104 protein-coding genes, 2 tRNA genes, 2 pseudogenes and 1 riboswitch (1 of these 109 running past the window's edge) are annotated in these 115,343 nt (G+C 58.3%); of the genes and pseudogenes, 44 read left to right on the top strand and 64 right to left on the bottom strand.

Annotated features, from left to right (window positions below; translation table 11 throughout):
* Nucleotides 1-474 (bottom strand): annotated as a pseudogene (locus JT51_RS14990) (transposase); the annotation flags it as partial.
* A 655-nt stretch (nucleotides 475-1,129) separates the two neighbouring features.
* Here JT51_RS14990 and JT51_RS14995 point away from each other — a divergent pair.
* Both JT51_RS14995 and JT51_RS15000 read left to right on the top strand, forming a co-directional pair.
* A complete protein-coding gene (locus JT51_RS14995; protein WP_037314477.1) occupies nucleotides 1,130-2,149 on the top strand; it encodes an IS110 family transposase in 1,020 nt (339 codons plus the stop codon).
* Between the two features lie 413 nt (nucleotides 2,150-2,562).
* Nucleotides 2,563-4,287 carry a DUF262 domain-containing protein gene (locus JT51_RS15000; protein WP_037314479.1) on the top strand — a complete coding sequence of 575 codons (1,725 nt, stop codon included), beginning with the start codon at nucleotides 2,563-2,565 and terminating at the stop codon, nucleotides 4,285-4,287.
* 196 nt (nucleotides 4,288-4,483) lie between these two features.
* Here the strand turns inward: JT51_RS15000 and JT51_RS15005 are convergent, their stop codons facing one another.
* From JT51_RS15005 to JT51_RS15025, 5 genes are read right to left on the bottom strand one after another with little or no spacing between them, the layout of a single operon-like run.
* Nucleotides 4,484-6,559 (bottom strand): AIPR family protein, encoded by a 2,076-nt coding sequence (locus JT51_RS15005; RefSeq protein WP_037314481.1) that lies wholly within the window; start codon nucleotides 6,557-6,559, stop codon nucleotides 4,484-4,486.
* Nucleotides 6,546-7,556, bottom strand: a complete 1,011-nt coding sequence (locus tag JT51_RS21285; protein ID WP_051927600.1) for a PD-(D/E)XK motif protein — start codon at nucleotides 7,554-7,556, stop codon at nucleotides 6,546-6,548. The genes JT51_RS15005 and JT51_RS21285 overlap by 14 nt, the downstream gene beginning before the upstream one ends.
* The gene (locus JT51_RS15015; protein ID WP_037314484.1) at nucleotides 7,546-10,257 is read right to left on the bottom strand and encodes a Z1 domain-containing protein; all 2,712 of its coding nucleotides are present in this window, start codon (nucleotides 10,255-10,257) and stop codon (nucleotides 7,546-7,548) included. The genes JT51_RS21285 and JT51_RS15015 overlap by 11 nt, the downstream gene beginning before the upstream one ends.
* Nucleotides 10,254-11,738 carry an ATP-binding protein gene (locus tag JT51_RS15020; RefSeq protein WP_037314486.1) on the bottom strand — a complete coding sequence of 495 codons (1,485 nt, stop codon included), beginning with the start codon at nucleotides 11,736-11,738 and terminating at the stop codon, nucleotides 10,254-10,256. The genes JT51_RS15015 and JT51_RS15020 overlap by 4 nt, the downstream gene beginning before the upstream one ends.
* Nucleotides 11,735-13,333 carry a DNA cytosine methyltransferase gene (locus tag JT51_RS15025; protein WP_081894725.1) on the bottom strand — a complete coding sequence of 533 codons (1,599 nt, stop codon included), beginning with the start codon at nucleotides 13,331-13,333 and terminating at the stop codon, nucleotides 11,735-11,737. Before JT51_RS15025 ends, JT51_RS15020 begins: the two co-directional genes overlap by 4 nt.
* A 69-nt stretch (nucleotides 13,334-13,402) precedes the next feature.
* On the opposite strand from JT51_RS15025, the gene JT51_RS15030 reads away from it, so the two are divergent.
* Entirely contained in the window at nucleotides 13,403-13,846 is a 444-nt protein-coding gene (locus tag JT51_RS15030) for a very short patch repair endonuclease (RefSeq protein WP_327285378.1), read from the top strand.
* Nucleotides 13,847-14,480: 634 nt separating this feature from the next.
* Nucleotides 14,481-14,840: pseudogene (locus tag JT51_RS22440) on the top strand (JAB domain-containing protein); the annotation flags it as partial.
* Between the two features lie 494 nt (nucleotides 14,841-15,334).
* Here the strand turns inward: JT51_RS22440 and JT51_RS15040 are convergent.
* Nucleotides 15,335-15,410 (bottom strand) — tRNA-Thr (locus JT51_RS15040).
* 219 nt (nucleotides 15,411-15,629) lie between these two features.
* Between JT51_RS15040 and JT51_RS15045 the strand changes: the two genes are divergently transcribed.
* Genes JT51_RS15045 through arsJ form a run of 3 tightly spaced genes read left to right on the top strand, consistent with a single transcriptional unit; the run spans nucleotide 15,630 to nucleotide 18,720 of the window.
* Complete coding sequence (locus JT51_RS15045) at nucleotides 15,630-16,463, top strand: MarR family transcriptional regulator (RefSeq protein WP_037314494.1); 834 nt, start codon at nucleotides 15,630-15,632, stop codon at nucleotides 16,461-16,463.
* Nucleotides 16,460-17,458, top strand: a complete 999-nt coding sequence (locus JT51_RS15050) for an ArsJ-associated glyceraldehyde-3-phosphate dehydrogenase (protein ID WP_037314497.1) — start codon at nucleotides 16,460-16,462, stop codon at nucleotides 17,456-17,458. The genes JT51_RS15045 and JT51_RS15050 overlap by 4 nt, the downstream gene beginning before the upstream one ends.
* Nucleotides 17,455-18,720 (top strand): organoarsenical effux MFS transporter ArsJ, encoded by a 1,266-nt coding sequence (arsJ, locus tag JT51_RS15055; RefSeq protein WP_037314500.1) that lies wholly within the window; start codon nucleotides 17,455-17,457, stop codon nucleotides 18,718-18,720. The genes JT51_RS15050 and arsJ overlap by 4 nt, the downstream gene beginning before the upstream one ends.
* Before the next feature lie 92 nt (nucleotides 18,721-18,812).
* Here the strand turns inward: arsJ and JT51_RS15060 are convergent.
* A tRNA-Arg gene (locus JT51_RS15060) sits at nucleotides 18,813-18,889 on the bottom strand.
* A gap of 115 nt (nucleotides 18,890-19,004) precedes the next feature.
* Here JT51_RS15060 and JT51_RS15065 point away from each other — a divergent pair.
* Nucleotides 19,005-20,030: a LacI family DNA-binding transcriptional regulator gene (locus tag JT51_RS15065; RefSeq protein ID WP_037315364.1), complete on the top strand. Its 1,026-nt coding sequence runs from the start codon at nucleotides 19,005-19,007 to the stop codon at nucleotides 20,028-20,030.
* Between the two features lie 4 nt (nucleotides 20,031-20,034).
* Nucleotides 20,035-21,243, top strand: a complete 1,209-nt coding sequence (locus JT51_RS15070) for a winged helix-turn-helix domain-containing protein (protein WP_037314503.1) — start codon at nucleotides 20,035-20,037, stop codon at nucleotides 21,241-21,243.
* Nucleotides 21,244-21,246: 3 nt separating this feature from the next.
* On the opposite strand, the gene JT51_RS15075 is transcribed toward JT51_RS15070, so the two are convergent.
* Nucleotides 21,247-21,945, bottom strand: coding sequence for a fumarylacetoacetate hydrolase family protein (locus JT51_RS15075; protein WP_037314505.1), 699 nt, complete (start codon nucleotides 21,943-21,945; stop codon nucleotides 21,247-21,249).
* Between the two features lie 682 nt (nucleotides 21,946-22,627).
* The gene (gene hpaR, locus JT51_RS15080) at nucleotides 22,628-23,062 is read right to left on the bottom strand and encodes a homoprotocatechuate degradation operon regulator HpaR (protein ID WP_037314508.1); all 435 of its coding nucleotides are present in this window, start codon (nucleotides 23,060-23,062) and stop codon (nucleotides 22,628-22,630) included.
* 233 nt (nucleotides 23,063-23,295) lie between these two features.
* Between hpaR and JT51_RS15085 the strand changes: the two genes are divergently transcribed.
* Nucleotides 23,296-24,711 carry a pyridoxal phosphate-dependent decarboxylase family protein gene (locus JT51_RS15085; protein ID WP_037314511.1) on the top strand — a complete coding sequence of 472 codons (1,416 nt, stop codon included), beginning with the start codon at nucleotides 23,296-23,298 and terminating at the stop codon, nucleotides 24,709-24,711.
* Nucleotides 24,712-24,726: 15 nt separating this feature from the next.
* A complete protein-coding gene (locus JT51_RS15090; protein ID WP_037314516.1) occupies nucleotides 24,727-25,497 on the top strand; it encodes an aldolase/citrate lyase family protein in 771 nt (256 codons plus the stop codon).
* Nucleotides 25,498-25,503: 6 nt separating this feature from the next.
* Here the strand turns inward: JT51_RS15090 and JT51_RS15095 are convergent, their stop codons facing one another.
* Nucleotides 25,504-26,646 (bottom strand): DUF3095 domain-containing protein, encoded by a 1,143-nt coding sequence (locus JT51_RS15095; RefSeq protein ID WP_037315367.1) that lies wholly within the window; start codon nucleotides 26,644-26,646, stop codon nucleotides 25,504-25,506.
* 141 nt (nucleotides 26,647-26,787) lie between these two features.
* Between JT51_RS15095 and JT51_RS15100 the strand changes: the two genes are divergently transcribed.
* The 3 genes from JT51_RS15100 (at nucleotide 26,788) to JT51_RS15110 (ending at nucleotide 30,151) form a co-directional block, all read left to right on the top strand.
* Complete coding sequence (locus JT51_RS15100) at nucleotides 26,788-27,960, top strand: MFS transporter (RefSeq protein ID WP_037314518.1); 1,173 nt, start codon at nucleotides 26,788-26,790, stop codon at nucleotides 27,958-27,960.
* A gap of 17 nt (nucleotides 27,961-27,977) precedes the next feature.
* Nucleotides 27,978-29,015, top strand: coding sequence for a glycosyltransferase family 4 protein (locus tag JT51_RS15105; protein ID WP_037314520.1), 1,038 nt, complete (start codon nucleotides 27,978-27,980; stop codon nucleotides 29,013-29,015).
* A gap of 113 nt (nucleotides 29,016-29,128) precedes the next feature.
* Complete coding sequence (locus tag JT51_RS15110) at nucleotides 29,129-30,151, top strand: aspartate-semialdehyde dehydrogenase (RefSeq protein WP_037314522.1); 1,023 nt, start codon at nucleotides 29,129-29,131, stop codon at nucleotides 30,149-30,151.
* A gap of 288 nt (nucleotides 30,152-30,439) precedes the next feature.
* Here JT51_RS15110 and JT51_RS15120 read toward each other — a convergent pair whose 3' ends face one another.
* From JT51_RS15120 to JT51_RS15135, 4 genes are all read right to left on the bottom strand, one after another.
* Nucleotides 30,440-30,748: a hypothetical protein gene (locus tag JT51_RS15120; RefSeq protein ID WP_037314527.1), complete on the bottom strand. Its 309-nt coding sequence runs from the start codon at nucleotides 30,746-30,748 to the stop codon at nucleotides 30,440-30,442.
* Nucleotides 30,739-31,527 carry a hypothetical protein gene (locus JT51_RS15125; protein WP_037314529.1) on the bottom strand — a complete coding sequence of 263 codons (789 nt, stop codon included), beginning with the start codon at nucleotides 31,525-31,527 and terminating at the stop codon, nucleotides 30,739-30,741. Before JT51_RS15125 ends, JT51_RS15120 begins: the two co-directional genes overlap by 10 nt.
* A gap of 472 nt (nucleotides 31,528-31,999) precedes the next feature.
* A complete protein-coding gene (locus JT51_RS15130) occupies nucleotides 32,000-32,536 on the bottom strand; it encodes an SRPBCC family protein (RefSeq protein ID WP_037314531.1) in 537 nt (178 codons plus the stop codon).
* A 101-nt stretch (nucleotides 32,537-32,637) separates the two neighbouring features.
* Nucleotides 32,638-33,288, bottom strand: coding sequence for a carbonic anhydrase (locus JT51_RS15135; protein WP_037314534.1), 651 nt, complete (start codon nucleotides 33,286-33,288; stop codon nucleotides 32,638-32,640).
* Nucleotides 33,289-33,432: 144 nt separating this feature from the next.
* Between JT51_RS15135 and JT51_RS15140 the strand changes: the two genes are divergently transcribed.
* The 3 genes from JT51_RS15140 to JT51_RS15150 all read left to right on the top strand — a co-directional run bounded on the left by JT51_RS15140 (nucleotide 33,433) and on the right by JT51_RS15150 (nucleotide 36,002).
* On the top strand, nucleotides 33,433-33,822 hold the full coding sequence (locus JT51_RS15140) for a hypothetical protein (RefSeq protein WP_037314536.1): 390 nt from the start codon (nucleotides 33,433-33,435) through the stop codon (nucleotides 33,820-33,822).
* 63 nt (nucleotides 33,823-33,885) lie between these two features.
* Nucleotides 33,886-35,268 carry a leucyl aminopeptidase family protein gene (locus JT51_RS15145; RefSeq protein ID WP_037314539.1) on the top strand — a complete coding sequence of 461 codons (1,383 nt, stop codon included), beginning with the start codon at nucleotides 33,886-33,888 and terminating at the stop codon, nucleotides 35,266-35,268.
* Nucleotides 35,265-36,002, top strand: coding sequence for a C40 family peptidase (locus JT51_RS15150; RefSeq protein ID WP_037314542.1), 738 nt, complete (start codon nucleotides 35,265-35,267; stop codon nucleotides 36,000-36,002). The genes JT51_RS15145 and JT51_RS15150 overlap by 4 nt, the downstream gene beginning before the upstream one ends.
* Here JT51_RS15150 and JT51_RS15155 read toward each other — a convergent pair.
* The 13 genes from JT51_RS15155 to JT51_RS15215 form a co-directional block, all read right to left on the bottom strand.
* Nucleotides 35,999-36,349 (bottom strand): DUF2794 domain-containing protein, encoded by a 351-nt coding sequence (locus JT51_RS15155; RefSeq protein ID WP_037314546.1) that lies wholly within the window; start codon nucleotides 36,347-36,349, stop codon nucleotides 35,999-36,001. The two genes, JT51_RS15150 and JT51_RS15155, sit on opposite strands and share 4 nt — an antisense overlap.
* 76 nt (nucleotides 36,350-36,425) lie before the next feature.
* On the bottom strand, nucleotides 36,426-38,090 hold the full coding sequence (locus JT51_RS15160) for an ABC transporter permease (RefSeq protein WP_037314549.1): 1,665 nt from the start codon (nucleotides 38,088-38,090) through the stop codon (nucleotides 36,426-36,428).
* 120 nt (nucleotides 38,091-38,210) lie between these two features.
* A complete protein-coding gene (locus tag JT51_RS15165) occupies nucleotides 38,211-39,431 on the bottom strand; it encodes a phenylacetate--CoA ligase family protein (protein WP_037315371.1) in 1,221 nt (406 codons plus the stop codon).
* A gap of 19 nt (nucleotides 39,432-39,450) precedes the next feature.
* Nucleotides 39,451-40,284 (bottom strand): ABC transporter ATP-binding protein, encoded by an 834-nt coding sequence (locus JT51_RS15170; RefSeq protein WP_037314552.1) that lies wholly within the window; start codon nucleotides 40,282-40,284, stop codon nucleotides 39,451-39,453.
* Between the two features lie 71 nt (nucleotides 40,285-40,355).
* On the bottom strand, nucleotides 40,356-41,639 hold the full coding sequence (locus tag JT51_RS15175) for an ABC transporter substrate-binding protein (RefSeq protein ID WP_037314555.1): 1,284 nt from the start codon (nucleotides 41,637-41,639) through the stop codon (nucleotides 40,356-40,358).
* A 73-nt stretch (nucleotides 41,640-41,712) separates the two neighbouring features.
* Nucleotides 41,713-42,789: a branched-chain amino acid ABC transporter permease gene (locus JT51_RS15180; protein WP_037314558.1), complete on the bottom strand. Its 1,077-nt coding sequence runs from the start codon at nucleotides 42,787-42,789 to the stop codon at nucleotides 41,713-41,715.
* A 3-nt stretch (nucleotides 42,790-42,792) separates the two neighbouring features.
* The gene (locus tag JT51_RS15185) at nucleotides 42,793-43,050 is read right to left on the bottom strand and encodes a hypothetical protein (RefSeq protein ID WP_037314561.1); all 258 of its coding nucleotides are present in this window, start codon (nucleotides 43,048-43,050) and stop codon (nucleotides 42,793-42,795) included.
* Between the two features lie 2 nt (nucleotides 43,051-43,052).
* Complete coding sequence (locus JT51_RS15190) at nucleotides 43,053-44,039, bottom strand: branched-chain amino acid ABC transporter permease (protein WP_037314564.1); 987 nt, start codon at nucleotides 44,037-44,039, stop codon at nucleotides 43,053-43,055.
* A 29-nt stretch (nucleotides 44,040-44,068) separates the two neighbouring features.
* The gene (locus tag JT51_RS15195) at nucleotides 44,069-44,887 is read right to left on the bottom strand and encodes an ABC transporter ATP-binding protein (protein WP_037314568.1); all 819 of its coding nucleotides are present in this window, start codon (nucleotides 44,885-44,887) and stop codon (nucleotides 44,069-44,071) included.
* Nucleotides 44,888-44,965: 78 nt separating this feature from the next.
* Complete coding sequence (locus tag JT51_RS15200) at nucleotides 44,966-46,909, bottom strand: AMP-binding protein (protein WP_200876097.1); 1,944 nt, start codon at nucleotides 46,907-46,909, stop codon at nucleotides 44,966-44,968.
* A gap of 343 nt (nucleotides 46,910-47,252) precedes the next feature.
* A complete protein-coding gene (gene mutT, locus JT51_RS15205; RefSeq protein ID WP_037314574.1) occupies nucleotides 47,253-47,651 on the bottom strand; it encodes an 8-oxo-dGTP diphosphatase MutT in 399 nt (132 codons plus the stop codon).
* Complete coding sequence (gene argJ, locus JT51_RS15210) at nucleotides 47,648-48,874, bottom strand: bifunctional glutamate N-acetyltransferase/amino-acid acetyltransferase ArgJ (RefSeq protein ID WP_037314577.1); 1,227 nt, start codon at nucleotides 48,872-48,874, stop codon at nucleotides 47,648-47,650. Before argJ ends, mutT begins: the two co-directional genes overlap by 4 nt.
* Before the next feature lie 6 nt (nucleotides 48,875-48,880).
* Nucleotides 48,881-49,729, bottom strand: coding sequence for a peptidylprolyl isomerase (locus JT51_RS15215; RefSeq protein ID WP_037314580.1), 849 nt, complete (start codon nucleotides 49,727-49,729; stop codon nucleotides 48,881-48,883).
* A 176-nt stretch (nucleotides 49,730-49,905) separates the two neighbouring features.
* Here JT51_RS15215 and secA point away from each other — a divergent pair, with 176 nt between their 5' ends.
* From secA to JT51_RS15230, 3 genes are all read left to right on the top strand, one after another.
* Entirely contained in the window at nucleotides 49,906-52,623 is a 2,718-nt protein-coding gene (gene secA, locus JT51_RS15220) for a preprotein translocase subunit SecA (protein WP_037314583.1), read from the top strand.
* 100 nt (nucleotides 52,624-52,723) lie between these two features.
* Nucleotides 52,724-53,650, top strand: a complete 927-nt coding sequence (locus JT51_RS15225; RefSeq protein WP_037315374.1) for a hypothetical protein — start codon at nucleotides 52,724-52,726, stop codon at nucleotides 53,648-53,650.
* Nucleotides 53,651-53,674: 24 nt separating this feature from the next.
* On the top strand, nucleotides 53,675-55,231 hold the full coding sequence (locus JT51_RS15230; protein ID WP_037314586.1) for a phosphate ABC transporter substrate-binding/OmpA family protein: 1,557 nt from the start codon (nucleotides 53,675-53,677) through the stop codon (nucleotides 55,229-55,231).
* 3 nt (nucleotides 55,232-55,234) lie between these two features.
* Here JT51_RS15230 and radC read toward each other — a convergent pair whose 3' ends face one another.
* The 13 genes from radC to dnaK all read right to left on the bottom strand — a co-directional run bounded on the left by radC (nucleotide 55,235) and on the right by dnaK (nucleotide 66,916).
* Complete coding sequence (gene radC, locus JT51_RS15235) at nucleotides 55,235-55,990, bottom strand: RadC family protein (protein WP_037314589.1); 756 nt, start codon at nucleotides 55,988-55,990, stop codon at nucleotides 55,235-55,237.
* A gap of 35 nt (nucleotides 55,991-56,025) precedes the next feature.
* Complete coding sequence (locus JT51_RS15240) at nucleotides 56,026-56,760, bottom strand: ABC transporter permease (RefSeq protein WP_037314592.1); 735 nt, start codon at nucleotides 56,758-56,760, stop codon at nucleotides 56,026-56,028.
* Entirely contained in the window at nucleotides 56,757-57,485 is a 729-nt protein-coding gene (locus JT51_RS15245) for an ABC transporter ATP-binding protein (protein ID WP_037314595.1), read from the bottom strand. Before JT51_RS15245 ends, JT51_RS15240 begins: the two co-directional genes overlap by 4 nt.
* Nucleotides 57,482-58,159 (bottom strand): thiaminase II, encoded by a 678-nt coding sequence (gene tenA, locus JT51_RS15250; RefSeq protein ID WP_081894712.1) that lies wholly within the window; start codon nucleotides 58,157-58,159, stop codon nucleotides 57,482-57,484. Before tenA ends, JT51_RS15245 begins: the two co-directional genes overlap by 4 nt.
* Nucleotides 58,156-59,091, bottom strand: a complete 936-nt coding sequence (locus JT51_RS15255) for an ABC transporter substrate-binding protein (protein ID WP_037314598.1) — start codon at nucleotides 59,089-59,091, stop codon at nucleotides 58,156-58,158. The genes tenA and JT51_RS15255 overlap by 4 nt, the downstream gene beginning before the upstream one ends.
* Nucleotides 59,092-59,110: 19 nt before the next feature.
* Nucleotides 59,111-60,073, bottom strand: a complete 963-nt coding sequence (locus tag JT51_RS15260; protein WP_081894713.1) for a HesA/MoeB/ThiF family protein — start codon at nucleotides 60,071-60,073, stop codon at nucleotides 59,111-59,113.
* Nucleotides 60,070-60,666, bottom strand: coding sequence for a thiamine phosphate synthase (locus JT51_RS15265; protein ID WP_037314604.1), 597 nt, complete (start codon nucleotides 60,664-60,666; stop codon nucleotides 60,070-60,072). The genes JT51_RS15260 and JT51_RS15265 overlap by 4 nt, the downstream gene beginning before the upstream one ends.
* On the bottom strand, nucleotides 60,663-61,427 hold the full coding sequence (locus tag JT51_RS15270; protein ID WP_037314608.1) for a thiazole synthase: 765 nt from the start codon (nucleotides 61,425-61,427) through the stop codon (nucleotides 60,663-60,665). The genes JT51_RS15265 and JT51_RS15270 overlap by 4 nt, the downstream gene beginning before the upstream one ends.
* A 2-nt stretch (nucleotides 61,428-61,429) precedes the next feature.
* Entirely contained in the window at nucleotides 61,430-61,624 is a 195-nt protein-coding gene (thiS, locus tag JT51_RS15275; protein WP_037314612.1) for a sulfur carrier protein ThiS, read from the bottom strand.
* The gene (locus tag JT51_RS15280) at nucleotides 61,608-62,585 is read right to left on the bottom strand and encodes an FAD-dependent oxidoreductase (RefSeq protein WP_037315380.1); all 978 of its coding nucleotides are present in this window, start codon (nucleotides 62,583-62,585) and stop codon (nucleotides 61,608-61,610) included. The genes thiS and JT51_RS15280 overlap by 17 nt, the downstream gene beginning before the upstream one ends.
* The gene (gene thiD / locus JT51_RS15285) at nucleotides 62,582-63,385 is read right to left on the bottom strand and encodes a bifunctional hydroxymethylpyrimidine kinase/phosphomethylpyrimidine kinase (protein WP_037314615.1); all 804 of its coding nucleotides are present in this window, start codon (nucleotides 63,383-63,385) and stop codon (nucleotides 62,582-62,584) included. Before thiD ends, JT51_RS15280 begins: the two co-directional genes overlap by 4 nt.
* Nucleotides 63,386-63,430: 45 nt before the next feature.
* Nucleotides 63,431-63,537, bottom strand: a riboswitch (TPP riboswitch).
* Between the two features lie 242 nt (nucleotides 63,538-63,779).
* Nucleotides 63,780-64,931, bottom strand: a complete 1,152-nt coding sequence (gene dnaJ, locus JT51_RS15290; protein WP_037314618.1) for a molecular chaperone DnaJ — start codon at nucleotides 64,929-64,931, stop codon at nucleotides 63,780-63,782.
* A 74-nt stretch (nucleotides 64,932-65,005) separates the two neighbouring features.
* On the bottom strand, nucleotides 65,006-66,916 hold the full coding sequence (gene dnaK / locus JT51_RS15295) for a molecular chaperone DnaK (RefSeq protein WP_037314621.1): 1,911 nt from the start codon (nucleotides 66,914-66,916) through the stop codon (nucleotides 65,006-65,008).
* 214 nt (nucleotides 66,917-67,130) lie between these two features.
* Here dnaK and JT51_RS15300 point away from each other — a divergent pair, with 214 nt between their 5' ends.
* A complete protein-coding gene (locus JT51_RS15300; RefSeq protein WP_037314623.1) occupies nucleotides 67,131-67,733 on the top strand; it encodes an alpha-ketoglutarate-dependent dioxygenase AlkB family protein in 603 nt (200 codons plus the stop codon).
* On the opposite strand, the gene JT51_RS15305 is transcribed toward JT51_RS15300, so the two are convergent.
* Nucleotides 67,730-68,551, bottom strand: a complete 822-nt coding sequence (locus JT51_RS15305; RefSeq protein ID WP_051927602.1) for an ABC transporter permease — start codon at nucleotides 68,549-68,551, stop codon at nucleotides 67,730-67,732. The genes JT51_RS15300 and JT51_RS15305 overlap by 4 nt on opposite strands.
* 122 nt (nucleotides 68,552-68,673) lie before the next feature.
* On the opposite strand from JT51_RS15305, the gene cysQ reads away from it, so the two are divergent.
* The 7 genes from cysQ (at nucleotide 68,674) to JT51_RS15340 (ending at nucleotide 76,684) form a co-directional block, all read left to right on the top strand.
* The gene (gene cysQ, locus JT51_RS15310) at nucleotides 68,674-69,471 is read left to right on the top strand and encodes a 3'(2'),5'-bisphosphate nucleotidase CysQ (protein WP_037315387.1); all 798 of its coding nucleotides are present in this window, start codon (nucleotides 68,674-68,676) and stop codon (nucleotides 69,469-69,471) included.
* A complete protein-coding gene (locus tag JT51_RS15315) occupies nucleotides 69,471-70,271 on the top strand; it encodes a 3-deoxy-manno-octulosonate cytidylyltransferase family protein (RefSeq protein WP_037314625.1) in 801 nt (266 codons plus the stop codon). The genes cysQ and JT51_RS15315 overlap by 1 nt, the downstream gene beginning before the upstream one ends.
* A gap of 72 nt (nucleotides 70,272-70,343) precedes the next feature.
* Nucleotides 70,344-71,327, top strand: a complete 984-nt coding sequence (gene galE / locus JT51_RS15320; protein ID WP_037314627.1) for a UDP-glucose 4-epimerase GalE — start codon at nucleotides 70,344-70,346, stop codon at nucleotides 71,325-71,327.
* Between the two features lie 7 nt (nucleotides 71,328-71,334).
* Nucleotides 71,335-72,375 (top strand): glycosyltransferase family 2 protein, encoded by a 1,041-nt coding sequence (locus JT51_RS15325; RefSeq protein WP_037314630.1) that lies wholly within the window; start codon nucleotides 71,335-71,337, stop codon nucleotides 72,373-72,375.
* 173 nt (nucleotides 72,376-72,548) lie between these two features.
* A complete protein-coding gene (locus JT51_RS15330; RefSeq protein ID WP_037314633.1) occupies nucleotides 72,549-73,535 on the top strand; it encodes a glycosyltransferase family 2 protein in 987 nt (328 codons plus the stop codon).
* Nucleotides 73,532-75,232, top strand: coding sequence for a beta-1,6-N-acetylglucosaminyltransferase (locus JT51_RS15335; RefSeq protein ID WP_037314636.1), 1,701 nt, complete (start codon nucleotides 73,532-73,534; stop codon nucleotides 75,230-75,232). The genes JT51_RS15330 and JT51_RS15335 overlap by 4 nt, the downstream gene beginning before the upstream one ends.
* Nucleotides 75,233-75,238: 6 nt before the next feature.
* Complete coding sequence (locus JT51_RS15340; RefSeq protein WP_037314639.1) at nucleotides 75,239-76,684, top strand: hypothetical protein; 1,446 nt, start codon at nucleotides 75,239-75,241, stop codon at nucleotides 76,682-76,684.
* Here the strand turns inward: JT51_RS15340 and JT51_RS15345 are convergent.
* From JT51_RS15345 to JT51_RS15380, 8 genes are all read right to left on the bottom strand, one after another.
* Entirely contained in the window at nucleotides 76,668-77,186 is a 519-nt protein-coding gene (locus JT51_RS15345) for a L,D-transpeptidase family protein (protein ID WP_037314642.1), read from the bottom strand. The two genes, JT51_RS15340 and JT51_RS15345, sit on opposite strands and share 17 nt — an antisense overlap.
* Nucleotides 77,187-77,247: 61 nt before the next feature.
* Nucleotides 77,248-78,033, bottom strand: a complete 786-nt coding sequence (locus JT51_RS15350) for an ion transporter (protein ID WP_037314645.1) — start codon at nucleotides 78,031-78,033, stop codon at nucleotides 77,248-77,250.
* Between the two features lie 20 nt (nucleotides 78,034-78,053).
* Nucleotides 78,054-79,283: a class I SAM-dependent RNA methyltransferase gene (locus JT51_RS15355; protein ID WP_037314647.1), complete on the bottom strand. Its 1,230-nt coding sequence runs from the start codon at nucleotides 79,281-79,283 to the stop codon at nucleotides 78,054-78,056.
* 39 nt (nucleotides 79,284-79,322) lie between these two features.
* On the bottom strand, nucleotides 79,323-81,155 hold the full coding sequence (locus tag JT51_RS15360; RefSeq protein ID WP_037314650.1) for an ABC transporter ATP-binding protein: 1,833 nt from the start codon (nucleotides 81,153-81,155) through the stop codon (nucleotides 79,323-79,325).
* Nucleotides 81,152-82,990 (bottom strand): ABC transporter ATP-binding protein, encoded by a 1,839-nt coding sequence (locus JT51_RS15365; protein WP_037314652.1) that lies wholly within the window; start codon nucleotides 82,988-82,990, stop codon nucleotides 81,152-81,154. Before JT51_RS15365 ends, JT51_RS15360 begins: the two co-directional genes overlap by 4 nt.
* A gap of 156 nt (nucleotides 82,991-83,146) precedes the next feature.
* Nucleotides 83,147-84,337 carry a CCA tRNA nucleotidyltransferase gene (locus tag JT51_RS15370; RefSeq protein WP_037314654.1) on the bottom strand — a complete coding sequence of 397 codons (1,191 nt, stop codon included), beginning with the start codon at nucleotides 84,335-84,337 and terminating at the stop codon, nucleotides 83,147-83,149.
* On the bottom strand, nucleotides 84,334-84,939 hold the full coding sequence (locus tag JT51_RS15375; RefSeq protein WP_037314656.1) for a CoA pyrophosphatase: 606 nt from the start codon (nucleotides 84,937-84,939) through the stop codon (nucleotides 84,334-84,336). Before JT51_RS15375 ends, JT51_RS15370 begins: the two co-directional genes overlap by 4 nt.
* Nucleotides 84,923-85,900: an Hsp33 family molecular chaperone HslO gene (locus JT51_RS15380; protein ID WP_037314658.1), complete on the bottom strand. Its 978-nt coding sequence runs from the start codon at nucleotides 85,898-85,900 to the stop codon at nucleotides 84,923-84,925. Before JT51_RS15380 ends, JT51_RS15375 begins: the two co-directional genes overlap by 17 nt.
* Before the next feature lie 76 nt (nucleotides 85,901-85,976).
* Here JT51_RS15380 and JT51_RS15385 point away from each other — a divergent pair, with 76 nt between their 5' ends.
* A complete protein-coding gene (locus tag JT51_RS15385; protein WP_037314659.1) occupies nucleotides 85,977-86,420 on the top strand; it encodes an NUDIX hydrolase in 444 nt (147 codons plus the stop codon).
* Here JT51_RS15385 and JT51_RS15390 read toward each other — a convergent pair.
* The gene (locus JT51_RS15390; RefSeq protein ID WP_037314662.1) at nucleotides 86,417-87,688 is read right to left on the bottom strand and encodes a PP2C family protein-serine/threonine phosphatase; all 1,272 of its coding nucleotides are present in this window, start codon (nucleotides 87,686-87,688) and stop codon (nucleotides 86,417-86,419) included. The two genes, JT51_RS15385 and JT51_RS15390, sit on opposite strands and share 4 nt — an antisense overlap.
* Before the next feature lie 156 nt (nucleotides 87,689-87,844).
* On the opposite strand from JT51_RS15390, the gene JT51_RS15395 reads away from it, so the two are divergent.
* Nucleotides 87,845-88,174: an Hpt domain-containing protein gene (locus JT51_RS15395; protein WP_037314664.1), complete on the top strand. Its 330-nt coding sequence runs from the start codon at nucleotides 87,845-87,847 to the stop codon at nucleotides 88,172-88,174.
* Here JT51_RS15395 and ilvA read toward each other — a convergent pair.
* Nucleotides 88,171-89,397 carry a threonine ammonia-lyase IlvA gene (gene ilvA, locus JT51_RS15400; RefSeq protein ID WP_037314667.1) on the bottom strand — a complete coding sequence of 409 codons (1,227 nt, stop codon included), beginning with the start codon at nucleotides 89,395-89,397 and terminating at the stop codon, nucleotides 88,171-88,173. The genes JT51_RS15395 and ilvA overlap by 4 nt on opposite strands.
* 59 nt (nucleotides 89,398-89,456) lie before the next feature.
* Nucleotides 89,457-90,230: a hypothetical protein gene (locus tag JT51_RS15405; protein ID WP_037314669.1), complete on the bottom strand. Its 774-nt coding sequence runs from the start codon at nucleotides 90,228-90,230 to the stop codon at nucleotides 89,457-89,459.
* 140 nt (nucleotides 90,231-90,370) lie between these two features.
* Here JT51_RS15405 and JT51_RS15410 point away from each other — a divergent pair, with 140 nt between their 5' ends.
* The 5 genes from JT51_RS15410 (at nucleotide 90,371) to msrA (ending at nucleotide 94,970) form a co-directional block, all read left to right on the top strand.
* Nucleotides 90,371-91,594, top strand: coding sequence for an argininosuccinate synthase (locus JT51_RS15410; protein ID WP_037314674.1), 1,224 nt, complete (start codon nucleotides 90,371-90,373; stop codon nucleotides 91,592-91,594).
* 140 nt (nucleotides 91,595-91,734) lie between these two features.
* Nucleotides 91,735-92,802, top strand: coding sequence for a YjgN family protein (locus JT51_RS15415; RefSeq protein ID WP_037314676.1), 1,068 nt, complete (start codon nucleotides 91,735-91,737; stop codon nucleotides 92,800-92,802).
* A gap of 3 nt (nucleotides 92,803-92,805) precedes the next feature.
* A complete protein-coding gene (locus JT51_RS15420) occupies nucleotides 92,806-93,849 on the top strand; it encodes a M48 family metallopeptidase (RefSeq protein WP_051927603.1) in 1,044 nt (347 codons plus the stop codon).
* Nucleotides 93,850-93,914: 65 nt separating this feature from the next.
* Nucleotides 93,915-94,199: an SCP2 sterol-binding domain-containing protein gene (locus JT51_RS15425; RefSeq protein ID WP_037314678.1), complete on the top strand. Its 285-nt coding sequence runs from the start codon at nucleotides 93,915-93,917 to the stop codon at nucleotides 94,197-94,199.
* 99 nt (nucleotides 94,200-94,298) lie between these two features.
* Entirely contained in the window at nucleotides 94,299-94,970 is a 672-nt protein-coding gene (gene msrA / locus JT51_RS15430; protein ID WP_037314681.1) for a peptide-methionine (S)-S-oxide reductase MsrA, read from the top strand.
* Here the strand turns inward: msrA and JT51_RS15435 are convergent.
* Nucleotides 94,967-95,839 (bottom strand): ribokinase, encoded by an 873-nt coding sequence (locus JT51_RS15435; RefSeq protein WP_037314683.1) that lies wholly within the window; start codon nucleotides 95,837-95,839, stop codon nucleotides 94,967-94,969. The two genes, msrA and JT51_RS15435, sit on opposite strands and share 4 nt — an antisense overlap.
* Before the next feature lie 3 nt (nucleotides 95,840-95,842).
* A complete protein-coding gene (locus tag JT51_RS15440) occupies nucleotides 95,843-98,098 on the bottom strand; it encodes an NADP-dependent malic enzyme (protein ID WP_037315393.1) in 2,256 nt (751 codons plus the stop codon).
* 160 nt (nucleotides 98,099-98,258) lie between these two features.
* Here JT51_RS15440 and mutS point away from each other — a divergent pair, with 160 nt between their 5' ends.
* On the top strand, nucleotides 98,259-100,874 hold the full coding sequence (gene mutS / locus JT51_RS15445) for a DNA mismatch repair protein MutS (RefSeq protein ID WP_051927604.1): 2,616 nt from the start codon (nucleotides 98,259-98,261) through the stop codon (nucleotides 100,872-100,874).
* A gap of 31 nt (nucleotides 100,875-100,905) precedes the next feature.
* On the opposite strand, the gene JT51_RS15450 is transcribed toward mutS, so the two are convergent.
* Both JT51_RS15450 and hrcA read right to left on the bottom strand, forming a co-directional pair.
* On the bottom strand, nucleotides 100,906-101,469 hold the full coding sequence (locus JT51_RS15450; RefSeq protein ID WP_037314689.1) for a nucleotide exchange factor GrpE: 564 nt from the start codon (nucleotides 101,467-101,469) through the stop codon (nucleotides 100,906-100,908).
* A gap of 10 nt (nucleotides 101,470-101,479) precedes the next feature.
* Nucleotides 101,480-102,544: a heat-inducible transcriptional repressor HrcA gene (hrcA, locus tag JT51_RS15455; RefSeq protein WP_037314693.1), complete on the bottom strand. Its 1,065-nt coding sequence runs from the start codon at nucleotides 102,542-102,544 to the stop codon at nucleotides 101,480-101,482.
* Between the two features lie 112 nt (nucleotides 102,545-102,656).
* Here hrcA and rph point away from each other — a divergent pair, with 112 nt between their 5' ends.
* The 4 genes from rph to JT51_RS15475 are packed head-to-tail and all read left to right on the top strand — an operon-like array spanning nucleotide 102,657 to nucleotide 105,481.
* Entirely contained in the window at nucleotides 102,657-103,370 is a 714-nt protein-coding gene (rph, locus tag JT51_RS15460; protein ID WP_037314695.1) for a ribonuclease PH, read from the top strand.
* The gene (rdgB, locus tag JT51_RS15465; protein WP_037314698.1) at nucleotides 103,367-103,981 is read left to right on the top strand and encodes an RdgB/HAM1 family non-canonical purine NTP pyrophosphatase; all 615 of its coding nucleotides are present in this window, start codon (nucleotides 103,367-103,369) and stop codon (nucleotides 103,979-103,981) included. Before rph ends, rdgB begins: the two co-directional genes overlap by 4 nt.
* Complete coding sequence (gene hemW / locus JT51_RS15470) at nucleotides 103,971-105,125, top strand: radical SAM family heme chaperone HemW (RefSeq protein WP_037314700.1); 1,155 nt, start codon at nucleotides 103,971-103,973, stop codon at nucleotides 105,123-105,125. The genes rdgB and hemW overlap by 11 nt, the downstream gene beginning before the upstream one ends.
* A gap of 2 nt (nucleotides 105,126-105,127) precedes the next feature.
* On the top strand, nucleotides 105,128-105,481 hold the full coding sequence (locus JT51_RS15475) for a YbaN family protein (protein ID WP_037314702.1): 354 nt from the start codon (nucleotides 105,128-105,130) through the stop codon (nucleotides 105,479-105,481).
* On the opposite strand, the gene JT51_RS15480 is transcribed toward JT51_RS15475, so the two are convergent.
* The 7 genes from JT51_RS15480 to JT51_RS15510 all read right to left on the bottom strand — a co-directional run bounded on the left by JT51_RS15480 (nucleotide 105,471) and on the right by JT51_RS15510 (nucleotide 112,835).
* A complete protein-coding gene (locus tag JT51_RS15480; RefSeq protein WP_037314704.1) occupies nucleotides 105,471-106,364 on the bottom strand; it encodes a ParB/RepB/Spo0J family partition protein in 894 nt (297 codons plus the stop codon). The genes JT51_RS15475 and JT51_RS15480 overlap by 11 nt on opposite strands.
* A 20-nt stretch (nucleotides 106,365-106,384) precedes the next feature.
* Nucleotides 106,385-107,188, bottom strand: a complete 804-nt coding sequence (locus tag JT51_RS15485; protein ID WP_037314707.1) for a ParA family protein — start codon at nucleotides 107,186-107,188, stop codon at nucleotides 106,385-106,387.
* Nucleotides 107,181-107,795 carry a 16S rRNA (guanine(527)-N(7))-methyltransferase RsmG gene (gene rsmG, locus JT51_RS15490; protein WP_037314710.1) on the bottom strand — a complete coding sequence of 205 codons (615 nt, stop codon included), beginning with the start codon at nucleotides 107,793-107,795 and terminating at the stop codon, nucleotides 107,181-107,183. The genes JT51_RS15485 and rsmG overlap by 8 nt, the downstream gene beginning before the upstream one ends.
* Complete coding sequence (mnmG, locus tag JT51_RS15495; protein ID WP_037315396.1) at nucleotides 107,792-109,660, bottom strand: tRNA uridine-5-carboxymethylaminomethyl(34) synthesis enzyme MnmG; 1,869 nt, start codon at nucleotides 109,658-109,660, stop codon at nucleotides 107,792-107,794. The genes rsmG and mnmG overlap by 4 nt, the downstream gene beginning before the upstream one ends.
* A gap of 12 nt (nucleotides 109,661-109,672) precedes the next feature.
* The gene (gene mnmE, locus JT51_RS15500) at nucleotides 109,673-110,959 is read right to left on the bottom strand and encodes a tRNA uridine-5-carboxymethylaminomethyl(34) synthesis GTPase MnmE (RefSeq protein ID WP_037314713.1); all 1,287 of its coding nucleotides are present in this window, start codon (nucleotides 110,957-110,959) and stop codon (nucleotides 109,673-109,675) included.
* A gap of 30 nt (nucleotides 110,960-110,989) precedes the next feature.
* Nucleotides 110,990-112,261: a transcription termination factor Rho gene (gene rho / locus JT51_RS15505; protein ID WP_037314716.1), complete on the bottom strand. Its 1,272-nt coding sequence runs from the start codon at nucleotides 112,259-112,261 to the stop codon at nucleotides 110,990-110,992.
* Between the two features lie 124 nt (nucleotides 112,262-112,385).
* Nucleotides 112,386-112,835, bottom strand: coding sequence for a CopD family protein (locus JT51_RS15510; RefSeq protein WP_037314719.1), 450 nt, complete (start codon nucleotides 112,833-112,835; stop codon nucleotides 112,386-112,388).
* 404 nt (nucleotides 112,836-113,239) lie between these two features.
* Here JT51_RS15510 and JT51_RS15515 point away from each other — a divergent pair, with 404 nt between their 5' ends.
* The 4 genes in view from JT51_RS15515 to dnaQ are tightly spaced (each overlapping or abutting the next) and all read left to right on the top strand, a layout consistent with a single transcriptional unit that may run on beyond the window.
* Entirely contained in the window at nucleotides 113,240-113,839 is a 600-nt protein-coding gene (locus tag JT51_RS15515) for a Maf family protein (RefSeq protein WP_037314722.1), read from the top strand.
* Nucleotides 113,836-114,669, top strand: a complete 834-nt coding sequence (locus JT51_RS15520) for a shikimate dehydrogenase (RefSeq protein WP_037314726.1) — start codon at nucleotides 113,836-113,838, stop codon at nucleotides 114,667-114,669. Before JT51_RS15515 ends, JT51_RS15520 begins: the two co-directional genes overlap by 4 nt.
* Nucleotides 114,666-115,259 carry a dephospho-CoA kinase gene (gene coaE, locus JT51_RS15525; RefSeq protein ID WP_037314729.1) on the top strand — a complete coding sequence of 198 codons (594 nt, stop codon included), beginning with the start codon at nucleotides 114,666-114,668 and terminating at the stop codon, nucleotides 115,257-115,259. The genes JT51_RS15520 and coaE overlap by 4 nt, the downstream gene beginning before the upstream one ends.
* Nucleotides 115,252-115,343 carry the beginning of a DNA polymerase III subunit epsilon gene (dnaQ, locus tag JT51_RS15530; protein WP_037314733.1) on the top strand. It continues 631 nt past the right edge of the window, so only the first 92 of its 723 coding nucleotides appear in the window; the start codon lies at nucleotides 115,252-115,254; the stop codon falls past the right edge of the window. The genes coaE and dnaQ overlap by 8 nt, the downstream gene beginning before the upstream one ends.

Below are 115,343 nucleotides of genomic sequence, written 5' to 3' on the forward strand. Positions count from 1 at the left end.
TCGTGCGGGGGATGCCCAGCATGTCCAGGGTCTGCTTGGTGGGCAGATGGGACCCCTCAACGGTGCGGATGATCTCCAGTTTCTCAGAGGCAGGGTATCTCATTCCTCGAACTCCCCAGCCCCTGTCATGCTTTTTTTGAGCAGGCGGTTTTCAAGGGTCAGATCGGCGACGCATTCCTTCAGTGCCGTCGCCTCGGATCGAAGCTCCTTCACTTCAGGCGACGTCGCTTGCCGGGCTGTATCGCCAGACAGACGGCGTTTCCCGGCTTCGAGGAACTCCTTTGACCAGCTGTAATACAGGCTCTCAGAAATGCCCTCGCGCCGACACAGTGCCGAGATGCTTTCCTCACCACGAAGACCCGCCAAAACAATGCGGATCTTCTCCTCCGCCGAATAGGTTTGCCGCGTCTTGCGGCGGATGGTTTTGACCAACTTGGTAGCCGAAGCTTTGCTGGTTCCGGATTTCTTGTTCATCTTCACTCCTTGACGGTTACGATGAACCAGAAATCCTCCGTTGTTCAAATCCTCAAATCTGTCCCACAGGTGCTGACGTCAAACACCGGAGGGATAGACCCGCAACCCAAAGCCGCGCATGTCCCGGTCCCAGACAAGGTATTCCTTGGCGTCGATGGCAAGCCCCTCAACAGCACGCTTGGTCAGTTTGAACATATCCAGAACACTCCTTGCTTCCGGCCTGCTTCCGGAAGCTATACGGAAGCAAATGGCGGCGAATTCTGGAGTAATTCATGAAGTCACGGCGCAACGCGGGTCAACTTAAATTACTGTTTTTGCTTCGTTTTTGTCAGTGTGGCGAAATCTGGAGAAATACAGCGAAATGGCTCTGGCCGTTCTTTTAATCAGTGGGTCGCAGGTTCGAATCCTGCACGGCTCACCACTTTTTCAAAGGGTGTGACGACTCGTGGTGTTTGATCATTTGGGTCATGCTTTTGGTCATTCTGATCACTAAGTTTGGTCAGTGCACTCAGTGCTTGCTTCCACAAGATATCCATTGAAAGCAAAGTTTCCGCAGAGGGTGGGAAGCTGATGGGGTGGATGGCTCCTGCTCCAACCGGCGTCTCGATGCGCCATAGTGCTGGTGTCAAAATCTGCTTATGAGAGGAGCCGCCCCATGCAAGTTACCACAATTGGCGTTGATCTGGCCAAGAACGTTTTCCAAGTTCACGGGATCACAACCCACGAAGAAGTGGTGTTCAACAAGCCGCTGCGTCGGGTGCAGTTTCTGCCGTTCTTTGCGAAGTTGGAGCCCTGCCTGATCGGCATGGAATCCTGCAGTAGCGCGCATCATTGGGCCCGTGAACTCACCGCATTGGGTCACGAGGTTCGGCTAATTCCGCCGATGTATGTGAAGCCCTATGTCAAACGCGGGAAATCAGATGCCATTGATGCGGAGGCAATCTGCGAAGCGGTGACACGTCCAACCATGCGCTTTGTGGCGATCAAAACGGTTGAGCAACAAGCGCTGCTGTCGCTGCATCGGGCGCGCGACCTTTTGGTTCGTCAAAGAACGCAGTTGATCAACGGCTTGCGAGGACTGGTTGCCGGGTTCGGTATCTACATCCCAAGAGGACTGGCCCGGGTGATAGGGTTTGCAGAAGACATCACCCTTGGTGAAGTGTTCGACCTGCCTGACATCGCCAACGAGGTGATCCGCAACCTGTCAGAACAGCTCATGGCTTTGCACCGGAGGGTTCGCTGGTATGAGGAACGCCTGAAGCAGGTCGCCAAGGAAGATGCGCGTGTTCGTTTGTTGCGCACGAGACCCGGTGTCGGCGCGGTAACGGCTTCCGCGATCATCGCCAGCATTGGCGACGGGCATCAGTTCCGAAACGGCAGGGAATTTGCTGCCTGGCTGGGTCTTACCCCCGCAAACAAATCCAGCGGCGGCAAGGAGAAGCTGGGACAGATCACAAAGATGGGCGACCAGTATTTGCGATCACTGCTTGTCGTCGGCATGACATCACTGGTCCGACAAACACGATCCCACCCCGAGCGTGCCAGCAAATGGTTGACGTCATTGCTTGAACGCAAGCCAGCTCGCGTTGCCACCGTGGCCCTGGCGAACAAGACGGCCCGGATCGTCTGGGCCGTCCTCACTCGCAACGAACATTACAACCCGCGCACAGCATAGGAAAAGAAGGAACAAAGAGTTAGCAAGACCTGCGATGTGATGGTGCATAAGTCAGCCGCCAAAACCAGGACACCCCGCCGAATGTCCCGGGTGTTATTGCCCGCTAAGCTGTAAGGGACCTGGTTTGCGGAACCCATCAGGGCCAGCGGTCAAAACCGCGCAAACAGGCCGGACACATGACTGCTTCTGACAAATGCACAAATCAGATCAAAAAGGACTTGCTATGCAGGAGCCATCCACACAGAATCTTCGCTGCATTTATTCTAGGGCGCTCCCGACGTTCCTAAAGCGGACATCCCGACAAACCATGTTCCTATCCTGTTAAGCGGATTACACTATGCCAAGCCCAACTGGAACTAACGAGGCCAATGGTCTATCGCATACGAAAGAGGCTTAAATAGCGAGAATACAGAATGATCGAGAAGATCACTGACAATAGCGATGAAAACACCTTTCACCAACTTACCAGTCAGAGCGCCACTTTGGTCATGCCGCTGTTTCAGCGCCGGTATGTCTGGTCAAAAAGAGAACTTGAAAGGATGTTCGATGAGATTCGTTCGGTAGTCGAACAAGAAACAGCGAGCAGGTTTCTTGGCGCGGTGATTGCGGTTCGAAGAGTGACCAATCCGTCCCAACCTGATCCTTATGAAATTGTCGACGGCCAACAGCGCCTTACGACGCTTTATCTAATCCTACTTGCAGCCGCTCAACTAGCGGCCAAAGAAGGCAAGATCGACTATGCAAAAGGTCTGATAGGAACAAACCTGTACGTGGATTGGGCACAAGAGGTGCCCTATAACACCAAACTAGCACCCTCTATCGAAGATCGCCCTCAATTCAGAGCCATCTTTCAAGAGGTAATTAAAACCGGTGATCTTGAAACAGCATTGTCGCACCGGATCAAGTTACCTCTCGGGGGTCAAGATGCATCCGGTCCTCTGACACGGCAGTTCAAGAACATTAAATCGTTGTTATCAAAAGGCCTTCGGGATGATGGCTTTGAATATGTCGAAAAGCTGGTTGATGCAGCTCGAAATGGACTAACTTTCGTTTTCATTCTGTTGAAGGACCCTGGTTCTGCCACGACGGTATTCGAAGGCCTGAATGACCCAGGCAAGCCCATCTCTGTCGGCGATCTCGTGAAGAACGAAGTCTTTGCAAGAAAGGGATACGATGCGGAAGATGCACAGCATCTCCATGATACCAAATGGACGCCCTTCTTCGAAAAGTTTGGGGACAAGTTTAACGACTACTTCTTCCCCTATGCCGTGGTTCTAAAGTCCAACACCAGCAAAACGGACATGTTCAGAAATTTGCGTGAGGCTTGGGTCGGCCTCGAGTCTGGGCAAGTTATAGAGCACCTAGATGTATACTCAGGTCCATTCTTGGCCCTGACTGGCAATAAGACAGAACTGGCCAAATATCCTATCAAGCTCAGACGGGCGATGGAGAACCTTCACCGGGCAAATAACCCTTCTTCGGCACTGCCTTTTCAGATGCGATTGCTGAATCACTTTGGTGAGAACTCAATTTCATTGGATGAAACGGTTGCAATTCTTGAATTACTTGAAGCTTTCTTCGTTAGAAGGGCACTTTGCGGTGTGGAACCGACGGGACTACTTGGGATGTTCCGAACGATGTGGTCGAACATGGATGGCCACCCAACTGTGGAAAAGGTTGCAAATGTCATCTTGAACCGACAGACGGTAGAATGGCCGAGCGATACAAGACTTGAAGAGCAAATCTGCCAGCGCCCAATGTACTCTTCGTCAATCGCCAGATTTGCGATTTTCGAATACGACCGCTCGTTTGGTGCCGATCAAGGAAATTTCGATGACTTCACAATCGAACATGTACTTCCACAAGCACTGACTCCCGATTGGGAAAACAAGTTCCCAAAAGGCGTGCATGGAAAGGTCAAAGACATTTGGGCCAACCTGATCCCACTGACAGCAGATATGAATGGAAGCATTCTGCAAGATGTTTACGAAAACAAACGATCCATCTTTCAACAAGATTCTATGTTCGCTAGCTCCAGAGATTTTGCAAAAAGATACGACGATTGGACCCCAGAGGCGCTAGAAACTAGAAGCCGTCGGCTTTTTCAGTGGGCTTCAACGCGGTGGCCCAAGCCCTGAGACAGTCCGGATCAGGGGGCTGGGTCAGGAGTGATCCTGCTCATCTGCTGTCGATCGTTGGCTTCATTGGTAAAGTTAGCCTCGGGGTCCGCAACGAGTTTTTTGAAGTCCAAATCCGTTGTGCACACCGAATGACAGAGATTTTAATAATGTGCACAGGTTATCGATAGCCCATTGGCCTCGACAAGGGCAGAGCCTAGGTTCTCTCCTTAGGTGCAAAACCTGAAGCGGCAGCTCGTTTCAGAACAGCAATTGCGCGGATGGCTTGAGCCTCGGAAAGAGGCTTATGACGAATGTGAGTCGCAGCGTCGAGGATTCCCGCTTCGGCCAGGGTGAGACGCATCGAGGTTTTCTGGGCCCATACCTTGAGATCTTCCCAACCCACGGCGCCAACTTCCACCACTTTGGTCTGTGCTTGGATTCCGTCAATCATGAGTTGATCGCGTTTCCCTGCCGCGGAGCGGCTGCGGGTTTCATCGACATCGACGACCAGATCGGTAAGGTCGCTACGCAAATCGACTTTCTGTGCAAGCGCGGCATCCACACATCCTTTTTTCTTAGCCCACTCGGTAGGATTGCTTCCCCCTGTCGGAGGGGCGAGAAGGTGCATGTGCATCACCTCTGCATATTGGTCCAGTACATCGATGAGGACATCGGGGATGTTCTGCATCGACCACAGCTTCTGAAGATCAAGCGAAAGTTTTTCCTGATCGAGATCGTATACGAGCTTCGCGATCGCGTAGCATACCGTGTTGGCCCGGAGACCTCCCGTGTACCACGTCGATGCAGCATCAGACACGATCCGCTCGGTCCTTCGGAAGACAAGCAGCTTCGTTACCGCGTTCCTGAACCACTCCTCTGAAAACGCGGCCTCCTTATTGTCCCACTCCTTTCCGATCTGATGGGCGAAGTGAGCAAAATTCTTCTGCGCTCCGAGACTCACGATCTCCGGACGCCTCCTCCAGGTCATTTCGGCCTTGGCCAGGTCTGTTTTCGTGAAAAGTTGCGACCGGGGATGTTCGAGGTCGAACTTTCGTCTCTGTGCCAGAGTCAGTCTAGACCGTATATCGGCGAACTGCCCGCGGGCACGCTCATAGAACCATCGGCTTTGGGTGAATTGACCTTCTCTTGCCGGCGCGAAAATCCGGCGAGAAATCTCTTCCATTCGCACATGGAACGGATGGTTAGAGAAGAAATCTGCTGCTGCGATCCGATTCTGGCTGTTGGCGAATTTCGAAATGTCCGGCACGATCTTCTCCGCCCTCTCGGCGTCTACGATCGAGAGCTTCATCTGGACGAATGTGTTCGACAGGTCCTTGCCAGCTCTCGACGCGGCGTGAATGGATGCGCTGGTCTGTCCGCCATTAACGATCTGGAGGTTCGTGATCCTGGTCATCGTCGGGACACCATCTCTATCCTCGATTTCGACGGCCTCGGCTGTCGCCGTTATTCCGTTGTTGTACGCAAAGAACATCTCGGGGACTTCTTCGATCGTATTGCGAATTCCCTTGTTTACGTTTCCACGTGCCTGAAGGAAGACGCGCACATTCTGCTCAAGCAGACGGGCCTGCCAACGCTCGTAGATCGATGCTAGGACTGCCCCGGGCATCGCTGCAAGATAGGCAGCGTATGGGGAGTTAGGCATGTGCGCAGGCAACACCGCTAAGGCACCACCGTGCTCTTCGAGGTCGACGACGATTTCTTCTCTCGCGAGCGAAGAACCCTCTATCCTCGCCAATCTGTTGATGTCCCAGACGCTGTAACTGACTGCCCGGTCATGGAAGTCCGTCATTTCGCGCCCATCGACGCGGCTGCTCAGTTTTCGATCGGTCACAAGCAAAAGCCGGACCTTCTGGATCGACTTCCACCTCGCGGAGATCATCTCTGATAGTTCGAAACCAGGAGAGGTTTCTTCGAGCCTGTTTCGCCATCCTTCGTCGAGAGCTGCCTTCAGGAACCGGAGAGGACGCTTGAAGAGGTTGTTCAGCTCGGTGCCTGTCAATGTCGGAGCATCGATATCGTCGGCGTGATCGACGACAAATAGTGTAAGTTCTCCGCCTCGTTTTGGATCGCCACCCCAACCATCCACGCGGATTCCCGATTGTGCTGTTCCCCGGTGGTGGAAGTATTCGAGAAGATCGACCTCTCCGGAGCCAGTGATGGTATCGCTCACCCTCGCAAAAAATGCCTCTTCCATCGAAATCCCGTTGGCCTCTGAAAGAAGACGGACATCTTCCTGCAGTGTAAGTGCGAATTCACTAATCTTTGACATTGTCGTCACTGCCACGATGCAGCATTTCCGTGAGGGTTTGTTGTTCGATGCGGAATTTCTCAAGTTTCTCCAAGGGCAGGTCATATCCGATCTCGACGGGCCCGTCGGGAAAGGAAGTTGGCACGATTCTAGGAAACGTTCCCTGAATTTCGTAGGGCGCCGTCGAACGGTGGCGGATCACTAGATCATACTCGTGTGATGTGTCGTATCCGGCATTATCCAATCCCTGATCAAGCATCGACATCGATTGTGGCGCCAGTTTCGCCAGCTCGCTTCGAACCGTGCCGACAATATCATGCAGGGTGAGCGCGTGCGGATCGTGATCGTCACAAGTCGCAAAGGTAAGTACCAAGAGGACCAAGGCGTGGCCGGGAACATCTTCGAGTTGGTGCTCGGATGAAATCCGAATCCGCGCACGGCTGGCCGCTCCCCGCGACTTGCACTCCACACAGACACCGGACAGCTCGAAGTCCTTTGGTGCTTGCTCGGCGCCCTTCCAGCTCGCGACCGCCGTTCCAATGCCAACCGCCGGAGCCAGAAGGTGTATGAGAGTCCAGAGCTCGCCGATGAGACCCATCTGAGCCTCTCGACTTAGCCTGGGTTTCCGCTTTCCCTTCAGCAGATCATGCCACTTCCAAGTTCGTTCGATGAAGGCGGAGACAGCGGTGCTTTCGTCAGAGGCCCCGGACACGACGTCCACGATGTCCTCGCTGAGCCTAGAGAAGATGTCGGCGTTCTCATCGCTTTCGAGGGTGACGGATATCAGAAGCCTTCCGTCATCGCGTTGCTCGCGATTCTCCACGATGAGACCGGCCATTTCCGGCAACCGGGCCTTGCTCGCCGAGGACTTTTCGTGAACTAGGAGCAGTGTACGGCGTCCCAGATGATCCAGACCGCGAAAGAGCTCGTGAGGTCGGCAGTCCAGTGCGAGCCTTCCGCTGAATGCTTGATCGGACGGCGGCGGGGCGATGCCATGCCATGGGTCTTCATTCTTCACGATCAAGTGCCTCCGCAATCTCCTCGTCGATCTCTCCCATGTTCTGTTGCCACCAGATCGTGTTCACTTGGTAGCTGACGGTCTTTTCCGCCTTTCTCGACGTAGGAAAGCCGATCGTCCAGGCCGTCACGGGCGGACCATCCTCCAGACGACCTGTCTCCCGGTCGATGAGGGCGATCATGTGAATTGCCAGCAATGGCCGTGTCCGTGCTCCTAGAAAGGCGCTGTCCGCAATGTTCTTTGTCCTCTCTGCCGTGGCTTCGTCCTTCACCTTGGCGACACTTTCGTCGTCCATTCCGAATCGTACAACGCCACGCGACGAAAACCTGCGGCTGGTTGCCACAACTCGACCATCTTCCCTCGAAGCCGGTGTTCGGCTCTGAAGGCGCAACGGGAATCCCAGATCATCCCAGCTCTTAGCGTCCTGCTTGTCGCTCCCGACAAAGACGACGTCCCATACATCTAGGTTCTCGTCCTCACGCTCCTCTATGTAGCGGAGCACCGGCCCGTTCTGTGTGCGGATTGCGTCAGGATGGTTCCGGAACCGTTCGATGAACTCCTTCACCAATCTCGACGAAACCGAGGGGAAGACAACGCTTGCACCGGCTTCCCTTCTCTCATGGCTTTCGAGTGCATCGTAAAGTTGCTTGGCGGCGATCCGGTTTGCTTCCGCTGCATCTCCGTGGTCATGGATGACAGTTGTCTCAATCCTGCTACGGGAAAGGCTGACATCGACGATGACCTCCTGGCCGCTACCGGCCTTGTTTCTCGCGGTGACCTCCAGAGCAGTCGGGTGACGCTGTACCCGGAGGCCGAAGTCGCGTGGACTTGCACCCGCTGCTGCCATATACCTCAGGTCCTGTCGCAGCTCTTCGGAGGCCTCCGCGATATGAGCGTACCAACGCCGCGCCTCATTCTTGATCCAGATGCGGCAGAGATCTTCGTATCCGGGGCGGTAGCCGAACCATCGCGCCATCTGCAACAGCGTATCGTAGGCCTTGGAATTCCTCAGGAAGTAGGAAACGGTAAGCCCTTCGAGGGTCAGGCCGCGCGACAGGGAGTAACCGCCGACGGCGATCGCCGTGACCTGATCACGTGTGGCATCCTCGACTTCGGGGTACTCGAGCTTTTCACCGGATTTGCTGTTCACTTCGAAGACTCCGCCGTCGGCCACCTTCGCTGCCACGCCTTCAAGTGCGGGAAGCACTTCTGCCCATGCATGACCGCAATCAAGGAATTCCTCTTCGAATATCTGCCTGAAAGCTGCAATTTCTTCGTTCGCTTCGGCTTGGTCCACCGGAAGGTTGCAGTGAAGTTTCAGTGACGGGTAGATCTGCTCGTTGATCCGGAACCGGATCAGGTTCGTGACGTCTGTCTGCACGGAAGTGAGGTGCGAGACGTTGACCAGCATCGAATGGTGCTTGTCCGCCTGACCGCGCAGGCATCGGATGGCCCCAGTCAGGATGAATGCGCGGATTGCGATCATCAGGCTTTCCGGAAGACCGCGGACCTGCTGTCCCTTGGGCATCTTTAACGGCAGATGAGGGTTGTTGTCCTTGATATCGCGAGTAGGCATTCCGCTCTCGTCATCCGGATCGCTCAGGAAGACTTTTTCCGCGCCGTAGTAGTTGCCGGGCCGGTCTAGTGCGATGAGAAAGTGCTCAGGGAAAAGGTCACGGCCCTCCTTTTCGTCGTGTCGGTCGGGATCGATGAAAATGTTGGCAAAGGGTGTCGCCGTGAAAGCAACATATGAGCTCTTGCCAAAAAGATTTAGAAGGGTGCGGATTTGTCCGTTGATACGGGAAACTGCATCGTGTCCCTTGGCCACGTTGATGGATGCGTTGTCGGCCTCGTCGTCGATCAGCATCATTGGGAGGTCAATGGTCCCGCCCGCCCGAGAGACGTTGACGGCCTTCAGCCAGGTGATGAAGTTCTTCAGGACGCTCGCGTTCTTCTTGATAACGAAGACGATTGGTTCGGATTGGAGGTTAGCCAGCGGGATGCGCTGATCGGCCTGGGTTTTGCGGAAATCGGCCTTCCGGGTCGTAAGTGCACTCGGTTCACGGGATGGGTCGAGTTTGCCGACCCCTACGCGGCCGGCGTTCTCGGAGTCTTCTAGTCGCGAAAGGTCGCTATTTCTACCTATCAGGCCTTCGTCGATGCGTTTCTGTGTCTGGCTTCGCAGGTTCTCATGGATACCCGCGATAATAATGATGACGCGGTAGCCGACATCTGCGGCTTTGCTCACCAAAGCGGTATAGTTGCCCGTCTTGCCGGCCTGAACATCGCCCATCACCATTCCGCGCCGATCGAATGGTTGATCGGAAAGGGGGTCACCGCAGAGCTCGATCACCCGATTGGTCTTCTGGTTCATGGCTTCCAGTACAGGGCCCGGGAAGCCTCCACGCTTCAACAGGCTGCGGTACCGATCCCAGTAGAACCATTCGGTTTCTCGCCGCCGGGTCGCGTCGAACCATTCGACAAAACCCGGTGCCACGAGCGTCGCACCGGATTCGATCAGGACATCGTGCCTGGTTCGCATCTCATCAAAAAGTTCATGCAGATCAGTCTGGGTTACCTCGTCCTTCAGGAGAGGGGTGTATTGTTTAATCTCGGCTCTCAGCTCTTCCTCGGAACGAGCCTGCTTGACCATGAAATCGGTGATCAAGGTTCGAATCTGTTCGAGTCCCAAGACTTTCATTTCGATTGGGCCTCTTCGATCAATCTGGACACGATTTCCGTGTCTTTTGAAAATGGTGGAATGCTTTTCATGACGGCTTCAATTTCCCGATATTCGTTTCCAAAACTTCTCAATTGATCAATCAATTCTCGCCCGGCATCCATTAGTTCATGCTCCCCTAGAGAGTTTTGCTCCATCGAGGAGAAATTGTCTGCCATGTCGTGATATAATGCTTCCAGCGGGAGGCTTGCACTGATCATTCGCATGACGCTTCCGAATTTCCTGAGCTGGTCGTCACAGAGGGAAATCGAAAAATTGGCAACGGAGGGGTGTTCCTCGTTCAGGTCATAGACAATGCGTTCGCCGATCTTCGTTCGTTGCCAGAGTGGCAAGGGGTTTTCGTCTGTCAGTTTCGCGCCTCGCTTCCTGTAGACGCGTTTCGATCGACCGCCGAGTCCTTCGATGAGGCGTCGGAGGTGTTCCCTGAGTGCAGGTGGGGGCGAGGCCGAAGCCTTGAGTACATCGATTTGCCAATCGGCATCGCTTTCGTTGCCGATGTCGATCCGGACGCGGGCAAGCTGAGTGAGGCGGTGTTGCGGGGCGAGGCGAAACCACGTCGCGCACCTGATCAACCTGCGATTTCTGTAGAGGTAGAATCCTTGAGATCGCATGTGGCCTTCGGCTAAGCCCATCTTGCTCCACTCTCGATCTGTCTTCACCTTGTTCCTGTGCGGCAGAATGAAAGCTTGTATAGTCACCATGCCGCTTCCGAAGACACGTCTGTCTTCCGGTTGGCGAATTGTTGCATCATGCCATTCGGCGAAGGGATCCACGGGAATAAGCTGTCTCCCGTTGATATCCAGCTCCACCGGCTTTTGCCCGGGCTCGGCCTTCATGAACCTGTGAAAAACGAGCTCCATGTGTCGCGTGGCTTCATCCATGAGCCTGATGAAGTTCTTGTTGTCCTTTTCTAGCCCAACCCGGTCGAGCTTCTCCCACAGGACAAGTGTCCCATCTCCGTCAAGCGTTTCCGCGAACCGGATTCCCTCAGTCATCGATGTGGTTTCGACGATCCAGGCATTCCGCTCGACAACCAGATCAAGGTCCCAGGTGGCTGCGAATGAAGAACTTCCCTTGCGACTTAGGACGGTGAGACGCCTGCAGTGGGAAAAGGACGCAGTCTTCAAGCCGAGGCCGAAGCGCCCGAGGTCCGACTTGTCACGCGTCTCCTTAGGAGAGCGTGACCCGGGCCGCATGGCCTCGAGAACCTCATCCCTCGTCATGCCGGTTCCATTGTCCAAGATTGCGATTGCGGCCCTTTCGGGATCGGTATCCACCTTGATTGAGATCGTCGATGCCTTGGCGGTCAGCGAATTGTCGACAATGTCTGCAAGGGCACTTGATAAGGTGTATCCGATATCGCGCAGGCTTTCTATCAAGGCGGCCGCATTTGGTTCGACCTCGTGTTCTTCAACTGACGGGTCCCGTCTCCTGTCACTCATGCCGGAATGGCTTCCTTGCCGCAATGGGTTGGCAACAGGCTATCTATGAAGGTCAGCTGCCGTAGTGCATCATGCAGGACCGACGCGATCTGATAGGCCAGATACGGTGGAACGGCATTGCCGACCTGAACGTATTGTTGCGATCGATTTCCCTTGAAATGGTAGTTGTCGGGAAAGGTCTGCAGTCTCGCCGCTTCCCGGACAGTCATGCTCCTACACTGTGCAGCGTCGGGATGAATGAAGTAGTGCCCATCCTTGGCCAGATGGCAGGTTACGGTTGTCGAGGGTAGGTCCCATGGTTGAACGCGAAACCGGTCGCTGAACTTGCCCGAATTCCAGTTTGCATGATCGGGTGCCAAATCCTCGGGAAAATCGTGAGCCATGGGCGAGCTACCCGTGGCCGCTGCCCAACAGGCCGCAAATAGATAGCGACGAAGGTCGGAAGGCATGTGTCCTCTCGTTTCGTGTGCCGAAAGATGCTCTAGTCTTGGGTCCTGAATCCAATTGCGTAGGTCTTCGGGACAGCTGCTGGGTAGCATTGTTCCTCCCAGCGCACCGGTTCGGACCTTGCCATATTCGATCGTTTGCTCCGAGATATTGCGTAGCGCAGCGGAGAAACGCTTCCGCTGCTCCCCATCGAGTGAAGCGCTCATCTCTTCGATCTGCATTGCGGCGAGCCGCACAGTTCTCCGCCAGACTTCCGGATCGTCCTTGCGACCCTCTCGAGCGCTGATCCCGCTCCTAAGCTTTGGCATTTCTGAAAGGACGTCACGCACCGTGGCCGCTTGTACGTCCTCGAGCAACTTAGGAATCTTGAACTCGACGGCATCATTCAGCAGGTCTCGTCGAATACCCACGATGATCACCCTGTGCCTCGCCTGCGGGACACCCTGTTCTTCCGCCAACACGACAAAATCCGCGGGGCTTACATTGTGATCGTCCTGGACCTTCGCGGAAAGGGGAAAGAGCTGATACTCTGGTGACCCACCCCTGTTTTCCAGATCTGCGGTTACGAGATCGAATACCATGCGATTTTCGATGCTCGAGGAGAGCATTCCTTTGACATTCTCCATCACGAAAGCAGCCGGCCGAAGTTTCCTGAGGACTGATATGTACTCCTCATAAAGCAGGTGGCGGTTTTCCTCATGGGCCACGTATCCAAGGTCGCTTGGTTTTCGACCCCGACCGGCAAGGGAATAGGCCTGACATGGCGGGCCGCCGATCAGGATCACCCGGTCGCCTCTTTTCTTTCGGATTTCTCCTATCCGTTCGTCGACCCGATTGTTGGCTTCAATATCACCGAGTGTGAGATTTAGTGTCTCGGTTTCAGCGGATGCCCATTGGTCGGGATACAAATCGGGCCAGACTGGTTCTGGAGCCGCGCCGTTCAGGAAATCGAGATACTCCTGAGGCAATTCATCACCAAACTTCCGCAGAAAGGAGCGCAATCGAAGTGTCGAATGTGCAACGGCATCTTTCTCTACAGAGATATCAATCTCGAATACGGGTTTGTTTTCCAGCTGCAGGCTACAAAAACCCTCCCCAAGGCCCCCGGGCCCAGAAAAGAGATCAACGATTCCAAATACGTCATTCATGAAATACATCTATAATCATGTGCATCGAAAGGTGAAGCTCACCTAGGGAGAAATCACATCGCAGACATCGTGTCCCCTGAAGTGAGGTCCCGGATGATGTCGGCAAACCGGCGTCGTGACACCAAGCCCGAGATGATCGTGCGTCGCGATCTGCATCGACATGGGTTCAGGTTCCGGCTTGATGTCCGAAAGTTGCCAGGCAGTCCTGACGTGGTCCTCGCTCGGTTTAGAGCCGCGGTTTTTGTGCATGGATGCTACTGGCATCGACATCCCGGGTGCAGATTCGCGACAACGCCCAAAACCAGGACTACATTCTGGGAAGAAAAGTTCGCGAAAAATATCGAGCGGGACCGTGCTGCGGTAGTTTCCCTAAAGGAATTGGGCTGGCGCGTTGCTATCGTTTGGGAGTGCGCACTTGGCGAAGGTGCGAAAGAAGCCAACCTGCTCGCTTTGCGTGAGTGGATTCGCGGATCCTCGCTTTCCGTTGTCATAGGTACTGAGAACGACAATTGAATTCGGCACCTTGGGCTTGGTACGACATACTAAAAAAATTTGAATTGTGCGCCTGGTCTTTAGTCGGTTGCGGGCAGCGGCGTTGGATCCATTTTCAAGACTACTCTACGCACTGGCAATGGCGATGAGATCAGAATCGCAAAACTTCAGACATTACTTCTAAGTTAAGGTAACACAGCTCTACCTAGCCTTCATTGGCGCAGCTGCAGCGATAGAGTGCTTTTGTCCCACGGGCCAGTCTTCCAGTGGAGCTTATAGCATGCGCCCTTAGCGAATATACGGACAGACGGGCCGCATCGCAGCATCATGACAAGTTGGTTTTTGGGCGGCGCTTGCTCCGGCTCAGCGTCCCCACTATTGGGGGCACCGTGAGCGCCTCAGAACGCGGTTCCTAAAGGGCGGCCATGAGCCAATGCCCGAATATGAGCTACTGGAATTGTTGCTATTCAATGCCATCCAACGCATCGATGTTAAACCGCTGGCAAAACGCCTACTGGCAGAATTTGGCGATTTGAATGGGGTCATTGCCGCGTCAAAGCATAGGGTTCTGCAGGTCGAGGGCGCGAACGACTGGGTTTATTACCACCTGCGCGTTGTTGAAGCATTCGGCCGCCGAATGGCGCAAGCTAAGGTCATGCAACGGGATGTGGTATCGTCTTGGGAGGCACTGGTAACTTACTGCCGGACTGCAATGGCGCATCGTGAAGTGGAACAGTTCCGCGTCATGTTTCTGGACCGCAAGAACGTGCTGATAGCCGACGAAGAACAAGCACGTGGCACGGTGGATCATGTGCTAGTTTATGCGCCCGCGCGCGCAAACATCGGCGAAGACTTCGCGCTGCGTGGCTTCGCAATGTGCGGTGATTGTGGGAAGCCTCTGCGGTCGTCTTGGCCCAAAGGTAAGTACAAGCGCTATGCCTATTATCTCTGCCAGACGAAGGGCTGTGACAGCTACGGCAAATCCATCCCGCGTGACAAGTTAGAAGGTGCATTTGGCGAGGTCGTAAAAACACTGGAGCCCAGCCCCAAGCTGTTCCAGATGGCAACGGTCATGTTCAAGGACGCATGGGCGGCACGTCTGGGTCAGGCGAAAGATGCCACACAATCCGTCAGACGCCAGATTGCTGATACGGAAAAGCAAATCGAAAATCTGTTGGATCGCATCATGAGCGCCAGCAGTGACTCGGTGATCGGAGCCTACGAAAACAAGATTGCTCGGCTAGAAAGAGACAAGCATCGCTTGACAGAAAACCTGATAAATCAGATGCCACCGAGGGGTAGGTTTGAGGACATGCTAGAACTCTCCCTGCAATTCCTGTCAAGCTCTTGGAAACTATGGGAAAGCGGTGATTTTATCCTGCGCAGAACACTGCTCAGATTGGCTTTTACAAGCGGGTTTTCATACCATCGAAATGAGGGTGCTAGAACTCCTGAAATATCATTACCATTCAAGGCTTTAGGTGTGTTTTCAGGGGGTGGAAATTTAAGTGGTGCCTCAAGAGGGACTCGAACCCCCGACCTTGTCCTTACGAAGGACCTGCTCTACCAGCTGAGCTATTGAGGCAAGCGATGGCTCGTTTAAACGGTCTGGGTTGTTCAGGCAAGCCTCGAATTGCGTGATTTCCGCCTGTTGTTCCACAGCGATTTAGGGTGACGCCCTGCGGCAACCAGGACTGATTTTGGGTTGGCAGCCCAAGCCGTTTATCAACCCCGATTGTGAATTTTTTGTAACAGCGGGTGTGGTGGATTGACGTGCAATCTTTATTTCTGTATTTCATGAAATATGATAGAAGAGATCACCGACCAACTGGCCATCCTTGGCCATCCGCAGCGCATTTCCGTGTTTCGCATGTTAATGCGACGTTTTCCTGACACTGTCCCCGCAGGAGAACTGGCGGTAGAACTGGGTATCAAAGCCAGCACACTGTCGAATTACCTGAATGCGCTGCAACGGTCGGGGCTTGTGACGCAGGAACGGTCAGGAACCTCTCTGCTCTATTCGATCGATATGAAGAACGTGCAGCAAATGCTGGATTTTCTGGTCCTGGATTGCTGCCGTGGTCGCCCTGATATCTGCATGCCCTTTGCGCAAGGAATTGACGCCATGACGGACCGCAAGTTCAATGTATTGTTTTTGTGCGTGGGCAATTCCGCGCGCTCGATCTTTGCTGAATCGCTGCTGCGCGCGTTGGGCAGAGACCGGTTCAACGTGTATTCCGCCGGAACCCAACCCACGTCCGAACTCAACCCCTTTGCGGTGCGGGTGCTTAAGGACAAGGGGCATGACACCTCGGTCCTGCGGTCCAAGCATATGTCCGAGTTCGCCGCGCCGGGCGCGCCCGAAATGGATTTTGTCTTTACCGTCTGCAATCAGGCCGCGAACGAAGACTGCCCCGCCTGGGAAGGTCAGCCGATCAGCGGTCATTGGGGCATGGTCGATCCGGTCAAAGCCACAGGCACGGATGCCGAGAAAAGCCTGGCGTTCCAGAACGCTTATGGCGCGCTCAAACGCCGGATCGAAGCCTTCACATCTTTGCCGGTCGAAAGCCTCGACCGGATCGCCTTGCAATCTGCTGTCGATGACATCGGCAGAACGCCCAACGAGGACGCGAAATGACGACATATGCTGTAAACGGCCTGGGCCGGATGGGAAAACTGGCCCTGAAACCCCTGCTGGAAAAAGGCGCGCAAATCGCCTGGATCAACGATGCGGTCGGCGACCCCGAAATGCATGCGCATCTGCTGGAATTCGACACGGTGCATGGGCGTTGGGACGCTGCGTTCGACCATGACGCCGACAGCGTCACCATCAACGGCACGCGCCTGCCCTTCATCGGCACCAAGGACCTGAGCGCCCTGCCCCTGGACGGTGTCGACGTGGTGATCGACTGCACCGGTGTTTTCAAGACCGAAGCCAAGCTGGCCCCGTATTTCGAAGCCGGTGTCAAAAAGGTTGTGGTCTCGGCCCCGGTCAAGGACGGGCCCACGGCCAACATCGTGATGGGCGTGAACCAAGACACCTATGATCCGGCGGCACATCATATCGTCACGGCGGCGTCCTGCACCACCAACTGCCTGGCCCCCGTGGTCAAGGTGATCCACGAAAACCTCGGGATTCGTCACGGGTCGATGACCACGATCCATGATGTGACCAACACGCAAACCATCGTCGATCGCCCCGCCAAGGACCTGCGGCGCGCGCGTTCCGCGCTGAATTCGCTGATCCCGACCACCACCGGATCGGCCACCGCCATCACGCTGATTTACCCGGAACTCAAAGGCCGGCTGAACGGCCATGCGGTGCGGGTGCCGCTGCTGAACGCCTCGCTGACCGATTGCGTGTTCGAGGTAGAGCGCGAAACCACCGTCGAAGAGGTCAACGCATGTTTCAAGGCCGCCGCCGAAGGCGCGCTGAAGGGCATCCTGGGCTATGAAACCCGCCCCCTGGTGTCGACCGATTACACCAATGATCAACGGTCCTCGATCATTGATGCGCCCTCGACCATGGTGGTGAACGGGACGCAGGTAAAGATTTACGCCTGGTACGACAATGAGATGGGCTATGCGCATCGTCTGGTCGACGTTGCCCTGATGGTCGGAGACGCGCTGTGACACAGAAGCCCGAAGGCCAGTCCGCCTATATCGCGGTTACAGCGGCCTATTGGGCGTTCATGCTGACCGACGGGGCGCTGCGGATGCTGGTGCTGCTGCACTTTCATACCATGGGCTTTTCCCCGGTTCAGTTGGCCTATCTGTTTGTCCTCTACGAAATCGCCGGGATCGGCACCAATCTGGCCGCCGGCTGGATCGCCGCGCGGTTCGGGTTGACTTCGACACTATATGCCGGGCTCGCGTTACAAGTTGCCGCCCTGCTGGCATTGACACAATTAGACCCTAACTGGGCGATTCTAACCAAAGTTGTCTTTGTCATGATCGTTCAGGGCGCCAGCGGCGTGGCTAAGGATCTGGCCAAGATGTCCTCGAAATCGGCAGTGAAACTGCTGGCCCCCACAACGGGCGGAGGGCTGTTTCGATGGGTCGCCATCCTGACCGGATCCAAGAACGCGGTCAAAGGACTGGGCTTTTTGCTGGGCGCGGGCCTGCTGGCGACGCTGGGTTTTGTCTGGGCGGCCTTGGTCATGGCAAACGTGCTGGCTGTGATCCTGTTTGCCGTGGCGCTGTTCATGCCGCCCGGTCTGCCCCGTGGCCGCAAGGGTGCGAAGTTTTCCGAGGTCTTCTCGAAATCCGCCAATGTGAACTGGCTGTCGGCAGCACGGGTGTTTCTGTTCGGCGCGCGGGACGTGTGGTTTGTGGTCGGCATCCCGATTTACTTTTACGCCGTGCTGTCAGATGGCACCGAAGACGGCAACCGCGCCGCGTTTTTCATGATCGGCACCTTCATGGCAGTCTGGGTCATCCTCTATGGCGCGGTTCAGGCCAGCGCGCCGCGAATCCTGCGGGCAGCCGACCGCACCGAAGCTGACCTGATCGGCGACGCACGCCGCTGGGCGGCGGCCCTGTTCTGCATTCCGGCTGCGCTGACAGTGGCAGTGTTGCTGTCATCCGGCCCCGAAACATGGCTGACGGTCACGCTGGTTTTGGGCCTGCTGGTGTTCGGGGCGATCTTTGCGGTCAATTCGTCACTGCATTCCTACCTGATCCTGACCTTCACCAAGTCTGAAAGGGTGACGATGGATGTGGGGTTCTACTATATGGCCAACGCGACGGGCCGTTTGCTGGGCACCGTGCTGTCCGGCCTGACCTATCAGGTCGGAGGACTGCCGCTGGTTCTGGGCACCGCCGCAATCATGGTGGCCCTTGCCGCGCTGATTTCAGGCAAGCTGTCGGATCAAACGAATATGGCTTATTCCTAAGCGTCTGCGGCGCTCTGCTGACAGTCGGGATGTCGCCCGCGACCTTGACCAACCACCGCGGCCCCGTTCTTGGAACAGCACCTGCGTCGATCTGGCGACCCCGGCAGGATTCGAACCTGCAACCTGCCCCTTAGGAGGGGGCTGCTCTATCCAGTTGAGCCACGGGGCCGCGCAAGGCTCTCTCTATCTTGGTTTTTCGGGGTTGTCATGACCTTTGCACAACAGTTGTAAATCGCGCCCTGTTCACGCTACCATCGGGCAAAACAACAGTGCAGGTGCCCGTCGTGACCACAGAAACCAAACGCCCGCTTACCCTTCGCGATGTATCAGAGGCGTCCGGAGTATCGGAAATGACGGTCAGCCGGGTTCTGCGGAACCGGGGCGACGTCTCTGACGCCACCCGCACCCGCGTTCTGGCCGCCGCAAAAGATCTGGGATATGTACCCAACAAGATCGCAGGCGCGCTGGCCTCAAGCCGGGTGAATCTGGTGGCTGTGATCATCCCGTCGCTATCGAACATGGTCTTCCCCGAGGTGCTGACCGGCGTCAATCAGGTGCTGGAAGACACCGAATTGCAGCCCGTGGTGGGCGTCACCGACTATCTGCCCGAGAAGGAAGAAAAGGTGCTGTACGAGATGCTCTCGTGGCGGCCGTCGGGCGTGATCATCGCAGGGCTGGAACATACAGACGCAGCCCGCGCCATGCTGGATTCGGCGGGCATTCCGGTGGTCGAGGTCATGGACACCGATGGCAAACCGGTGGACGCGATGGTGGGCATTTCGCATCGCCGCGCCGGGCGCGAGATGGCCCAGGCGATCCTGAAGGCCGGGTATGAGCATATCGGCTTTATGGGCACCAAAATGCCGCTGGACCACCGCGCCCGCAAACGGTTCGAAGGCTTCACCGAAGTATTGGGCAAACACGGCGTCGAGATCGAGGATCGCGAGTTCTATTCCGGTGGGTCCGCCCTGGCCAAAGGGCGTGAAATGACGCAGGCCATGCTGGAACGCTCGCCCGAGTTGGATTTCCTGTATTTTTCCAACGATTTGATCGGCGCAGGCGGCTTGTTGTACCTGCTGGATCAGGGGATCGACATACCGGGGCAGATCGGTCTGGCCGGGTTCAACAATGTCGAACTGCTGCAGGGCTTGCCGCGCAAACTGGCCACGATGGATGCTTGCCGGCTGGAGATTGGGCGCAAGGCAGCCGAAATTATCGCGGCCCAACTGGCAGAGCCAAATGCCGAGGTCGACACCCGCGTGACCCTGACCCCCAAGATCAGCTTTGGCGACACGCTGAAACGGCGCTAAGGCCATGGCCATACAACGTCTGGACAACAAAACAGCGCGGGCGCTGTTCATGGATCATCATGCGTTGGCGGAACCGCCCGTTGGCGGATCCAAGGGCGCGGATCTGCTGGATCTGATCCACCGGTTGGGCTTTGTGCAACTGGACAGCATCAATACCGTGGCCCGCGCCCACGACATGATCTTGTTTTCGCGCCGCCCCTCGTATCGCGCCAACAACCTAAAGCGTTTGTATGAGCGTGACAAAGCGCTGTTCGAACATTGGACCCATGACGCAGCCGTCATCCCGATGGCGTTCTACCCGCATTGGCATCTGCGGTTTCAGCGCGATGCCGACCTGCTGAAATCCCGCTGGAAAAACTGGCGTCGGGATGGGTTCGAACAGCAGTTTGAAACCGTTCTGCAGCATATCCGCGATCATGGCCCGGTGTCGTCCTCGGATGTGGGTAAGGATGAAAAGAAGGGCTCTGGCGGCTGGTGGGACTGGCACCCCTCAAAAACTGCGCTGGAGTTTCTGTGGCGATCTGGTGCGCTGACGGTTGTTGGGCGCAACGGGTTTCAAAAGCGATACGACCTGACCGAACGGGTGATCGACACGCATCTGTGCCCGGGCAAACTGCCCTGCAGTGCCGATGAAACCGTCGATTGGCTGTGCAACGCGGCACTGGACCGGCTGGGGTTTGCAACGCCCGGCGAACTGGCGGCCTTTTGGGATACGGTCAGCGTTTCAGAGGCAAAGCAATGGTGCGATAAGGGTCTAACACAGGGTGATTTGCAGGAAATCGAAATCACCTGTGCGGATGGGCGGTTGCGGAAGCTGCTGACCCGCCCCGGTTTGGCTGACACCAATGTACCGGCACCTCCGGGCCGTATCCGGGTACTCAGCCCGTTTGACCCCATGCTGCGTGATCGCAACCGGGCCGAGCGTTTGTTCGGGTTCCACTATCGGATCGAGGTCTTTGTTCCCGCCGCCAAGCGGACCTATGGGTACTACGTCTTCCCCCTGCTCGAAAGGGATCGCATGATTGGTCGCATCGACATGAAGGCACAACGCGACCGCGGGGTTTTGCAGGTCAGCGCGCTATGGCCGGAACGATCCGTTCGCTGGTCGGATGCGCGCACGCGTCGCCTGCAATCAGAGCTGGACCGGGTCCGCCGCTTTGCCGGGCTGGACGATGTGGAATACGCCAAAGACTGGCTAAAAGCCCCGAAATAGGGTCTATTCAGCGTCAGATAGCGACAAGCGGATCGGTTGCAGACCGTCAATTCCACCTTCGATAACATCCCCTGCCTGAACCGGGCCGACCCCGGCGGGTGTTCCGGTCAGGATCAGATCACCGGGCCGCAGGTGATAGAATCCCGACAGATGGCTGATGATCTCGTCAATCTTCCAGATCAACTCATCCAGTTTCGCATCCTGACGCAGCTTACCGTTCACGCTCAGATGAATGCGCTTGTCATCCTCTGGCGACCAATCGGTGGCGCGGGTCAGGGGCGCGAACACTGCGCCATTTTCCAGATCTTTGCCCAAATCCCAGGGCCGTTGCTTGTTGCGTTCGCGGATTTGCAGATCCCGGCGGGTCATGTCCAATGCGCAGCCATAGGCGTAAACCGCATCCCAGGCCTGTTCGCTGTTGGCCTGAAACACCGGTTTGCCAATGGCCACAGCTAATTCCATCTCATGATGGAAATTCTCCGTTCCGGGTGGATAGGGTACCGTTGCCCCGGTCAGAATGGCGTTAGGTGCGGATTTCGTGAAGTAAAACGGTGCTTCACGATCAACATCATGGCCCATTTCAGCCGCATGGGCCGCATAATTGCGGCCAACACAGAAAATCCTGCCCACCGGATAGGTCGACCCTGCGCCGACAACCGGAATTGCGACTGGATCGGGAATGGAAAACATACTGTCCGGCATCGGATCCCCCTTATGCGTCAGGTCGTATATTAGTTGAGATAGGCCCGCGGACAAGTCGTGGACACACATGCGACGCGCGCGCCGGAATCCGCCAGCATCCGTAATGTGTTTCGGCGTGGATTGGCTTGATTTCCGATGTGCCAAGACGGGCTGTTTAACAACGGGCAGGGATTTGCGTTAATGGCCTTATCATCGCAAAACAGCCTAAAAAGGCGCGAGAATGGTCAGAAATGCAGACATATCGACCCGCAAGTGCCACACCACAGGGCTGTTCACAATTGGACCCCGGCATCTTGGAAAACACGCGTTCCACCCTAGATTCCTGAATGGCAGAGTGCAAAATTCCCTGTCAGACGGCAGGTGGTGCGCTTTGACCACCGCTCACGCGATCGGCGGATTCCCAAGCGTCCGCCAAAACTTGAAGACACCCTTCGTAGCCAGCGCTATGCGTCAGCCACCGGGTGCAACTATTTCGGAGAACTACGGCCAAAGATCCTTCCCCCAGGAGCTTTTGCGCCCGAGGCCAGCCTTATTTTCGGGTGGGCACGTTCTCTGAATCGTGGGCCGGACCGCCGAAACGCACGTGGCGCAACCGGTCCCTGGCCAGGCAAATAATCCAGAACAAGTCTGGCCACCCCGTCGGAGATTGCCCTAAGGTCTCCGGCGGGGTTTGATCTTGGGATCAGGCTTTCAAATCATGTAAATCGTTCAGCAGGTCCAGCAGAGCCTCGTGCCGCTCTGGCCCCAGCTGCGTTCGTATATCTTCGGCCAGACGCAGCGTGACCTGCATATTGTCCTGGATGATCTGTTCACCCTTGGCGGTGATGTCGATGATCTGACGGCGCTTGTCGCCGGGATGGACCCGGCGCGCGATCAGGCCCTTACCCTCAAGCTTTTGCAGAATTCGGGTCAGGCTGGGCAACAACAGACATGCCCGTTCGGCGATATGTGTCGGTTCCTGCGGGCCTTCTTCCTTCAGAACCCGCAGCACGCGCCATTGCTGTTCGGTTACACCCGCATTGGCCAGCATCTTGCGCAGTGGGCCCATGACCCTTTCCCGCGCCCGCAACAATGCGATGGGCAAAGAGCGTGACGTCAAAGGCAGATCATGGGTCATAAGAAATCTTGAACGAAATCAGGCAGCACTGCAACTACGCAATCGGAATCCATGGGGGGGCTGTATGTCATTCCCATATTTAGACTCTTGTCCACTATGACAACCAAGGACCTGTTGGTTGCCAGACTATCACCATGTGCAAAGATCGTTGACCTTCGATGCCGAATGCCCATCACTGTTGGCGTAACAACAATGGCAGGGATTCACCCGAGCCAATCTTACCGGGGTTTGCGATGAAGTGGGACGAATTCTCTGACTGGGGCAAGAAAGTCGCGGAATGGACGCAGGATTATCACCAGACCGTGGGCGACAAACCAGTGCGCGCCCGAACCGAACCGGGCGAGGTTCTGAACGCCCTGCCCGCCCAGCCGCCGGAACAGGCGCAGGCGATCGAGGATATCTTTCGCGATTTCGAAGATATCGTGATGCCCGGCATTACCCATTGGCAGCACCCCCGGTTCTTTGCCTATTTCAACTCGAACGCCTCGGCCCCGTCGGTTCTGGCGGAATTTCTGGCCAGCGCCATCGCGCCACAGTGTATGTTGTGGCAAACCTCGCCCGCCGCGACCGAGATGGAGACGCGGATGATGGACTGGCTGCGTCAGGCGCTGGACCTGCCACAGGGGTTTGCCGGGGTCATTCAGGATTCGGCCTCGTCCGCCACGTTGGCTGCCGTTCTGACCATGCGGGAAAAGGCCCTGAATTGGCAGGGTAACAGCCGGGGGCTGTTTGGGCAGAAACCGCTGCGCGTCTATTGCTCGTCCGAGGTGCATACGTCGATTGACCGCGCCATCTGGGTCTCGGGGCTTGGGCAGGACAATCTGGTGCGGGTGCCAATCAAAGGCGGCTGGCGCGGCATGGACCCGCACGCGCTGGAAGCTGCAATTCAGGCCGATTTAGACTCTGGTTTCCAGCCCGCCGGTGTCATTCTGTGTGTGGGTGGGACCGGAACAGGGGCAACCGATCCGGTCGATGACTGCCTGAAGATCGCGCGCAAATACGGGCTGTATTCCCATGTGGACGCGGCCTGGGCCGGATCGGCGATGATTTGTCCCGAATACCGCCACTATTGGCCAGGGGTTGAACAGGCCGACAGTATCGTTTTCAACCCCCATAAATGGCTGGGTGTCCAGTTCGATTGCTGCGCGCATTTCCTGAAAAACCCTGATGATCTTGTACAGACGCTGGCGATCAGCCCCGAGTATCTGAAAACCCACGGCAAAGACGGGATCATCAACTATTCGGAATGGTCGGTGCCTCTGGGCCGCCGGTTCCGGGCGCTGAAACTGTGGTTCGTGATCCGCGCTTATGGGCTTGAGGGGCTGCGCGCGCGCCTGCGCAATCATGTCAACTGGTCCCATGATCTGCATGACCGGTTGGCGGGTGAACCCGATTTCCAAATCATCACACCGCCCATGTGGTCGCTGTGGACCTTCCGTTACACACCCGACGGGCACGCCGATCTGGATGACCTGAACCTACGGCTGGTGAACGCCATCAACGATGATGGGCGTATTTATCTAACCCAAACCCGCGTCGATGGCGATCTGGTGATCCGGTTTCAGGCCGGACAGTTCGAAACCACAGAAGATGATGTAAAGATGGCGTTTGACGTCATCACCGAAATCGCCCGATCCCTGAAGGATTGAGACAGGAGAGACCCCATGGCAGCCCCAGTGAACACCTTCAAACAGGCTCTGAAACAGGGAAAACAGCAGATCGGCTGCTGGATGAGCTTTGCCGAACCCGTCACCGCCGAGATCATGGGAACCGCCGGGTTCGACTGGCTGGTGATTGATGGCGAGCACGCGCCAAACGACATCCGCTCGATCCGGGATCAGCTGGTGGCGCTGGCGGCCAGCCCGTCCCATCCCGTGGTGCGTGTGCCGGTGGGTGAGACATGGTTGATCAAAACCGTGCTGGATGCCGGGGCGCAGACCATTCTGGTGCCCATTGTCGAAAGCGCCGATCAGGCGCGGGAACTGGTGCGCGCCTGCCGCTATCCACCCGAAGGCCTGCGCGGGGTCGGGGCAACGGCGTCACGGGCCACGATGTACGGGACTACTCCGGACTATATCCAGACGGCGGATCAGGAGATTTGCCTGCTGGTTCAGGTCGAGAACCGCGCCGGAATGGCCGCTTTGGATGAAATCCTGCAGGTCGACGGTGTTGATGGCGTCTTTATCGGACCGGCAGACCTGTCCACCGATATGGGCCATCAGGGCAACAGCGCCGCCCCCGAGGTGCGCGCGGTAATTGCCGATGCACTGGCGCGGATCAGGGCGGCGGGCAAAGCGCCCGGCATTCTGGGAACGAATGATGAGGCAACGCAGACCTATCTGGAGATGGGCGCGCAATTTCTGGCGGTGGGCATCGATGTGATGGTTCTGGCCAACGCCTCACGCGCGCTGGCAACCCAGTGGAAGGCAAAGTAGCGCGCCTTAGCCCCGCATCGCAGCGGAGGCCTGCGCATACCCGCCCGAGGCCCCGTCGACGAAATGCACGTGATCATCCCGCGTGGCGGATGGCACAAAACAGGTCATCATCGCCTCATCCTGCGCATGCAGGCCATAGCGGATTTTACCCTGCCCGCGCGCCTGTTCCAGCATCATCCTGATCTGTTCCAGCGTGGCTGGATCGCAATCCAGCGTCATTTTCAGCCCGTCATCGAATTTTCGGAAATCGGCGTTGCGGCTGACCATATGCCGATAATGTCGGGGATCGAACGCGCCCAATTGTTTGCCGGTCCTGAACAACAGTGCAATCAGCAGATTCTGCCCCAGCAGTTTGAGCTTTTGCGCAAACAGGTTGCGCCCTTCGCGGGACACATGGGCGTCGATATCCACACCGGGGGGCGGCCAATTGATCGGCGGGCCGTTTTCAGGCACCGGATGACCTGCGCGTTCCAACCCCTCGACCGCGGACAGAACCGAATGCGACAGATCGGCAAAATCGCTTTCCGTCGCCTTGGAGGTTGGCTGCACCACGACTGAAACGATCTGACCGTGCCGCGCCCGGCTGTTGGACCAGCGACAGGACAGACCGGTCAGGTCGGGCTGCGCGCCCGGATCGGCGGGTGGCACCATAAATTGACCCGCCTTCATCTGCGTCTCGGCCCAGGCCAGACCGCCGCCCGAGAACATGGCGTAATCCACCCCGTCTGATGGCGCATACCGCGCAACCCGCAGATCTTTGCCGGCAAGGCGAACCTCGGCAACGGGCACCAACGCACCGCGCAATGAGATCGAAAATTCCTCTTCGGCCCAACGCCGCAGGTCTGCCAGCACGGCGCGCGCGGTTTCCGCCGCGCCCGCAGGTACGGCAAATCCGGCACCGTCCCCACCAAAGACATAAGGAAATTCCTTACCCTGCAACCCGTTGATCATGGCCGAGATCACCGCAGCACCCACCATATTGACGGTCTTGTACCGCCCTTTGGCGATTTCCCCGGTGGAATCGACGATATCCGCAACCCCCAGCACCCAGTCGCCCGGCACCGCTGTAAACCGTGCAGGCTCGGTCAGTCGGGAAAAATCCCGTTGCAGGGGAAGGCTGTCATAGAACGCGGCCTGGGCGTCTTTCATTGGCACCTCGGAGTGATCTTTGAAACTCAGGATAGCCTGATTGTGACCGGTGTCCGGTGAAATCATCATAGCACACGCGCTTGTGCGTGGCACTGCAACGTGCCAAGCCTTTCTGCGCAACGTGGGGAAGAGGGGCGTTTCATGAAGGCAGGTCTGGTTGTGTTGTGTCTGGGCTATGTGCTCAGCCAGTTCTTTCGCGCGTTTCTGGCGGTACTCAGCGTCGATCTGGGCCGCGATATCGGTGCCACGCCCGAGGATCTGGCCTTTGCCTCGGGGCTTTGGTTTCTGGTCTTTGCCGCCATGCAGTTGCCCGTCGGCTGGGCGCTGGACCGGGTTGGGCCGCGGCTGACGGCGGCTGTATTGCTGATGGTCGGCGGCGCGGGTGGCGCAGCCTTGTTTGCAGTCGCGTCGACCCCCTTTCACATTGCCATCGCCATGGGGCTGATTGGTGTCGGGTGTTCGCCGGTTCTGATGGCATCCTATTACATCTTTGCGCGTGAATACCCGCCCGCCCGCTTTGCGACGCTGGCTGCAGTGATGCTGGGAGTCGGATCGGTCGGCAATCTTGTCGCCTCATACCCCACGGCGCTGGCGGTTGACCTGATGGGCTGGCGCGCCACGATGGCGACGCTGGCAGTGTTTTCCGCCGTGATCGCGCTGGGTATCTGGGCCAAGGTGCATGACCCCAAACGGGTAGAGACCGAACACAGGGGATCGGTGCTGGACCTGCTGAAAGAACCGGCGCTCTGGGCGATCATGCCGCTGATGTTGGTGGCCTATGCCCCCTCGGCGGCGACGCGGGGCCTGTGGGCCGGGCCGTATCTGAACGACATTTTCAACCTCAGCACCACGCAGATCGGAACCGCCACGCTGATCATGGGGGCGGCGATGATCGCCGGAACCTTTGCCTATGGGCCGCTGGACCGGATGTTTGGCACACGGAAATGGGTGATCTTCGGCGGCAATACACTGGGCGCGGTCGGGCTGGTTCTGATGTGTATGTGGATCGACAACGCTGTCTGGTTGTCAGTCGCGCTGATGGCGGTGATCGGGTTCATGGGGGCCAGCTTTCCGGTGATCATGGCCCATGGCCGCGCCTTTGTACCCCCGCATCTGGTCGGGCGCGGGATGACCCTGCTGAATCTCTTTGGCATCGGCGGTGTGGGTCTGGCGCAATTCGTCACCGGCCGCATCCACGCGGCCACAGTGGACATCAGCCCAACTGCGCCCTACACAGCGATATTCGGCTTTTTTGCGGTCACGCTGGCCATCGGCTGCGTGATCTATCTGTTCAGCCGGGATAGCGTGGACTGACATCAGGAGAACGTGCTGTGCAGGATATCGAGGTGATTGCGCCCAACCTCAAACACAGCCTGTCCGGGGTGACCACAACGGTCATCCGCCTGCTGCCCATTCAGAAAAAAATGATCGGGATCGTAGCGACCGGCCCCGGTCTGCCGAACGACCTGCCCCACATACGGCTGATCAGGGTTCCGTTCCTGTCCAACCAAACACGCAGGGTCTGGCACGCGCGCCGCAACACGGAAATGCTGATGGGGCTGTTTCTCAGAACCGTTTTGCGGCGGAATCTAAAGCTGTTGTTCACATCGGCGGCGCAGCGGGATCATTCCGGGTTCACCAAATGGCTGATTTCCAAGATGGACGCGCTGATTGCCACCACACCGCAGGCTGCCTCGTTCCTTGAACACCCGTCCACGGTCATCATGCACGGGGTGAACACCGATCTGTTTCACCCCGCCGACAACAAATCCGCGCTGCGGGCCAGGCTCGGCCTGCCAGAAGGGATCGTGATAGGCTGCTTTGGCCGTATCCGGCCGCAAAAGGGCGTCGATCTGTTGGTGGACGCCGCGATCAGGGTGCTGCCCGACCATCCCGACGTCAGCATTGTGTTCACCGGACGCGCCACCAAAGAATTCGAAACCTTTCAGCACCAGCAGGAAGAAAAGCTGCACGCTGCCGGTCTTGCCGACCGGGTTCAGTTCCGGGGCGAGCGCCCGTGGGACGAGATCGTCGAAACCTATCGCGCGCTGGATCTGTTTGTCGCGCCTGCGCGCCACGAAGGGTTCGGCCTGACCCCGATCGAGGCGATGGCCTCGGGCGTGCCCGCCATCGCGTCCCACGGTGTCGGCGCGTTTAGCGCACAGATACAGGACGGCGTGACCGGGCGTCTGGTGGAAAAGGACAGTGTCGCCGCGCTGGCTGACGCGCTAGGGGAGATGCTGGACAATCCGGCACAGCTGGCCGCTGCCGGGCAGGCCGCCCGCGCCCATGTCGAGCAGGATTTTCGAATCGAAGGCGAGGCGCAATCCATCGTCAACGTCTACCGATCACTGCTAAACGCGGATTAAGGCAGGCCGAACCGCTTCAATTCGATGTCATTCGCTGAAATCAGCACCGAAAGCCCTTTTTTCTTTTCTGCAACGCGGCTATGAACGCGCGTCCTTTATTCAGGAGAAACAAAATGGGCTATCGCGTCGTTGTCGTCGGCGCCACGGGTAACGTGGGCCGCGAAATGCTGAACATCCTGGCTGAACGCCAGTTCCCCGTCGATGAACTTGCCGTGCTGGCAAGCCGTCGGTCGCTGGGCACCGAGGTCAGCTTTGGCGACAAGACACTGACAACCCAGGATCTGGATACCTTCGATTTTACCGGCTGGGACATGGCGCTGTTTGCTGTGGGATCAGAGGCAACCAAGGTTTACGCCCCAAAGGCCGCGGCCGTGGGCTGTGTGGTGATCGATAACTCGTCGCTGTATCGCTATGATCCGAACATCCCGCTGATCGTGCCGGAATGTAACCCGCAGGCGATCCACGACTACAAGAACAAGAATATCATCGCCAATCCCAATTGCTCGACCGCGCAGATGGTTGTCGCGCTCAAGCCGCTGCATGACCGTGCCCGGATCAAGCGCGTCGTTGTCTCGACCTATCAGTCGGTGTCGGGCTCGGGAAAAGACGGCATGGATGAGCTTTGGGATCAGACCAAAGCCATCTACAATCCGACCACGGACGTTCCGCCGAAGAAATTCCAGAAGCAGATCGCCTTTAACGTCATTCCGCAGATCGACGTCTTCATGGAAGACGGCTCGACCAAGGAAGAATGGAAAATGGTGGTCGAGACCAAAAAGATCGTCGACCCCTCGATCAAGGTCACAGCCACCTGCGTCCGCGTTCCGGTGTTTGTGGGCCATTCCGAGGCCGTGAACATCGAGTTCGAGGAATTCCTCGACGAGGATGAGGCCCGCGATATCCTGCGCGAGGCCCCCGGTATCATGGTGATCGACAAGCGTGAAGACGGCGGCTACGTCTCGCCCATCGAATGCGCAGGCGACTTCGCCACCTTCATCAGCCGCATCCGTCAGGATTCGACGATTGAGAACGGCCTGAACCTGTGGTGCGTCTCTGACAACCTGCGCAAGGGCGCCGCCCTGAACGCCATACAGATCGCCGAACTGCTGGGCCGCGAAGTTCTGAAAAAGGGCTGAGGGCCACCGAAAACAACAGGCACCACCACCTTCAAGCCTCGCCTTAAACAGGCGGGGCTTTTTTGATTTGGCAAGGGTAGGCAAGAAGCCTTGCCTGTCTATAGTGCCAACGGAGCCGACCTTCGCGGCGCAGCGCTTGAACTGGTCGGAAGGCCACGCCAAACAGACCTTCGCTGCCCTTGCAGCACTGGGCCTCAGCGACGGCGGCAATGAACATGAAGCGGGCTTTAGATCAAAGAAACAGTGTTTTAGAGCCGTGGACAGCAGCTATGCGGACAAAGTGTAGCTTCACTGCGGTTGCCCGACATTAACCTCAGCAGCACCACGCAGCCAAAGCCAGACCGGGGTATCAACACCCGGCTGGTTCTCTACGATCGAAGCTAAGGCTAGATAAAATGACGCTTCTGGGTGTGAGTCCAAGTGACCCTTTGTAGCCAATCCGATGTAAGTGTAAGCATCGTAAAGTTCTGGCGCCAATTGTGCGATGTAATCCACCCTGGCTACTTTATCTGACGTACCTTCAAACATAGTTTGGTTGGAAAATTCGCCGTTGATCACCGCCGTAAGAAATGTGAACTGCTCTTGATTCAATTGCATCGAGATTTGTCTTCGTCCTTAGTGTTGAGATTCAAGATGGCCTGTTCCAGTGCGGCCAGGGGCTCAGCCCACCCGGTCATGTCGAGGGTCTCCCAATCGAAGTCTTGTGTGGGCCAATGCCCTTCAAGGTCGCGCCCGGTGTTAATACTGAATTGAATTGAGCTGTTGTTAGGGCTTAGGCCCCCTAGGCTACATTGACGAACTAGTGGATCTTGGCTTCTGGGAGGGATGCCGTGATAGCAGGTCGCCTGAACAGGTTGGCCAAAGAAACTAACAGCCTTTGGAATGAAACGATGGGTTCCCGATTGGGTCGTTTTGTTTTCTGGGAAATAGCGCATCCACTTATCCAGACTGGACCAAGACCCTGAATAAATTCTGATATCACTGATATTGTACGGCGATGGGTGACCAAGCAGCATCTCCAACAACGGTGGCTCCGAACTGCGGGAACCTGGCGTCAAGTACAGAATGCTCCGGGCTTCATAAGGGCTGGCTTCAACGAGGCCCTTGATCTCTGTCTCGTCCATTCGTCTCATCGGACGAAAGTCCATCAGGGAATTGTCGGGTTGAGTAAGCATCAACAGAGGGACCAGCGGAAGAGTCAGAGGCTGTTCCCCCAGGCAAACGGAGATTTCGGGCAGTTCCCATTCATTCTCGGTTGTTCGTTCTTCGCTCGTGGCAGGAAGGGACAACAGCGTCGCGCTCAGCCAAAAGCAAATGGCTGGCCAACTTTTACTTTTCATTTGATCAGCAACCTTCTGAATTGTTGACAGAAACATTCTTCATATTGGCAATCAATCGGTATTGCACAAACACCTTATTGGACATCTGCGCAGCACGCTACTCAGCGAATGGTTGCAGTCAACCGATGTTTTCCCCAACCTGGATCGCTTTTCTCTCTCATCAGCTTGCCTGATACCTGCGACATGACGACTTGGTTCAACCGAATCCCGTTTGACCTCCACTAGGAGTTTGAAGCACGTCCCGTGACTGACTGGGATGCCGCGCTCCTCACTTGGGATAAATGCCACGGTCTAAGGTCCAAAATCCAATGGTGCCCGCCGTTACAACGAACCGTCGCGGCGCTGGATTCCCGGCAATATTCTTGATGACCTTCTCGCCGTGGCTCTGCTTGGTTCCGGGTTTCCGAACGTCCGGTTTGCGCGCTTCGCAACTTGCTGCAAACGCAAAAGACCGGAATGCGATTGACGAGCGGTAAGGGCTCAAACCAAACAGCAGCGCTCCCTTCCCTCACCCCTGCCCCTCAACCAGTGCCTTGAGGTTGGTCAGGCCGCGCTCATAGTCGCTGCCGACCCATGTGTCCATCATCAGCCCCATCCAGCGTGACAGGGGGTTCAGTCCCAGTTCGGATTCGAAACCCCATTTGACCTGCGTCTGGTCGCCCTCGGGCACCAGGTCAAACAGCGCCGTTGCCGTGCCCATCGGCCCGAAGTCCAGCGCGGTTTGGACTGTCTGATCCGGGACGCTCTGGATGATCTCTTGCGAGCCGGTGCCGACCTGCGGGTGCTCTGACGTCCAGTTCAGCGTGTTGCCCACGCCCGTTTCGGGGCCGCTGTAGGACAGTTTGGTTTCCGGATCGCGGGACAGCCAGGGCGACCATTTCTCGGTCTGTTGCATCGAATTCACATAAGGAAAGATCGCACTGGCGGGCGCATCTATGGTGATGCTGCGCGACACCTCGGCTTTGCTGGGCAGCAGATAGGACGCTCCGGCCAGAGCCAGAACAAGGACAAGCAGGGTAAGAAGAATACGTTTAACAAATCGCATGGCGCGCTCCTGATCCGAAAAGGCAGGTCGAGCATAACAAAAAACGGCGCGAAATCAGAGGTCTGATCCGCGCCGTCTGAAACGGAAATGATCGGGGTCGGTCAGACCACGGCGAATTTCTTCTCGGTCGGGTCATAGCATTGCAGCCCGCCTTCCCCGATATCGGTCCACAGCCCGTGCAGGCTGAGCGATCCGTCGTCAACCGCCGAGGACACAAACGGGAAGGTCATCAGGTTTTCCAGCGAGGCCACAACCGCCTGCCGTTCGAATTGGCGCGCTTGCTCATCGCTGTCCTCAACATCAGCAACCAGATCGTATCTTGGTTTGAGGATATCCATCCAGCGCCCGACAAAGCTGTCTTTTGCCTCCAACTGGGGGGCCTGGCCTTTGCACATGTCGATGCAACCCTGAACGCCACCGCATTGCGAATGGCCCAGCACGATCAGATGCGCCACTTTCAGCGCGGTGACCGCGTATTCAATCGCGGCGCTGGTGCCGTGGTGATCGCCGTCCGGCGCGTAAGGCGGCACAAGGTTGGCGATATTGCGGTGAATAAAGAACTCACCCTGATCGGCGCCGAAGATGGATGTGACATGCACCCGGCTGTCGCAACACGAGATGACCATAGCGCGCGGACGCTGCCCTTCGGTGGCCAGTCGGCGATACCAGACCTGATTTTCAGCGTAAGTAGTCGCTTTCCAACCATGATACCGCTTGACCAGATAGTTCGGCAAAGGCTTGGCATGATCCATTTGAGTGTCCCTGAGTTGTTCGCTGAGGGCTGCTCTACCCTGAATTCGCGGAAAATTCGAGTGATTATCCTGCCCGGGTGCAAGGTTTTGCAAAGGAATTCACCGTCACAGTCGGGCTACGCCGTGGGGGCACAAGGAATTGGGGTGAATGTGGTGGAAAAGATAATCACGCTTGAACATAACGAATCCGTACGTCTGGATCAGGACCGGCTGAACAGCCTGTACCGTCAGTTGGGGGACAAAAACGCGCTGGACGTGCTGTGCCGCACGGTCGAGGAGCTGGCCGTGCGCCTGTCGAATTGCGAACGGTTCTGGCGGCAGCGCGATTGGGCGGGCTTGCGCAAATGCGCCCGTTCGCTGGTGGCGATTTCGGAACAGATCGGGATGACCGCAATGGCGCGTGTGGCCGGGGATGTGGCGCAGACCGTGGATGCTGGCGATGCGGTGGCGACGGGCGCGGCCCTGTCGCGGTTGATCCGCGTGGGGGAAAAATCGCTGACCGTTATCTGGGACCAGCAGGATCTTTCGGTTTGACGGGGCTTGCGGACGGGCCGTGGGCAGCTAGGTTGGGGATAAATCGAACCAGCCGAGATTTCCATGACCCTGTCCTTCGCACCGCCGTCCGACCCCTCTGTGCCGCTGCATGTCATTGCGCAACCTGATCTTGAGGATTGGCTGACGGACCAACCGGATATGGTGGTCAACTGGGTGCGCGCCAACGGTTTTACCGGTGCTCTGGGTCAGGCGTTGCTGATCCCGGGATCGGATGGCACACCTGAATGCGCGCTGGCGGGCTATGGCAAAGCTGCGGGCCGTGGGCGCAAGCGGTTTCCGCTGGCCGCTGCCGCCGAAACCCTGCCCGAAGGGGTGTATCATATCGCATCAGGCCTACCCGACGCCGCGCTGAACACCGAATGTCTGGGTTGGCTGCTGGCTGGTTACGCCTTTGATCGCTATGCCGGGCAATCCCCGGCCAAGGCCCGTCTGGTTGCACCCAGTGGCATTGACGGCGCGCAGATTGAAGTTCTGGCTCAGGCCGAGGCCCTGACCCGTGATCTGGTCAATACGCCCACGGCGGATATGGGGCCGGATCAATTGCAGGACGCGGTTGAGGCGCTGGCCCAGGAATTCGACGCCTCTTGCACGGTGATCCGGGGGCAGGCCCTGCTGGACCAGAACTTTCCGATGATCCACGCCGTTGGCCGCGCCGCCACGCAAGACCCATGCCTGATCGAGATGAACTGGGGCAGTACTGGCCCAAAACTGACGCTGGTCGGCAAGGGGGTCTGTTTCGACACCGGGGGGCTGAACCTGAAACCCGGAAACTCGATGGCGTTGATGAAAAAGGATATGGGCGGATCGGCCAATGTGTTGGGGCTGGCGCGGATGATCATGGCGCTGAAGCTGCCGCTGCAACTGCGGGTGCTGATCCCGGCGGTTGAAAACTCGGTGGCTGGAAACGCGTTTCGGCCCGGCGATATTCTGACCTCGCGCAAGGGTCTGACGGTCGAGATCAACAATACCGACGCCGAAGGGCGGCTGGTGCTGGCCGATGCGCTGGCGCTGGCAGATGAGGGGCAGCCGGATCTGGTGATCTCGATGGCGACGCTGACCGGCGCGGCGCGGGTCGCCGTTGGCCCCGATCTGGCCCCGTTCTACACCGACGATGACACCGCCGCCGGGGCGCTGGCGCGCGCCGGGCAAACGGCGGCCGATCCGGTCTGGCGAATGCCTTTCCATGAACCCTATGAGACGATGATCGAACCGGGTATCGCCGATCTGGACAATGCACCTTCGGGCGGGTTTGCGGGGTCCATCACCGCCGCGCTGTTCCTGCGCCGGTTTGTGGGCGAAAGCCGCTATATGCATTTCGACATCTATTCCTGGCAGCCCGGCAAAGCACCGGGCCGCAGCAAAGGTGGGTTTGGCCAGGGTCCGCGCGCCCTGCTGACCGCCCTGCCCGAGATTTTGGGCCTGTGACCCAACTGCGGATCATAACCCCGGTCGCAGACCTGCTGCGCCGTCCCGATGGGCCACGCGACCGGCAGTTGTTGTTCGGCGATACGGTCACCGTGTCGGAAACTCAAAACCATTGGAGCCAGGTCACCGCCGACAAGGACGGTTATACCGGTTGGGTGGCATCGGACCAGTTGGGCGCGCCAGTGCCGGATACGCATTGGATCACCGCACCCGCCACCCATGCCTATGCGCAGCCGGATATGAAAAGCCCCGACCGGGTCTCGCTGAGTTTTGGCAGCCGGGTGCAGGTTCTGTCAGACCAGGGCAGGTTTCTGGAAACGGAACTGGGGTTCATCCCTGCCGTGCACGCCAAGTTGAACACAACCCGGCTGACCGACCCGGTTGCTGTGGCCGAGCTGTTTCTGGGTACGCCGTATCTGTGGGGCGGTAACAGCCGGTTCGGGTTGGATTGTTCGGGTCTGGTGCAGGCGGGACTGCTGGCCTGTGGCCTGACCTGCCCCGGTGACAGCGGCGATCAGGAACGGACGTTGGGTGACGCCCTGCCAGCGGGTAGCGCCCCGAAACACGGCGATCTGCTGTTCTGGAAAGGGCATGTCGCATGGGTCTATGACGCCAACATGCTGCTGCACGCCAATGCCTATCATATGGACGTCACCTTTGAGCCGATGGATCAGGCGATTACGCGTATTCTGGAACAGGGTGATGGCCCCGTGACCGCGCATAAGCGGCTCTAATCAAGGTCAACAGACCGGATTAGCTTGCGTTCCAGCACCCGCAGCACGGTGCGCAGATCATGGCCGCGTTTCAGAATGCGGCCATCCATGCCCACCACCGAGTACATCCCCTGTCGCGCGCGCAGACGCGGGTGTTTTTCAACTCGATAGATCGGGTGCTCGGCGGTGCGCCGGAATATGGAAAACACCGCCATGTCGCGCAGGTTCGAGATACCATAGTCGCGCCATTCTCCGGCGGCGACCATCCGGCCATAGACAGTCAGGATATATGACATCTCGCGCCGGTCGAACGCGACGGGCATCTGGGCCGAGTTTGCAGAAAACCGGCTGGGAGGCTGCATGTTCATACCCTTAGCCTTGCCGGAAAACGCGTTTGAATCAAGCCCGCGCACAAAGAGGTGTGGTATTTTGACCCGTCGCGCCCTAGCGCCGCCCGACCTGACGGCAGATCAGAATCACCGGCAAAAGCCCCACCGCAAGGATCACCAGCGAGGGTACGGCAGCGCCCTCCAGCCGCTCATCCGAGGCCAGCCGATAGGCCTGCACCGCCAGCGTGTCAAAGTTGAACGGCCGCATGATCAGCGTGGCAGGCAGCTCTTTCATCACGTCGACAAAGACAATCAGCAACCCAGTCAGCAGCGACGGCGTCAGGATCGGCAGATGCACCCGGCGCAATGTGCCCAGCGGGGTCTGCCCCAAAGACCGCGCCGCAGCGTCCATATTGGCGTGAACCGTGCTTTGCCCACCCTCATAAGCGCTGAGCGCGGCGGCCAAAAAGCGCACCATATAGGCCGCCACCAGCAACCAGATCGAACCGGTGACCAGCAGCCCGGTCGAAATATCGAAGGTTTGCCGCATCCAGGCGTCCAGCGCATTGTCGAAACTGGCAAATGGCACCATCAGGCCCACCGCGATCACGCCGCCGGGCACCGCATAGCCCAACCGCGCCAGATAGCCTGTGGTGGCCGAACCCCGCCCCGGGCGCAGCCGTTGAAAGAACCCCACACAAATTGCCGCGAATACGGTCACCACCGCCGCCGTTCCCGCAAGCGTCAGCGAATTCTGGATGAACCCGACATAGCGCCGTGACAGCAGGTTCTGCTCTGAGGTCAGCCCCATCTGAATCAGGATGAACACCGGCAGCAAAAAGCCCAGCAGCACAGGAATGACGCACAGCGTAAAGGCCGCCGCCGATTGCCAGCCCTTCAACTGCGCCGAGGGTAGGGTCGCGTGGCTTTTACCCGCCTGATAGTATTTCGCCTTACCGCGCTGGGTTCGTTCCGTGACAGCGATAATCAGTGCAAAGCCCAGCAGGCACAGGGCAAGCTGCGCCGCGGCGGCACGATCCCCGATCGAAAACCAGCTGGTATAGATACCGGTGGCAAAGGTCTGGACGCCGAAATAGGCCACCGTGCCGAAATCAGCGATGGTTTCCATGATGGCCAGCAAAACACCCCCCGCAATGGCCGGGCGCGCCATCGGCAGAGACACGTGCCAGAACGCCAGCCACGGGCTTTTGCCCAGCGCACGCGCGGCCAGAAAGGCGGATGCGCTTTGCTGCAGGAACGCCGCACGGGCCAGCAGGTAAACATAGGGATACAGCACAAGGATCAGCATCACCGCCGCACCCTCGGTCGAGCGGATTTCCGGGAACCAATAGTCGCGGGGGCCCCAGCCGGTCACCTCTCGCAGGGTAGTCTGCACAATGCCGGGGTGGTCCAGAATGAACGTATAGGCATAAGCCAGCACATAGGCCGGAAAAGCCAACGGCAGGACCAGCGCAATTTCAAGGAACCGCACTCCGGGAAACCGGGTCATCGTCACCAGCCAGGCAGCGCCCACACCGATCGAGAATGTGCCTGCGGCCACCAGAACCACCAGGATCAGGGTGGTCAGCGCATAGCGCGGCAGAACCGTGTCCAACAGATGTGAGATCGTGTCCGTCCCGCCCGTGACCGTTGCCAGCACAACCGCGACCATCGGCAACAGACAGGCCGCAGCCACCAGATAGGCCACCATGGCCACCAACCGGGTGCCCAACACGCCCCGATTGCGTGTTCCGTGTTTTGAAAGTTCGATGTCGGCCATGTTTCCGGCTTGTGACTGGCAAAGGCGCAGATTCAGCCTTTAATCGACCAAAACGCTCAGAAACACCAGTGGGCAGGGGAACAAATCTGCGACACATACTGCCGCAGATCTGTTCAGGCTTCATTCGTAAACGCGCTGATCCTCGATCACCAACCCGTCTTTGGGCAGCGATCCTGGGGCCACAACCTCAATCGCGCCTTTCAGTTTCAGAACTTCGGCAACGGATCTGGCATAGGCCGAGTCATTGCCGCTGGGACTTTCAATCTGAACGGTCATGGTGTCCATCTCACCCTGGCGGGACGCGATGACGCGGGCTTTGACGATTTCGTCATGCTTGTCGACCAATGCCGCGACCTGTTCGGGGCGCACGAACATGCCCTTGATCTTGGTGGTCTGATCGGCGCGCCCCATCCAGCCCTTGATCCGCATGTTGGTGCGACCGCAAGGGGATTCCCCCGGCAACACGGCGGACAAATCACCCGTGGCGAACCGGATCAGCGGGTAATCCGGGTTCAACGAAGTCACCACGACCTCACCCACTTCGCCCGGTGTGACCGGTGTGCCAGTGCCCGGCGTGACAATCTCGACGATCACATGCTCGTCGATGATCATCCCCTCCATCGCGGGGCTTTCATAGGCGATATTGCCCAGATCGGCGGTCGCGTAACATTGCAGACAGGAAATGCCCCGGTCGGCGTAATCCTGACGCAGCGACGGGAACAGCGCACCGCCGCCGACAACCGCCATGGCAAAGTTCAGCTTCACGCCCATCTCATCGGCTTTGTCCAAAATGACCTTCAGGTAATCCGGCGTCCCGGCGTAGGCGGTACAGCCTACGTCACGCGCGGCGGTTACCTGCAACTCGGTCTGGCCGGTACCAGCAGGCAGCACGGCGGCCCCCACGGCCCGCGCGCCGCTTTCGAAAATCATCCCCGCCGGGGTCAGGTGATAACCGAAACAATTGTGAACGATATCGCCCGGCCCCACGCCGGCTGCATGCAGAAACCGCCCCATGCGCCACCAATCGGGATCGGTGCTGCCGGGTTCATAGATCGGCCCCGGAGATTGGAACACGTGATGAAAATGCCGCGCCGGTTTGACGGTAAAGCCACCAAAGGGCGGACGCGTCGCCTGCGCCTTGGCCAGATCCGATTTCCGCAGCACCGGCAGTTTGACCAGATCATCGACCGAGGCGATGTTGTCGATCTCGACCCCGTCCAGATACCCGGCAAAGCCCGGCGCGGATTGCGCCCGGTGAAGCTGAATTCGCAGCCCATGCGCCTGTTCGGCGCCGCGCTGGTCGGGTGAACGGGTCTCGAGCGTGTCATAGTATTTCGTCATGACCAGATCCTCCATCCGCTTACAACCACCTCTTGCGACGGCGGTACGAGCGCACATCGCGGAAACTTTTGCGGCCCTCGTCGGACATGCCCAGATAGAATTCCTTTACATCCGGGTTTTCACGCAGCTCAGCCGCCGGTCCATCCATCACCACGCGGCCCGATTCCAGAATATAGCCGTAATGCGCGAACCGCAGCGCCACATTGGTGTTCTGTTCGGCCAGCAGAAAGGACACGCCCTCTTTCTCGTTCAAATCCTTCACGATGCCGAAAATCTCTTCGACCAACTGCGGCGCCAATCCCATCGAGGGTTCGTCCAGCAGGATCGTTTCCGGCCGTGACATCAGCGCCCGGCCCATCGCCACCATCTGTTGTTCCCCGCCCGAGGTATAGCCCGCCTGACTGCGGCGGCGTTCCTTGAGGCGCGGGAAATAAGTATACACAAGCTCCAGATCCTGTTGGATCGCAGCTTTGCCATCCTTACGGGTATAGGCCCCGGTCAGCAGGTTTTCGTCGACCGTCAGGTGTTCGAAGCAATGGCGGCCTTCCATCACCTGAATGACGCCCTTTTCCACCAGATCGGCCGGGTCGCTTTCATGGATGCTTTTACCGCGATATTTGATCGTGCCTTTGGTCACCTCGCCACGTTCGGAATGCAGCAGGTTTGACACCGCCTTAAGCGTTGTCGTCTTGCCCGCGCCATTGCCGCCCAGCAAAGCCGTAATGCCGCCCTTGGGCACGGTCAGGCTGACCCCCTTCAGAACAAGGATCACGTGATTGTAGATCACTTCGATATTGTTGACCTCAAGCAGGGTTTCGGCCTGCACTTCGGTGGTTTGTGCCGCATCCAGCATCTGCGCGTGTCCTCGTGCGAGAGTTGGGGTCGGGACGGCGGTCTGCCGCCGTCCCGGTGTTTCAAAGCGCCTTAGTTGCAGCGCGCACCGATGTTGTTTTCCGAGGCATACGCACTGGAATCTTCGGTGATCAGCGGGCCGATCACGTCGCCATCGGTTGACTTGAACTCGGAAATCAGCGACCAGGTCTTATTGGCCGCGTCCCACTGCGTCACGCCGACCAGGGCGTCGCCACCGTGGTTCTCGCAAGACACCGAGAAGGCCGGGCCAAAGTTCGGCAGGCCCAGTTCGGCCATCTTGGCCTCGGTGATTTCCAGCGCTTCCATACCGTCGCGCATGTCAGAGGCGTTGATGTCGGCATTACCGGAAATCTCTTGCGCCTTTTTAGCGGCCTCAGCCGCCAGCATCGCCGCATAGAGACCGCGGTTATACAGAACCGTGCCCACCTGATCGCCTGCGCCGGCAGCCTTGCCTGCATCGACGACATATTTGTTCAGGTCGTCATACAGTGGGAAATCCGACCCGACGTTGTGGAAGGTCAGCGCCTTAAAGCCATTTGCGGCCTCACCCGCAGGCAGCACGTCATTTTCGGAACCCGACCACCAGATGCCGATGAAATTCTCCATCGGATAGCGGATGTTCGCGGCCTCTTGCACAGCAACCTGGTTCATCACGCCCCAGCCCCACATCAGGACAAAATCGGGACGTTCCCGGCGAATTTGAAGCCATTGCGATTTCTGCTCCTGACCCGGGTGATCAACCGGCAGGGCGACCAGTTCGAAACCGTGTTTGGCCGATAGCTCCTCAAGCGTGCGGATCGGTTCCTTGCCATAGGCCGAGTTGTGATAGACCAACGCGACTTTCTTGCCGCTCAGGTCGCCACCGTTTTCCTCAAGCAGATAGTTGATCGCGCCTGATGCCCCATCCCAGTAGTTGGCGGGATAGTTGAAGGTATGGCTGAACACGTCGCCATTTTTGGCCGAGGTCCGGCCATAGCCCATCGTGTGCATCGGGATACCATCAGCCGTGGTCTTAGGGATCAGCTGATAGGTGATACCGGTGGACAGCGGCTGATAAACCAGCGCGCCTTCGCCCTTGGTGGATTCATAGCATTCCACACCTTTTTCGGTGTTATAGCCGGTTTCGCATTCGATCACCTTGGCCGGAACGCCCCCGATCCCGCCATCACGTTCGTTCAGCAGGGTAAAATAATCGGCGTAGCCATCCGCAAATGGGATACCGCCAGCCGCGTATGGGCCGGTGCGATAGCTAAGCGATGGGAATACAAGATCGGCCATTACCGGGCCTGCCGCCATTGCGGCGCTCAGCGCCACGGTTGCCAGTTTCAATTTCATCGGGTGTTTCCTCCCTTGATTATTCCGATGTTGGGTTCGGGCTTTGCACCCGTTATTTGATTGGGCCAGTCCCTTAGTGCGGGAACGGCCAGAGTCTGAGTTTCTCTTTGGCGACGCGCCACAGCTGCGCCAGCCCATGTGGTTCAAGGATCAGGAACATGATGATCAACGCACCCACGATCACCAACTGCAGATGTGCCACGATATCCGTGGGCCAGCCCAGCATATCCGCACCGACAACCTTCAGAACCACCGGCAGCAACACAAGAAAGGCAGCGCCTGCGAAGGACCCGAAAATAGACCCTAATCCGCCGATAATGATCATGAACAGCACCAGGAATGATTTCTGGATGCCGAACACTTCGCCCACTTCGACCGCGCCCAGATAAACCGCAAAGAACAACGCCCCGGCGATGCCGATAAAGAAAGAGCTGACGGCAAAGGCGGTCAGTTTCGCCTTCAACGGGTTCACCCCGATGATTTCTGCCGCGATATCCATGTCGCGGATTGCCATCCATGTCCGCCCCGTGGTGCCCCGCGTCAGGTTACGGGCCAGAACAGCGCAGAGCGCCAGGAAGATCAGACAGAACAGATACGTCGCCCAGGCTGGCGCGTTGGGGCCAGTGATGATGATGCCAAACACGTCGCGTTCCGGCGCGTTGATCTGCCCCGAGGCCGAGTAGTTGTAGAACCACGGCACCCGATTGAACAACCAAACCAGAAAGAACTGTGCCGCCAGCGTGGCCACCGCCAGATAGAACCCTTTGATGCGCAGGGATGGCAGGCCGAACAGAACGCCTACAATCGCAGTGACCCCACCGGCCAGCAGGACATGGATGAACATGCTGACATCGGGGAACGCGGTCATCAGCTTGTAACAGGCATAGGCCCCCACAGCCATGAACCCGCCGGTGCCAAGGCTGACCTGCCCGCAATATCCCACCAGAATGTTCAGCCCTATGGCCGCGATGGCATAAATCAGGAAGGGCAACAGCAAAGCGTTGGCCCAGTAATCATTGATGATAAACGGGACGATGCCAAACGCCACCGCCAGCACGACATAATACCTGTACCGGTCGAATTTGATCGGGAAAGTCTGGCTGTCATCTGTGTAGGAGGTTTTGAAATCTCCGGCCTCACGATAGAACATGTCTTACTTTCCCCATTCTTCCTGCGCCCGGTTCCGGGTCGCGGCGTCCAGTTGTTTAGACCCTTTGGCGTAACCGCTCGCCTCGGACGCGCGCACCAGTTTCATGTAAGCCAGAATGCCAGTGACCAACCCGGCAAAGGCCAGGATCGCGGCAATCACCAGTTGACCTTCGGTCAGGTCATCCGAGGTAACGGCGATATAGCCGAAGGCCCAGAATCCGGCCCATGCGACCACGTTGAGAATGGCGATCAACTTTTGCATGGCTACACCCTCTCGATGATCTTCTCACCGAACAGGCCCTGCGGCCGGAACACCAGGAAGATCAGCGCCAGAACATAGGCAAACCAGTTCTCGGTCGCGCCGCCAACCAGCGGGCCGATGGAAAACTCGAACAGTTTCTCACCCACACCGATGATCAGACCGCCGACGATGGCACCGGGGATCGAGGTGAACCCGCCCAGCATCAGCACCGGCAGCGCCTTGAGCGCGATCAGCGACAGCGAGAACTGCACACCCGATTTGGTGCCCCACATGATCCCCGCAACCAGTGCAACGAATCCAGCGACCGACCAGACCATGATCCAGATGAAGTTCAGCGAGATGCCAACCGACAGCGCCGCCTGATGATCATCGGCCACCGCGCGCATCGCGCGGCCCTGTTTGGTATATTGGCTAAAGGCCACCAGCGCGGCCACCAGCAGCGCCGCAATCACCGTCGCCACGATATCCAGATTGTCGATGAAGAAGCCATACCCGAAGATGTTGAATGTGCTCTCGTCAATCCACAGGTTGATACCCTGCGGCAGACCCACATTAAGCGTCTTGATCTCGGACCCCCACATAAGATCCGCGAAACCTTCAAGGAAATAAGCCAATCCGATGGTCGCCATGAACAGGATGATCGGCTCTTGCCCGACCAAGTGTCGCATGACAAAGCGCTGCACGGCCCAGGCCAGCAACACCATCACCCCCATGGTCACAATGATCGCCACCAGCGCAGGCACGCTCCAACCGAACGTATAGACATGGGTGCCGAAGGTCGCGTTGATCAGATGCGCAAACGGCACCTGCCCGTTCATGACCCCGACCAGCGTCATCGCCGCAAACAGGGCCATAACCCCTTGCGCATAATTGAAAATCCCCGACGCCTTGTAGATCAGCACAAAGCCCAGCGCGACCAGCGCATAAAGCACCCCGGCCATCAGACCGTTGAGGAAAACCTCCATCGCGAAAATCAGCTGATCAGGCATCTGCGCCCCCTCTCATGTCTGTCAGATGGTTAGTCATGGCTAACCCCCAGATAAGCGTCGATGACCTCTTGGTTGTTGCGCACCTCATGCGGGGTGCCGTCTCCGATCTTGCGCCCGTAATCCATCACGACCACCCGGTCGCTCAGATCCATCACCACGCCCATATCGTGTTCGATCAGCGCGATGGTGGTGCCGAATTCATCATTTACGTCCAGGATAAAGCGGCTCATGTCCTCTTTCTCTTCGACGTTCATGCCTGCCATCGGCTCATCCAGCAGCAAAAGCCTGGGTTCCGCCGCCAGCGCGCGGGCCAGTTCAACGCGTTTTTTCAACCCGTATGGCAGGCGCGAGACCGGCGTCTTGCGGATATGCTGAATCTCAAGGAAGTCGATGATCTTTTCCACCGCCTCGCGGTTTTCGACCTCTTCGGCTTCGGCCTTGCCCTTCCACAGCGCCTGCTGAAAAATGTTGGTTTTCATGTAACCCAGCCGACCGGTCATGACGTTATCCAAAACGCTCATGCCTTCGAACAAGGCGATGTTCTGAAACGTCCGCGCGATCCCTTGTTGCGCCACCTCATACGGCCGCATCGGTGGGCGTTTCGACCCATGGAACCAGACCTCGCCCTCTTGCGGGACATAGAACCCGGAAATCACGTTCAACATCGAGGATTTTCCGGCCCCGTTCGGGCCGATGATCGCCCGAATCTCGCCCTCGCGAATGTCGAACGAGATGTCCTTGATCGCCACCACACCGCCAAACCGCAGGGTGATGTTCTTCATCTCCATCACCACGCCACCGATCTTGCGGCCGTCCTCGGTGACATATCCTTCGGCACTATCCAGCATCAGTCACTCCTTGACTTGCGCAAAAACGGGACGGCGGGCGGGGCGATGACCGCAGGTCGAGCGGCGCACGACCGACGCTCATTCCGCAGCCACTTTGTGCTGAACGGCCGTGACAACCGGCGCGTCGATGATCTGAAGCGTGGCACTGATCGCGCCTTTGCGGCCGTCCTCGTAGGTCACTTCCGTGGTGGTCGACACCTTATCTGACCCGTCATACAACGCGGCGATGATGTCGCTGAATTTCTCTTCGACAAACCCGCGCCGCACTTTACGGGTCCGGGTCATCTCTCCGTCATCTGCATCCAACTCCTTGTGCAGCACCACAAAGCGATGCACCTGACAGCCCGACAGCATTTCATCGGCGGCGACAGACTTATTCACCTCTTCCACGTGGGATTTGATCGTCTCCAACACACGGGGATGGGCCGTCAGTTCCTGATACGACGCATAAGCTACATTGTTACGCTCGGCCCAGTTGCCCACCGCCGTCAGGTCGATGTTGATGAAGGCCACGCACCGATCTTTGCCGTTACCGAATACGACAACCTCCAGAATATCGGGATAGAATTTCAGTTTGTTCTCGACATATTTCGGCGCAAACATCGACCCATCGGCCATTTTGCCCACGTCCTTGGCCCGGTCGATAATGCGCAAATGGCCCGAGCCCTCTTCGATAAACCCGGCATCCCCCGTGGCCACCCAACCCTCGGCATCCTTGGTCGAGGCGGTGGAATCGGGGTTGTTGTAATATTCAACGAACACACCGGGTGAGCGGTAGTGGATCTCGCCGGTATCGTCGATTTTCAACTCCACATCCGGCGCGGGCACGCCCACCGTATCCGCCCGAACCTCACCATCCGGCTGCACGGTGATGAAGACGGTCGCTTCGGTCTGGCCGTACAGCTGTTTCAGGTTGATCCCCAGTGAGCGATAGAAATCAAAGATTTCCGGTCCGATCGCCTCCCCCGCAGTATAGCCCACGCGGAATCGGCCATAACCCAGCGTGTCTTTAAGCGGCCCATAGACCAGCAGATTGCCCAGCGCGTATTTCAGCCGGTCGCCAAAGCCCACCGGTTTGCCGTCCAGCAGCAGGCCACCCACCTTCTTGGCGTGCGCCATGAAGTGGTGGAACATGTTCCGCTTCAGCTTGCCCGCGTCCTCCATCCGGATCATCACATTGGTCAGCTGGGTCTCAAAAACGCGCGGCGGGGCAAAGAAATAGGTTGGTCCGATTTCGCGCAGATCGGTCATCATCGTATCGGCGCTTTCGGGGCAGTTCACACAGAAGCCGCACCAATAAGCCTGACCGATGGAAAAGATGAAATCACCAACCCAGGCCATCGGCAGATAGGACAGGATGTCTTCGTTTCGCGTCAGATTATCGAATTCGGCCGAGTTCTTGGCGCTTTCAATCACGTTGCGGTTCGACAGCACCACACCTTTGGGTTTGCCCGTGGTGCCCGAAGTATAAAGCATCACGCAGGTATCGTCATAGGCAATCGCGGCGATGCGCTTTTCCAGCTCTGCGTCGAACCGCTGATGACCGGCGCTGCCTTCAGCCTTGATGTCGTCCAGCGCGTTCATCTGGCTGTGGTCGTATTTCCGCATCCCGCGCTTTTCAGTATACAGGATGTGCTTGATCTGATGCAGATTTTCCTGAATCTCGATAACTTTGTCGACCTGCTCCTGATCGCCGCAGACAACGAATTTTGCGCCGCAATGTTCCAGCACATAGGCCATCTCTTCGGCGACGGCATCCTGATACAGCGGCACAGGAACGGCGCCCACCATCTGGGCCGCGACCATCGACCAGTAATGCGCCGGGCGGTTGCGCCCGATCACCGCGATATGGTCGCCCTTTTCAACACCAATCTCCAGAAATCCCAGCGCGATCGAACGGATTTCAGCGGCCGTTTCGGCCCAGGACCAGCATTGCCAGATCCCGAAATCCTTTTCCCGGTACGCCGGAGCATCCCCAAGTTGCGTTGCATTGCGGTGTAAAAGCGCCGGAAGGGACTGCATCCCCTCGGCCCCCGACTGCGTCTGAGCCAATCTCTTTCTCCTCCCAATCCGCCCCCTCCCCGGGTCGGAATCGGCGGACCCGGAACCATGCCCGGACGCCAGCGCCCCGATTAAGGGACACCGGAACGATCAGCGTCAAGTTTTGCCTGATGTTTTCTCAATTCTTACGAATTGTAACAGTCACAGAGAGGTGATTTGCCGAATACCGCTGCGCGTATTCAGCGCGTTCGAACGGCAATTATCCGATCAAAGCGATAAGTTAAGAAACCTGAAATAACCGCAAATTCTTAGTCAACGGAAATTGGCCCTTCCAAACCAATGCGGAGGTTCGGTAGTGCTGCTTCTACAGCCAATCCCGTAAAATCGGGATCAGCGGCACATCCGCCGCAGGCATCGGATAGTTCCGCAACTCATTGGCACGAACCCATTTCAACGATTGGCCCTCTTTCGCCTGCGGGATGTTCTCCCACTTGCGGCAGGCGAACAGAGGCATCAGCAGATGGAAATCATCATAGCTGTGGCTGGCAAAGGTCAGCGGGGCGAGGCACGAGGCCCAGGTGTCGATGCCCAGTTCCTCGTGCAATTCGCGGATCAGCGCGGCCTCGGGGGTTTCGCCGGGTTCGATCTTGCCGCCCGGAAACTCCCACAGACCGGCCATGGATTTGCCTTCCGGGCGCTGCGCCAGCAGCACCCGGCCTTCGATGTCGATCAACGCAACAGCGGAAACCAGTACCGTTTTCACGAGCGGTAATCCGCGTTGATCTCAATATATCCGTGGGTCAGATCGCAGGTCCACACCGTCGATTGACCGTCACCCAATCCCAGATCGACGGCAATCACCAGATCCTGGTTCTTCATATAGGCGGCGGTGTCCTCTTCCCGGTAATCGGGGCTGACCCAGCCCTTTTCAGCAACCAGAATATCCCCGAACGAAATGCTCAGCAGGTCGCGATCCGCTGCCGCCCCGGATTTGCCGATGGCCATAACCACACGGCCCCAGTTCGGGTCTTCGCCCGCGACGGCTGTTTTCACCAGGGGTGAGTTGGCAATGGCCAACCCGTGAACCTTGGCATCCGCGTCTGATGCAGCCCCGGTCACCCGGATTTCCACGAATTTCGTGGCCCCCTCGCCATCGCGCACAACCTGCTGCGCCAGATCCAGCATCACACCTTCCAGGGCTTCGGCAAAAGCGGCGTTGCCGCTGGCGTCGACACCCGAAGCCCCCGTAGCACACAGCAAAAGCGTGTCCGAGGTCGAGGTATCGCTGTCGACGGTGATGCAGTTGAACGTCCGGTCGGTTTGCGCACCCAGCATCGCCTGCAGCGCGGATTGTTCGATCTGCGCGTCGGTGAAGATGTAAACCAGCATCGTCGCCATATCCGGCGCGACCATGCCCGAACCTTTGGCAATCCCCGAGATAGAGACTGTTTTGCCGTCAATCTCGACCTGCGCACTGGCCCCTTTCGGAAAGGTATCTGTGGTCATGATCGCCCGTGCGGCATCTTCCAGCGCGTGACGGTCAAGACCCGCCTTCAGGGTTTCAAGCTGTGCCACGATACGGTCATGGGGCATCGGCTCGCCGATCACGCCGGTCGACGAGGTAAAGACCCGGTCAACCGCCACACCGGTCGCCGCCGAGACGGCCTGTGTCACCTCGGCCACCGAGGCTTGGCCATAATGCCCGGTAAAGGCGTTGGCGTTGCCCGAGTTCACAAGGATCGCCGCGGGGCCATCGCTGGCCCCGCCGATCTTGTTCTGACAATCCAGCACGGGCGCGGCACGGGTGGCCGAGCGGGTGAAAACACCTGCCACCGAAGTCCCCGGATCAAGTACTGCCAACAGAACATCAGTCCGACCCTGATACCGGACACCTGCGGCGACGGTGGCGAAACGCGCACCGTCGATTGCGGGCAGATCGGGAAACGCCGCTGGCGCCAGCGGAGAGGTTTTAGTGATCTTGGCCACGCGTGGTTACTCCTGAATCAGGTCCAGCTGACGCACGATTTCGGGACCTGCCCCCTCAAGCGCGGGGCGGTCGATCTGCGCCTGCTGCGTCAGCTCGTCAATGCGGGCCTGAACGGTTTCCTGCTGGATGGTCTGAACCAGCTCACCCCGTATCGCGTCCAGTTCGGGCGCTTCGCTTTTACGTTTGTCGTTCAGGATAATAAGGTGCCAGCCAAATTGGGTCTGCACCGGCTCGGAAACCTGGCCTTTTTCCAGCGCAACAACGGCGGCTTCGAACTCCGGAACCATCTGGCCTTTGCCGAACCAGTTCAGCGCGCCGCCATTGGGGCCCGAGGGGCCGGTCGAATTCTCTTTGGCCATTTCGGCGAAATCGGCGCCATCATCCAGCTGCGCCTTGATGGCCTTGGCTTCATCCTCGGTTTTTACAAGGATATGGTTGGCGTTATATTGATCTTCGCCCTGAAATTCGGCGAATTGCGCGTCATATGCGGCCTGGACCGCCTCATCCGTCACGCTTGATTCCACCAGCGCGTTGACCGTTTGCACAGCGCGCAGCGACCGGGTTTCATTTTCCAGCGTCAGCGCGTTCCGTGCGGTCAGATCGTCCTGCTCTTGCCCCAACAATTGCTGCTGGATCAGCTGTTCGATGATGAATTCATACAAAACGTCATCCTCAATCTGCTGATACTGCGCCGGCAGGGTCGCTGCAGTGGCGATAACGTGACCCAGAGTGATCTCATCTCCGTTTACGCGCGCAACCACGGTGCCTGCATCAGGCTTGGTTTCGGCGGCCAGCGGCAGGGCCATCACGGCAGCAAGAGCCAGCGATGGCAGAAAAGTGAGGCCTTTGGGCATTGATTCATCCTATTTGTTTACCGCGACAGGGCGCAGCGTTGACACTCTGGGACCTGCCGCTTACATCGCTTTGAAGCCTTGGACAGGGCCGCCTTTCACCCCCCGTATCTATGGGTTGCGCGCAAGGTGGGCAAGCCTGTCGCAACCACGATAAGAACAGATCCGCTGGAGTGAACATGCTGGGACTCGGAACGCTTGCCAAAAAGGTGTTCGGTACGCCGAACGACCGCAAGATCAAGGCGACCCGCCCGCTGGTCGAACAGATCAATGCGCTGGAACCAGAGTTCGAAAAGCTGTCGGATGAAGGGCTGATCGAAAAGACCGCCGAGCTGCGCCAACGCGCGCTGGATGGCGAAAGCCTGGATGGTCTGCTGCCCGAAGCTTTTGCCAATGTGCGCGAAGGTGCGCGCCGAGCGCTGGGGCTGCGCGCATTTGACGTGCAGCTGATGGGCGGCGCATTCCTGCATCAGGGCAACATCTCGGAAATGAAAACCGGTGAGGGCAAGACTTTGGTCGCGACCTTCCCGGCCTATCTGAACGCGTTGACCGGCAAGGGCGTGCATGTGGTCACGGTGAACGAATATCTGGCCAAGCGTGACGCGGAATGGATGGGCAAGGTGTTTGCTGCCCTGGGCATGACCACCGGTGTGATCTGGTCCGGCCAGCCTGACGCCGAGAAAAAAGCCGCATATGCATGTGATGTCACCTATGCCACCAACAACGAGCTGGGTTTTGACTATCTGCGCGACAACATGAAGGCCGATCTGGCCGAGATTTATCAGAAACACCACAATTTCGCGATTGTGGATGAGGTCGACTCGATCCTGATCGACGAAGCCCGGACACCGCTGATCATCTCGGGCCCGTCCGAAGACCGGTCAGACCTTTACACCGCCATCGACGCGCTGATCCCGTCGTTGGGCGATGATCACTTCTCGTTGGATGAAAAGTCCCGCAGCGTGACCTTTACCGACGAAGGCAACGAGTTTCTGGAACAACAGCTGCTTACGGCGGGCCTGATCCCCGAAGGGCATTCGCTGTACGATCCCGAAAGCACCACGGTTGTTCACCACGTCAACCAGGGCCTGCGCGCGCATAAACTGTTTACACGCGACAAGGATTACATCGTGCGCGATGGCAATGTGGTGCTGATCGACGAATTCACCGGGCGAATGATGCCGGGCCGCCGCCTGTCCGAAGGGCTGCATCAGGCGATTGAAGCCAAAGAAGGCGTTCATATCCAACCCGAGAACGTGACGCTGGCCAGCGTGACCTTCCAGAACTATTTCCGTCTGTATGGAAAGCTGGGCGGCATGACCGGCACAGCGCTGACCGAGGCTGAGGAATTCGCGGAAATCTACGGTCTGGGCGTGGTCGAGGTTCCGACCAACAAGCCGATTGCCCGTCTGGATGAAGACGATCAGGTCTTTCGTACCGCCGCCGAGAAATACGGCGCCATGATTGACGAGACCAAAGAAGCACAAGCCAAGGGCCAGCCGGTTCTTTTGGGCACCACGTCCATCGAAAAATCCGAACTATTGAGCCAGCTGCTGAACAAGGAAGACATCAAGCACAATGTTCTGAACGCCCGCCAGCACGAACAAGAGGCACAGATCGTCGCCGATGCGGGTCGCTATGGCGCGGTGACCATCGCCACCAACATGGCCGGTCGCGGCACCGACATTCAGCTGGGCGGCAACGCGGAAATGAAGGTGCTGCAGGCGCTGGCCGAAAACCCCGAGGCCGATCCCGCCGAACTGCGCGCTGCGGAAGAAGCGCGCCATGCTGAGGAAAAAGAAAAGGTTCTGGCTGCCGGTGGCCTGTACGTGATGGCGTCTGAGCGTCACGAAAGCCGCCGCATCGACAACCAGCTGCGCGGCCGCTCGGGCCGTCAGGGTGATCCGGGCCGCACCGTCTTCTACCTCAGCCTCGAAGACGATCTGATGCGCATCTTCGGTTCGGAACGGCTGGACAAAGTACTGACCACGCTGGGCATGAAAGAGGGCGAGGCCATCGTCCATCCCTGGGTGAACAAATCGCTGGAACGGGCGCAGTCCAAGGTCGAAGGCCGTAACTTTGACATGCGCAAGAACGTTCTGAAATTTGACGACGTGATGAACGATCAGCGTAAGGTTGTCTTCAGCCAACGCCGCGAGATCATGTCGACCGACGATCTGTCCGAGATCGTCTCGGACATGCGTGAACAGGTGATCGACGATCTGATCGACGAATATATGCCGCCGAAATCCTATGCCGACCAGTGGGACACCGACGGGTTGCACGAAGCGATCAAGGAAAAGCTGACTGTCGACGCCCCGGTTCAGGACTGGGCCGCCGAGGAAGGCGTGGATGACGAACAGGTGCGCGAACGTCTGATCAATGCCACTGATGAGATGATGGCGCAAAAGGCGGCCGCATTTGGCCCAGAAAACATGCGCAACATCGAAAAGCAGGTGTTGCTGCAGGCCATCGACGGCAAGTGGCGCGAACATCTGCTGACGCTGGAACATCTACGCTCGGTCGTGGGATACCGCAGCTATGCCCAGCGCGACCCGCTGAATGAATACAAGAATGAAAGCTTTCAGCTGTTCGAATCCATGCTGGACAGCCTGCGCGAAACCGTGACCCAGCAACTGTCGCGCGTGCGCCCGCTGACCGAAGAGGAACAGCGCGAGATGCTGGCCCAGATGCAGGCGCAGCAGGCGCGGTCACAACAGGCCGTGGATCAGGCCGCCGGTCAGGCCGAAGCAGTGGCCGAGGCCGAAGCCTCGGGCGATCCGCGCCCCGGATTTGTCGAAGATGATCCGACGACCTGGGGTAATCCGTCGCGCAATGACAGATGCCCCTGCGGCTCTGGCAAGAAGTTCAAACATTGCCACGGACGGTTGACCTGACGTCATCGTAATTCAGACACAATGAGTCCGCCTCGCGGCCACATATTGGCCGCGTTTCATGATCAAGATGCGACTCGCTCCTTCAACTGGGGAGGGTGTCTTGTTTGTAATTAAGAACTACGTGACCACAGGTGGCACAGTCGCATGTGCGCTGGCTATCGGTTACCTGATGCAGAATGGAACACCTGCGCATCGCGATGCACAGGCCGATGAAACCGTGGTTACGACCACGGGTCAGGCCTCGGTGATTTCCGGGCTCCAAGGAATTGTGCTGACCTCCTCGCCTTCGGCCTTGGATGAAAACTCTGATGTCGAGACGTTGCAACGGCCCCCGCGGCCGGGCCGGTCAACCCCCTCTGACCGCGCCGATTGCAGCCTCAGCGCCCGTGCCATGGCCGTACCCGGCGCAGCCGCACGCCTGAAAATCAAAGCCCCCTGTCATAAGGATGAACGGATCGAGGTGCACCACAGCGGCCTAACCGTAAGTCAAAGAACAGACAGCACAGGCGCTTTGGATCTGACCATACCGGCCCTGTCGGAATACGCGATTTTTCTGATCTCGCTGGACGATCAGCAAGGCACAGTAGCTACCACTCACATCCCCGACATGGACCAATACAACCGTATCGCCCTGCAATGGCAGGGTGATACGGACCTTCAGATACACGCGCTGGAATTTGGCGCGACCTATGGCGGCAATGGCCACGTGTCGGCTGACCCGGACACGCAGGGCGCGGGCAACGTGGTGCACCTGGGTCAACCCGGGTTCACAGATGCACAGAATATCGAGGTCTATTCCTTTCCCATCGGCCAGCCCCATCAGGCAGGTTCCGTCGAACTGACAGTCGAGGCCGAAGTCACCCCCGAAAACTGCGGTCATGATCTGAACGTGCAATCGCTGGAACTGCGCGGTGATCGGAAGCTTCGGTCGCGCGATTTAACGCTGACATTGCCGGGCTGTTCGCAGACGGGTGAGTTTCTGGTGTTGAATAATCTGTTCCAAGACCTGACAATCGCGGCAAATTAAACCGCAGGCAGGCTCGACCAACTTATGACATTTTTTCGTGTGGCAGCGGCCGCACTGTTTTCGGCGACATGTGCGTCAGGCGTCAATGCGCAGGACATCACGCTGACCTCTCATGACGGCAAGGTCGAGGTCGCAGGCAATTTCTTGGGTTTCGACGGCGAGTTCTATCGCCTGGCCACCCAATTTGGCGAACTGACGGTCGACGGATCAGGGGTGGTCTGTGCGGGGCCCGCGTGCCCCAATCTAACGGATTTCGTGGCCGAGATTCGTTTTTCCGGATCTTCTGTCATGGCCGAGAATGTACTGCCCGCCCTGATCGTGGGCTTTGCCGAGCAAGAGGGCCTGTCCGCCACGCCACAGCGCACCGGAACAGGGACGTGGCAGTATGAGTTGCGCCAAACCGGACGGGATGCGCCGTTGGGCAGGTTTTTCTTTGACATCGGCAACACGGCGCAGGGGTTTTCCGACCTGATCGCGGATCAGGCAGATATCGTCATGGCCCAGCGGGAAATCCGCCCGTCGGAACAAGAGGCGGCGCAAGACGCCGGGCATGGAGATCTTTCGCAAGGACATCGATCCCGGGTCGTGGCATTGGATGCTTTGGTCCCGGTCGTGGCCCCCGACAATCCGGTGCGGCAGATTTCCCCCGCTGATCTGGCGCGGGTGTTTTCCGGCGACATCACGAATTGGACCGAACTGGATGGTCCGGACGCACCGATTTCCCTGCATCTGCCCGATGCCGGATCGGGGCTGGCCCAAGGGGTCGAGGATCAATTGCTTGGCCCTGCGGGTGTTCCCCTGTCGGATGACGTTGTTCGGCATGGGCGCAGCAGCGATCTGGTTCGGGATGTTGCCAATGACCCCTTTGCGATCGGTATCGCCAGCCAAACCGAGGCACACATGGCCCGCGCTTTGCCATTGGCGGGCGGGTGTGGTCACGCGCTGACCGCGACGCGGCAATCCATCAAGACCGAGGATTACCCTTTGACCGCGCCTATGTTCCTGTACTTGCCAGACCGGCGTCTGCCCCGCATTGCGCGGCAGTTTCTGGCCTATACTCAGGGTGCCCAGGCGCAGATGGCCGTTCGCAAGGCGGGCTTTGTCGATCAGGCCCCCGAGATGCTGCGTATCGGGTTGCAGGGCGATCGGCTGGCCAACGCCGTTGCATCCGGCGGCCCCGAGGTTGGCCTTGAGGAGCTGCAACGCATGGTCGAAACCCTGCGACCGCTGTCCCGCCTGTCCCTGTCCTTCCGGTTCGAGGCCGGTTCATCACGACCCGATGCGCAGTCGCGGGCAAACATCCGGCAACTGGCGCAGAAATTGGAATCCGGCACACTGGGCGCGCGCATGCTGACCTTTGTCGGGTTCAGTGACGGGGACGGGGCTGCCACCGCCAATGCCAAAATTGCCATGCTGCGGGCCAAAACGGTGCGCAACGCGGTTCTGGCGGCGGTTGAAACCGCGATACCCGACAGTGTCGAAATCACGGTCGACGCCTTTGGCGAAGCGATGCCCATGGCCTGCGATGACACGGAATGGGGCCGCAAGACCAATCGCAGGGTCGAAGTCTGGGTGCAGTAGTGGTTACAGATAACCTTCGGACCGAAAGCTCAGCTCGGTTGATTTGCCGATGATCAGATGATCGTGCAACGTCAACCCCAGCGCGGTGCAGGCATCCTGAATCCGGTTGGTCATGTCGATATCCGATTGCGACGGGGTCGGGTCGCCCGACGGGTGGTTGTGCACCACAATCAGGGCCGAGGCATTCAATTCCAACGCCCGTTTGGCGACCTCGCGCGGGTAGACGGGCACGTGATCGACGGTGCCCTTGGCCTGTTCCTCATCCGCGATCAGCACGTTTTTGCGGTCCAGGTAGAACACCCGGAACTGCTCAGTCTCGCGATGCGCCATCGTTGTATGGCAATAGTCCAGCAAAGCGTCCCAGCCCGAGATTACATGCCGCTGCATCACCCGCGCGCGGGCCATGCGGTGGGCGCAGGCTTCAAGGATTTTCAGATCGGTGATCACCGTATCGCCCACGCCCTTGATCTGACGCAGCCGATCCTCGGGCGCGGTCAGCACGCGGTTGAAATCGCCAAACGTATCCATCAGCGCCCGCGCCAGCGGCTTCACATCCTGCCGGGGAATGGAACGGAACAGGACCAGCTCCAGCAGCTCATAATCCGGCATGGCCGCAGACCCGCCGGACATGAACCTTTCGCGCAGGCGTTTGCGGTGGTCCTTGATGTAAGACGGCAGCCGCCCCGACGGCAGCGGCGCAACCGGGGCTTCATCACTTTCAAACAGCATCGGGGCTTCGGCAAAGGCATTCTGAGTCATGCGCCCAGACTGGCGCAGAATCGGTTTCCGAAAGGTTAATGCGTTTCACCCGCCATGCGGGCGGTGGCGCGGCGGATGATCAGGTGCAGCAGAACCGAAAACACGCCCAGCGTCAGCATCGCCGCAAACATCAGATCGGTTTTGGCGCGGCCATTGGCCAGCAGCATCAGGTATCCCAACCCTTGCGAGGACCCGACCCATTCGCCAATCACCGCCCCGATGGGCGCATAAACAGCGGCCAGCCGCAGACCCGAGGCCAGCGACGGCAGCGCAGCGGGAATGCGGATATGCCACAGCACCGCGCGCGGGCTGGCCTGCATGGTGCGGGCCAGATCAAGATAGCCGGTGGGCGTACGCATCAGCCCGTCGAAAAAGGACGAGGTGATCGGGAAATAGATGATCAGCACCGCCATCGCTACTTTGGACCACAGCCCATAACCCAGCCACAGGGTCAGCAGCGGCGCCAGTGCAAAGACCGGCAGCGCCTGTGTGAACACCAGCATCGGCTGCACCAGAACCCGCGCGGCCCGCGAATTGGCCAGTTGCAGGGCGGTGATCACACCCAAAATCGTGCCGCAGGCCAGGCCGATCACAACCTCGACCGCCGTAATCCACGTGTGTTCGGCAATCAGCCAGCGGTTTTGCCACCAGGTTTCCGCCACCAGCGCAGGCCCCGGCAGGATGAACTTGGGCAGGCCCGTCAGCGACACGATTGCCTGCCAGACCGCCAGCGCAAACAGGGTGGCGGCAAGGGGTGACAGGATTTTCATGCCGCTTCCTCTCGCAACATCCGCAGCAGCGATCCCTGCGTTTCCAGCGTTTCCAGATCGTCCACCCTGCGCGGCGCGGGGGCGTGCGGCGGTTGGCAGGGCGTCAGGCCGTGTTGCGTCATGACATGGATCGCCTGCCCCAGCCGCGCGGCCTCGGCCGGGTCATGGGTGACCAGCAGGACAGTGCGGCCCTGCAACGCCTCGGCCGCCAGATCCTGCATATCGGCGCGGGTGCGGGCGTCGAGCGCCGAAAACGGCTCATCCAGCAGAACGATAGGGCGATCTTCCATCAGCGTGCGGGCCAGCGCCACGCGTTGACGCTGCCCGCCGGACAACTCGGATGGCTTTTTGCCAATATGATCCTGCAGCCGCATCCGCCCGATCAGGCGGTCGCGGCGCGCAAGATCGGGTTTTTCGCCGCGCAATCGCGCGCCCAGCGTGATGTTTTGCGCCACGGTGGCCCAGGGCAGCAACAGATCGTCCTGCGCCATATAGGCGACACGGTCAGTAACCGGCTGCCCGTCGCTGGCGCTGATGTCACCGGCAAAGGTGGCTCCGGTGTCCAGCCCCGCGATCAGGCGCAGAACGGTGGTTTTTCCCACGCCCGATCCGCCCAGCAAACAGGTCCACTGCCCCGCCCCAAGGGTCAGGGTCAACGGCGCAAACAAGCTTGTGCCGTCAATCGTGGCCGAGCCGCTGACGATCAGGTCGGGCGCGGGGGTCATGGGGTCAGGCCCATCTGCCAGAAATTGACCTCAAGCTCGGTCGCGGTGCGGAAGGTCTTGCAGAGGTCAGCCCATACTGGAAGCGCATCATAATTCTCTCCCAGTCGCCGGATAAGCGCGCCATCCAGCAACGCGCCGATATTGTGGCAATGACTCTGATACTGTTCGCCTGCATAGGTGTCGATCCAGGGGCGGTAAGTTTCCGATGTCGCCTCTTGCGCCAATCGCGATCCGATCTCGGCATAGCCGACAACGCAGGGCAACAGCGCCGCAAGCAGGCTCAGGTAATCCCCCGAATACCCGGATTCGAGAACAAAGCGAGTATAGGCAAGGTTTTCGGGCCGCTCGGGCGTGGCAAACAGCTCTTCCCGGGTAATGCCTTCCTCGGCGCAAACGCCTACATGCAGCATCATCTCTTCATGCAACAGCCCGTTAACCGTGGCAGAGGCAACCTGCATCTCGTCATGCGTCTGCGCCTTGACCACTGCCAACGCCCAGGCGCGCGAGAAATGGGTCAGGAACACATAATCCTGACGCAGATAATGCAGGAACGCCGCACGCGGCAGGGTGCCATCCTTGAGCCCTTCGACAAAGGTGTGGCGGGTGTAATCCCCCCACGGCCCCTGCGCCGCATCCCGCATCAGCGCGAAGGCTTTGCCGTAATCGCTGCTCATTGTGCGGTCACGTCGATGGCGATGTCGCTGACAGGCTTGATGCTGTCGATCATGCCGCTGTCTTTCAGGAACGCCTCGAACCTTGCATAGCGACCTGCCTCAAGACCTGCTGGGCGCAGGGCGAACCGGGGCAGCGTATCGACCCAGGCGCGGGCGTTCAGCTCGTCCTGCAGCTCGGGCGACGTGGCCGAGAAGATTTCCCAGCTTTTTTCCGGGTTGTTGACGATATATTGCGTGGCCTTTTCGGTTGCGGCCAAAAAGCGGATGACCTTGTCGATATCCATCGTGTCGGGGTTGGCGACATAGATCAATTCGTCATACGCGGGCACGCCTTCCTCCTCGATATAGAAACAGGTGCCGGGCGCGCCTTCGATATCCATCTGGTTCAGCTCGAAATTGCGATAGGCCCCGATCACCGCGTCGACCTGACCGGACATCAGCGAGGGCGAGAGCGAGAAGTTCACGTTGATCAGCTCAACCTCATCCAGTTTCACGTCGTATTTGCCCAGAACGGTGGTCAGAACGGCCTCTTCCACGCCAGCGACGGAAAAGCCGATTTTCTTGCCCTTCAGATCGGCGGGCGATTTGATCGGGCCGTCCTTGAGGACCAGCAGGCAGTTCAGCGGGGTGGCAACCAGCGTACCCACACGTTTCAGCGGCAGGCCTTCGTGGATTTGCAGGTGCAGCTGCGGCTGATAGGACACCGCCAGATCGGCCTGACCAGCAGCCACAAGGCGCGGCGGGGCCGAGGGGTCAGCAGGCGGGACGATTTCAACCTCAAGCCCCCGCTCGGCGAAATACCCGTTTTCCTGCGCCACGATGATGGGGCCGTGATCGGGGTTGATGAACCAGTCCAGCAGCACGGTCATCTTGTCTTCGGCCCAGGCGGGCGCAGCGGCCAGCAGGGCGATGGCTGTGATCAGTTTCTTCATGTCTCGCGGTTCCTTCTGTTCACGAGGTTGAGGCCGCGACGAGGACAATCTCGCCCGGCCAATCCGGTTTAACCTGTTCCGCCGTGCGCCAGGCCCGCAGGCCGGTTGCACAGCAAAGAGCCAGTCTTTGGCCCGCATCAGGCTCTGATTTCAGGGTGTCAGGCGCGATGCGACGCGCGGTGGGGTGGATCGGGTCAGGGGCCTCATCAACGCTGCGCAGTTCGACGATCAGATCGTCTGATGTCAGCTGCGCGGGCGCGACAAAGGGGAAATACTGGCCCGGTTCCGGCGCGTCGTCGAACCGAAAGCTGCTGCTGCGGCAGGTCTGCGCGTCGAATTGCACCATCTGGCCCAGCGGCGACGGGTCAAACCCAAGCAGCACGCCCAGCGCCATCTGCGCCTGCATTGCGCCCAGCATCCCGACCACCGGTCCCAGCACCCCCGCGGTGGCGCAGCTGGCACCGCTGTCGGGGGCATCGGGAAACACCGCGCGCAAAGATGGCGCACCGCCGCAGAACCCGCCGACATAGCCCGACAGCCCAAGGGCCGAGGCGCTGATCAGCGGTGTGTTTTGATCGCGGCAGATATCGGAGAGGGTATAGCTGACCGCATAGCTGTCGGCACAATCCAGAACCAGATCGACCCCTGCCACCAATTCCGGCGCATTTTTGTTTGTTAGAGACTGAATGCGCGCGTCAATTTTGACATCACCATTCAGCTCAGCACAGCGCCGCGCAGCAATCTGCGCCTTGGGTTGACCGCAATCCCGTTCCGAAAACAGCGTCTGGCGATGCAGGTTCGACAGGGCAACGTCATCCCCATCCACAAGAGTCAGATGACCAACCCCTGCCCCGGCCAGCAGCGGCAACGCCGGTGCCGCCAGGCCGCCGACACCCACCACCAGAACGCGGGCAGTGGTCAGGCGGGCCTGACCTTCCGCGCCGACCTGCGGCAGGATCATCTGGCGGGCATAGCGGCTCATCGCGTGGCCTCGATCCATTCACGCACGCGGCCTTCGGGGTCGGCGTTCAGGGTGATGTCTGTCACGGCCGAGACGATATCGGCCCCCGCCTGCAACACGCCCGGCGCGCGTTCAACGCTCATCCCGCCGATGCCGACCAGAGGGATCGCGCCGACGCGGGCCTTCCATTCGGTGACCCGGGGCAGGCCCTGTTGGTGCCATTTCATCTTTTTCAGGATGGTCGGATAGACCGGCCCCAGTGCCACATAATCCGGGTCCATCGCCAGAACCCGCTCCAACTCTTCCTCATCATGAGTTGAGACGCCCAGCTTCAGCCCCGCCTTGCGGATGGCTTTCAGATCGGCCTCGTCCAGATCTTCCTGTCCCAGATGAACCCAGTCGCAGCCCGCGTCGATGGCCTGCTGCCAATGGTCGTTGATCACCAGAACCGCGCCACGGTCCCGGCAGAGGTCACGCGAAGTGGCGATCTGATCCCGCACCACCGCGTCGGGCTGATCCTTGATCCGCAATTGCACCAACTTCACACCCAGGGGCAGCATCCGCCGCAACCAGTCCGAGTGGTCGAAGATCGGGTAAAAGCGATCCAGTGTCATGACAAAAACGCCTTTCCGATCACAGGAGTCGAAGGTTCGGCCATATCGCGCGCCTCAATCGGGTCAGCCTGATGGGCCAGTTGCCCGGCCTGAATCGCCAGCATCATCGCCCGCGCCATCGCCGCCGGATCCCCCGCACGGGCAACAGCGGTGTTGAGCAGAACAGCGTCATATCCCAATTCCATCGCCTGCGCGGCATGGCTGGGCAGGCCGACGCCCGCGTCGATCACCAATGGCACCTCCGGGAACTCGGCCCGCATCGCGCGCAGGGCATAGGTGTTGTTCAAACCGCGCCCCGACCCGATCGGTGCGCCCCAGGGCATCAGAACCTCACACCCCGCGCCCAATAGACGTTCGCCGACGATCAGATCGTCGGTGGTATAGGGGAAGACCTGAAACCCGTCCTCGGTCAGGATGCGCGCGGTCTCGACCAATTGGAACACATCCGGTTGCAGGCTGTCGGTATGGCCGATCAGTTCCAGCTTGACCCATTTGGTGTCAAACACCTCACGCGCCATATGGGCGGTGGTTACCGCCTCTTTCACCGTGTGACACCCTGCGGTGTTGGGCAGGATCAGCGCGCCCAGATCGCGGATCATCTGCCAGAACGCCTGACCGGCACCGGATTCGCGCCGCAATGACACGGTAGCGACACCTGCGCCACTGTCGCGAAAGGCGCGTTCCAGAATGGCCGGGCTGGGATATTGCGCCGTGCCCAGCATCAGCGGGTTGGGCAATTCGGTGCCATAAAACGTCTTCATCCTCAGCCCCCCTGCATCGGCGACAGGATTTCCACCCGATCGCCTTCATTCAATGTGCACCCACTGCGCAGGCTTGAGGGCACAAATTCCTCATTCACGGCGGTGGCGACACGCCCGGTAAAGCCACATTCTGCCAGCAGATCAGTCAGGGTTGTCGCCTGCACCTGACGGGGTTCACCATTAAGCACGATCTTCATCGACCAACTCCGAATGTTTGTTGTCCAGCGCCAGATCCGCCACGCCCTGCGCCAAAGCCGGGGCCAGAAGGTAACCGTGGCGATACAGCCCGTTGGCATAGATCGTGTGCCCCAACCGCCGGATACGTGGCAGGTTATCGGGAAAAGCCGGGCGCAGATCGACGCCGATCTCCAGCACCTCGGCCTCGCCAAAGGCCGGGTTCAGCGCATAGGCTGCGCTGAGCAGTTCCAGCATCGAACGGGCGGTGATGCGGCTGCTGTCCTCGGATTCGATCATCGTCGCGCCCAGCATATAGACGCCGTCACCGCGCGGCACGATGTAAAGCGGCATACGCGGATGCAGCAGGCGCACGGGCCGGGTCAGCGTCACATCCGGACAACGGATCACCAGCATCTCACCTTTGACACCGCGCAGGTCGTGCAGCACTTCGCGGGCATGAAGGCCCCGGCAATCTATGGCATTCTCAAGCCGGGGCGGAGCGAGTTTCTGGTGGAACACAACACCCTGATCGCACAGCTGGCGATGCAGGTCGCGCAGCGCTTGCCGCGGGTCCAGATGAGCCTCAGCTTCGAACAACAGTCCTTTGCTGAAGCTATTCAGATCAGGCTCTAATTCAGTAATTTTGGGGCCATTGACGTCAACCAACCCCTCAGTACGCCGCGCAAATCGGCGCAAATCCGGCAGGTCACGTGAATTGGCCACAACCAAAGTCCCGCGCCGGTGCACCCGAGTGCGCCCGGCCCACCAGTCAATTGCGTTCTGCCCCAGCCGCAGCACCGGTTCTTCGGCGTTCTCAAACTCACACCACGGGGCAAGCATACCGCCCGCCCACCAGGAACACCCATGCGGGCCGGGCGGTCCACCGGGGTCAAACACCTGCACCTTTGCCCCGCGCGCCACCAGCTCCGAGGCCACAGCCAAACCGGCAACGCCAGCACCTATGACGGACCAGACCGTCACGCGGACCAAACCCGGTGGAAATGGTGGACCGGCCCGTGGCCCCGCCCCACCTTCAGATCATCCGCGTGTGTGATCGCGCCCTGAAGATAGGCGTGGGCCTGAGCCACCGCATCCACCAGCGACAGGTTTTTCGCCAAACCCGCAGCGATCGAAGAAGACAAGGTGCATCCCGTACCATGGGTATTCCCAGTCTCTAGCCGCGGCACTGTGTATTCGGTGATCTGACCCGGGCCACTGATCAACACGTCATGGCAGACGTCCCCTTTGCCATGACCACCCTTCATCAGAACGGACTGAGCACCCAAAGCGCAAAGCGCCTGCCCCTGCGCGATCATATCATCCGGGGCTTCAGCATCAGAGCAGGCCAGCAAACAGGCGGCTTCGGGCAGGTTCGGTGTAAGTACAGTGGCGCGGGGCAGCAGGACATCACGCAAAGTCTGCACCGCGTCCTCAGCCAGCAATGGATCCCCGGACTTTGCGATCATAACCGGGTCCAACACGATAGGGCCTTGAAAATCGGCAATCCCGGCTGCGACGGTATGGATGATATCCGGTGTGGCCAGCATACCGATTTTGATCGCCCGAACCTCCAGATCGCTGAGCACCGCATCAATCTGAGCGGATATCACATCCAATGGGATACCGTGTACCGCGGTAACAGCCTGGGTGTTCTGAGCGGTAACAGCCGTAATGACGCTTGCGCCATAAACCCCCAATGCCGACATCGCCTTGAGATCCGCCTGAATCCCGGCCCCGCCGCCGCTGTCCGATCCGGCAATTGTCAAAGCTATCGGCACCATATCGCTGCTCCATCTTCTGTGGGCAACGGGGGCATGGAAAACGTCTGTGTTTGTTAGACCGTTCCCTCCGCCGGTATTGCCCGGATCAGGTTCGATGGGTTGACGCTTCCGCGCCTCTCAGCCCTCAGATCAGGGCACCCCAACGGTTGTGCCGGACACTCTCAGGCGGCGCGACAAAAATCAAGAAGGAATTGTTTTAGAGTATAACCACCCTGAACCAACAAATAAGGCCAATTCGAATTTGGATAGCTATGAAATTTGCGAGGCTCTGCCTCGCGCTCCGGGATATTTTCAGCCAGATGAAGAACGGACACCCTGCTTCATCTGGCCAGAAGTATCCCGGGGAGTCGCCGCTTGCGGCGGCGAGGGCAGAGCCCCCTTTAGTGACTTCCGGTCAGCTCTTCATTCCATCCCAAAAGGATTTTACGGATGAAAAGAAGCTTTTGGATTCCGGGTGGTTATCTTCGCCCAGATCGTCGAATTCCTGCAATAACTCTTTTTGACGGCTTGTCAGGTTGACCGGGGTTTCCACGGCCAGTTCTATAAACATGTCACCGATGCCGCCGCCGCGCAGGGCGGGCATACCTTTGCCACGCAGACGCATTTGGCGACCCGACTGGCTGCCTGCCGGTATCTGAACCCGACCCCGGCCGCCGTCGATGGTGGGGACTTCGATTGACCCACCCAGTGCCGCTTTGGCCATGCTGACCGGCACGCGGCAATAGAGGTTCACGCTGTCGCGTTCGAACAGTCTGTGGTCTGAGACTTCGACAAAAATATACAGATCGCCCGGGGGACCACCGCGCATTCCGGCCTCACCCTCACCCGCCAAGCGGATTCGGGTTCCGGTTTCGACACCGGCGGGGATGTTCACCGACAGGGCACGTTCTTTTTCAACGCGACCCGCACCCTGACAGGATTTGCAGGGATTCTTGATGATCTGACCCAAACCAGAACAGGTCGGGCACGTGCGTTCAACGGTGAAAAAACCCTGTTGCGCGCGAACTTTACCCATGCCGGAACACGTCGGACACATGGTCGGCTCGACGCCACCTTCTGCCCCTGATCCTTCGCAGGCTGAACACGCCACGGCGGCGGGCACGCTGATGGTTTTTTGCAATCCGGCGTAAGCTTCTTCCAGCGTTACGCGCAGGTTATAACGCAGGTCCGACCCCCGTGCGGCGCGGCGTCCACCGCCTGCGCCACTGCGCTGACCGCCCATGAAATCGCCGAAAAGATCGTCAAACACATCCGAAAATGCGCTGGAGAAATCACCCTGACCAAAGCCGCCACCGGGACGACCGCCGCCGCCCATGCCGTTTTCAAATGCGGCATGGCCAAAGCGGTCATATGCGGCCTTTTTGTCGGCGTCGCGCAGCACGTCATAGGCCTCGTTCGCCTCTTTGAACAGCGACTCGGCATCCGGGTTGTCCTTATTGCGATCCGGATGCAATGCCTTGGCTTTCGTACGAAAACCTTTCTTGATTTCATCCGCCGATGCGCCCTTGGACACGCCGAGCACATCGTAATAGTCGCGTTTGGACATCAGTAGTTCCTTATGTCTCAACGTAATCGGGCCGGCCCGGTAACCGGACCGGCCCGAATTGGCCCGGTTTCCCGTTACTTACGCTTGTCGTCGTCCAGATCTTCGAACTCGGCATCGACGATGTCATCTTCACCGGTCGGCGCAGCATCTGCCGCCGCAGGCTCGTCTTCGGTCTCTTCAGCTTGCGCCTTATAGATGGCCTCACCCAGCTTCATTGCGGCTTCGGTGACGTTCTGGATGCCCGACTTGATCTTGTCGGCATTCTCGGTCTCCAGCTCGTCCTTCAGCGCGGCAATCGCCAGTTCGATGGCTTCGACGGTTGTCGGATCGACTTTGTCCGAATGTTCTTCGACGGATTTCTCGGTCGAGTGAATCAGGCTTTCTGCCTGGTTCTTCGCCTCGATCAGCTCGCGGCGTTCCTTGTCCGCCTCGGCGTTATCTTCGGCGTCCTTGACCATCTTGTCGATATCTTCGTCCGACAGACCACCCGATGCCTGGATGGTGATCTTTTGCTCTTTGCCGGTGCCTTTGTCCTTGGCCGAAACCGAGACGATACCGTTGGCGTCGATGTCAAAAGTCACCTCGATCTGAGGCATGCCGCGCGGTGCGGGCGGGATCTCTTCCAGATTGAACTGACCCAGGATCTTGTTGTCCGCGGCCATTTCGCGCTCACCCTGGAAACAACGGATGGTCACGGCGTTCTGGTTGTCTTCGGCGGTCGAAAAGACCTGAGACTTTTTCGTCGGGATCGTGGTGTTGCGGTCGATCAGACGGGTGAACACGCCACCCAGGGTTTCAATCCCCAGCGACAGCGGGGTCACGTCCAGCAGAACCACGTCTTTGACGTCGCCTTGCAGAACACCGGCCTGAATGGCGGCGCCCATGGCAACCACTTCGTCCGGGTTCACACCTTTGTGCGGCTCTTTGCCGAAGAATTTGGTGACCTCTTCGATCACTTTCGGCATCCGGGTCATACCACCGACCAGAACAACCTCGTCAATGTCGCCAGCCGACAGGCCTGCGTCTTTCAGAGCGGCCTGGCAGGGCTTCATCGACTTCTTGATCAGATCGCCAACCAGCGATTCCAGCTTGGCACGGGTCAGCTTCATGACCATGTGCAGCGGCTGACCATTGGCGCCCATCGAGATGAACGGCTGGTTAATCTCGGTCTGCGAGGTTGAGGACAGTTCGATCTTGGCTTTTTCAGCGGCTTCTTTCAGGCGCTGCAGGGCCATCTTGTCCTTGCTCAGATCGACGCCGTGTTCCTTTTTGAACTCATCCGCCAGATAGTTGACGATGCGCATGTCAAAGTCTTCACCACCCAGGAAGGTGTCGCCGTTGGTCGATTTGACCTCGAACAGACCGTCGTCGATTTCCAGAATGGTCACGTCGAACGTACCGCCACCAAGATCATAGACCGCGATGGTTTGGGTTTCTTCCTTGTCCAGACCATAGGCCAGCGCGGCCGCTGTCGGCTCGTTGATGATCCGCAGCACTTCCAGACCGGCGATCTTGCCCGCGTCTTTGGTGGCCTGACGCTGGGCGTCGTTGAAATAGGCTGGAACGGTGATCACAGCTTGCGTGACTTCCTCACCCAGATAGCTCTCGGCGGTTTCCTTCATCTTACCCAGAGTGAAGGCCGAGATCTGGCTTGGGGAGTATTTTTCACCGCGGGCTTCAACCCACGCGTCGCCGTTGCCACCGTTGACGATGTTGTACGGCACCATTTTCTTGTCTTTTTCGACTTCGGCATCATCCACACGACGACCGATCAGGCGCTTGACGCCGAAAATCGTGTTGTCGGGGTTGGTGACCGCCTGGCGTTTTGCAGGCTGACCGACCAGACGCTCATCTTCGGTGAAGGCGACGATCGAGGGCGTGGTCCGCGCCCCTTCTGCGTTTTCGATGACCTTCGGCTGCGAGCCGTCCATGATGGCCACACACGAATTGGTGGTGCCGAGGTCAATCCCGATTACTTTTCCCATATGTTCGATCCCTTTCTCTTCAAGGCGATGTCCCGAGGCCTGAACCCGCTACGGCATCCCGGCCCCGATCTGAATTGCGCAATGGCCCTACACCATCACGCGTCCCGGCGTATATAAGGGCGAGACCAAAAGCCTGCAAGCGGTGTAAAACGCAGGTTTTGGGGAATCTGCGGCCTTTTTTGGCAAGGTTTTGGCAAGGATCGGGGAATCTTACATGACGCGGCTGCTTTTGCGCGGATTCGATATCAGAAAAGCGTATCTGGACGGGCCCGCGCAGGCCCGGCTGATTGCGCTGTTACGCCCGATTCTGAAAACCGCGCCGCTGTTTCGCCCGGTCACCCCGTCTGGCAAGGAAATGTCGGTGCGCATGACCTCGGCCGGGTCGCTGGGCTGGGTCACCGACAAAACCGGATACAGGTATCAGCCCCAGCATCCCAAGGGAATGGAATGGCCGACCATTCCCGACGCAATTCTGGATATCTGGCGGGATCTGGCCAGCCCCGACCGAGACCCTGATTGCTGTTTGATCAACTACTACGGGGAAGATGCCCGGATGGGGCTGCATCAAGACAAGGACGAGGCCGATTTTTCCTGGCCGGTCCTGTCAATCTCGCTGGGAGACGACGCGATGTTCCGGATCGGAAATACAAGCCGGGGCGGCAAGACGGAATCCATATGGCTGAATTCCGGAGATGTCGTGGTGATGGGCGGCCCCGCCCGGCTGACCTATCACGGTATTGACCGCATCCGGTTCGGCTCATCAAAACTGCTGCCCAAGGGCGGGCGGATCAACCTGACCCTGCGAGTCGCCAGTTAACGGCGCGCACCCCAACTTTGCGAGACAAACTGACGGGTATAAAAAATGCCCAGCATACCGACCAGCCACAGCACCAACCCGACCCAAAGCGCATATTCCCAACTGGTGTTGCGTGGGAAATAGTTTCGAAAAACAAAACCGCGGCATTGGTCGATGATGTGAAACAGCGGGTTCCATGTGAACATCAGCAGCAGGCTACCGCCCAGCGCGTTCGCCACGAACATCTTTCCCGAAAAGACCATGTTCAATCGCCGGTAAATATTACTGAGAAGCGTGACAGTGGTCGGAAACCAAGGCTTGAGCGCCATGAACACCAACCCGACCGAACAGCCGGTGAACCACGCCAGAACCAGCATCGCAAAGGCCCCGCCCGGCTCTTGAATAACCAAGGGCGCAACTGTGACGCTGTACAGGAACAAGATCACGATGATGGTCACCAATTGCGTATAGAAAGAGCCGCAGGCCGTCGCCAGCAACACAACCATCATGTTCATGGGCGAGTGCAGCATCATCGGGTTGTTTCCGGTGCCAACCCCCGCAACCGCGCTGACGGCCTTGATATGCGTCAGAAACAGGAACACGCCGGACAGCAGGTACAAAATGAACTCACCCCGGATTTTGGCAATGCGCGTCCCCATGAAGGACATGATCAAATAAAACACCAACACCAGGGCCAGAACCTGAAGAATGTTTATTATGATCGCCAGCACGGCATTTGAATGTTGCGACCGCACATTGCGGACAACAGCGTGGAAAACCAGTTCCCCTGTCGTGAACGCGCCGCCCAGCAACGTCTGATTTCGCTTGAAATAAAACACCCGAAGCGTCTTTCCCGTATTACTGCCTGCAACCTGCCACGAAATTCTTGCTGTTCCGTAACCAGCGCATCATAAGGCCATCAGGATTTTCGATCAACAAACCACAGGAACGGAGCTTTTTTGTGACCTACGACGCCCTCATTCCCGTCATTCGACGTCTTGCTCTGGAAGCTGGTGACACGATCATGCAGATCTATGAGGCCGATGATTTCGATGTAAAGGTCAAATCCGACGCCAGCCCCGTGACCGAAGCGGACGAAGCCGCCGATGCTCTGATCTCGGCCGGTCTGCGCGCGGCTTTTCCCGATATCTTGCTTGTGACCGAGGAACAGGCCGCCTCGCATTCTGAAAAGGCTGATACCTTTCTGATCGTTGATCCGCTGGACGGTACCAAGGAATTCATCAACCGGCGTGGCGATTTCACTGTGAATATCGCGCTGGTCGAAAACGGTGTACCGACCCGTGGTGTGGTATACGCCCCTGCCCGGGGACGCATGTTCTATACCCAGGCCGATGGTCAGGCGGTTGAGGAAACCGGCGCGTTGGATAAGGCACAGGTCGGCGATGTGACACCAATATCAGTCTCTGATCCGGACAATTCTGCGCTTTTGGTGGTGGCCTCTAAATCCCACAGGGATCAGGCCACGGATGACTACATCAATAAGTATCAGGTACAGGACAGCAAAAGCGCAGGCTCGTCGTTGAAGTTCTGTCTGATCGCCACTGGCGAGGCGGATATCTATCCCCGCGTTGGCCGCACGATGGAGTGGGACACCGCCGCCGGTCACGCGGTTCTGGCCGGTGCAGGCGGCAAGGTTGTCCGTTTTGATGATCATTCACCATTGACCTATGGCAAGGACGGCTATGCAAACCCGTTCTTTATCGCCTACGCTCCGGGTGTTGACCTGAAGGAGGCCTGATGTCCGTTCTGATCGCCATTCCCGCCCGTTACGCCTCGACCCGGTATCCCGGCAAACCGCTGGTGCCGCTGACCGGTGCCAATGGTGTCGCGATGACCCTGATTGAGCGGTCATGGCGCGCCGCCTGTTCCGTCTCGGGGGTGGACAAGGTGGTGGTGGCCACCGACGACGACCGCATCCGCGAAGTGGCCGAAGGATTTGGGGCCGAGGTGGTGATGACCTCGGAATCCTGCGGCAACGGCACCGAACGCTGCGCCGAGGCCCATACGACCCTTGGCGCGGGCTATGACATCGTGGTGAACCTGCAGGGCGATGCACCGCTGACCCCGCATTGGTTTGTCGAAGATCTGGTTACCGGTTTGCGCGCTGCGCCCGAGGCAGGAGTCGCTACGCCGGTGCTGCGCTGCGATGGCGATGCGCTGAACGGCCTGCTGAATGACCGCAAACATGGGCGTGTCGGCGGTACCACCGCTGTGTTCGCTGCCGATCACAGCGCGATGTATTTCTCGAAAGAGGTCGTGCCCTATACCGCGCAAACCTATGCCGGTCAGGACCCGACACCGGTCTTCCACCATGTCGGCGTCTACGCCTATCGCCCCGATGCGTTGGCTGCGTATCCCACCTGGCCCACCGGTCCGCTGGAACAGCTGGAAGGTCTGGAGCAGCTGCGGTTCATGGAAAACGGCCGCAAGGTTCTGTGCGTCGAGGTTGAGGCCAAAGGTCGCCAGTTCTGGGAGCTGAACAACCCGCAGGACGTGCCAAAACTAGAGGAGATGATGGCCGCCATGGGGCTGGATTGATCCGGGTTCCCTCTGGCGCACACCAGCTTGACGGCAAAGCTGTAGGAAAAGTTTTTTGATCTGGAAAATTAGATGACCAATATTCTTGTGACCGGAGGTGCCGGATACATCGGCTCTCATGCCTGCAAAGCATTATCGCAGGCGGGCTATACGCCGGTAACCTATGACAATTTGATCACCGGCTGGCAGGACGCGGTAAAATTCGGACCCTTTGAACAGGGCGACCTGCTGGATCGCACCCGTCTGGACGAGGTTTTCGCCAAGTACCAGCCCGCCGCCGTGATGCATTTCGCCGCCCTTAGCCAAGTGGGTGAGGCAATGTCCGAACCCGGTAAATACTGGACCAACAACGTCACCGGATCCCTGAACCTGATCGAGGCCGCCGTGGCCGCTGGCTGCCTGAACTTCGTGTTCTCATCAACCTGCGCCACCTACGGCGAGCATGACAATGTGGTGCTGGATGAAAACACGCCGCAATTGCCACTGAACGCTTACGGAGCGTCCAAACGCGCGATCGAGGATATCTTGCGCGATTTTGAGGCCGCGCATGGGCTGAACCACGTGATCTTTCGCTATTTCAACGTGGCCGGTGCCGACCCGGACGGTGAGGTGGGTGAATTTCACCGCCCCGAAACCCATCTGGTGCCGCTGATGCTGGATGCGATTGACGGCAAGCGCGCCGGGCTGACGGTGTTCGGCACCGATTACGACACGCCCGACGGCACCTGCATCCGCGACTATGTGCATGTCTGCGATCTGGTGGATGCGCATGTGCTGGGGCTGAACTGGCTGGAACAGGACAAAGGCAGCCGCGTGTTCAATCTGGGCACCGGGTCGGGCTTTTCGGTGATGGATGTAATCGGCCATTCCAAAGCCGTCACCAATCGCGAGGTGCCTCATTCCATCGGACCGCGCCGGGCCGGGGATTGCACCAAGCTGGTCTCGGGCTCGGTCCGGGCCGGGCAAGAGCTGGGCTGGGCGCCGAAGCGATCAACGTTAGAGACGATGATCGGTGACGCATGGCGCTGGCACCAGAACGGTAATTACGAGAAATGAGCCACTGGTGACCGATTTCGCAGCCGACAACCTTCCACCCATCGGATGGGTGCAAAAGTATCGGTTGCGCCTGAAACGGCGACGGCTGCTGTGGCGATCTTTTCGCAGCCGCCGTCAACTGTCCTGCCTGAACGATCAAACTGCGCAGATCAAGCCCGGCGCGATCCTGGCCTTTACCACACTGCGCAACGAAATCACCCGCCTGCCGTGGTTTTTTCGCCATTACCGGGCGCTGGGGGTGGATCATTTCCTGATTGTCGACAACGGCAGTGATGATGGGTCTGCCGAATTTCTGCGTGATCAGCCGGATGTGTCGCTTTGGCAGACCCGCGCCAGCTATCGCGCCGCACGATATGGGCTGGATTGGCTGACATGGCTGCAAATGCGCCATGGGCACGGCCACTGGACCCTGATGGTCGACGCTGATGAGCTGCTGATCTATCCCGACCATGACAGCCGGTCCCTGCAGGACCTGACCACAGCGCTGGATCAGCAAGGCCGCGTAGCATTTGGTGCGCTGATGCTGGATCTTTACCCCAAAGGTCCGCTGGGTGCGCAGGCCTACGACCCCGAAACGGACCCGACCACGGTTCTGGGCTGGTTCGACCCTGGTCCTTATCGGGTTCAACGGCAAAGCCCGCTGGGGAATCTCTGGGTGCAGGGCGGCGCGCGTGACCGCATGTTCTTTGCCGACCAATCCCGACATTCACCCACGTTGAACAAAATCCCACTGGTGCGGTGGTCGCGGCGCTATGCTTATGTAAATTCATGTCATTCCGCCCTACCCCGGCAACTGAACGCGGCCTATGACGGGCCGGGTGGCACGACCCCATCGGGCGTATTGCTGCACACAAAGTTCCTGCCCGAAGTGGTCAGAAAATCCACAACTGAGAAATCGCGGCGTCAGCATTTTCACGATCCCGACCAATTTGAGACATATTACGATGCAATCACTGACCGCCCCGATATGTGGACCACGGAATCTGTGCAGTACAGCGGCTGGTTGCCATTGCAGCAGTTGGGATTGATGGGCAAAATCGACTGGTGAAAACACAAAAACAACGCATCGGACTAACGACTTTTAAAGGCGTTGCCTTGAAACATGCAAAGATGGCATAAAACCGCATTTGCCCGGCACCACTCTGGATTATCCAGCTCCCGGGCATGCTCGCGTAAACAAGAAGGTTGAGCGCTCGCGTGAGCCTGTTGGATTCATACCGGATGAGATTGCGGCGCAAGCGCCGTCTGATGCGTTGCCTGCGCAAACGGCGGGAACTGCTGTCAATCGCCGACAACACCGCCAATATCCAACGCCAGGATATCCTGTTGATTAGCGTGATCCGGAACGAGAAGATCCGCCTGCCCTATTTTCTGGAGTACTACCGCAGGCTGGGGGTCAATCATTTCCTGTTCGTTGATAACGACAGCGACGACGACACATTGGACTATCTGGCACACCAGCCGGATGTTTCAGTCTGGCTGGCCAAGACAAGTTACAAGCGGGCTGGGTTTGGTCTTGATTGGTCGAACTACCTGTTGCGCAAATACGCCCACGGACATTGGGCTCTGACAGTCGACCCCGATGAATTCTTTATCTACCCGTTCTGCGACACCCGGCCCATTCGGGCATTGACCGATTGGCTGAACGGGTGCGGTGTGCGCAGTTTCGGCACAATGCTGATCGACATGTACCCGCGGGGAACTGTGGATGCTGAACCCTATGACGAAGGGCGCGATCCTTTCGAAATTGCCAGTTGGTTCGATGCCGGAAACTATATGATCACAAAGAATCCGGAATATCGAAACCTGTGGATTCAAGGCGGCCCACGCGCGCGGGTATTTTTCCCGGAAAACCCCTCCAGGGCACCCGCGCTGAACAAAATCTCGCTGGTGAAATGGGATAGGCGCTATGCCTATGTCAGTTCGACCCATTCATTGCTGCCGCGCGGGCTGAACCAGGTCTATGACGAATGGGGCGGCGAAAAGACCAGCGGCGCGCTGTTGCATGCCAAACTGATCGATATCCTGGGCGACAAAGCCCAAGAGGAGCTTGCGCGCGGCCAACATTACGGCAAATCCAACGAATACCGTGCCTATGCCGAAAAGTTGGGCCACAATCCCGTTTTCTGGTGCGATCAATCCGAAAAATACATCAATTGGCGACAGCTTGAGATTCTGGGTCTCATGTCCAAGGGAAACTGGGCATGAACCGCCTTGGCATCGTCATGCTGGTCCACACCGCATTGCACCGGGCGGAACAGGTCGCACGTCACTGGACGGCCTCGGGGTGCCCGGTGGTGATCCACGTGGATCAAAAGATTACAAACCAGGTGTATTCCAAATTTGTCTCGGCTTGCTCAGACGATCCGCTGATCCGGTTTTCGGACAGGCATGTGTGCGAATGGGGCGGCTGGGGCATCGTGGCGGCAACGCAAACCGCAGCTGCGCTAATGCTTGAAACATTCCCCGATGTGCGTCACGTGTATCTGTCCTCAGGATCGTGCCTGCCCTTGCGACCGGTGCAAGAACTGATTGAGTATCTGTCCGACCGCCCCCGCGTCGATTTCATCGAAAGCGCGACCACCGCCGATGTCAGCTGGACCATTGGGGGATTGGATCAGGAACGGTTCACCCTGCAGTTTCCGTTTTCGTGGCGCAATCATCGCAAGCTGTTTGATACTTACGTGAAATTGCAACGCGCCCTGAGAATACGCCGCCGCATCCCCGAAGGGCTGACGCCGCATATGGGCAGCCAATGGTGGTGCCTGACCCGGCAGACCCTGTCAGCCATCCTTCAGGACCCCAAGCGAAAGACCTATGACCGATATTTCCGGCGGGTCTGGATTCCGGATGAAAGCTACTTTCAGACGCTGACGCGGCTCTATTCGACTCATATCGAAAGCCGGTCTTTGACGCTGTCCAAGTTCGATTTTCAGGGTCGCCCGCACATCTTCTACGATGATCACCTTCAATTGCTGCGCCGGTCCGACTGTTTCGTGGCCCGCAAGATCTGGCCGCAGGCAGATCGGCTGTATCAGTCCTTTCTGACCGATCAGGCGAGCGCCATGAAACCTGCCGAACCGAACCCCGGCAAGATCGACCGTATTTTTTCAAAGGCGGTCGAGCGGCGAACCCGGGGGCGCGACGGCCTGTATATGCAAAGCCGCTTTCCGCGCCACGGCAGCGAAAATGGCCTGACCTCATTTCCCTATTCGGTCTTCCAGGGCTTTACCGAACTGTTCGAGGATTTCGAACCGTGGCTGGCGGACGCCACAGGGGCGCGGGTCCATGGGCATCTGTTCGCCCCAGATCGCGCAGAATTCGCCGGTGGCGACACGATCATCAACGGCGTGCTTAGTGATTGCGCGACGCTGCGCGACTATAATCCCACTGCTTTTGTCTCGAACCTGATTTGGAACACGCGGGGCCAGCGGCAATGTTTCCAGTTCGGGCCTGCGGACACACAGGACATCAATTGGTTCCTGGCGCGCGACAAGAACGCAAGGCTGTCCGTGATCACAGGTGCCTGGGCCATTCCCCTGTTCCGGTCGAACATGAACTTCGCCGATATTCGGATCGAGGCAGCGCGCCTGCAGCGGATCGAAACCAAACAGCTGGATATTCTGACGTCTGTCTGGACCAAAGCACAGGTTCGAACCTGGTCCCTGGCCGAGTTCATCGAATCCCCGATGGAGCCGCTGCAATCCATGATCGAAGAAATCGGGTTTAATCATCAAAGCCACCTGACCGAAGCGCCGAAAATGGTGGAGTTATCCGGGTTCGGGCAATTCCTGCAAAACCTCAAGAACCAGGGCATGCACCCCTATTTGATGGGTGATTTCCCACCTGACGATGTGTTTGGCGCACAGATCAAACCGTTCCGGAAACCCTATCTTGTACAATAACTTCTCATGACCACAGAATTCGACTATTTCATCGTCCTCGCCGCCATGCGCACCGGCTCGAACCTGCTTGAGGCCAACCTGAACGCGTTGGAGGGCGTCGCCTGCCATGGTGAGGCCTTTAACCCGCATTTCATCGGTCGCCTCAAATCCGACGATCTGCTGGGGGTTTCGATCGCGGAACGCGACAATGATCCGTCCCGGTTGATTCAGGCAATACGCGCGGCCCCGGGTGATCTGAACGGGTTTCGGTTTTTTCAGGGCCATGATCCCCGTGTGTTAGAGCCTGCTTTGGCCGATCCTCGCTGTGCCAAGATCATTCTGACGCGCAATCCGCTGGACAGCTATGTGTCGTTGAAAATCGCGCGGGAAACCAAGCAATGGCAGTTGAAGAACATCAAACGTCGACGCGAGGCGCAGATTGAATTCGACGCCCACGAATTCGAGGCGTATCTGGAACAGCAACAGCAGTTCCAATTGCTGCTGCTGCACAGCCTTCAGTCGTCGGGGCAGACAGGGTTTTACATCTCATACGACGATCTGAACCGTCTGGACACGCTGAATGGGCTGGCCGAATGGCTGGGCGTACCGGCGCGGCTGTCCTCGCTTGACGATACGCTAAAGCCGCAGAATCCCGAACCCGCGCTGTCCAAAGTGACAAACCCCGACGAGATGGAGCAGGCGCTGTCACGGATCGACAGCTTCAATCTGCACCGCACGCCAAATCTGGAACCCCGGCGCGGACCGGCAGTTGGCAGCTATGTCGCGGCCGCCAAAACGCCACTGATTTATATGCCTCTGCGCGGTGGCGCCGAGGGGCCGGTGACCCGGTGGCTGGCTGATCTGGACGCTGTCAGTACAGATAAGCTGTCGACCAATCAGAACCGCAAACAGATGCGGAACTGGCTTCGCGACCACCCCGGACATAAGAAATTCACGGTGCTACGCCATCCTCTGGCGCGGGCGCATACGGCGTTCTGCACCTATATTCTAAGCACGGAACCCGGCGCTTACCTCAAGATCCGCAATATGCTGCGCAACAGGTTCAAACTGCCGATCCCCGGACAACTGCGCAAAGACAATTACCCGGTCGAACAGCATTATGAGGCGTTTTCTGCCTTTTTGGTGTTTCTACGCCAGAATCTGGCCGGTCAAACGCCGGTCCGGGTGGATGGAGTCTGGTCCAGTCAAGCGCAGGTGCTTGAGGGGATGTCCGGCTTTGCGATGCCCGATCTGATCCTGCACGAAGAAGAAGCCGCAACAGCCCTTAGGGATCTGGCACATCGGCTGGGGCATGACGCGCCGCCCGCTTTGGGCAAGGTCGCGCCAGACACCTCGTATACGCTGAGCGACATTTACGACGAAAAGCTGGAGGCGCTGGCCGCCGAGGCGTATCAGCGCGACTATTTGCAGTTTGGGTTCGGGGATTGGAATCCGCTTACGGGCGCACCGTGATCAGCGTGCCCCGGTTCACCATCGCATAGATCTCTTCTATCTCTTCGTTCTTGACGGCGATACAACCTGCGGTCCAGTCCGGCGTCTTTTTGGCGCGCTTCACCTCTGACCGCGATTTCGGTTCACCATGAATGAAGATGTCACCACCTGGGTCGACACCGGCCGCCTTGGCCTGGGCGATATCCTGCGAGTTCGGGTAGGAAATTCCCAACGACAGGTGATACCGGCTGTTGGGGTTGCGACGGTCGATCAGATAGCTGCCCTCGGGCGTGCGGCCATCACCGCGCTTGGTCTTGGTGCCATTCGGCGCAAAACCCAGTTTGACCGAGTATTCCTTGAGAATTCGCTCGTTATGCAGAAGGTAAAGCTTCCGCGCGCCTTTGTTGATGACCATCGAGGTCACCTCGGGGCCTTCGTAAGTCAGAAATCTGGGGCTGGCTGAGGCACATGCCGAAACGCTCAGCGTTGCCATGGCACCCAATCCAAATGCTCGACGATCCATGTTCACTGCCTGCTACTGCTCTTTTTTTTAGCTATTATGCCAGAAATCCGAAAAACTGAAATCACTTTTTGATGTATTGTGGATCCGTCAGACGGCGCTCGATCGACTCGAGCCGCTCCAGCACCTCGTCGCGGTAGGCGTCGGTTTTCACCTCATCCTCGGCATGGTGCGCGTCCTGCATCGAGTTCACGATCAGACCGACCAGCAGGTTCACCACCGCAAAGGTGGTGACCATGATGAAGGGCACAAAGAACAGCCAGGCATAGGGGTACACCTCCATCACGGGGCGCACGATGCCCATGGACCAGCTTTCCAGCGTCATGATCTGAAACAGCGTATAGGCCGATAGGCCCAGATCGCCGAACCAATCAGGGAACGTGCCCGAGAACAGCTTGGTCGAGATCACCGCGCCAATATAGAACAGGATCGCCATCAACAGGAACACGCTGGCCATACCCGGCAAGGCCGAGATAAAGCCCTCGACCACCCGGCGCAGACGCGGCGCAACCGAAATGACGCGCAACACCCGCAGAATACGCAGCGCCCGCAACACCGAAAGACCGGCCCCACCGGGCACCAAAGCGATGCCGACAATCACGAAATCGAAAATATTCCAGCCATTTGTGAAAAACCGGCGCCCATTGGCCACCAGTTTCATCCCGATCTCAGCCACGAAGATGGTCAGGCAAAGGCTGTCCAGCGTTACGATCAGGGGGCCGATGCTGTCCATCAGGGTTGGCGATGTCTCCATCCCCAGCAAAACGGCGTTGAAAATGATGACACCGGTGATGAAGCGCCCAAACGAGGGGCTTTCGATGATGGCCAGCAGGCGCTGAGTGAACCCCATTCTGATACTCTCCTGTCTGCTCATGATGCGGGCTCCAGCACAAACCGCGCGGCAAGTTCCGTGTGTGACGACCACCGAAATTGGTCGACCACCTGGACCCATTCAAGGGTGTAGCCTGCATTAACCAGTGTTTTTGCATCCCGCGCAAAGGTGACCGGATTGCACGAGACATAGGCGATCACCGGGCGCAGCGCCTTGGCCAATTCAGCCACCTGCGCCTCGGCCCCGGCGCGGGGCGGGTCCAGCACAACGGCGTCAAAAGATTTCAGCTCATCCGGCATCAAGGGGCGGCGGAACAGATCGCGCGCCTCGGGCGTGACCCGTTTCAGGCCCTGCGCCCGCCGCCAGCCCTGATCCAGCGCCTGCGTCATGGCAGCTTCGCCCTCAACCGCGTGAACCTCTGCGGATTGAGCCAGCGGCAGCGAGAAGGTTCCGCTGCCGGCAAACAGATCGGCAACGCGCCTGGCACCCTGTGTTGCCTGCAAAACTGCCTGTAACAGAGCCTGTTCTCCGTCCTTCGTCGCCTGCAGGAACGCACCCGGAGGCGGCACAACCCCGGCCAGACCAAAGCGTTGAACCGGAGGTTGACGCATGGCGATCACCTCTCCGTCCCAGCTAAGCCGGGCAAGGCCGTGTTGTTCAGTTGCCTGCCCAAGGGTCAGCTCCAGCGGGCCGTCCAGTGGTTTGCCGCCTGTGACGGCCACATCCAAACCACCTTCGGACAGAGTCAACGTCACCGCCAGCACGCCCTTGCGGCTGCCGCCCAATAGGGCCAGCGCCTCGGCCACCGGGATGGCGGCGATCAGGGCGGGGTCCAGCAGGTGGCAATCGGGGATTTCAGTGATTGTATCCGACGCACGCCCGTGAAACCCGGCCAGGGTGCCCTTTTTCGTCCGCCGCACGGCGATGGTTGCCCGGCGGCGCGAACGTTCGGGCGAGGTGTGGATCGGCCGCATCTGCGCCTTTAGCCCCTGCGCAGCCAGCGCGTTGCGCACCACATCGACCTTCCAATCGGCAACAAAATCATCCGCGGCGTGCTGCAACTGGCAACCGCCGCAGGCCTTATAGTGACGGCAAGGGGCCTTGATCCGCTGATCCGAAGGCGTCTCGACCCGGATATCGCTTAGAAACTGGCCCAGTAACGTCCCGCTGACCACCTCACCCGGCAGGGTGCGCGGCGCATAGACAGGGCCATCGGCGATGCCGTCGCCCTGATGGCCCAGACGGGTTATGGTGAACTGCTGCGTCATGACGCGCCTGATACCCGGGGTTGGCCTGCAACAAAACCCTTATTCCGCTGCTTCGGCCTGAATGAACCCGCCGGACTGACGATGCCAGAACCGCGCATAAAGCCCGGCCTGCTCTAGCAGCGCGTCATGGGTGCCGGATTCAACCACCCGCCCCTGATCCAACACGATGATCCGATCCATCTCGCTTAGCGTCGATAAGCGATGCGCAATCGCCAGCACGGTCTTGCCCTGCATGACCCGGTGCAGCGCCGTCTGGATTGAGGCCTCGACCTCGGAATCCAGCGCCGAAGTCGCCTCATCCAAGACCAGAACCGGCGCGTCCTTTAGGATGGCGCGGGCCAAGGCAATCCTCTGCCGCTGTCCACCGCTGAGCTTCACGCCCCGCTCACCCAGATGCGCGTCATAACCCGTGCGGCCATGGGCATCCTGCAGGCTGAGGATAAAGTCATGCGCTTCGGCCTTTTTGGCTGCCGCGATCAGGTCGCCTTTGGACGCATCGGGACGGCCGTACAGTATATTTTCGCGCGCGGATCGGTTGAACATCGCGGTTTCCTGCGTGACCATGCCGATCTGCTGGCGCAGGCTGTCCTGCGTCACCTTCGACACATCCTGCCCATCAATGCGGATCGCGCCTTTTTCACCGTCATAGAGCCGTAAAAGCAGCGATACGAGGGTGGATTTTCCGGCCCCGGATGCCCCCACGATACCCAACTTTTCACCCGGTTTAACGGTAAGCGTCAGGTCGGTAACGCCGCCAATGTCACGCCCATAGGCAAAGCTGACCTTGTCAAAGGTGATCTGACCATCGGTCACGTTCAGGCTGGTGGCATCGCTTGCATCTTCGACCCGATCCCGCGAGGTCAGCGTCTTCATGCCGTTCTCGATCTCGCCGACATTTGCGTAAAGACCCATCAGTGTGAAGCTGACCCAGCCGGTCATCTGTGCGATGCGGATCGACACCGCACCCGCCGCCACGATATCGCCCGCCGTGGCAGATCCGACCTGCCACAACCACAAGGTCGCACCCAACAGCAGAACTGGCAGAACCCCGGCCAGCGTCATCAGAAAGAACCGAAAGCTGGCCGACAGCTTGCCAAATTCCAGCGACTTTTCCCGCAGATCGACCATCGAATTCCGCGCGGCCTGATCCTCGAATTCGGAATGGGCGAACAGCTTGACTGTCTTGATGTTGGTGATTGTGTCAACCACTTGCCCGGACACCATTGCCCGCGCCCCCGCCCGTGCCGCCGAGCGTTTGCGAACACGCGGCAAATACCAGCGGATCAGCAGGAAATATACCACCAACCAAGCCGCAAAGGGCAGCATGACCAGCGGATGAATAGAGCCTAACAAAAGCAAAGACCCCACAAGGGATGCCATCGCAAAAACGATCGCACTGATTGTCTCGGACACAACCGAGGTCAGTGCATTCGACGTCTGCATCTGTTTCTGCGCGATACGTCCGGCGAAATCGTCATCGAAGAAGGTAACCGATTGCCCCAGCGTCCAGCGGTTCAGCTTGGCCAACACCAGCGGCGTGATGTTGGGCATGACGACATAGTTGTTCGATACCGAGGACAGGCCAAACAGTACCGGGCGCAGCAGCATGAAAAAAGCCACCGCCCCAAAGATCATCCACATATTGCTGGCCGTAAAGAACCCCGCAGGCCCGCTGGATGTTGCAAGATCGACCACCAGCCCCAGAATCCAGGCCGTCCCGGCCTCTAGCGCGCCAGCCGTGGCCGAAAAGAACGCGGCGACGAACAGCATGGGCCATGCACCCGACAAGCACCACCGAATGAACGCCCCCAGCGTTTGCGGCGGGGGCGATTCGATGTTCTTGAACGGGTTGATGAGGTCGGCAATCCTCATTCTGCGGCCTCCGGGTTCAGGAAACCCCCAGATTGCCGCGCCCAGAACTGGGCGTAAACCCCGCCCAGGGCCAACAGCTCGGAATGGCCGCCCTGCTCAACGATCCGGCCGCCATCCATGACAAGAATACGGTCCATCTGCGCAATGGTGCTTAGGCGGTGGGCAATGGCGATCACCGTCTTACCCTGCATCATACCGTAGAGGGTGTCCTGAATTGACGCTTCAACCTCGGAATCCAGGGCAGATGTTGCCTCATCCAACAACAGGATTGGCGCGTCCTTCAGGATCACCCGCGCCAGGGTCACCCGCTGCCGCTGACCACCGCTGAGCTTTACGCCGCGCTCGCCCACTTGTGCATCATATCCCGTCCGCCCCTGCGGATCTTGCAGGTCAAGGATGAAGTCATGCGCCTCGGCTTGTTTGGCGGCGGCAGTCATCTGTTCTTCGGTGGCGTCTGGTCGGCCATACAGGATGTTGTCACGCACCGAACGGTGCAGCAACGCACTGTCCTGCTGCACCATACCGATATGACTGCGCAGGCTGTCTTGCGTGACCTTTGCAATGTTCTGATCATCAATCAGGATTGCCCCGTTTTCGACGTCGTAGAACCGCAAAAGCAGCTTGACCAAGGTTGATTTCCCGGCACCCGATCGCCCGATCAAACCAATCTTTTCACCCGGATGGATGGTCAGGTTGACGTGATCCAGACCGCCGGTCTTGCGTCCATAATGATGCGACAGGTCGCGGATTTCGATCTGACCGCTGGTCAGCTGCAACGGCTTGGCATCCGGTGCGTCCAGCAGGTCGATCGGTTGGGCAATGGTCTGCATCCCCTCCGCCACCACACCAAGCTGGCGAAAGAAACTGGTCAGCGCCCACATGATCCAACCGGTCATCGCGTTCAGCCGCAGGGTCAGGGCAGTGGCCGCCGCCACGACGCCCACGGACGCGCTGCCTTGCATCCACAGCGCAATGGCCCAACCGACAACGCCAATGATCAGGACCCCGTTCAAGGTGACCAGAACCACATCCATGACGGTGAAAATCCGCATCTCGGCCTGAAACGTCCGGCGCGTTTCCTTGATGGCTTCGCGGGCGTAATCCAGTTCCTGGGTGTCATGGGCAAACATCTTGACCGAGTGGATGTTGGTATAGCTGTCGACCACCCGCCCCGTCACGGTCGAACGCGCATCAGAGGCCGCCTGCGACGCAGGGCCCACGCGTTTCACCGTCCAATGAACCAGAAAGCCATAGAACACAAACCAGATCAGCAGGGGCAACAGCAATCGCGCATCGGCCGCAATCAGCAAGATCGCGGCCCCGATCAGATAGGCCAGCGAAAACGAAATCGCGTCAAAGACCTGAAACACCACCTCGCCCGCAGCGGGCGGGGTTTGCATGATCCGGTTGGCGATACGTCCGGCAAAGTCATTTTCGAACCAGCCAACTGACTGGCGCAACACATGTTTATGCGCTCGCCATCGGATCAGCGTGCCAAAGTTCGGCAAAATGGTGTTGTTCAGCAGCAACACGTCAAACACATGCAGCAACGGGCGCAAAAACAGAATAAACGCGGCCACCAGCAACAGTTCGGTTCCGTGGGTCTGCCAGACCTCGGTAGGCGATCCGCCCAGCAGGTCGACGACACGACCCATGTAGTAGATCAGGCCAACCTCGACCGCGGCAACAATGACGGACAAAAGCCCGGCCCAGACAAACACCCGAAAGAACGGCCTGGAATAATCCAGCATGAAGGGCCACAGCCGCGTGGGCGGTGCGTCGGCTTCTTTATAGGCGACAAAAGGATCTACGAGGTTTTCGAAATAGCGAAACATGGAGAGTGCTCCGATTGAGCAGAAAATTGGAAAATACGAAGAAAGATGGCGTCAGAACACCACCCCAACGGGTCAAGCGTTCCGCGCGTTAGCTGAACCAGATCCCGTAATACATTCGCATTCCTCCATCCATGTGACAGGCGCAAGTAAGCATAATCAAATTGACTTGTCATCCCCTTTTGAGACTTCGATCGAGTTGCTTAGCAGATCTTGGCGGTTCAAAGTGAAGCCGGATGCGATCCAGCGCGCCTCAAGCTCGGCCAGTTTCTTGCCCAGCGCAGGGCCAGTAAACTCGGGGATCAAATCCGTCGCCCTGATCGGAAAATCAGCGGCGGCCCCATCGCGCAACGCCTGTTGCATGTCCTGTGACCAGGGCTGTTCAAAAAAGGCACAGCGCAACAACGCTTCGTGCTGCCCATCCTCTTCGCCATAGCGAAAGCCCAATTCGGCAATCGTGGCCGTGCCGGATGCTTCCTCGCGCATTCGCGTCAGGCGCTGCAACTGCGCCCGGCTGAGGCGCAGGGTCTTGGCCATCGCGGGTGTTGCAATCGCTGCCAGACGGCGGATCGGATCAGGATCGGCCCCGGCCTGCTGCTCCAACGCGACCAGCGGCGCCAGCGACCGGTCATCGGCCCCCGGCAACACCTGCGCCAGCACACCAGCCTGACGCATCGCCGCAACAGATGGCGCAGGATCAGGTGCACCAAGCAGTTTCAGCACCTCGGCCCCGACCCTTTCCCGCGACAGGCCCGCCAGACCGTCCAGATTACCCGCAATCGCCGCCAGCGCATCCGGGTCAAACCCCGCATCAGGGTTGCCATACCAGGCGTGAAACCGGAAATAGCGTAGCGAGCGCAGGTAATCCTCACGAATGCGATTCTGGGCGGTGCCAATGAAACGCACACGCCGCGCCCGCAGGTCCGGCAATCCGTTCAGCGGGTCCAGAAGGCCACCATCAGGACGCGCATAGATCGCGTTCATGGTAAAGTCGCGGCGCGCAGCATCCTCTTCCACCCGGTTGGAAAAGGCCACAACAGCCCGACGACCATCGGTTTCCACATCACGGCGAAAGGTGGTGATTTCATGCGGGATGCCACCACTGACCACGGTAACGGTGCCGTGGTCAATCCCGGTTGGGATGGCCTTCAGCCCGGCCGCCTGCGCCAGCTCCATCACCCGCTCTGGCAAGGCGTCGGTGGCGATATCAATATCCGATACCGGCGCGCCCAACAGCGCGTTGCGCACGCAGCCGCCCACGAACAGGGCCTGCGCGCCCGCCGATGTCAGGGCCGCGCAGACCTTTTGTGTCGCCGGATCAGAAACCCAGGCCTCGGTTACTTGCGTCATTCACTCACCCGTGCGGACAATCCCCGCAACATTCGGGCCGTCGCCCCCCAAATGTAATAGGGGCCATAAGGCACCGTGAAATAATATCGTTTCTGACCACGCCAACGGCGCGATTCAACGACATAATTCGCGGGGTCCAGCACATGTGCAAGCGGAACCGAAAACACCTCATCCACTTCGCCGGGCTCAGAGGTGATCCGAAACGGTGCGCGCAAGATCGCCACCACCGGCGTCACGGTGAACGAGGTCACCGTTTCATGGGCGGGCAGATGCCCAAGGATTTCGGGCATCTCCGGGGGCAATCCGATCTCTTCCTGCGCCTCACGCAGGGCAGTGGCGGTAACATCCACGTCCCCTTCATCCTGCTTGCCGCCGGGAAAGGCGATCTGGCCGGGGTGGTGTTTCAGGGCCGAGGATCGTTTTGTCAGGATCAGGCGCGGTGTGTCGCCAAACACCGTGATCGGAACCAACACGCCAGCGGGACGCAGTTTGCGCCCTTCGGGCAGAACGGCTTCGGGATTCAAATCGAAATCGCTGGACCCGTTGCCGGGGCGACACAAGGCCGCCCGCAAGCTTTCTGTCGGATCAAGCTCCGTCAGCATCGAAACCGACTGTTCCGGGATCCAACACGTAATGCGCGCCGCAGAACTGGCAATCCGCCGTGACATCACCCTCGGGTGTAGTCATCTTTTCGATATCCTTGGCCGAATAGATCGACAGGCTTTGGCGCACGCGATCTTCGGAACAGGTGCAGCCGAATTGCACGGGTTGCGCGTCATAAACCCGCGGCTGTTCCTCATGAAACAGCCGGATCAGCAGGTCAGTCGGGGCAATCGACGGGCCGATCAGTTCCAAATCGTCGACCGTGTCCAGCAGGATATTGACGCGGCCCCAGTTCTCACCTTCTTCGCCGTCAACCAGATCATTGGCGCTCAGAATCTCGCCCTCACCTTCGCCGCTGGCCACAAAGGGCGAGGCTTTGGGCATGTGCTGCAACATGATCCCGCCCGCACGCCAGTGTTCCTCGACGCTCGGTTCGATCGATTTGCCAAAGCTCAGCGAGAACCGGGTCGGCAGCTGTTCGGACTGCGCGAAATAAGCCTCGGCGCAGGCGCTCAGCGATCCGCCGGAAAGGGGGGTGATCCCCTGATAGGGCTGCGTGCCCTCACCCTGATCAATCATGATGGCGAAATATCCCTCGCCCACCTGATCGAACGGCGCACCATCGGTCAGGCGATCCCGGTCGTAACTGGCATAGGCCCGGATGCGGGCCGGTTCGCCTTCTTTCGTTGGGGCGAAATAATCGGTCGCGATCATCCGCACAGCGCCCTTGGACTGAACCTGCAACGACAGCTTCCAGCGCAGCGCGACGGTCTGGCCGATCAACGCGGTCAGCAGGGCCATTTCGGCCACCAGAGCCTCGACTTTTTCGGGATAGTCGTGCTGTTTCAGGATGCCGTCCAGCACACCGTCCAGACGGGCCACGCGGCCGCGCATATCCGATACATCAAGTTGAAAGGGTAGGACGGTGTCGTCCCACGCGATTTTCGTTCCAAGAGACATGGGGTTTCCTTACACGCCACAGGTTGGCATACCGCCAGCATATAGGTCGAACAATTTGGGTTGTAAGGGGCCATACATGATCAGACGGTTCGGTGAAACCCCCGAGGCCGGGCGGAAATACACACGACGCGTCGGCGTTTATGCACTGCTGCCCCGTGGCAGGCATCTGTTGCTGACCTGTCAGACAGAACCCGGACCCGATCTGCAACTGCCCGGCGGCGGAATTGATCCGGGCGAATCACCCACCTGCGCCCTGCACCGCGAAGTGTTCGAGGAAACCGGCTGGCTTGTGGCAACCCCGCGCCGGGTCGGTGCGTTTCGGCGGTTCACCTATATGCCCGAATACGACCTATGGGCCGAGAAAGTATGCCTGATCTACCGCGCGCGCCCTGTGCGCCGCATCGGCCCGCCCTCGGAACCGTTTCACGAGGCCTTGTGGATGGACAGCGCAGACGCCGTGCAAATGTTGGGCAATGACGGGGATCGCCACTTTGCCAACCAGCATCTGCAAGGGCTTTAGGGGCCGTTGTATTCAAAAAACACTGCTGAAACGTCGTCATCCATACCGCTGCCCGGCGCCATCGCCTGCGTCAGCCGCCAGAACATGTCATCCAGAAATTCGGTACCGCAACGCCCGGGCGCGCAGTCAACCGCCATCTGGCGCAGACCGTCTTCTTCCAGCAGGCCGCCACCCGCCAGGCTGCATTCGGTGAAGCCATCCGAATACAGCAGCAGCCTGTCGCCGGGATTCATATATGTGTCGATCTGCTGAAAGCTGGCCTCGGGCAGTAATCCGATGGGCAACCCACCCTCACCCAGAAATTCGGTACTGCCGTCGTGGCGCAGCAACAAAGGATGCGGGTGCCCGGCCTGAACCATTTTCAGATGCCCGTTGCGCAGGTCGATGATGGCGTAGACCATGGTGAAATATTCTTCGATCCCGGTATCCGCCATCAGGCGGGAGTTGAGCGTTTCGGCCACCTGCTCGGGCGGTAATAGCGCGTAGAACTTATCGAACCGCTTTTCCATCGCCACGTTCTGCTCAAAGTGGTTGCTGGACAGATACCCGCCCAACCGCGCCGTCATCATCGCCGAAGTGATGCCATGGCCCGACACATCAATGCTGTAGAACCCCAGCCGGTTGACCCCGGGTGAAAACATCCCCACCAGATCACCGCCAATATGACCGCAGGGTTTAAGCAACATGCTGACCCGCGATTTGCCAAACTCGCGCGTGAGTTCCGGAACCAGCGATTCCTGAATTTTGCGGGCCTGGATCAAGTCCTTGTCGATGGCGTCATGCGCCACACGCAGTTCCTCCAGTGCGGATTCGATCAAGCGGTTCTTTTCAGACAGCTCACGCTGCATATCCAGAATGCGCGCCCCGGCCGAGATACGCGCGCGCAGCTCATCCGCCTCAAGCGGTTTGATCAGGAAATCGTCGGCCCCCGCATCCAGGCCGCGCGCCACCTCTTGCTTTTCGCTTTTCGAGGTCAGCAGGATGAAATAGCTGTATTGATCACTGTCCAGCGCCCGGAACGCGCGGCAGAATTCCAGACCACTCATCCCCGGCATGACCCAATCGCTGAGAACAAGATCCGGCTGATCCGTGGCGCACATCGCAATCGCTGTATCGCCGCTGTCGGCCTCAAGCACCTGAAACCCCCATTTTTTCAGCGACGCCACCAGAATCCGCCGTTGCAGGCGACTGTCATCCACGACCAGCACCTTTTGGATCGCGCCAAAATCCAGCTCTGCCCTGGCCTCTGCCTGACTGCCCTCTGCCACCTGAACCCTCTGCACTGCGACCTACTCGGAACGCTGCGACCCTAGCGCGGGCCGGTTTAACATCCCGTGAAGGCGTCTTTATTGCGTTGCTTAACCCGGTCTTTACCGGCCTTGGGATACCCAAGTCAGGTCGCGATATGTGTGGAGAGGCCGAACATGATCGACTGGTCCAGGGTCAGACAGCTGCGGGATGAGGTGGGCACCGCCGAATTCGTTGAGGTGGTACAGATTTTCCTGGACGAGGTGCAGGAAGCCATCGACCGGCTGCACAAGGACACAAACCGCCTTGAGTTCGAGCAGAACATGCATTTCCTCAAAGGCAGCGCGCTGAGCCTTGGGTTCGACCGGTTCTCTAAACTCTGTCAGGATGGCGAGCGTATCGCCGCCGCAGGCAAGGCGGATGAGGTTGATCTGATCTCAATCCTGAAGGTCTATGACGAGTCCAAAGCCGTGTTCATCGCGGACAGGGGGGCAAACCTGACCTAGATCACGAATTGCGCCAGGGTCTCGTCCTCGGTGATGTCGGTATAGGTGAACCCGGCCTCATCCAGATGCGCAAACAGGCGGGCAAAGTTCTCGGGCTTGCGGGTTTCGATCCCGATCAGGACCGAACCAAAATTTCGGGCCGACTTCTTCATGTATTCGAACCGGGCGATATCGTCTTCGGGGCCAAGAATGCCCAGAAACTCTTTTAGCGCGCCGGGGCGCTGTGGCAGGCGCAGGATAAAGTATTTTTTCACGCCGGAATAACGCTGCGCCCGTTCCTTGACCTCGGGCAGACGTTCGAAATCGAAATTACCGCCCGAAGTAACACAGACCACGGTTTTTCCGCGAATAAAGCTTTGCACGTCACCAATGGCTTCGATCGCCAGCGCACCGGCAGGTTCCAGCACGATGCCTTCGACGTTCAGCATTTCGATCATGGTGGTGCAGATGCGATCTTCGGACAGCACCAACACGTCGGACAGGTGGCGATCCTTCAGCAGATCAAACGGCTTCGCACCGATCTTTCCAACCGCCGCACCATCGACGAAATTGTCGATACGATCCAGTGCCACCGGATGCCCCGCCGCCATGGCCGCGTGCAAACAGGCCCCGCCTTTGGGTTCGACAAACAGGCAATGGGTTCGATCCCCGAACCACGTCGCCACGCCCGAGGACATGCCACCGCCGCCCACCGGCAGGATCACGTGATCGGGAACACCGCCCAGTTGCGCCTCGATCTCAACCGCCAATGAGGCCTGACCTTCGATCACATCCGCATCGTCAAAGGGCGACAGGAAATGCCCGCCCTGCCGGGCGCACCATTCTTGCGCAGCGGCCAGCGTGTCGTCGAAGTAATCGCCAATCAGGTGGATTTCGATATTGTCGCCACCAAAGATGCGGGTTTTCTGGATTTTCTGCTGCGGCGTCGTCACCGGCATGAAGATCACACCCTTCACGCCCAGATGCTTGCACATGAAGGCCACGCCCTGCGCGTGATTACCCGCGCTGGCACAAACGAACAGTTCCTGCCCCTGCTGCTTGCGCATGGCGTTGAACGCGCCCCGGATTTTATACGACCGCACCGGGCTGAGATCTTCGCGTTTGAGCCAGATATCGGCACCGTAACGATCGGACAAATGGGCATTGCGCTGCAACGGCGTTGCCGGAAAGACGGTGCGCATCGCCTGTTCGGCGGCACGGGCGCGGGTCATGAAATCACTCATGACCGTTTCAGTGCCGCATCACCGCCGAAAGGGCAAGGAATACATATGTGTACGGGCGGTCAGCTGAGTTCGCGTTTCTCTACGATGTACCCATACAAGGTTGTCAAGATACTGACATTCAAGATCGCAAAGAAGACTTGTACCACAAGTGACAGAACACTGTGCAATACGGGCGAGAACTGGAAGGCCTCCACGACCAGCCCAATCAAAAACTGCACAACCACGTAAAAGAAAACCAACCCAAAAGCGGTCCGTCCTGGGTTACCGATGGTCTCCCACCATTTCCAGCTTTCAGACATGGTCAACGGGTTACCAACCGCAAAAGCTGGAAGGATAAGCGACCACCTAAACATTAAAACGCCAAGCAAAAACAAAACCGCCACAAGCAAGGCCAGACCGACGGGCCACGCAGCCTGAACAACCGCCATTAAAACAAATCCCACAGGGAGCAATATTATCAAAGCGATTAGTCCGAGAAGAAAGAGCCGGAGTACGTATCCTACAGCTCTGCCTATGTGAAATTCTGGAACTAACCCTGAAGAGAATTTTTCAAGAAGAATAAAACGATGCCAAGTAGTTACGCCCCAGGCGCCAATGACAGCCGTCACAAGCCAAGCGGCTATGCCCCACAACAGAAAAAAGCGAGGAAGATTTTCTGCTGGAACGTTTACATGTTCGCCCCAAACCAAAAACTCGCCCAATCCCGACACATAAACAAAAGCGACCAGAGCTAAGACGCTCAACACGGTTGGCGCCCAGAAAATCCGAAAAACTGCCGGTAAGTTTCTTAGAACCATCCGAACCGAATGCATGAGAATCTTCCAACTCAACATTTAATAACCGCCTCTTCAACCAATCCTTGTTTTCCAAGCACCTGTTTCACCCCAATTCCTGCTCGGGTCAACGCAGATAACTTGCCCCCACGTCCAAAACCCGCTAGGGGCCAAGCGTTCTACGCAGAAGGGGAATTCAGATGTCCGCGCCCAAGAAAGTTGTTCTGGCCTATTCCGGTGGCCTTGATACCTCGATCATCCTGAAATGGTTGCAGACCGAGTATGGCTGTGAGGTCGTCACCTTCACCGCCGATCTGGGTCAGGGAGAAGAACTGGACCCGGCCCGCCAAAAGGCCGAGCTGCTGGGGATCAAGCCCGAAAACATCTATATCGAGGACATCCGCGAAGAATTCGTCCGCGATTTCGTCTTCCCGATGTTCCGCGCCAACGCGCAGTATGAAGGCCTGTACCTGCTGGGCACCTCGATCGCGCGGCCGTTGATCTCGAAACGTCTGGTTGAGATTGCCGAAGCAACCGGCGCCGATGCCGTCGCACACGGCGCGACCGGCAAGGGCAACGATCAGGTGCGGTTCGAACTGGCGGCCTATGCGCTGAACCCCGACATCAAGGTGATTGCGCCCTGGCGTGAATGGGATCTGACCAGCCGGACCAAGCTGCTGGAATTTGCCGAGGCGAACCAGATCCCGATTGCCAAGGACAAACGCGGCGAGGCCCCCTTCTCGGTCGATGCGAACCTGCTGCACACCTCGTCCGAGGGCAAGGTTCTGGAAGATCCCGCCGATATGGCACCCGATTATGTCTATCAGCGTACCGTCAACCCAGAGGATGCGCCCGATCAACCCGAGTTCATCGAAATCGGCTTTGAAAAAGGCGACGCGGTCAGCATCAATGGCGAGGCGATGAGCCCCGCCACCATCCTGACCAAGCTGAATGAATATGGCGGCAAGCACGGCATTGGCCGTCTCGATCTGGTCGAAGGCCGTTTCGTGGGCATGAAATCGCGCGGTATCTATGAGACGCCCGGCGGCACCATCCTGCTGGAAGCGCACCGTGGGATCGAGTCGATCACCATGGACCGTGGCGCGATGCACCTGAAAGATCAGTTGATGCCGCAATACGCGGAAATCATCTATAACGGCTTCTGGTACAGTCCCGAGCGTGAGATGCTGCAAGCCGCCATCGACAAATCGCAAGAGCATGTCACCGGCACCGTCCGCGTGAAGCTGTACAAAGGTTTGGCGTCGACCGTGGGTCGCTGGTCAGATCACTCGCTCTATTCCGAAGAGCATGTGACCTTTGAAGATGATGCCGGTGCATACGACCAAAAAGATGCTGCTGGCTTTATCCAGTTGAACGCGTTGCGTCTGAAACTGCTGGCGGCGCGGGACAAGCGTCTCAAGTAACAAGGGCGGCACACGAAAGGGTTGAGTTTTTCAAACTCGCCGCAACTTTGCCGTAGAAATGCCCGGTTGATTGTACACAGAAAACGGGTCGGTCCTGCAGAGGGTCGGCCCGTTTTTCATTCAATCAATTTGAGGCATACATGCAGGAAGATCACGCACAGGGCACTTTGGCCGAGTTCGAGTTCCGCGGATCGGCAAGCGAATACTTCGGCATCTGGATCGTCAATCTGCTGCTGTCGCTGGTGACCTTTGGCATCTACAGCGCCTGGGCCAAGGTTCGCACCAAAAAGTACTTCTATCAAAACACTTATGTCGCCGGGCGCAGCTTTGATTACCACGCCACAGGTGGGCAGATTCTGATCGGGCGGCTGATCGTGATTGCAGGGATCGTGGCCTATACGATCCTGGCGGCGGTTCCGCTGGTGAACTTGATCATGCTGCTCGGGCTGGTGTTCCTGATCCCCTACCTTCTGGTCCGGTCGCTGCGGTTTCAGGCACGCGTGTCCAGCTGGTCGAACGTCCGGTTTGATTTTCAGGGTACATGGGGGTCGGCCGCCGGAAATTACTTCTTGTACCCGATCATCGCCGCGCTGACACTGTATACCACCTGGCCCTTCGTCACCCGATCAATCCAGCGGTTTCACGTGAACGGGCATACGTTCGGGACCACTCCGATGTCTTTCGACAGCCCAATTGCGCCGTTTTACAAGGCATTCTTGTGCTCGGCGCTTTGGGTGATCGCTGGTCTCATCGCGATCCTCATGATCATGGGTGTTAATGCATCAACCTTTGAAGCGTTCAAGACTTTCGAAAACGATCCCAAAAACGTCGCGGCGATTTTGACCATCCTGTCGCTCTACGGGTTTCTTATCCTGGTGCTGGTTCCGGCCGTGATCATCTATCATGCCATGGTTCGCAACACGGTCTACAATTACACCGTTCTGGGCGATGGGCATCGGTTCCATTCGGATGTCTCGGCGCTGCGTCTGCTGTGGATTTCGGTCTCGAACGCGGTGATTGTTGGCCTGACGCTGGGTCTGATGCTGCCCTGGGCACATGTGCGCCGGGTGCGGTACCTGGCCAATCACACCATCTTTCTTCCGGCGGGGCCGCTGGATGAGTTCGTCGGCACTGTCAGCGCAAATGTCAGCGCCATCGGCGACGCCTATGGGGATATCGAAGGGTTCGATATCGGTATCGCGGTCTGATCCTTGGACGAGTTTCCTGAAGACATTGGCGCGCCTGTTCACGGGCGCGCCTATCCACCCCTCAGCTCGCGCGAGATATCGGCGCGGCTGGCGGTTGGCACCAATACCGTCTGGCTGATCGACGCGCAGGGGCAGATTCAGGCCCGCTGCGCCTTGGATGAGCTGACGGTGGAATCTCGTGTAGGTGCCACGGAACGGCGGGTGAACTTCCCCGATGGCACGTTATTTCTAACTGACAGGCATACAGCGCTGGAACATCTGTTGGCAGACACCAGCGGATCGCGCCTGCATCATGCGGAAAAGTTTCATCCCCGCCTGATCCTTATTTCCGTCGCCTGCTTGGCTGGCGCATGGGGCCTTTGGAAATACGGGCTGTCCGTGCTGGTGGCACTGGCGGTCTGGATGACGCCGCCCCCTTTGGTCTCTGCCATCGACACCGGGGTAATGCAGGCCCTGGATCAGGTTTTAACCAAACCCAGCACGCTGAACGCCGGTGAAAAAGCCAAGGTTCAGGACAGTTTCAACCGGGTGCTGGCGGCATTGGGGCCCGCGGCTGAAGATCATGACTATACTCTGAAATTTCGCGATCTGCCTGGAATGGGTCCCAACGCCTTTGCCCTGCCCAATGGCTCAATTGTGGTGACTGATGATCTGGTCCGGCTGGTCTCGGCCGACGCGCTGGCCGGGGTGATCGGGCATGAGATCGGGCATGTGGCCGAACAACATGGGCTGACGCAGATTTACCGCTCGCTCGGGGCGTTTGTCCTGATCGGCATGATGGCTGGCGATACTGGCCCGGTGCTGGAACAGGTACTGCTGGAAGGCAACCTGATCCTGTCCCTGTCCTATTCCCGCCAGCATGAGCTGGCAGCCGACCGGTTCGGTGTCGATCTGGCCACGCGGGCCGGGTTTGATCCCGATGGCCTGTCCGAATTCTTTGACCTGCTGGATCAGGAATACGGAGATCATGGCGATGACTGGTTCAGCACCCACCCGGGCTTCAAGACACGTCAGGAGAACCTGAAATCACTGACCCAAGGTCAATAAACCCCACCCCTTGCTCGTGACCTTGCCGCCCCCTAACCCTGTGAATGGGGAACAGGAGGGGACCGATGACACTGAACACCATAGCCGACGGCATTCAGAAAAACCTTGTCGGGCGCGGCTTTGAAGGCTCGCTCAAATTCGATTGCGGCAAGGACGGCGTGATCGTTCTGGCCGACAATCAGGCCAGCACACAGGATCGCGACACGGATTGCACCATCCGTATCTCGCAGGACAATCTGGCCAAGCTGCTGACCGGCAAACTGAACCCGATGACGGGCGTGGCATTGGGCAAGCTCAAGATCTCGGGCAATATGGGTGTGGCGATGAAACTGGGGCAGTTGCTGGGCTGAAGCGGCGATAAACTCGTCTCACCACCCCGTGACAAACGATGTCAGCGGATTGCGCCGCCGCATAAGTCAGGGCAGCGTAATGTCAGAAGGAGACCTGCTATGACCCGCATCGCTTATCTCGACTATGTCAAACCGACGTTTCTTTTTGTTCTAATTGCTCTGACAGCCATGCTGCGCGCCGCACCCGCACCCGCAGCCGGGACCGAGACCCTGACAGTTGCCGGAGGATGTTTCTGGTGCGTTGAATCCGATTTCGAATCCGTTCCCGGTGTCACCGGCGCCGTATCCGGATTCACCGGTGGTAAGGCCGCCAACCCGACCTACGATCAAGTCTCCAAAGGTGGCACTGGTCATTATGAGGCCGTCCAGATCACCTTTGACCCGTCACGTGTTTCCCGTGAAACCCTGTTGAACATGTTCTTCCGCTCGGTTGATCCTACCGATGCGGGCGGCCAGTTCTGCGACCGGGGCAACAGCTATCGCACAGCAATATTTGTCTCTAACGCAGGGGAAAAGGCGCTGGCGCAGAAAGCGAAAGCCGACGCGCAGCAAGCGTTGGGGCAGACAGTTGTCACCCCGATCCTGCAAAAAGGCGCATTCTACCCGGCCGAAGCCTATCATCAAGATTACTACAAGGGTGACAAGCTGATCTTTACCCGGTTCGGCCCCAAACGTCAGAAGAACGCCTACAAAGCGTATCGAAACGCTTGCGGACGTGACACGCGTGTCAAACAACTGTGGGGCAGTGCCGCGCCATTTGTCGGTTCTTAATCCAGGCGCGCTGCGCGCACCTCTTTCAGATCCGGGATAACATCTGCTGTGCCGTGCCGCGTGACCATCAGGGCCGCGGCACGGTTTGCTTGTGAGATAGCTTGCGCCATTGGCATCCCACGATCCATCCCAGCCAGAACATAGCCAGTGAACGTATCGCCCGCGCCGGTCGTATCCACGGCCTGCACCTTGTGCGCCGGGAATTCCGAAACATCCGAGCCGCGCAGATAATATCGCGCCCCTTTAGAGCCCAGCGTCACAATCACATGCTGAACATCCAGGTCCCAAAGGTCCTGTCCGGACGCCTTCCGCAATTGTTCGGCTTCGATCTCGTTCAGGATCAGAAAATCCAGATAGGGCAGCACGGCCTGCACCGCCTCGGCCTGAAACGGGGCGGCGGCATAGCAAACCTGCAATCCCAGTTCATGCCCCATTCTGGCGGCCTCGACCTGCAGATTGGTTTCATTCTGCATCACCAGCAGGTCACCTTGCGACGCCGAAGACAACGCCTGCCCCAGTTGGTCCGATGAAATCGCTTGGTTAGAGCCGGGAAACAGGATGATGTTGTTTTCACCCTGCGCATCCACGGCAATGATGGCGTGGCCGGTTGGTATGTCGACCTCGGCGATATAGCGCGTGTCGACGCCATATTCGGTCAACCGATCCCGCGCCCAGCGCCCGTCGGGCCCGATGGCACCGATATGCGCCGTGCGCGCGCCGGCCCGGGCCGCCGCCACGGACATATTCGCCCCCTTGCCCCCCAGGTATCTGTCCAGACGATTGGCCGAGAGGGTTTCCCCCGGCCCGGGCAAATGCGGCACATCATAGATCATGTCCGCGTTGATCGAGCCGAGGTTCCAGATTGTCATGGCTTAACCGATATCGCAGGATGCAAGGATGGCCATGTTCAAGATGTCATTGGCGGTCGACCCCGTCGAACAGATCTGAATCGGCTTGTCGATGCCGGACAGGATTGGGCCGATGACCGTCGCGCCGCCCATTTCCTGCATCAACTTGGTCGAGATCGACGCCGAGTGTCGCGCTGGCACGATCAGGATATTGGCCGGACCAGTCAGGCGCGAGAACGGATAAGCCTCTTGCTGATGGGCGTTCAGGGCCACATCGACGGTCATCTCGCCCTCGTATTCGAAATCGACACCGCGCGAATCCAGGACCCCCGGTGCGACATGCATCTTTTCAGCGCGTTCAGACACTGGATACCCAAAGGTCGAAAAGCTGACAAAGGCAACGCGCGGTTCCAAACCCATATGGCGGGCAATCCCGGCCGCGCGTTCGGCAATATTGGCCAGGTCATGCTCATCCGGCCATTCATGCACCAGCGTGTCGCCGATCAGAACGATCCGGCCCTTGTGCAGCAGCGCGGTGACACCAGCCGCCCCATGGGCCGCATCTGCGTCAAAGACATGATTGATCCGGTCCAGTACATGCGCCGATTTACGGGTGGCGCCGGTTACCAGACCATCCGCATGGCCATGGGCCAGCATCAACGAGGAAAACACGTGCCGGTCACGCGCGGCCAGACGGTGAATATCTTTGCGATCAAACCCCTTACGCTGCAAACGCCGGTACAGGAAATCCTTGTAGGCATCCAGATGCGTGGTTGTGGCGGCATTCACCACCTCCAATTCGCGCACCGCATCGCTGAGCCCGGCCTCGTCGAGCTTTTGTTTGACCTCTTCCGGGCGACCGACCACCATCGCCTTGCCAAAGCCCGAGCGCTGATACATCACCGCCGCGCGCAAGACGCGGGGATCGTCCCCTTCGGCAAAGATCATCCGGCTTTGCGCCGCACGGGCACGGGCGTTCAAACCACGCAGGATGCTGGCCGTCGGATCCATGCGCGACTTGAGGCTCAGCTCATATGCCTCCATGTCGATGATCGGACGCCGCGCCGCGCCGGTGTCCATGCCCGCCCTGGCCACAGCGGGCGGGATACGGTGGATCAGGCGCGGGTCGAACGGTGTGGGGATGATGTAATCGCGGCCGAAGGTCAGCGTCTTGCCATAGGCCAGCGCCACCTCGTCCGGTACATCCTCGCGGGCCAGGCGGGCCAGCGCATGGGCGCAGGCAATCTTCATCTCGTCGTTGATGGCGCGGGCATGGATATCCAGCGCACCACGGAACAGATAGGGGAAACCCAATACGTTGTTGACCTGGTTGGGATAATCGCTGCGGCCGGTGGCGACGATGGCGTCAACACGGACCTCATGCGCCTCTTCCGGCGTAATCTCGGGGTCCGGGTTGGCCATGGCGAAGATCACCGGATTGTCGGCCATGCTGGCGACCATATCCTGCGTCACCGCGCCCTTGACGGATACGCCCAGAAACACGTCCGCGTCCTTCATGGCGTCTTCCAACGTGCGCAGGTCCGTGGTGATCGCATGGGCCGATTTCCACTGGTTCATGCCCTCGGTCCGGCCCTGATAGATCACGCCCTTGGTGTCACAGACGATGCAGTTTTCGTGCTTGGCCCCCATCGCCTTGAGCAATTCGATACAGGCAATCCCCGCCGCACCTGCCCCGTTCAAAACGATCTTCACATCCTCGATCTTCTTGCCCGAGATATGCAGCGCGTTCAGCAGACCTGCCGCGCAGATGACCGCCGTGCCGTGCTGGTCATCGTGAAAGACGGGAATATCCATCTCTTCTTTCAGGCGCTGTTCGATGATGAAACACTCGGGCGCTTTGATGTCTTCCAGATTGATGCCGCCAAAGGTCGGCCCCATCAGACGCACCGCGCGGCAAAATTCATCCGGGTCTTCGGTATCCAGTTCGATATCAATCGAATTCACATCGGCGAACCGTTTGAACAGGACCGATTTGCCCTCCATCACCGGTTTCGAACCCAGCGCGCCCAGATTGCCCAGACCCAGAACCGCCGTCCCGTTCGAGATCACGGCCACCAGATTGCCCTTGTTGGTATAGTCATAGGCCGTTTCCGGATTTTCCGCGATAGCCTCACAAGGAACGGCCACACCGGGGCTGTAGGCCAGCGACAGATCGCGCTGCGTGGTCATGGGAACGGTGGCTTGCACCTCCCACTTGCCGGGGGTGGGGTCCAGGTGAAAGGCCAGCGCCTCTTCTTTGGTGATCTTCGCTTTGGGCATCGGATTGGTCGTTTCCATGACTTCGGGGATTTCGCCTCTTACCTCAGACGGCGGCGCGCCTCAACGGCAATGCGTTTTCACCTTTCGTCGCGGGTGGGGGATTTGTAAGGTCGCGACCGGAATACGCCAAAAGAGGTCAGCCTTGTCCACAGTCACGCCGATGATGGCGCAATACCTCGAAATCAAAGAGGCCCATGCCGACGCCCTGCTGTTTTATCGCATGGGCGATTTTTATGAGATGTTTTTCGAGGACGCGGTGAACGCGGCCGAGGCGCTGGACATCGCCCTGACCAAACGCGGCAAACACAACGGCACCGACATCCCGATGTGCGGCGTGCCGGTTCATTCCGCCGAAGGATATCTGCTGACGCTGATCCGCAAAGGGTTTCGCGTTGCCGTCTGCGAACAGATGGAAAGCCCGGCTGAGGCGAAAAAAAGAGGCTCTAAATCGGTGGTAAAGCGCGGTGTGGTGCGCTTGGTTACCCCCGGCACCCTGACCGAAGACGCCCTGCTGGAAGCCCGCCGTCACAACTTTCTGGCCGCCTATGCCGAGGTCCGGGATGAGGCGGCGCTGGCCTGGGCCGATATCTCGACCGGCGCGTTTCACGTGATGCCTTTGACGTCCGTACGCCTCAGCCCCGAACTGGCGCGGCTGGCCCCGTCCGAGTTGATCGTGGCGGATGGGTCCGAACAGGTTTTGCAGGAACCCGTCCGCGATCTGGGCATTTCGCTGACCCCGATTGGGCGCGCCAGTTTCGACAGCACTGCGGCGGAAAAACGCATCTGCGGGTTGTTTCACGTCGGCGCCCTGGACGCATTCGGCAATTTCGGGCGCGCTGAGGTTTCGGCGATGGGCGCGCTGATCGACTATCTTGAGATCACGCAGAAGGGCAAACTGCCGCTGCTGCAAACACCGCTGAAGGAATCCGAGGACCGCGTGGTGCAGATCGACGCCGCCACCCGGCGCAATCTGGAACTGACCCGGTCGCTGTCCGGTGGCCGCGCTGGCTCGCTGCTATCAGTGGTGGATCGCACCGTGACGCCCGGCGGCGCGCGGCTGTTGGAACAACGCCTGTCCAGCCCGTCCCGCAATCTGGACGTGATCCACGCGCGGCTGGATGCGGTGACATTTGCGGCCGAGGACAGCCTGACCGCATCGGACCTGCGCGAGGCTTTGCGCAAGACCCCCGATCTGGATCGCGCCCTGTCCCGCCTGTCGCTGGAACGTGGCGGCCCCCGCGATCTGACCGCCATCCGCAACGGGTTGGCGCAGGCTGCCACCATAGCGGAATTATGCGGTCCCCAAGATTTGCCGGTTTTGCTGGCCACCGCCGTGCAGAACCTTGTTGGGTTCGATGATCTGTTGACCCTGCTGGATCAGGCGCTGGTCGCCGAACCACCCCTGTTGGCCCGTGATGGTGGCTTTATCGCCCCCGGGTTCGATGCCGAGTTGGACGAGGCTCGCACCCTGCGGGACGAGGGCCGTTCCGTCATCGCCGGGTTTCAGCAGAAATATGCGGAACATACAGGCATCACCTCGCTGAAGATCAAGCACAACAATGTGCTGGGCTATTTCATCGAAACCACGGCCACACATGCCGAAAAGATGCTGAATCCGCCTTTCAGCGAGACCTATATTCACCGCCAGACCACCGCCAATCAGGTACGGTTCACCACCGTCGAACTGTCCGAGATCGAAACCCGTATACTGAACGCCGGAAATCTGGCGCTGGAGATCGAAAAACGGCTCTATCAAAGGCTTTCTGGTGAAATTTTATCCCTCGCCGCACGGCTCAACCAAGCTGCCCGGGGGTTGGCCGAACTGGATCTGACCACCGCATTGGCCGATCTCGCGCGCGGTGAGAACTGGTGCCGCCCGCAGGTCGATACGTCACGCGCCTTTGATGTGCAGGGGGGCCGCCATCCGGTTGTGGAACAGGCGCTGCGGCAACAAAGCGGTGATGCATTCATTGCCAATGATTGTGACCTTAGCGCCAATACCGGTGCTGCAATCTGGCTGCTGACCGGTCCCAACATGGCCGGTAAATCAACCTTCCTGCGTCAGAACGCCCTGATTGCCTTGCTGGCCCAGATGGGCAGCTATGTTCCCGCAGAACAGGCCCATATCGGCGTGGTCAGCCAATTGTTCAGCCGTGTTGGCGCGTCTGACGATCTGGCGCGCGGGCGGTCAACTTTCATGGTGGAAATGGTGGAAACCGCTGCCATCCTCAATCAGGCTGATGACCGTGCCTTGGTCATTCTTGATGAGATTGGCCGTGGAACTGCCACCTATGACGGCCTGTCCATCGCCTGGGCCACCCTGGAACATCTGCACGCAGCCAACAAATCCCGCGCTCTGTTTGCAACGCATTACCACGAGCTGACCGCCCTGGCCGGCAAGCTGGAAGGCGTCGACAACGCCACCGTTGCGGTCAAGGAATGGGAAGGCGAGGTGATCTTCCTGCATGAGGTCCACAAAGGCGCGGCTGACCGATCCTATGGGGTTCAGGTGGCCCAACTGGCAGGTCTGCCCGCCACGGTGGTCGAGCGTGCCCGAATTGTGCTGGACCAACTGGAAAAAACCGAACGTGAAGGTGGTAAGCAAAAGACGCTGATCGACGATCTGCCGCTGTTTTCAGCCGCGCCGCCCCCGCCGCCGCCCGCACCCAAAGCGTCACCCGTCACGGATATGCTGAGCGACGTGTTGCCGGACGAGCTGACCCCGCGCGAAGCGCTGGACCTGATCTATAAACTGAAAGAGGCGGCCAGATCCTGACCGCCTCAGCATTCTTTAGGTCCAAGGCTGCTTAACCTGCGGGCGTCGACGACACACCAACCTGCGCCGGACGCAGCAGGCGGTCGTGCAGCATGAATCCTTCGGCCGATACCTGAATGATATCGCCAGCACGCGTGCCGGGAACCGGCGCTTCGAACATCGCCTCATGCACATTGGGATCGAACCGATCGCCAACTTCGGGCGTGATCACTTCCATCCCGTGTTTCTGGAACACGTCTTTCAGCGCGCGCATGGTCAGTTCGACACCTTCCAGCAGCGGCCCTGCAACCTCTTTCTGCTCGTCGGTCGCAGCTTCCAGCGCGCGTTTCATGTTGTCGTAAACCGGCAGCATATCGCGCGCCAGTTTCGAGCCGCCATATTGCTCTGCATCCCGACGCGCCTTGTCGCCACGCTTGCGCGCGTTTTCGGCATCCGCCAGCGCGCGCATGAATCTGTCTTTGTATTCATCCCGCTCTGCGCGCAGCGCATCCAGTTCCAGTGCCTCGTCGCTGAACTCGGCTATTTCATTGGCCAGTTCTTCCGCCTCAGCGGATGCGATATCGTCCAGAAAATCTTCGTTCTTGGGCTCTGCCATCTCTTACCCTCTAGCTCCGGTCGGAAATCAGCTTGCCGACCAGTTGCGCCGTATAATCCACGATCGGCACGATCCGTCCGTAATTCAGACGTGTGGGCCCAATGACCCCAACCGCACCGATTACCTTTCGATCAGCGTTCATATATGGAGACACCACCAAAGAGGAACCCGAAAGTGAGAAAAGTTTGTTCTCAGACCCGATAAAAATGCGCACACCCTCGCCTTCTTCGGTCAATTCCAGAAATTCCGCGATATCACGTTTGCGTTCCAGGTCGTCAAACAGGGTGCGTATTCGGTCCAATTCCTCGGCCTCACCCGGATCGCCCAACAGATTCGCCCGCCCCCGCACAATCAACCGGGCCGAGTCGGTCCCGTCACCGTCCCAGGCCGCCATACCGCTTTCGACCATATCGCGGGCCAACGCGTCGATTTCCTGCCTGCGGGCGGTGATCTGACTTTGCATCTGACGGCGCACTTCGCTGAGGGTCCGCCCCTCGATCAGTGCGTTCAGAAAATTCGCCGCCTCGCGCATGGAACTGGGTGTCTGACCCGGTGGCGGTGTGAACAGGCGGTTTTCCACATGACCATCGGCAAAGACCAAAACCACCAAAGCGCGGTCATGCGCCAGCGAGACAAACTCGATATGTTTGATCTCGGATTCCTGTTTGGGCGTCAGAACCAACGACGCGCCATGTGTCACGTGTGACAAGGCGGACCCGACGCGATCCAACATCCCGCCAACATCGCCCGCGTTAGAGCCTAATGTGTCATCCAGTTTCCGCCGGTCATCAGCGCCCAGATCGCCAACCTCCAGCAAGCCGTCGACGAACATCCGCAAGCCCTGCTGGGTGGGAATCCGGCCCGCGCTGATGTGCGGGCTGTCGAGCAGACCCAGAAACTCCAGATCCTGCATCACGTTGCGCACGGTGGCCGCGCTGACCTTTTCCGAAAGCGTACGGGTCAGAGTGCGGCTGCCGACGGGTTCGCCACTGTCCAGATAGCTTTCGACGATCAGCCGGAACACCTCACGCGACCGGTCGTTCATCTCGTCCAGAATTCTGCTTGCTTCGCTCATCGGCGTTCCTCTGCTGGGCCGTCATTAAATAGCAGGCATCCGAAAGGTCAATCGGGGTTGCATCGTAACGCTGCGGGGCGTTATCCCCAACCCAGCAAACAAAGGATTTTCCATGCGACCCTCAGGACGTGATCTAAACGAAATGCGCCCGGTTTCAATCGAAACGGGCTTTACCAAACATGCCGAAGGTTCCTGCCTGATCAAGATGGGCGACACCCATGTGTTGTGTACCGCCACGATCGAAGATCGCGTGCCGCCGTTCATCAAGGGGTCGGGTCTGGGCTGGGTCACCGCCGAATACGGTATGCTGCCCCGCGCCACCAACACCCGGATGCGGCGTGAAGCCGCCAGCGGCAAGCAAGGCGGCCGTACCGTGGAAATCCAGCGCCTGATCGGGCGGTCCTTGCGCGCTGGCGTGGACCGGGTTGCCTTGGGTGAACGTCAGATCACCGTTGACTGCGATGTGATCCAGGCCGATGGCGGCACCCGTTGCGCGTCGATCACCGGTGGCTGGGTTGCGCTGCGTCTGGCCGTCAATAAGCTGATGAAGGCGGGCGACGTGATCTCGGACCCGCTGGTCGATCCGGTGGCAGCCGTATCCTGCGGGATTTACGCAGGTCAGCCGGTGCTGGATCTGGATTACCCGGAAGACAGCGAAGCGGGCGTGGATGGCAACTTCATCATGACCGGCTCCGGTAAACTGATCGAAGTTCAGATGAGCGCCGAAGGCTCGGTCTTTAGCCGCGCCCAAATGGATCAGCTGATGGATCTGGCGGAAAAAGGTGTGGGCGAACTGGCCGCTGCGCAAAAGGCCGCCACCGCATGACCCGCAAGTTCGACGGTGACAGGCTGCTTTTTGCGACTCACAACAAGGGCAAGCTCGAAGAGTTGGTACACCTCCTCGCGCCCTTTGGTGTCACGGTTGTTGGCGCGGGTGACATGGATCTGCCCGAGCCGGAAGAGACTGAGGACACTTTTGTCGGCAATGCCCGGATCAAGGCCCATGCTGCGGCCAAGGCCACCGGGCTGCCTGCCCTGTCGGACGATTCCGGCATCACCATCGACGCGCTGCACGGCGCGCCGGGGGTCTACACCGCCGATTGGGCTGAAACCGGCAATGGTCGCGATTTCCTGATGGCGATGACCCGTGCCCATACAGAGCTTGAGGCGAAAAACGCCCCGCACCCCCGCGCCGCACAGTTCCGCAGCACGCTGGTTCTGGCCTGGCCCGACGGCCATGACGAAGTGTTCGAAGGCATCGCCCCCGGCCATCTGGTCTGGCCGATCCGGGGCGCGGGCGGGTTCGGATATGATCCGATGTTTGTCCCCGACGGATACGACATTACCTTTGCCGAGATGGATCGCTGGGAAAAGAACAAGATCAGCCATCGCGGCCGCGCGGTGGAGATGTTCGTGAAAGGCTGTTTTGGCGGATGATTGGCGCAACGGGGGCTTTGGCCTGTACGTGCATTGGCCCTTTTGCGAGGCCAAGTGCCCCTATTGCGATTTCAACAGCCATGTTTCCAGAAATATTAATCAAAAACAATGGCTTAATGCGTACTTAAGCGAGTTACGCCGCGCTGCCGCTGAAACCCCCGATCGGGTTTTGAACACGATCTTCTTTGGTGGCGGCACACCCTCGCTGATGGACCCCGGCACCGTCGCCGCCGTGATCAATGAGGCCCGCGCGCTGTGGCACCCCGCAAATGACATGGAAATCACGCTTGAGGCCAACCCCGGCTCGGTCGAAGCGGGTCGTTTTGCCGCCTATCGCGATGCCGGGGTCAATCGGATATCGATGGGCCTTCAGGCCCTGAATGACGACGACCTGCGCCGGCTGGGGCGTATTCACACTGTCTCCGAGGCGCGCGCAGCTTTTGACATCGCCCGCAGTTGTTTTGATCGGGTCAGCTTCGACCTGATCTATGCCCGTCAGCATCAGACATTGGACGCCTGGCGCAGTGAGCTGACCGAAGCGCTGTCCATGGCCGTCGATCACCTGTCCCTGTACCAACTGACCATCGAGGACGGCACCGCCTTTGGCGACCGCTACGCCGTGGGCAAGCTGCGCGGTCTGCCCGAGGACGACAACGCCGCCGACATGTATCTGGCCACCCAGGACATCTGCGAGGCGCACGGCCTGCCCGCGTACGAAGTTTCCAACCACGCACGGCCGGGCGCGGAATCACAGCACAACCTGATCTATTGGCGCTATGGCGATTACGTCGGCATCGGGCCTGGTGCGCATGGCCGGATCACCAAGGACGGGCGGAAGTATGCGACCGAGACTTACCTGGCCCCAAACACCTGGCTGGATGCCGTATCGCAAGGAAGCGGGGAAAAGGAACGCTCGACCCTTGCCACCCAAGATCAAGCCAACGAATATCTTATGATGGGGTTACGTGTGGCAAGCGGTCTAGATATAGACAGATTTACCGCTTTGTCTGACCACCCTATGTCCGAAGATAAGCTAAAACACCTAAACGACATTGGCATGGTTGAGCAGACTAGCAGCCACCTGATCGCCACCAAGGACGGTCGGGCCGTCCTGAATGCGGTAATCCGGGAATTATTGGGGTAATCATGCAGTTTATCTGGGCCGTGTTGGGGTTGATTTGTGTCGCACTTGCGGTTGTAGGAATCGTCTTGCCATTGCTGCCGACGGTCCCATTCCTGCTGTTGGCGGCATTTTTCTTTGCCCGATCTTCAGACCGGCTGCACAATTGGTTGATCAGCCACGGCACGTTTGGCCCGCTGATACTGGATTGGCAAAACTCGGGCGCCATTCGCCCAACCGCAAAAAAGGCGGCAACCATATCGATTGCCGCCGTCTTTACATTTTCAATTCTGATTTCCGTACCGACCTATGTCTTGCTGATCCAAGCCATGGTTCTGGGTGGGGTTCTGGTTTTTATCTGGTCCCGCCCTACCGGCTAAGCTTGGCGCACAAATCGTCCAGCTGATCCAGATTTTCATAGGTCAGCACCACCTGCCCTGTTTCCGATCCAGCCTTGTGATTAATCGCAACTTTCATCGCCAGAATAGCAGACAGGTCCTTTTCCAAAGCGCGTGTATCCGCGTCCTTACCAGCATCCAGATTTCTGGATCTCGGCACGGATTTAGCGGGGTCAGCCTGTTGCTTTTTCACCAGGGCTTCAGTCGCACGAACGGACAGCCCATCTTTCACGACGATCTTTGCCAATTCCGAAGGGTTTTCGGCCGTAATCAACGCGCGCGCATGTCCGGCTGACAGTTTTCCTTCGATGACCAGCTTCTGAACATCCAATGGCAAAGACAACAAACGCAACAGATTGGCGATGTGGCTTCGACTTTTTCCCAGTGCTTCCGCCAGCTTTTCCTGCGTATGGCCAAACCGCTCCATCAATTGTTTGTAACCAGCCGCCTCTTCCACTGCGTTCAGATCGGCGCGCTGGATGTTTTCGATAATGGCAACTTCCAGAACTTCGGTGTCGTCAAAATCACGCACAATAACCGGAATATCATGCAGTCGCGCCATCTGCGCCGCACGCCAACGACGCTCACCCGCGACGATCTCGTAATTGCCGCCGCCTACTTCACGAACGATCAGCGGCTGAATGATCCCCTTTTCTTTAACCGAGGCAGCAAGCTCATCCAATTGCGTCGGTTGAAAGGTGCGGCGCGGCTGGTTTGGGTTTGCACGCAGCTTCTCGATGGGAACTTTCATATCGGGACGGCGTGGGTCTGAAGATATGCGCCCTTCCGCCTCCTGCGTCACGTCAGCCATCAGTGCGGACAAACCCCGCCCCAAACCTCTTGGTTTTGTTTTTTTGGCGGCCATGGCGTCCTCCTCAATACCGCTTAGGCGGCAATTTTCTTGTTTTTATGCATGACTTCCCGGGCCAGATGCCGGTACGCCATTGCCCCCAACGAGCCCGAATCGTACTGCAAGACCGGCAATGCGTATGACGGTGCCTCGCTGACCCGCACATTTCTGGGTATTTTGGTTTTAAATACCATCTCACCCAGATTGTCACGCGCGTCCTTTTCGACCTGACGGGACAAGTTGTTGCGGTTGTCATACATGGTCAACACAACACCTTCGATTCTAAGGTCAGGATTCGCCGTCTGCCGCACTTCGCGAATGGTCAACATCAGCTGCGACAGCCCTTCCAACGCAAAAAACTCACTTTGCAGGGGGACAAGCACCGAATGAGCGGCAACCATGGCGTTGACCGTCAGCAAATTCAGCGAGGGAGGGCAATCAATCAGCACAAAATCCAGCTCAAATTTGTCAATGGCCGTCTGGCGCAGCGCATCATGCAATAAATAGCTGCGTTTTTCGTTCGAGATGAGTTCGATATCAGCCGAGCTAAGGTCAACTGTAGCAGGTACAACATACAGCCCGTCAATTTCGGATTCCTGTACGACAGCCTCCAATGGGGCCTCGTCAAGAATAAGATCATAGGTCGTCCAGTCCCGGTCTTCGACACCCAAACCTGTTGAGGCATTCCCCTGAGGGTCCAGATCAACGACCAGCACCCTACATCCGGCCTCCGCCAGCCCCGCCGCAAGATTTATTGCCGTAGTGGTCTTTCCGACCCCGCCCTTCTGATTGGCTACCGCAATAATCCGGGGCCCGGACGGACGAGACAGATCAACCACGAGAAACTCCTTTGATCTTCAGGATAACGGCTTGAGGCTCAGTTAAACTTGTAATCGGCTCAGCTTCAAAATTCCATTCCTCGTGCGTGTCTTCCAGCTCTTTTTTCCAGCTTGCGCCTTTCGGCAACAGCGCGGTGCCAGAATAGCTTAAATGTCTGTCGCAAAAGGACATTAACGTAGGCAGATCAGCCAAGGCCCGCGCCGACAGGATATCGGCGTTCAGGGGGTCAACAGCCTCGATTCGCTTTGAAAGAACTGTACATTTTGCTCCACATTCCCTGGCAACATTGCGCAAAAAGGCTGATTTCCTTTGATCACTTTCCACAAAGACAAATCGGGCATCTGGCGCTTCTTCGATGGCCATAATCGCGCAAACCATCCCGGGAAAGCCACCACCACTGCCCAGATCCGCCCACACATCAAAAGAATCGGCACATCGGTAAACTTGCACCGAATCCAGAATGTGACGCGTCCAGACCTCATTCAGGCTGTTCCGTGACACCAGATTTATCTTTGGATTCCACCGCTGGACCAGTTCAACATAGGTTTTCAGCCGATCAAATGTTTCACGTGAAACATCCAATCCATCAAAAAGGCCAAAACTCATGCTTTACGCACCTTTTGGTCACGTCGCAATTTAGCCAGCACCAAGGTCAAAGCAGCGGGGGTTACCCCTTCTACCCTGCCAGCCTGGGCAACATTTGCCGGGCGGGCTTGCGTCAGCTTTTGCTTCATTTCAGAAGATAGCCCTTCGAGAGAGAAATAGTCAAAATCATGTGGGATTTCATAAGCTTCATCCCGTTTCATGGCTTCGACATCCTTTTGCTGACGTGCAATGTAGTTTGCGTAAAGCGCATCGCGCGCTACCTGCAATCGGATGTCCCCTTCTACCTTGTCCAATTCAGGAATCAGTGGAATCAAATCTTCAAAACCAACATCCGGAAACGCCAAAATGGCCATTCCATCCCGTCGGTTGCCGTCTTGATTGATATTTATTCCAACCGCCCGAACTTCTTTCGGTGTGAATGTCCGTTCGGTAAGTTTAGATTTAGCTGCGGCCAGTTTATCCATTTTCTGGGAAAACTGTGCCTCTCTCTTTTCACCGACACATCCCAATTTCAATCCGATTGGGGTAAGCCGCTGATCTGCGTTATCCGCGCGAAGCGACAATCGGAATTCAGCCCGCGAGGTAAACATCCGATAGGGTTCAGCCACGCCACGTGTTGTCAAATCGTCGATCATTACGCCAATATAGCTGTCCGCCCGTGTGAAATGAACAGGTTCACCGGCGCGCGCCTCTTGCGCCGCGTTTAGGCCAGCGACGAGGCCCTGCGCTGCAGCTTCCTCATATCCTGTGGTTCCATTGATCTGACCGGCAAGATATAAGCCCTGAACCCGCGGAAGAGACAGAGAGGATGTCAAAACGCGCGGATCGACATAGTCATATTCAATGGCATACCCAGGTTGCAGGATCTCGGCCTTCTCTAATCCTTTGATCGAGCGTACATAATTCTGCTGAACATCCTGAGGCAAAGAAGTTGAAATGCCGTTCGGATAAATCGTGTGGTCGTTTACCCCTTCGGGTTCCAAAAAGATTTGATGAGAATCCTTGTCAGCAAACCGAACAATCTTGTCCTCGATCGAGGGACAGTATCTAGGACCCACCCCATCAATATGCCCGCCGTACATGGCTGAACGAGAAAGGTTCTTCTCGATTATTTCATGTGTGCGTGCATTCGTATGAGTAATTCCACAGGAAATTTGCGGCGCTACAACTGATGTGGACATGAAGGAAAACAACGTGGGTTCATCATCGCCGTCTTGCCGCTCAAGATCGGACCAATCTATGGTGCGGCCATCCAACCTGGGTGGCGTCCCGGTTTTCAATCTCCCCAATGGTAGGTCAAATCCATCAAGCGTTTCCGCCAGTTTGACAGAAGGCTTGTCCCCCATGCGCCCACCTGGGCGCGACACGTCTCCAATGTGAATCATCCCACGCAGAAACGTACCGGACGTCAGAATAACTGTGCGTGACTTGATTTCGGAACCATCCGCCAACCTGATTCCAGTAACCCGGTCGCTTTCCATCAGAAAATCAACAACTTCGCCGACGATGACTGACAAATTCAGCTGCGCTTGCGTTTCCCGTTGCATCGCGGCGCGATACAGGGCGCGGTCAGCTTGTGTCCGTGGTCCTTGTACAGCCGGACCTTTACGACGATTCAACAATCGGAACTGAATCCCCGCCTGATCCGCAACGCGCCCCATAACGCCGTCCAGCGCGTCGATTTCCCGAACCAGATGCCCTTTGCCCAATCCACCAATTGCCGGATTACAGGACATAACCCCGATATCCGACGCGGACAACGTCACCAGTGCCGTTTCAGCACCCATTCGGGCAGCCGCATGGGCAGCCTCGGTCCCGGCATGTCCGGCACCAATTACGACAACATCGAAATCTGAATGTTTCACGTGAAACACTCCTTACTTACCCAGGCAAAAACTCGAGAATATTTCATCCAAAAGATCCTCAACGCCAATTCTGCCAACCAACGCTTCAAGTGCTCGGATTGCGGTACGCATTTCCTCTGCCGCGATATCATACAAGTCCGGGCCTGATTCCAGAACTGTCATTGCGGCACCAAGTGCTTCTTGGGCTGTGTTCAGCGCAACTCGATGCCTTTCGCGTGTCGCGATACCATAACTTGTGGATTTCAAGGACAGTACACCCGATATCTGGGATATCAATTGATCAATCCCCTGCCCTGTCTTACCGGATATACCCCCGTCACTGCCATCCCGAAGGTCAGATTTCGGAAGCACCTGAATGTCGTCAGGCGCCATTGCGATCCCCAGCTCTTTGGGGTTATCCGCCAGGAAAACGCGCAGGTCCGCGGAATCTGCCCGCTTTCTGGCCAGTTCAATCCCCAGGTTTTCGACGTGATCTTCGGTTTCGCGCAGCCCTGCCGTATCCAGCAATGTTACCGGCAATCCTGCAAGGTCCATCCGAACCTCAATCACATCCCGCGTGGTTCCCGCGTATTCTGAGGTTATCGCCGCTTCGCGCCCGGCCAGCGCGTTCAGCAAGGTCGATTTTCCGGCGTTGGGAAGACCGACAATCGCCACCTCGAACCCCGTTCGGATGCGTTCCGCGATTTTCACACCGTCCGCTTCGCGCTGCAAATCGGCCATGACACCGGAAACCAGACTGCGCACCTCAGGTGTCACGTCTGTGGGCACCTCTTCATCGGCGAAATCAATGACAGCCTCAAGCAGCGAGGCAGCCCGGATCAGATCACGCCGCCAACGTTCGGCCAACATGCCCAACTCTCCGGCAAGGATGGTTTGAGCTTGCTTGCGCTGCGCTTCGGTTTCGGCATCGATCAGGTCAGCCAGACCTTCGACCTGCGTCAGGTCCATCTTGCCGTTTTCCAGCGCGCGCCGGGTGAATTCCCCAGGATCGGCCAGGCGCAGCCCGTCATGATCCGACAGGCAGCGTATTACAGCGTTTACAGATGCCGTGCTGCCGTGGATCTGCAACTCGGCCACATCCTCGCCAGTAAAGCTGGCCGGCGCCTTGAACGTCAGAACCAATCCATCATCCAGGCGCGTTCCATCACCCGCATACAGCGTCCGTACCCGCATCCCACGGGGTGGTAGCCCGCTGCCGGTTAAACCGGCAGCAGCTGAATGCGCCAAAGGGCCTGAGAGGCGGATGACCGCCACTCCTGCTTTGCCTTGCGCGCTGGCCAAGGCGAATATCGTGTCCATTCGAAGGCCTCGCGTCGTTAAAGACCTGTGTCAGGTATTCATCGAATCGAAGAATTCACCGTTCGACTTGGTCTGTTTCAGCTTGGATAACAGGAACTCAATCGCGTCGGTCGTGCCCATCGGGTTAAGGATACGGCGCAGAACAAAGGTCTTGGCCAGATCGCCCTTGTCGACCAGCAGGTCCTCTTTCCGGGTACCGGATTTGAGGATGTCGATGGCCGGGAACACGCGTTTGTCGGCAATCTTGCGATCCAGAACAATTTCCGAGTTACCGGTGCCTTTGAATTCTTCAAAGATCACTTCGTCCATCCGGCTGCCGGTGTCGATCAGCGCGGTGGCGATGATGGTCAGCGAACCGCCTTCTTCGATATTCCGCGCGGCACCAAAGAAACGCTTGGGGCGTTGCAAGGCGTTTGCATCAACACCACCGGTCAGAACTTTACCCGAAGAAGGCACAACAGTGTTAAACGCCCTACCAAGTCTTGTGATCGAATCGAGAAGAATAACAACATCTCGTTTATGCTCGACCAAACGCTTGGCTTTTTCGATCACCATTTCCGACACGGCCACGTGGCGCGTTGCCGGTTCATCAAAGGTCGAGGACACAACCTCACCCTTCACCGAACGCTGCATGTCCGTCACCTCTTCGGGGCGTTCATCGATCAGCAGGACAATCAGATAACACTCGGGGTGGTTCTTTTCGATCGAGTTCGCAATGTTCTGCAGGATCACCGTTTTACCGGTCCGCGGCGGCGCCACGATCAGCGACCGCTGGCCTTTACCGATGGGTGAAACCAGATCAATCACACGGGCCGATTTATCCTTGATCGTAGGATCTTCGACTTCCATCGTCAGACGCTCATCAGGGTAAAGCGGCGTCAGGTTGTCAAAGGCGATCTTATGTTTGGCCTTTTCCGGGTCTTCAAAGTTGATCTTGGTGACCTTGGTCAGCGCAAAGTAGCGCTCGCTTTCATCAGGTGCCTTGATCTCACCCTCAACAGTGTCCCCCGTACGCAATGAGTGCTGGCGGATCATTTCTGGTGAGACATAGATGTCGTCCGGACCGGGCAGATAGTTCGCCTCGGGCGAGCGCAGGAAACCGAACCCGTCTTGCAGCACCTCCAGAACGCCATCACCGCTAACGGTCCAGCCTTCGTCTGCGCGTTCGCGCAGAATCTGGAACATCATCTCGCCCTTGCGCATAGTCGAGGCGTTTTCGATCTCAAGCTCTTCGGCCATAGCCAGAAGGTCTTTGGGGCTTTTGGCCTTGAGGTCGGCCAGATTCAGGGATTCAGTGGACATGATGATACGAACCTTGGCCGCATGGATCGCGGCACGGACTGGAATTTCAATACGGAAAATACGCCGCCCGGACGGGCGTGTTATGCGTTACATACGCATCCAGGGGACCAGAGTCAAATAGCCCTCAGAACTTCAGAACGACCGCCAGAACGATGATAACCATCAAAACGGTCGGGACCTCGTTCATCATGCGGTATTGGCGCCCTGTGAGCGTGTTTCGCCCCTCATGGAAATCCTTGCGGCGTGTCATCAGCCAGTGATGGAACCAGGTCATCCCAATTACCGCAGCGCCTTTGACCCAGGGCCATGCCCAGTCCCATCCCACGATACCCGGCGTAAACACCATGATCAGCCCGCAAACCCAGGCCACGATCATCGCGGGACGCATGATCACGCGCAGCAGCTTGTCCTCCATTTCAAAGAAGATCTCTTGCGCGCCGTCAACGGCCTGCGCCTTTTCCACGTGATAGACGAACAGGCGTGGTAGGTAGAACAACCCTGCCATCCAGGAAATCACCGCCATGATGTGCAGGGACTTCACCCACGGGTACAGCGTGAAAAGAAGATCTGTCATTTTGGCTCCGGACGTTGCTCGGAACTCTCCCTAATAAAAAAATAAGAAAAGAAAAAGGAAGATGGTTTTGTAGGGTGAGCAAAATCCGTGGATTATTGTTTTACCCAAGCGTTTTCCCCAAGTGGACAGAATTCATCACAAACTGGCTGATTCTGTTGGTAGAGAATAAAAATGTTTTAGAACAATGTCTTGACTAACGTGTGATTTCTATTTTTTGGGGATAACTCAAGGGGTAAGATGGGAAAAACCGGTTATCCCGGTCTTGCAAGTTATCCTTGTCCCGATTGGACAGGTTTCGGGCGACTCGGGGAAGTTTGACGCGAAATTACCGGGGTTGCGTGTCAACCGGAAAACCATACAAACCATCCCAGAACGCTCAACAAATTGCTCAGGGGGTTTTCCACATGTCTGTCCCCATCATTCTTGCCTCGGGGTCGTCCATCCGTGCACAGCTGCTGCGCAATGCAGGCGTGCCTTTTACCGTGCAGACCGCGCGTGTGGACGAGGACACCGCCAAACGCGCGTTGCTGGCCGAGGATGCACCGCCGCGCGACATCGCCGATGCATTGGCCGAGATGAAGGCGCGCAAGGTCAGCGAAAAAACCCCGGGCGCGATGGTTCTGGGCTGTGATCAGGTGTTGGATTTCGAGGGGCAGTTGTTGTCCAAGCCGGAAACGCCCCACGACGCGCTGGCGCAGCTTAAGGCGATGCGGGGCAAGCGGCACATGTTGCTGTCTGCTGCGGTGATCTATCAAAACGGCGAGCCGATCTGGCGGCACGTAGGTCAGGTACGCTTGCGGATGCGCGCCAGCTCGGATGCCTATCTGCGCGATTATGTTGATCGCAACTGGGACAGTATCCGGCACGCGGTAGGCGCTTATAAGCTGGAAGAAGAAGGCGTGCGCCTGTTCGCCACCATTGACGGCGATTACTTTAATGTCTTGGGTATACCGCTGCTGGAGCTGTTGAATTTTCTGGCCGTCAAAGGGGTGATTGATCAATGACGCATAACCAAATTCCACTGGCCGGGGTGATCGGGCACCCGATTGCGCATTCGAAATCACCGCAGCTGCATGGCCATTGGTTGAAAACCTATGGTCTGGCCGGGCATTACATTCCCATGGACGTGGCGCCAGAGGATTTAGAGTCGGTTCTGCGCACCCTGCCCAAGGCTGGTTTTGTGGGTGCCAATGTCACCGTCCCACATAAAGAGGCCGCGCTGCGCATTGCGGATCACGTGTCCGAGCGCGCCTCGGTCATTGGTGCGGCGAATACGTTGGTGTTTCAGGACGATGGTACGATCCATGCGGATAACACCGATGGATATGGTTTCATGCAGAACCTGCGCGGCGGTGCGCCCGATTGGGTCCCGTCAGAGGGCCCGGCGGTGGTGTTTGGCGCGGGCGGCGCGGCGCGCGCAGTGTTGCAAGGTTTGTTGGATGCGGGCGTGCCCGAGATTCTGCTGACCAACCGCACCCAAACCCGTGCGGACCAACTGAAGCAGGAATTCGGCAACCGTATCACGGTGGTTGATTGGGTACAGGCCGGAAATGTCATCGAAAATGCCGAACTGGTGGTCAACACCACCTCGCTGGGGATGCAGGGCCAGCCTGAACTGCGGGTGCCGCTGGATGGGTTGCAGCCGGGATCGGTGGTGACCGATCTGGTCTATGCACCGCTGAAAACCGCCCTGCTGCAACAGGCGGAAGAGGTCGGATGCACCACTGTCGACGGGTTGGGCATGTTGCTGCATCAGGCAGTGCCCGGTTTTGAGCGCTGGTTTGGCACGCGCCCCAAGGTGACAGACGACCTGCGCGCGGCGGTGTTGGGATGAGCTTTGCGCTTGGCCTGACGGGCTCGATCGGGATGGGCAAAAGCACCACGGCGCAGATGTTCGTCGATGAGGGCTGCGCGCTGTGGGATGCGGATGCGGCGGTGCATCGGCTGTATTCTGCCGGCGGCACTGCGGTTGCGCCCATGGGCAAAACCTTTTCCGCGGCGATTGTCGATGGCGCGGTGAGCCGGGATGCGTTGAAACAGATCATCTCGGCCGATCCGGCGGCGCTGAAAGTGATCGAAACCATCGTACACCCGTTGGTTGGTGCTGACCGGGCTGCGTTTCGGGAAAACGCCACGGCGGATATTCTGGTGTTCGACATCCCTCTGCTGTTCGAAACCGGGGGCGAAGCCGCGATGGACGCGGTGGCCTGCGTGTCGATCCCGGCGGATGAACAAAAACGCCGCGTGATGGCACGCGGCACGATGACCGAGGCGCAGTTCGAACAGATCCGCGCCAAACAGATGCCCAACGACGAAAAATGCGCGCGGTCGGATTTTGTGATCGTCACGGACACGCTGGACCATGCCCGCGCACAGGTGCAGGATGTGGTCAGGCAGATACGGGCGGTGATGGCAGATGCGTGAGATTGTTCTTGATACCGAAACCACGGGCTTTGACCCCGAAAGCGGCGACCGGATTGTCGAGATCGGCGCGGTCGAGCTGTGGAA

It is taken from the genome of Ruegeria halocynthiae, assembly GCF_000743705.1.
Taxonomy (GTDB): domain Bacteria; phylum Pseudomonadota; class Alphaproteobacteria; order Rhodobacterales; family Rhodobacteraceae; genus Ruegeria; species Ruegeria halocynthiae_B.

Bases quoted from the DNA above. Each gene is read 5' to 3' on its own strand.
- JT51_RS14995 (WP_037314477.1), top strand. From the start codon at position 1,130: ATGCAAGTTACCACAATTGGCGTTGATCTGGCCAAGAACGTTTTCCAA.
- JT51_RS15000 (WP_037314479.1), top strand. From the start codon at position 2,563: ATGATCGAGAAGATCACTGACAATAGCGATGAAAACACCTTTCACCAA.
- JT51_RS15005 (WP_037314481.1), bottom strand. From the start codon at position 6,559: ATGTCAAAGATTAGTGAATTCGCACTTACACTGCAGGAAGATGTCCGT.
- JT51_RS15015 (WP_037314484.1), bottom strand. From the start codon at position 10,257: ATGAAAGTCTTGGGACTCGAACAGATTCGAACCTTGATCACCGATTTC.
- JT51_RS15020 (WP_037314486.1), bottom strand. From the start codon at position 11,738: ATGAGTGACAGGAGACGGGACCCGTCAGTTGAAGAACACGAGGTCGAA.
- JT51_RS15025 (WP_081894725.1), bottom strand. From the start codon at position 13,333: ATGAATGACGTATTTGGAATCGTTGATCTCTTTTCTGGGCCCGGGGGC.
- JT51_RS15045 (WP_037314494.1), top strand. From the start codon at position 15,630: ATGATAGAAGAGATCACCGACCAACTGGCCATCCTTGGCCATCCGCAG.
- JT51_RS15050 (WP_037314497.1), top strand. From the start codon at position 16,460: ATGACGACATATGCTGTAAACGGCCTGGGCCGGATGGGAAAACTGGCC.
- JT51_RS15070 (WP_037314503.1), top strand. From the start codon at position 20,035: ATGGCCATACAACGTCTGGACAACAAAACAGCGCGGGCGCTGTTCATG.
- JT51_RS15075 (WP_037314505.1), bottom strand. From the start codon at position 21,945: ATGCCGGACAGTATGTTTTCCATTCCCGATCCAGTCGCAATTCCGGTT.
- hpaR (WP_037314508.1), bottom strand. From the start codon at position 23,062: ATGACCCATGATCTGCCTTTGACGTCACGCTCTTTGCCCATCGCATTG.
- JT51_RS15085 (WP_037314511.1), top strand. From the start codon at position 23,296: ATGAAGTGGGACGAATTCTCTGACTGGGGCAAGAAAGTCGCGGAATGG.
- JT51_RS15090 (WP_037314516.1), top strand. From the start codon at position 24,727: ATGGCAGCCCCAGTGAACACCTTCAAACAGGCTCTGAAACAGGGAAAA.
- JT51_RS15095 (WP_037315367.1), bottom strand. From the start codon at position 26,646: ATGAAAGACGCCCAGGCCGCGTTCTATGACAGCCTTCCCCTGCAACGG.
- JT51_RS15100 (WP_037314518.1), top strand. From the start codon at position 26,788: ATGAAGGCAGGTCTGGTTGTGTTGTGTCTGGGCTATGTGCTCAGCCAG.
- JT51_RS15110 (WP_037314522.1), top strand. From the start codon at position 29,129: ATGGGCTATCGCGTCGTTGTCGTCGGCGCCACGGGTAACGTGGGCCGC.
- JT51_RS15120 (WP_037314527.1), bottom strand. From the start codon at position 30,748: ATGCAATTGAATCAAGAGCAGTTCACATTTCTTACGGCGGTGATCAAC.
- JT51_RS15125 (WP_037314529.1), bottom strand. From the start codon at position 31,527: ATGTTTCTGTCAACAATTCAGAAGGTTGCTGATCAAATGAAAAGTAAA.
- JT51_RS15130 (WP_037314531.1), bottom strand. From the start codon at position 32,536: ATGCGATTTGTTAAACGTATTCTTCTTACCCTGCTTGTCCTTGTTCTG.
- JT51_RS15135 (WP_037314534.1), bottom strand. From the start codon at position 33,288: ATGGATCATGCCAAGCCTTTGCCGAACTATCTGGTCAAGCGGTATCAT.
- JT51_RS15145 (WP_037314539.1), top strand. From the start codon at position 33,886: ATGACCCTGTCCTTCGCACCGCCGTCCGACCCCTCTGTGCCGCTGCAT.
- JT51_RS15155 (WP_037314546.1), bottom strand. From the start codon at position 36,349: ATGAACATGCAGCCTCCCAGCCGGTTTTCTGCAAACTCGGCCCAGATG.
- JT51_RS15160 (WP_037314549.1), bottom strand. From the start codon at position 38,090: ATGGCCGACATCGAACTTTCAAAACACGGAACACGCAATCGGGGCGTG.
- JT51_RS15165 (WP_037315371.1), bottom strand. From the start codon at position 39,431: ATGACGAAATACTATGACACGCTCGAGACCCGTTCACCCGACCAGCGC.
- JT51_RS15170 (WP_037314552.1), bottom strand. From the start codon at position 40,284: ATGCTGGATGCGGCACAAACCACCGAAGTGCAGGCCGAAACCCTGCTT.
- JT51_RS15175 (WP_037314555.1), bottom strand. From the start codon at position 41,639: ATGAAATTGAAACTGGCAACCGTGGCGCTGAGCGCCGCAATGGCGGCA.
- JT51_RS15180 (WP_037314558.1), bottom strand. From the start codon at position 42,789: ATGTTCTATCGTGAGGCCGGAGATTTCAAAACCTCCTACACAGATGAC.
- JT51_RS15185 (WP_037314561.1), bottom strand. From the start codon at position 43,050: ATGCAAAAGTTGATCGCCATTCTCAACGTGGTCGCATGGGCCGGATTC.
- JT51_RS15190 (WP_037314564.1), bottom strand. From the start codon at position 44,039: ATGCCTGATCAGCTGATTTTCGCGATGGAGGTTTTCCTCAACGGTCTG.
- JT51_RS15195 (WP_037314568.1), bottom strand. From the start codon at position 44,887: ATGCTGGATAGTGCCGAAGGATATGTCACCGAGGACGGCCGCAAGATC.
- JT51_RS15200 (WP_200876097.1), bottom strand. From the start codon at position 46,909: ATGCAGTCCCTTCCGGCGCTTTTACACCGCAATGCAACGCAACTTGGG.
- JT51_RS15215 (WP_037314580.1), bottom strand. From the start codon at position 49,729: ATGCCCAAAGGCCTCACTTTTCTGCCATCGCTGGCTCTTGCTGCCGTG.
- secA (WP_037314583.1), top strand. From the start codon at position 49,906: ATGCTGGGACTCGGAACGCTTGCCAAAAAGGTGTTCGGTACGCCGAAC.
- JT51_RS15230 (WP_037314586.1), top strand. From the start codon at position 53,675: ATGACATTTTTTCGTGTGGCAGCGGCCGCACTGTTTTCGGCGACATGT.
- radC (WP_037314589.1), bottom strand. From the start codon at position 55,990: ATGACTCAGAATGCCTTTGCCGAAGCCCCGATGCTGTTTGAAAGTGAT.
- JT51_RS15240 (WP_037314592.1), bottom strand. From the start codon at position 56,760: ATGAAAATCCTGTCACCCCTTGCCGCCACCCTGTTTGCGCTGGCGGTC.
- JT51_RS15245 (WP_037314595.1), bottom strand. From the start codon at position 57,485: ATGACCCCCGCGCCCGACCTGATCGTCAGCGGCTCGGCCACGATTGAC.
- tenA (WP_081894712.1), bottom strand. From the start codon at position 58,159: ATGAGCAGCGATTACGGCAAAGCCTTCGCGCTGATGCGGGATGCGGCG.
- JT51_RS15255 (WP_037314598.1), bottom strand. From the start codon at position 59,091: ATGAAGAAACTGATCACAGCCATCGCCCTGCTGGCCGCTGCGCCCGCC.
- JT51_RS15260 (WP_081894713.1), bottom strand. From the start codon at position 60,073: ATGAGCCGCTATGCCCGCCAGATGATCCTGCCGCAGGTCGGCGCGGAA.
- JT51_RS15265 (WP_037314604.1), bottom strand. From the start codon at position 60,666: ATGACACTGGATCGCTTTTACCCGATCTTCGACCACTCGGACTGGTTG.
- JT51_RS15270 (WP_037314608.1), bottom strand. From the start codon at position 61,427: ATGAAGACGTTTTATGGCACCGAATTGCCCAACCCGCTGATGCTGGGC.
- thiS (WP_037314612.1), bottom strand. From the start codon at position 61,624: ATGAAGATCGTGCTTAATGGTGAACCCCGTCAGGTGCAGGCGACAACC.
- thiD (WP_037314615.1), bottom strand. From the start codon at position 63,385: ATGGTGCCGATAGCTTTGACAATTGCCGGATCGGACAGCGGCGGCGGG.
- dnaJ (WP_037314618.1), bottom strand. From the start codon at position 64,931: ATGTCCAAACGCGACTATTACGATGTGCTCGGCGTGTCCAAGGGCGCA.
- dnaK (WP_037314621.1), bottom strand. From the start codon at position 66,916: ATGGGAAAAGTAATCGGGATTGACCTCGGCACCACCAATTCGTGTGTG.
- JT51_RS15300 (WP_037314623.1), top strand. From the start codon at position 67,131: ATGACGCGGCTGCTTTTGCGCGGATTCGATATCAGAAAAGCGTATCTG.
- JT51_RS15315 (WP_037314625.1), top strand. From the start codon at position 69,471: ATGTCCGTTCTGATCGCCATTCCCGCCCGTTACGCCTCGACCCGGTAT.
- galE (WP_037314627.1), top strand. From the start codon at position 70,344: ATGACCAATATTCTTGTGACCGGAGGTGCCGGATACATCGGCTCTCAT.
- JT51_RS15330 (WP_037314633.1), top strand. From the start codon at position 72,549: ATGAGATTGCGGCGCAAGCGCCGTCTGATGCGTTGCCTGCGCAAACGG.
- JT51_RS15335 (WP_037314636.1), top strand. From the start codon at position 73,532: ATGAACCGCCTTGGCATCGTCATGCTGGTCCACACCGCATTGCACCGG.
- JT51_RS15340 (WP_037314639.1), top strand. From the start codon at position 75,239: ATGACCACAGAATTCGACTATTTCATCGTCCTCGCCGCCATGCGCACC.
- JT51_RS15345 (WP_037314642.1), bottom strand. From the start codon at position 77,186: ATGGATCGTCGAGCATTTGGATTGGGTGCCATGGCAACGCTGAGCGTT.
- JT51_RS15350 (WP_037314645.1), bottom strand. From the start codon at position 78,033: ATGGGGTTCACTCAGCGCCTGCTGGCCATCATCGAAAGCCCCTCGTTT.
- JT51_RS15355 (WP_037314647.1), bottom strand. From the start codon at position 79,283: ATGACGCAGCAGTTCACCATAACCCGTCTGGGCCATCAGGGCGACGGC.
- JT51_RS15360 (WP_037314650.1), bottom strand. From the start codon at position 81,155: ATGAGGATTGCCGACCTCATCAACCCGTTCAAGAACATCGAATCGCCC.
- JT51_RS15365 (WP_037314652.1), bottom strand. From the start codon at position 82,990: ATGTTTCGCTATTTCGAAAACCTCGTAGATCCTTTTGTCGCCTATAAA.
- JT51_RS15370 (WP_037314654.1), bottom strand. From the start codon at position 84,337: ATGACGCAAGTAACCGAGGCCTGGGTTTCTGATCCGGCGACACAAAAG.
- JT51_RS15375 (WP_037314656.1), bottom strand. From the start codon at position 84,939: ATGCTGACGGAGCTTGATCCGACAGAAAGCTTGCGGGCGGCCTTGTGT.
- JT51_RS15380 (WP_037314658.1), bottom strand. From the start codon at position 85,900: ATGTCTCTTGGAACGAAAATCGCGTGGGACGACACCGTCCTACCCTTT.
- JT51_RS15385 (WP_037314659.1), top strand. From the start codon at position 85,977: ATGATCAGACGGTTCGGTGAAACCCCCGAGGCCGGGCGGAAATACACA.
- JT51_RS15395 (WP_037314664.1), top strand. From the start codon at position 87,845: ATGATCGACTGGTCCAGGGTCAGACAGCTGCGGGATGAGGTGGGCACC.
- ilvA (WP_037314667.1), bottom strand. From the start codon at position 89,397: ATGAGTGATTTCATGACCCGCGCCCGTGCCGCCGAACAGGCGATGCGC.
- JT51_RS15405 (WP_037314669.1), bottom strand. From the start codon at position 90,230: ATGTTGAGTTGGAAGATTCTCATGCATTCGGTTCGGATGGTTCTAAGA.
- JT51_RS15410 (WP_037314674.1), top strand. From the start codon at position 90,371: ATGTCCGCGCCCAAGAAAGTTGTTCTGGCCTATTCCGGTGGCCTTGAT.
- JT51_RS15415 (WP_037314676.1), top strand. From the start codon at position 91,735: ATGCAGGAAGATCACGCACAGGGCACTTTGGCCGAGTTCGAGTTCCGC.
- JT51_RS15425 (WP_037314678.1), top strand. From the start codon at position 93,915: ATGACACTGAACACCATAGCCGACGGCATTCAGAAAAACCTTGTCGGG.
- msrA (WP_037314681.1), top strand. From the start codon at position 94,299: ATGACCCGCATCGCTTATCTCGACTATGTCAAACCGACGTTTCTTTTT.
- JT51_RS15435 (WP_037314683.1), bottom strand. From the start codon at position 95,839: ATGACAATCTGGAACCTCGGCTCGATCAACGCGGACATGATCTATGAT.
- JT51_RS15440 (WP_037315393.1), bottom strand. From the start codon at position 98,098: ATGCCCAAAGCGAAGATCACCAAAGAAGAGGCGCTGGCCTTTCACCTG.
- mutS (WP_051927604.1), top strand. From the start codon at position 98,259: ATGATGGCGCAATACCTCGAAATCAAAGAGGCCCATGCCGACGCCCTG.
- JT51_RS15450 (WP_037314689.1), bottom strand. From the start codon at position 101,469: ATGGCAGAGCCCAAGAACGAAGATTTTCTGGACGATATCGCATCCGCT.
- hrcA (WP_037314693.1), bottom strand. From the start codon at position 102,544: ATGAGCGAAGCAAGCAGAATTCTGGACGAGATGAACGACCGGTCGCGT.
- rph (WP_037314695.1), top strand. From the start codon at position 102,657: ATGCGACCCTCAGGACGTGATCTAAACGAAATGCGCCCGGTTTCAATC.
- rdgB (WP_037314698.1), top strand. From the start codon at position 103,367: ATGACCCGCAAGTTCGACGGTGACAGGCTGCTTTTTGCGACTCACAAC.
- JT51_RS15475 (WP_037314702.1), top strand. From the start codon at position 105,128: ATGCAGTTTATCTGGGCCGTGTTGGGGTTGATTTGTGTCGCACTTGCG.
- JT51_RS15480 (WP_037314704.1), bottom strand. From the start codon at position 106,364: ATGGCCGCCAAAAAAACAAAACCAAGAGGTTTGGGGCGGGGTTTGTCC.
- rsmG (WP_037314710.1), bottom strand. From the start codon at position 107,795: ATGAGTTTTGGCCTTTTTGATGGATTGGATGTTTCACGTGAAACATTT.
- mnmE (WP_037314713.1), bottom strand. From the start codon at position 110,959: ATGGACACGATATTCGCCTTGGCCAGCGCGCAAGGCAAAGCAGGAGTG.
- rho (WP_037314716.1), bottom strand. From the start codon at position 112,261: ATGTCCACTGAATCCCTGAATCTGGCCGACCTCAAGGCCAAAAGCCCC.
- JT51_RS15510 (WP_037314719.1), bottom strand. From the start codon at position 112,835: ATGACAGATCTTCTTTTCACGCTGTACCCGTGGGTGAAGTCCCTGCAC.
- JT51_RS15515 (WP_037314722.1), top strand. From the start codon at position 113,240: ATGTCTGTCCCCATCATTCTTGCCTCGGGGTCGTCCATCCGTGCACAG.
- JT51_RS15520 (WP_037314726.1), top strand. From the start codon at position 113,836: ATGACGCATAACCAAATTCCACTGGCCGGGGTGATCGGGCACCCGATT.
- coaE (WP_037314729.1), top strand. From the start codon at position 114,666: ATGAGCTTTGCGCTTGGCCTGACGGGCTCGATCGGGATGGGCAAAAGC.